This is a genomic window from Muriicola sp. SD30 (genome assembly GCF_041205185.1).
Classification (GTDB): domain Bacteria; phylum Bacteroidota; class Bacteroidia; order Flavobacteriales; family Flavobacteriaceae; genus Muriicola.
The window spans coordinates 1-115,343 of the sequence record NZ_JBGEWB010000001.1; the positions used below are offsets into that span (position 1 = coordinate 1).

Here is a 115,343-nt window from a genome sequence, read left to right on the forward strand (position 1 = left end):
TAAATTTACATGGCTTGATTCCAACTCGGAAAATCCATCGGATTTTCACTCGCAACGGAATCATAGCCAGAAACGTTGTACATAACCTAAATAAAGAACTGAATACATGAAACAACTTTTTTTATTGATATTTATCATCTTCTCTTCTCAAACGCATAGTCAATCGATAGATACACTGCAATTTTCAATGATGCTTGGGGGTGATAAAGCTGGATTTTTAAAACAATGGAAAAATCCTGATGGTAGTTTTACCGAATGGTTTCAATACAACGACAGGGGACGTGGGGACAGTACAGTGACAAATTATCGCTATAATGACAAAAACTATATTGTATCTATAGATGCGATGGGTGTCGACTATTATAAAAAACCAATTTTCGAAAAGTTTTACAAAGAAAATGATACTGCCTTTTGGGAAAACAGTTCCGAAAAAGGACAAAAGAAATTTGTGCAAAATGCGTCATACATTCCCTTGAATATTAGCGCCGGCATGTCATTTAAAAATTATTTTGTTGAAGCAGATAGCACGATACAATTGCTGCCCTCTGGTAAATCCAAACTTTCAGTTTTAAGCACTTACAAACTGAAAAGTGGAAAAGAAATCCGACTTATCTCAACCCGTGGTTCAGGATTGACTCCCAGTTATGCCTGGATTGATGAAAATGCTGAATTCTTCGCTTCACCCGGAAATTGGTTCTCTTTGTTTAGAACAGAATATGAGTTTTTAAATGAAGAATTACTAAAAATACAGGATGAGTACTCCAATAATTACTTTAAGGATGCAGCTAAGAAAGTTACTAGTTCAATTACGGATGGTCTTTTAATAAAAAACGCAAATCTATATAATGCCAAAACGGGAAAAATAAATTCTAACATATCTATTCTGATTGAAAATGGGAGGATAATAGAAGTAGTTGTAGGACAGTATAAATCTCCAAAGGGATATCGAACTATAGATGCCAAAGGAAAATTTGTTATGCCCGGATTATGGGATATGCATGTACATTATACTAGTCCTGCTCAGGGGGTACTCCATTTAGCTTGTGGAGTAACGAATGTTCGCGATATGGGTAACGCAATAGATTTATTAGATACGAAGAAAAAAATTGATGATGGAATTGTCCTTGGTCCCAGAATTCAAATTATGAGTGGTTTTATTGATGGTGCCGGAGAATTTGCCGGACCTATCGGTGAGAAAATAAGTTCAATAGAAGAAGGTACGGTGGCGATTAAAAAGTATGCAGACCTGGGCTATCAGCAAATAAAACTATATAGTTCCATTAAACCGGAATGGGTTGCTCCACTCACGGAAATAGCAAGAAAATATAATCTGCGGGTGAGTGGTCATATTCCTTCTTTTATGCTAGCGTCAGAAGCTATCGAAGCTGGTTACGATGAAATACAACATATGAATATGCTGTTTTTAAATTTTTTAGGAAAAGATATAGATACAAGAACACCTGCCCGATTTTCTGCCGTTGCTCAGAATGCGGCAGCCTTTGATTTTGAAAAAACTGAATTTAAGGATTTTATAAAACAATTGAAATCTCGTGATATTACAATTGAACCAACCGTAAGCATATTTGAAGGGATGTTCATTGGCAAGGCTGGAAAGCCTGACCCTTCTTATGCAAACATCATCCACCGTTTGCCTTTAAATATCCAACGCTCTTTTAAAACAGGATCCTCTTTAGAAATTCCTCCTGGAATGGAAAACACTTACGAACAGTCATTCCTCAATATGCTCAAGTTTATTAAGGTATTGTACGACAATCAAGTTACTATTTTACCTGGCACTGATGCTTTTGCCGGATTTACACTGATCAGGGAATTAGAAAATTATGTGCGAGCTGGAATTCCCAACGAAGAAGTACTTAAAATGGCAACATTGACTTCAGCAAAAATCGCTGGAAAAGCAGATAACTATGGAACTATAGAAATAGGAAAAATAGCAGACTTAATTATTATCGACGGCAATCCTATTGAAAACATCAAAGATTTAAATAAAATCGAAATAGTCATAAAAGATACTAGTTTATATAAAACTAAGGACTTATTTGAATTATTGTCGATCGAATATTTTAAATAAATAGGCAATGTACAACAACGGCTATAATTCATCCCGAAGACTCGGGACGAAATCATAGCCTGAACCGTTAGCGCCAATATAATCCTATGAAATTTATAGTTACAATTTTCCTGTTTTCTCAAATTGTATTTGCTCAGGATGTCGAATCTCCTAGAGTTTTAGTACTTACTCCAATAGAATTTAATTTAGACACTAGCTTAAACTTGGTATCCAAAGAGTACCAAACGACATTGACTGATGAACAGGTAGTGGAATGCATTTCATCTAAAAATGAATATGACGACAGAGATTTTGTCAAAAAAATGAATGAAATGGAATGTGAATTTGCAAGGAATTCGGACATATCAACTTCATTCACTTATTACTTATACGGTTGGCTGACTTTCAAACTATATGGGATTTTCGATGATGCAATAATTTACCCTGCAAAAGGACCTGATAAAAGAAATTTGGATTTATATGAATCGCTTTCCCAAAAACACGCAGTAAACTGGATTGTGGACTTAAAAGAGGTGGAATTCATAAAAGAACCTGATGGACTTCAAGGAACCGCCAAAGTGGTACTTTGGAATAAAAATACAAATCAAATTACCTTATCAACCGAAATTGAGATTGATGACCAGAATTACGGTGGAGAAATGCGCTGTGATGATGGAGAGATTAGCTGTTTAATGATTAATGGAGCAGTTTATATCTCTCATGAAATTTTAAAAAGCATGTATAGTGAAGAAAAATACTGGCGCTAACAACGGCTATAACTCATGGCTTATCGCTTGGCCGTTTTTTCCTATTTTTAAAGAAACAAAAAAACGTCTGACGCTTGCCACGAAGTCATAGCCAAGACCGTTACCTGCTAGTATTAAATAATATGATTCGTATAAAGGTTTTACTGCTTATTGGTTTTACTTCATTATCATATTCCCAGAGCGCAGAAAAGCATAACACAGACTACCAATTAATAGACGATGATGGTATAATTGTAGAAAAATATGACTCCACCATAACGGATGAAAACAGGTTTACAAGAAACAATCTAATTTTCAGGGAAGGCGTTTCTTTTCATTACAAGTTTGAGCATTTAGACCAGAATAACAATAGGCACTATTTTAAACACATAGATAGTCTTTCGTATTGGCAATTTGTCCCTGAAACCGAAGTTGATCAAAACACCATCCAGAGGGTAATTATTTCGGTTAAAAAAGGTTTACAAGGCTTTGACAAACATTTTCCAGGTTACAATCAGACAATAATCGGATATTCATATCCGACTCAAGAAAATTATGCGGGTTCAATTAGCAGTGCATCTGGAGTAATTGAGAATGAAGCCAATATTTGGATGCATCCCCCAAGAGATCTCTACTTTGAAATACTAGAATTGAATCCTTTTCCATTTATAAAAGCTCCATATGAAATAGGAACAAAATGGACTTGGTCCTTAAAGATCGGAGACCATTGGTCAGATGGACGTTGGAAGCTTTGGTCAGGTTCCATTGAGAATAATTATGAATATGAGATTACTGACCAAAAAGAAATTGAAACGCCTTTAGGAAAATTAAAATGCCTCGTGATTGAGAGCTCTGCAAGAAGTAGAATTGGTAAAACCTATCTTAGATCGTACTTCAATGGAAAATATGGATTTGTACGTTTAGAGTATACAAATATTGACGGATCTAATACGATTCTGGAACTTGACCACCATTTAGATTTAAATTACAGCAGGTAACAACGGCTATAACTCATGGTTTTTCGCTTGGCCGTTTTTTCCTATTTTTAAAGAATCAAAAAAACGTCTGGCGCTTGCCACGAAGTCATAGCCCAGACCGTTGTGCTTCATTATAACCAACCGATATTAAATGATAAAATTCTTTCGTAAAATCCGCCAAAACTTGCTTATGGAAAACAAAACTGGAAAGTATTTTAAATACGCCATTGGCGAAATTGTGCTTGTTGTTATTGGGATATTAATTGCACTTCAGATTAATAATTGGAATAACAATCGAATTGAACGAAGGATGGAAAAGGAAATCTTGAAAGAGATTTTAGTGAACTTAGAAACTGATTTACAAAACATCAATGAAACAATTGAAAGAAATAAAATATGGATTGAGCATAACTACCTAGTTGTTGAGCATCTAGAAAACAAAACACCCTTGACTGACTCTTTAAAGTATCATTACTCAAGTTTGTACGGTTATCATAGATTTCAACCTATTAAAGTAGCTTACGAAAATTTAAAATCAGAGGGAATAAGCATTATTAGGAACAATACCTTAAGAAAGAAAATATCAGAATTATACGAGTATCAATACTTTTTTATGGTAGAAGATATTCGAACTGAAATCGGTCGTATTCAACCCATTCATAAAAATCAAATTATCACAAAATTAAAAACTGAACAAAGCTATGTTTCTGCACAACCAGTAAATCTTGTGGCACTGCAAAATGACATACCGTTTCACGAAACCCTCAAAGATGTTATTGTATATAGATGGTGGACTATCGGTCGCATTAAGAAAGGAAGGGAGAAAATTATAGAAGTTATAAGCGCCATAGAAAATGAGTTGGATAAAAATTAAATTTTTATTTATGACTTTTGAATTACAATAATAAATAACGAAAGCCTGCCTACCCCGATAGCATTGCGCTATCGGGCACGCGGAAGGCAGGCACAACATCGGCTATAACTCATCACGCCACAGGCGTGACGAAGTCATACTTGCCTGCCGTACCAGTGGTAGCTGGGTAGGTAGAGCCAAAACCGTTGTGCTTCATTACTACTTCGCTTAAGCTTCGTAGTAGAAACTATAACCAACCGCTAACCAATGATAAAATTCTTTAGAAAAATTAGACAAAAACTACTCTCTGAAAACAAATTCAGTAAGTATTTGATTTATGCTGTTGGAGAAATTGTGCTTGTGATTATTGGAATTTTATTGGCTCTACAAATTAATGAATGGAACGGACAAAAAAAGGATATTAGAACATTACAAAATGATTTAGAATACGTCTTGGAAGATATCGCGGAAGACAAAACTGATTTACTTATTCTAAGAGATCAGCGTAAAACAGGTGCTCAAGGTTGCTCAAAATTCCTAGATGAATTTATGAAAGGTGGCGAGATGAAAGGTTTCTCATATTGGATTAATAATAATCTTAACGAAGTTTTTTACGAAAGGAAATTTAAACGGAATCAGAATGGTTTTGATAAAGTTCTTTCTTCGAAACTCTTTCAAGACGCTGAGTTTAAAACTTTACGAGAGAAAATAGATGAATATGTCAATGAAATTGAAAGGCTGATTTATGATGAAGAAAGACTCAACTACTTTATTGAAGAAAAGGAACTTGAAGCATTTTCGAATGGCAATTTCAGTATCCTATACGAGCATAATAGAGTTAGAGAGGGTTTTAGTAATGTAGAATCTGCAAATAATGAAATTGACTGGCAGAATATACTCAATAGTAAATCTTCATTGAAAGCTATATTGCTTAGGTATGAGGATGATGTCATTAGGCTATTAATTCCTCAGTATGGTGAAACCATAGATGTTGGAACAGAACTGCAACTTGCAATTGAAAAATACTTGAGCGAGCTCTAGGCAAAATAAGAAATATAACGACAGCACAACAACGGCTATAACTCATGGCTTTTCGCTTGGCCGTTTTTTCCTATTTTTAAAGAAACAAAAAAATGTCTGGCGCTTGCCACGAAGTCATAGCCAAAACCGTTGTGCTTCATTACTACTTCGCTTAAGCTTCGTAGTAGAAACTATAACCAACCGCTAACCAATGATAAAATTCTTTCGTAAAATTCGGCAAAGATTGCTCACTGAAAACAAATTCAGCAAGTATTTACTCTATGCAATCGGAGAAATTATTCTTGTAATGATAGGAATACTTCTTGCCTTGCAGGTTAACAACTGGAATGAAAACAGGAAAATAAACGAACAAGAATTACAACTATTAGAATCACTCCAGAAAGAATTTACATACAATATAAATGAACTAGACCGTTCGATAAAAAAAGCTCAATTAATCCAGAAAAGATGTGAGACCATATTAAAAAATACGGGAAATCATGAAATGAAATTATCTAAAATTGAAAGTGATTCTCTTATAAATTGGGGTTTGACGAACATAATAACTTATGACCCAAGTGACGGCATATTAAAAGATATTATCAGTTCGGGGAAGATTCAAATAATCAAAAATGATAAACTAAAAATCTTCCTTTCCAATTGGAATGGAATTCTCAATGATGTTAAAGAAGACGAAATATGGGCTGTAACTGAAAGGAATAATATTATATATCCTTTTTTATACAAGAATTCGAATTATACAAGCACTACTCAAAGTATCCGAGCAAACAATAAGATTATTTCAGGCTTTGACACAGATTACAAAGCAGTTTACAAATTTCTAGAATTTGAAAATCTTACAAATAGCCAAAGATTTTGGAATAGAAAAAATGAAATGAACTATAAAAGACTTAAAAGGAGAATTGAGGAAATAATAATCCTTTGTGAACATGAGATAAAATTAAAAAAATAACGAAAGCACAACAAAGAACTGAGCTAAAAAACAACTCTTTTCTAAGCTAATTTACTGCTGCAGTTTTCATCCATAATGCAACCCTGATTTAGCAATTAAATATTTTTAAAAAACACTTCCCTTAACATTAGCTTCTATCAAAACTTTTTAGGTCGGTTCAATTCCAAATTATACCATTTCTATTCATTTGTTTACCTTTGTAATGACGCAAGAAAAATCACCAAAAAAGTTCACAAATCGTCAACATTTTAAGGTAGCAGAAGTCAGAAATCCCTTAAATAAGGGGCTCACAGAAAAAGGTTCGATTCCTGGTGAGGCTACAAATAAGCACAAAAGCCTTTGCGAAAAGCAAAGGCTTTATTTTTGCGACCCGCCGAAAGAAACTTGTTTCGTTGAGTGCGGGTCCAAAAATAAATACAACTGCGCAGCAGTTAGGCTTTTGTATTTTCAGAATGAGGCTCAATCAGGAACAGCGCAGCTAATCCTGGTGAATTTAGAGTGCGGGTCCAAAAATAAATACAACTGCGCAGCAGTTGGGCTTTTGTATTTTCAGAATGAGGCTCAATCAGGAACAGCGCAGCTAATCCTGGTGAATTTAGAGTGCGGGTCCAAAAATAAATACAACTGCGCAGCAGTTGGGCTTTTGTATTTTCAGAATGAGGCTCAATCAGGAACAGCGCAGCTAATCCTGGTGAATTTAGAGTGCGGGTCCAAAAATAAATACAACTGCGCAGCAGTTGGGCTTTTGTATTTTCAGAATGAGGCTCAATCAGGAACAGCGCAGCTAATCCTGGTGAATTTAGAGTGCGGGTCCAAAAATAAATACAACTGCGCAGCAGTTAGGCTTTTGTATTTTCAGAATGAGGCTTTTTATTGCGCCGGCCCAACTTCTCCCAGCTGCTTCCCGTTTATTCTAAAATCTTGCTTATATTAGTAATGGAGGTCGAACCCAACCCTCATATGTTCGTTGTTTTTTGTTTTTATTAGTATGCAGAAATTGACGCACTTACCTTATAACCACCACCAATGAAACCATCCGCCCGAGTCAAAAGCAGTATTGAGGCACGTGCTACATACGATAAGGTTATCGAGATCTTTTTCTATTTCAGACCAGTAGAAGAACTCGATGAAGTTGTACATCCTAAATTTCTCGGTTATGGCACTGCGGCTCACGAATTTTTTAAAGACCGGGAGGCGCTTAGGAACATGGCCGTTATGCAGGCCGAACAATTGAGGGATACGCAATTCACCTTGACCCGTAAACCTGTAATCGAGAAGTTTCTCACCAACGATTCCACCTTTCTAATTCTGGAAGACTTTGAACTGCATATGCAGGATAATGATCATATACTTCAACTCAGACTTTCGACAATTCTCGAAAAAGATACCGACAAATGGGTAATAACTCATTTTCATGGTTCAACACCCGACAAGGATATCGATGAGGAGGAAGCCTTCCCAATGGAAGGCCTGCGCAAGAAAAACGCAGAACTGGAAGCCAAGATCAAAGAACGGACCCGTGAGTTGGAAATTGAAGCAGCCTTAGAGCGCGTACGTTCACGATCAATGGCCATGCATAAGAGTTCCGAAATAGGGGATGTGGCTTTTGAACTTTATCAACAACTAAAAAGCCTTGGAGGCGATCTATGGGGTACGGGCTTTGCTTTTTGTAAACCTGATTCGGATGCCGATGAATTTTGGTTTGCGAATCAGGATGGAATAATGCCCCATTTAAAAATACCAAACAATGTAGATGAGGCACATAAACTACTCTACAATGGTTGGAAGAACAATTTAGAATTATTGTCCGTCCATAAATCGGGGAAGGAATTAAAGGATCACTATAAGTATATGCTGAGTGTTCCTGATGTCGCCCCTATTTTTCAAGGGATGCTAGATAGTGGGTTAAAATTTCCGGAAGCACAAACATGGTATGCCGGATATTTTAAATTTGGCTATCTCCTGGTCATTACTATAAAGCCCTATGAACATGCGGATAACTTTAAGCGCTTTGCCAAAGTATTTGAGCAGGCCTACACACGTTTTTTGGACCTTCAAAAAGCCGAACAACAGGCCCGTGAGGCGGAGATGGAAACTGCCCTGGAAAAGGTAAGGACAGCCTCCATGGCTATGCAGAAAGGAGAAGAACTTGCCAACGTAATCAGTGTGGTCTTCGCCCAATTAAAGGTCCTTGGAATTGATTCTGAAGGATGTACATTAAACCTTTACGATAAGGAGGAAGGTATGGATATATGGATGTCTGGATTTGGAGAAGATGTTCACCCAAAGAGTTTTCACATTTCATATTTTGACCATCCTTACTACAGAATGCAATTGGATGATTGGAAGAATGGGGAGAAATATAAGGTCCTGGCCTTCGAAGGGGATCTCAAAAAGAGTTACGACAAGCAAACCTTCTCCAACAAAGACTTTTTTGAATTACCTAAAGACATTAGGAAAGAGTTTCTGGCTAAGGAGAGAAAGTTAAGTTCTGCTGCCTACATGAAGTATGGAATGCTGGAAATGATTGGGGATGAGGCATTATCTGATAGTCAGGGAGATATTCTTTGCCGGTTTGCCAAGGTCTTTGAACAAGCCTACACGCGTTTTCTTGATATTCAACGAGCAGAAGCCCAGGCCAGAGAAGCACAGATCGAGACTGCTTTGGAGCGGGTTCGCTCGAGAAGTATGGGCATGCAAAAAAGTGAAGAGCTCAAAGATGTCGTAAAAATAATCTTCGACCAATTGGCCCACTTAAATATCAATGCGGAGCATGCTGGTATTGTCGTTGATTATGAACCCAAAAAGGACTGGCATTTTTGGATTGCAGAAACACAGGATATTCCGGCAAAGGTTTCAGTCCCTTACCTAGATCTGGTCTGGGACCAGCAATTCACAGAGGCGAAAAAGAAGGGAAAGGATTTCTTTACCACGTTAATGGACTTTGAGGAAAAGAATAGTTTTTACAAAGTACTGCTGCCCCACGTTGAAGGATTAACTAAGAAGGTGAAGGATTTTTATTTCAGTTGTCCCGGATTGGCCATTTCAACGGTCATAGAAAAGGATATCGGACTCTATATTGAAAATTTTTCCGGAACTCCGTATTCCAGTGAGGAAAATGACATCCTCAGGCGTTTTGCCAAAGTTTTTCAACAGACTTACACTCGTTTTTTAGACTTGAAAAAGGCAGAAACCCAGGCGAGAGAATCTCAGATCGAAGCAGCTTTAGAAAAAGTCCGTTCCCGTTCTTTAGCTATGCATAAAAGTGAAGAGCTAAAAGAAGTAGTAGCAGTTGTGCTTGATAAATTACAAGAAGTAGAGATCGCCATGGAATCAAGGGTGGCAGTGATCGTTGTTTTTAAAGAAGGATCTAGAGATTTTAATCAATGGGTAGCTTCTCCTACGGACATTTCTAACACTTATATTTCAACACCTTACTTTGAGCACGTCATACTATCTGATTTTTGGAAAGCAAAAGAAAGCGGGCTGGATTTTTATAGCAAGTCATATTCCAAAGAAGAAAAGGACAACTATTTCAATCACTTTTTCGAGCATTCTTATTTTAAACATTTTGAGGGGTTAGAAGATCAGAAAAAATGGGCTTTGGAAAAGGAATTTTATACCTATTCTCCGGCATTTGAAAAAAATTCCAGTCTGGGGATTGCAGATTTTTCAGGCGAACCACTTTCCGAAAATGATATTACCATAATAAAGCGTTTTGCTAAGGTCTTTGAACAAGCCTATATCCGTTTCTTAGATCTCCAAAAGGCAGAAGCTCAGGCAAGGGAAGCTGAAATAGAGCTCGCCGTTGAACGCATCCGTTCACAGGCAATGGCCATGAAAGAATCTTCCGAATTACTGGATATTGTTGTGACCATGCGAAGGGAATTCCTTCGGCTAGGCCATGAGGCACATTATTTCTGGCATATGATGTGGCTGCCTGATAAATACGAAAAAGCAATGACGTCCGGCGATGGAAAACGGATAGGGATGGTCATGGAATTGCCCCGTCATATACATGGAGATATTAAATTACTAAAAAACTGGGAACGAAGTAATGAACCGCTGGTTGTGTATCCTATGGATGCTGAAGCGGCCATAGATTATGTGGATAAGATGATAAGCCTGGGCGATTTTAAGCAGGTAGATCCCAATGCCCCCAGTCATGATGATATCAGACATATTGGCGGACTCACCTTTATAATGGCCAGAACAACCCATGGGGAGATCGGGTATAGCTTACCCGGGGTAGTAGATCAGCCACCAGAAGAGGATCTTACTATTCTGAAACGATTTGCTGGAGTCTTTGATCTTGCCCATCGTAGGTTCTTAGACCTGAAAAAGTCAGAAGCACAGGCTCGAGAGGTACAAATAGAACTTGCATTGGAGAGAGTTAGGGCCAGAACAATGGCAATGCAACATAGTGACGAATTACAGGAGGCGTCATTTTTATTAGATGAGCAGGTTCGGGAGTTGGGGATAAAAACCTGGGGTTGTGCATTTAATATTTACAGAGAAAAAGATTCCATTGAATGGTTTGGGAACGAAAAGGGTATTCTTCCCACCTATACTATTCCCAGAAAAGGGATTTTTAAGAAATACTATGATCTCGGTCAAAAGGGCACCCAAATACACGTAGAAGAGATCAAAGGGGAAAAATGCGTAGCCCATTATGAATATATGAGTACGCTGCCGGTTATTGGTGATGTTCTAAAACAGCTGAAAAAAACCAATGGCTCTTATCCGGAGTACCAGATAGATCATGTTGCGTACTTTAAATACGGATATCTCTTATTTATTACCATTGAACAGGTGCCGGAGGCTCATGAGATTTTCATGCGTTTTGCCAAGGTGTTTGAACAAACCTACACCCGATTTCTCGACCTGCAAAAAGCAGAAGCCCAGGCAAAAGAAGCACAAATTGAGGCGGCATTAGAGAAAGTACGTTCACAGTCATTAGCCATGCATACCACCAGTGAAATGCAACTGGTGGCCAATGCGGTTTATGACCAGCTCCGGGAATTGGGAGTAGTGATGGATGCCGTGGGGATGAGCGGGGTCATAGAAGAAAAGAAGGATTATGATGTTTGGATAGGCGGGGCGCCCATGGGAAAGGCCTTGCGTATTCCTTATAACAAGGACACCAAAGTCCAGCGGGATTATAATAAGGCCATTAAAGAAAGACCCGATCTGTTTGCGAGGACCTATTCGGGCAAGGTTAAAGAGGAATATGTAAATCACCTGCTCACCCATGGAGATTTCCCAAAGGACCTGAAAAGGAAAATGGTCACCTCCTCAGCCTTTTCCACTTCTATTTCCTTTGCGAAGAATTCAAGTATACAAATAGCAAGGTATACAAACAACCAGTACACTGCTGAAGAAAATGAGATCCTGAAACGCTTTGCCAAAGTATTTGAACAGGCCTATATCCGCTTTATGGACTTGCAAAAGGCAGAAGCTCAGGCGCGGGAAGCACAAATTGAGGCGGCTCTGGAAAAAGTTCGGTCAGTCTCGCTGGCGATGCATCAAAGTAAAGATCTTCATAATGTTTTAGTAATGTTGTACAATCAACTGGATGCCCTGGGATTAAAGATGCACTCGGCTCAAATAAGTGAATCTATTGAAGATCCCAAAGCAATACATTCCTGGATAGTTACCAATGGTGCTGTTTATCCGGAACAGGTTCATATACCATTCTCTAAAAATATATATTTCAAACGTATCAGGGAAGCAATAACTAATGGGGAATCATTTTATACCCTAAAACTTTCAAAACAACAAAAAGATAAGCACTTTCATCACATTTTTGATAATTCCTCACTTAAGAATGTGCCTAAGGAAAGAAAAGACCTCATCTTTTCCAGCCCTGGTCTTGGAACATCCAATGCAATGGGGAAATATACCTCCTTGTCAATAATGCGCTATGATGGGATTCTGTACAGTGAGGAGGAAAATGAGATCATTAAGCGTTTTGCTAAGGTGTTCGAGCAGAGCTATACACGATTCCTCGACCTCCAAAAAGCTGAATCTCAGGCGCGGGAAGCACAAATTGAGGCTGCGCTGGAACGAGTACGTAGCAGGAGTATGGCCATGCATAATAGTAGCGAAATGCTGGATGTCATAGAGGTCGTCTATGGGCAGTTGCGACAATTAAATTTAGATTTTGATACGGTAAGTTTTGCCACAAATGATCAGAAGGGCACTTTTAATTTTTGGATGACTTCCAGGGGACAACCCAAACCCATATTTATGGAAATCCCGCATTTAAATAATCGGGTAATAAATAGGGTTTATGAGGCTAAAAAGAATAATGAAACTTTTATTTCAGATGTATTTTCTGCTGCGGAAAACAAGGAGTGGACTAAACATTTGATTAAGAATTCAGATCTGAAAAATTTCCCGGAACCTATTAAGAAATTTATTCTGAACGCACCGGGTTTTGCCCGTTCAAGTTTTTTCTTAGAGAATATAGACCTGTATCTAGTTAATTACAGAGCTGTCCCTTTTGCTGAAGAAGACAATTTAATCTTTCAAAGATTTGCAAAGGTATTTGAACAGGCGTATACCCGTTTTCTCGATCTTCAAAAAGCTGAAGCCAGAATTAGGGAAGCGCAGATTGAAGCCGCCTTGGAGAAAGTTCGCTCCCGTACCATGGCTATGCACAAAAGTGAGGAATTGCATAAAGTGATATTGACCGTTTCACAGGAAATTAGGAACCTGGGGTTAAATATCAGTGCTGCTCATTTATACCGCTTTGAGGAGGGGGATAAAGGAATAAATATGTGGATCGCAGGTGATGGTGGTCTTTATCCTAATGAAGTTTATTTTCCGTATTTCAAACACCAATTTTTTGATGGTATTTATCATGCCCGAACGACTAACAAAACCTTTTTTACGATGTCAGGTACGAGTAAAAAAGAAAAAAATAGACTCTATCGCCATCTTCTAAATAACTCAAAAATTGAAATTTCTGAGGATAGGAAAAAGTATGTACTTGACGCTAAATCGTGGGCAGGTATAGTTGCGCTGGGAAAGTATTCAGGAATAGGCGTTTTGCGATTAACAGAAGAAGTAGAAGAAGAATTCAGTGTTGAAGAATATGAAATCCTAAAGCGATTATCCAAGGTCTTTGAACAAGCCTACATCCGCTTTATGGACCTGGAAAAGGCAGAAGCCCAGGCCCGGGAAGCACAGATCGAAGTGGCCATGGAAAGGGTCCGGTCGCGAGCCATGGCCATGCATCATACGGATGAACTCACCGATGTATTGGGGGTGTTGTTCGACCAGTTCGATTTCCTGGGGATCAACCCTGTGCTTACGCATCTTACTCTATTTGACGAAGAAAATGAAACCTTTACCCTGCGCATTACGACAGGGGGAGAAAAGAGGACCATTGCAGAACAACTTATAGATGTGAATGCAGTGGAAAGTTGGAAAACTTCGTTTGCTAACTGGAAGAAAAGTGAACTGCATGCAGTTGATTGTATTGATTATCCCCCGGAAGTACTGCCGGCTGTTTGGGAGGTCCTAGATGGCGTGATGAGTGCCCTTCCCGAAGGTCAGAAAATATTTCCGGAAGATTTTCCAAATGGTCTCTATACTACCCAGGGGCACTGCAAATACGGTTATATCGGGTTTAACCATTCACGAAGAGCCACCGAAGAGGAAAAGGAAATTGTCATTCGTTTTGCCAAGGAGTTTGGGAGGTTATACCAGCGTTTCCTCGACATTCAAAAAGCAGAAGCACAAGCCAGGGAAGCACAAATTGAGGCGGCTCTGGAAAAAGTTCGGTCAGCCTCGCTGGCGATGCACCAAAGTAAAGATCTTCATGACGTTTTAGTAATGCTGTACAATCAATTGGCTTCGCTGGGATTGAAAATGCACTCGGCCCAAATAATCGAATCTATTGATGATTTTAAAGAATTGCATTGTTGGATAGTCACCAATGGTGTTGTTTATCCGGAACAGGTTCATGCACCATTCACTAAAAATATATTTTTCAAACGCTTCAGGGAAGCAGTAACCAATGGGGAATCATTTTATACCCTAAAATTTTCGAAACGCCAGAAGGATAATTTTTTTCAACACTTTTTTGATAATACCATAATTAGAAATGCGCCTCAGGCAAGAAAAGACCTTGTTTTATCTAGTCCCGGCCTTGGAACATCCAACGCAATTGGAAAATATACCTCTTTGTCAATAATGCGCTATGATGGAATTTTATACAGTGAGGAGGAAAATGAGATCATTAAGCGTTTCCTAAAGGTGTTCGAACAGAGCTATAGACGTTTCCTCGACCTACAAAAAGCTGAATCTCAGGCCAGGGAAGCACAGATAGAAGCAGCGCTGGAGCGGGTTCGATCTAAAGCAATGGCCATGCACAGTTCTGATGACCTTGCCGATACCGTGGAAATACTTTATAAAGAACTAGATACCCTGCAGGTGCATGCTTTAAGATTTGGACATGCAAAAGTAATCTCGGATACCAAAATAGTTGAATTACATACGGCTACGGATTTAGGGAAAGTGGTAGGTCAAGTAAAACTTGAAGGCCATCCGTTACTGGAAAAAATATATGAACATTTCTTGGCAAAGGAAGATTTGTACTATGCCCTTCAGGGAGAGGAAATGAAAAGCTATTACTCTATCTTAGGCCGCGCCATTGACGTACCGATACCCACTATGGATACGGTACAACATGGCTACTTTTTCTTTTTAGGGGACACCGCCAATTATGCCTGGTCTGACAAGGCATTAGATGAAGAGGAACTCAAAGTTTATAGAAGGTTAATTACGGTGTTGAACTTAACGTATAAACGCTACGAAGAGCTAAAGAAGGCAGAAACCCAGGCCAGGGAAGCACAGATAGAAGCGGCACTGGAACGGGTACGTTCCAAAACCATGGCCATGCATAACAGTCAGGATGTTGGTGCTACCGTGGTCACCTTGTTTGATGAAGTACAGAAGCTGGGGCTGGACGAATCTATACGATGCGGTATCGGTATCCTTGAAGGGAATGAAAAAATGGAAACCTGGTCTGTCAACGCTACGCACGAAGGAAAGGTTGATCTAAAACTGGGGATGCTCGATATGAGTATACACCCCTTGCTGGTCGGGGTTAAAAATGCCTGGAAAACCAGAAAGAAAGGATATTCCTATGAACTTAAGAATGAGGATGTCAGGAATTATTACAGCAAATTAAATGAGGAACCCGAATATTCATTTAATGTCAATTTAGACAGTGTACCCGATAGAATATATCATAGAATTTCCGTTTTTTCTGCCGGTGTCCTTTTTGCTTTTGCAGAAAACCCTTTTTCTGAGGAAGCCTCAAAAATCCTTGATCGGTTTGCCGGAGTGTTCGGGCAGACATATAGACGATATCTGGATCTGTTGAAGGCTGAAATACAAGCGCGTGATGCCCTAAAACAAGCGACATTAGACAGAGTAAGGGGGCAAATCGCCAGTATGCGATCCACTGAGGACCTGGAGCGGATCACCCCCCTGGTCTGGAATGAACTCAAGGCCCTGGAGATTCCATTTATTCGATGTGGGGTCTTTATTATTGATGAATCCAGTAAAACCGTTCAGGCATTCCTTTCTGCTCCTGATGGGCATTCCCTCGGAGTGATGAAAATACCTTTTGATGCCGAGAAGGTTACTGCGGCAACCGTGGCAAACTGGAAAAAGAAAGAGGTGTACAAGACCCATTGGGATAAAGATCAATTCCTGGAATTTATGCAGTTGATGAAGGATCTGGGACAAGTGAGCAATGAGAAGGAATATCAGGGAGCCGAACAACCCCCGGAATCGCTCCACCTAAATTTTGTTCCCTTTACACAGGGTATGCTTTATGTGGGAAATGTTGAAACCCTTGAGGATGAGCAAATTGAACTGATTCAGACCCTGGCCGATGCCTTTGCCATTGCCTATGCCCGGTATGAAGATTTTGTCAAACTCGAAAAGGCCAAGGAACAGGTAGAAAATACCCTTGAAGAACTCAAGGCAACACAGAATCAGCTTGTGCAATCCGAAAAAATGGCTTCTCTTGGAGAACTCACAGCCGGGATCGCACATGAGATACAGAATCCGCTCAATTTCGTCAACAATTTCTCGGAAGTAAGTGTGGAATTGCTAGAGGAAATGCTGGAGGAAATGAGCAAGGGAGACCTTGAAGAAGCAAAAGCCCTGATGGAAGATATCAAACAGAATCTGGACAAGATAAACCACCATGGAAAACGGGCCGACGGCATCGTTAAAGGGATGCTGCAACACAGCAGGACAAGTAGCGGGGAAAAAGAACTCACAGACCTGAACGTTCTGGCTGATGAATATCTGAGATTGGCTTACCACGGCCTTAGGGCCAAGGACAAGACCTTTAACGCCACCCTGGAAACCCATTTTGACGAGTCTATAGGAAAAGTAAACATACTGGCCCAGGATATGGGCAGGGTGATCCTCAACCTGATCACCAATGCCTTTTATGTGGTTCAGAAGAAAAAGGAAGAGCAGCCGGAAGGCTATGCACCAACAGTGACTGTAAGTACCAAGAAAAAAAAGAATAGCGTAGAAATTAGCGTAAAAGACAATGGCAATGGTATTCCTAAGGAGATCAAAGAAAAGATCTTTCAGCCCTTTTTTACCACCAAACCAACCGGGCAGGGCACAGGACTGGGGCTAAGCATGAGTTATGATATAGTAACCAAGGGACACGGGGGAAGTTTAAAAGTAGAAACAGAAGAAGGTAAGGGAACAACATTTTGTATTAACTTACCAGTAATTAAATGATTATGAATAAACCAACCATTTTTAAACCTTCCTTAGGTATCTATATACTGTTATGTGTTATTCTTGCGGCTTGCAATAGTAGCAGGGAAGCGCCCCCATTTCCCAAAACAGAAAGTGAATTCAAACAACCCCTTACTAAAAAGTTTGAATTTACAAAAGAAGATACCATTGTCTGGAAGACCAAAAAAACTACTCCTTTTAGCAAGTTACCTGTAAAAAAATTCAATTGGGATCAATTGGCTGCAAAGCCTTTAGATATCGGTTTACCCATTCCATACAACGGAAAGGGTGAAGAAAAATTCTTTAGTCTGGAAAGCCTGCCATTTATGCCTTTTAGCTTGGATAGCTTACCACATACAACCCTAAATATTAAGATTAAAGTATTAGGGGATCCTGAAATTATTGAGGCGGGTACGTTTACAAATCAACCCGGGCTAAGCCGCGGTGTTGCCAGAGCCAGTCTAGACATGGGACTTCCAACGGAGGCATTTAGCCTGCTAAAAGACAGTAGTGGTATGTTGTGGATAGGAATGCAGGGGCAAATTGCCAAATACGATTCGAACACAATTGAAATCTATGGGTTAGAACAGGGAATCACTAATGCCACCATAAATGGCTTATTTAAAGATTCTAAAGGCAGGCTATGGATTTCAAATAGTTCGGAAGGCACTATTATACTCGATTTTGAGGCCAAATTGATTTATGAATTAACCAGTGAATTGCCCAATATAAATGGCAATGGTTTTATAGAAGCAGCGGATGGCACAATCTGGATCTCAAATCTAAGAACAGGGTTTGACATTATTGATTTGGATGAAAAGCTGACTTACCGCTTTACACCAGATGAAGGTCTTTTGGGCATATTCAATGTTAAACCATATCAGGACAAAAACGGGCTTATTTGGCTCCCATCCAACGGGGGCGTAAATATCATTGACCTGGAGGCAGGAAAAAATATGCAGTTAACCACAGAGAACGGCCTTCCCGGACCATTTACAGCAAGCTTTTTTGAAGACAACCAAGGAAGACTATGGATGGCCAATCAGGGTGGAGGCATTGTCTTAAATGCGGAAAAAACATCTTTATCCATCTACTCTTTTGGTAGTTTATTTCAAAAAGGAAATGGCATAACCGGCATGTTTCAGGATTCCTCCGGCAATTATTGGTTTGGTGGAGGTGACGGTGTGGTTTATCTTTTAGATAAAAATATGGAAGAGATAGAAAAAATAAATCTCTCAAACAGGCCCAGTCAGGCCTCGATACATTTTGAAGAGGATGCAAGTGGCCAGATTTGGACAGTAATGCCCCAGGGTGGACTTTATAAAATTGACCCAAATACCGCCAGACCCGGGAATTTTACCATTGAAGATGGTTTGACAAGTAATTCGGTTTGGCACACCTTAGAAGCCACAGATGATAAACTATGGATAGGAGGTTATGAGGGTATTGATATCTACGATCCGGAAACCGGAACTATTAAACATTTAGGGGAATCAGAAGGTTTGGTCAATGATAGGAATAGCCGGCTAAATGAAGATTCTGAAGGGCGAATTTGGGCAGTTGGTAGTAGGTTTGGTGTAAGCATTATAGACCCTGTAAAACAGACCATTCAACAACTTACTACTGTTCAGGGGTTGGAGACTAACATTATTTCTGATGTTTTAGAAGACACCAATGGTCGGGTTTGGATGGGGGCTGACCAAGGGGAAATATTACTGCTTGATGAAAAGAAATCAGAATTAAATTATTACCTGCCTGATCGTGCAGAGGAAGTTTTTCAAAACAATGTCATTCACGAAGACACCAATAGGAACATCTGGATAGCCGTTGTAGGAGCCGGTATTCAGAGAATAAATACAACTACCAACGAACGCGTATTTCTAAATACTGAGGGAGGGTTACTTTCTAATCAGGTTTTTTCAATCGCTCTTGATGATAAGAACAATGTTTGGGCCGCAATGGATTTTGGCGTACAGTATATCAACCTAGAAACTAATGAGATCACCACCTTTACTACAGATGAAGGCCTTGCAGCCAATGATGTATATGCAATAGCGGTGCATGAGGGTGAAATATTTACGGGAACCTCCAGAGGGTTAACCATTTTGAGCCCAAAAGCCGAATCTGATAAAGAAAAAATACAGTGGTCAGTAAAAACCATTGGAAAAGGCCAGGGTCTCAATTTACTCGACTTTTCAGAAAACAGTTTCACCTTTGATCGAAATAATAGATTTTGGGCAGGGGTGCAAGGGGAAATGTTAACGGTGATGAATCCGCTTGACTTGGATTCTACCACAACTTCTACCAACATCACAGGAATTAATATTCTCGATAAACAACAGAAATTTGTTGATAATAAGGTTATCCAAAGCAAAAGAGCAGGCTTAGATTCCATTAGGGCAGCTTATCCAAATGATTCTGTAATTGAAAATAAGACGGAGAATACTCCTGCGAACAGAACAAGCGAGGGCATGGAATGGAAAACTGTTGAAGGACCATATAATCTGCCCGTTGAACTCACTTTGCCCTATACTCAAAACTACCTAAGTTTTAACTACAATGCCCCCTATTTTGCCAACCGGGACCAAGTGTATTATCGGTATATCTTGGAGGGCATTGATAAAAAGTGGAGCCCAATTACACAAGAAGAAGTAAGTGAGAATTATAGAGATTTGCCTCCCGGTGTATATTCGTTCAAAGTAGCCTCTAAAGGTTTTAATGATGTATGGAGCGAACCTAGTTCTTTTAATTTTACCATATTACCCCCATGGTGGCAAAGCTGGTGGGCCTATGGGATCTATCTTGCATTACTGTTGCTTTTAGGCTACCGCTTCCATCTTTATCAAAAAGCCAGAACCTTAAAAAAAGCAGAGGAAGAGGCACGGCAAAAAGAACTTAAACAAGCAAAGGAAATAAAAAAGGCTTATGCAGAGTTAAAAGCTACCCAGACCCAATTGATTCAGGCCGAAAAAATGGCTAGCCTTGGAGAACTTACTGCGGGTATTGCACACGAGATACAAAACCCACTAAATTTTGTCAATAATTTTTCTGAAGTGAACAGGGAACTCATTGAAGAACTAAAAGAGGAGCAAGCTAAGACCAGTAAAGAACGTGATCCAAAACTAGAAAAAGAACTTCTGGAAGACATTGATCAAAACCTGGAGAAGATCTCACACCACGGAAAACGAGCCGATTCTATCGTGAAAGGAATGTTGCAACACAGTCGGGCCAGCAGTGGAGAAAAAGACCCCACCGACATTAATGTCCTGGCAGACGAATATCTTCGCTTGGCTTATCATGGCCTGCGCGCCAAAGACAAGTCCTTTAATGCAACCATGGAAACCCATTTTGACGAGAAGATAGGGAAGATAGCCATCATTCCTCAAGACATGGGCAGGGTGATCTTAAACCTTATTACCAATGCCTTCCACGCCGTTCAGGAGCGAAAGAAACAGGGAGAAGAGGGCTACGAACCCACGGTAATTGTTACAACAAAAAATGGAAGTAATAGTGTAGAGATCAAAGTAAAGGACAATGGAAACGGGATCCCTAAACAGATTAGACAAAAGATCTTTGAACCCTTTTTTACTACCAAACCTTCCGGAAGAGGGACAGGATTAGGCCTGAGTATGAGCTACGAAATAGTGACCAAAGGGCATAACGGAGAATTGCAGGTTACCTCCGTAGAAGGAGAAGGAACCACCTTTACTATTGTACTTCCCATATCGAAGAAAACAAAGCATAAACAAATAATAAACTAGCAGAGCCATGAAAATTTTAGTTGTAGACGACGAACAAGATGTAAAGGTACTTTTCCAGCAACGCTTTCGAAGAGAAATTCGCAATAACGAACTCGATTTTGCCTTTGCCTTTTCGGGAGAAGAGGCACTTAGTTACATGGCTGATCACAACCACGAGGCTGTCCTTATCCTATCAGATATCAATATGCCTGGGATGAGTGGCCTGGAATTGCTGGAACAAATAAAAAAGAATTTTCGTAAACCCCCACCGCTGGTGATGATGATCACAGCTTATGGTGATAAGGAAAACTATGATACTGCCATGAAGCTTGGGGCAGATGACTTCCTCACCAAACCGGTAGAATTTGGTATCTTAAAGGAAAAATTAAAAGCAATACTGTAATGGCAAAAATTTTGGTGGTGGATGATGAAACAGATCTGGAGATTCTGATCAAACAAAAGTTCAGGAAACAGATTCGTCAAAACGAATACGAGTTCGTCTTTGCCATAAATGGGGTGGATGCCTTGGAAAAACTGAATTCTGATCCAAATATGGATCTGGTGTTAAGCGACATTAACATGCCGGAAATGGATGGCCTTACCCTGCTTAGCAAACTGCACGAACTAAATCCTTTATTAAAATCTGTTATTGTTTCTGCCTACGGAGATATGGAAAATATCCGTACAGCAATGAACAGGGGAGCGTTCGATTTTATCACCAAACCCATCAACTTTGAAGACCTTACCATAACTGTTGAAAAGACCTTAAAGCACGTTCGTGATTTACAGAAAACCTTAAAGGCCGTAAGGGAAAACAACATTCTTAAAATGTACGTTGATGAGAATGTTCTGAATTTTATGGGTAGTAAAGAATACGAATCTACTGTCATGGCCAATGAAAACGTCACCGCTACGGTGATGTTTATCGACGTCTGTGGGTTTACCAGTCTCAGCGAAACGACGAGTCCGGATGTAGTGGTCAATATGCTAAACTCCTATTTTGATGCCATGGTAAAGGAGATCATCGCACAGGAAGGCTATATCGATAAATTTATGGGCGATGCCGTGATGGCAGTTTTCAGGGGCGACTATCATCTGGACCGGGCATTAGACGCTGCCTTGGCCGTACGACAGCAAATTGCCAAACTGCCCGAACTCAAGGAAATGGGCGGTTATCGACCGCGTGTATCCATTGGAATAAACAGTGGGGAAATGGTCTCGGGCAACATAGGATCATCCAGTTTAAAACGTCTCGATTTTACCGTAATAGGAGATACCGTAAATACGGCAGCGCGACTAGAATTTGCTGCCGAGGAGAATCAGATCCTGATCTCTGAAGATTGCTACCAAACGGTTAAAGAGGCTTTCCAATGTAAAAAGGTGGGTGATATACAACTCAAGAATAAAAAAGAGAAGATTACCGTCTACGAAGTATTGGAATAACCTAATTACCTATTCCCACCACTAATTTTCATATACCTTCCTGCCACTCCACCCTCATTATGAGAATTTTAGACTAAAATAATAGTCGGCTATTTTCGTTGAGTATTAAGGTCAGTGCTAATCTTATTTCAAAATTAAATGGGATTATAATCAAACCTTTTTACAAAAACGCAGTCTGATTTTAAAGCAACCAAATGAAATTCTGGACCCTAGTTTCCCTAAGCCTCGCCTTCATTATTTTAGGTTGTAGTTCTTCTGAGGAGGATGCAGTCAATGAAGATACAAGCATTCAATTTGGTAGTCCACAGCGCGTAACCGTTCAGGGATACGACGACCAGATCATGGAGCCTTTTTTAAGCAGGGATGGTAGTATCCTTTTCTTTAATAACCTGAACAATCCTTCGGTTGACACCAATCTCCACTGGAGCACACGTATCAACAATACGCTGTTTGAATACCAGGGGGAATTGCAGGGGGTGGCCACGGAAAGTCTTGAGGGCGTTCCTACCATGGATCAGAATAATATCCTGTATTATGTATACACAGGAGATTATTTCCAAACGCTTCAATCGATTTATATGGGAACTTACAACGCAGGTGGACTCACCAATATATCTGTGGTGGAAAATCTGTCCCTGAACCAGCCGGGCTGGCTGAACTTTGATGTGGAAGTTTCCAACGACGGACAAACGCTTTATTTTGTTGATGGCCTTTATGATGAGAACGGAGGACCGAGGGAGGCGAATTTTTCAATTGCGCGAAAAAACGGAACTGAATTTCAAAGAGATCCTAACAGCGGTACCATACTAGCGAATATCAATACGGATAATCTGGAATATGCCGCTGCAATTTCAAAAAATGAACTGGAACTTTGCTTTACCAGGATTATCGGAGATATATCCCCTGATTCTGAAGCAAAGATCTACATCGCTACTCGAACATCTTCTGACCTGCCTTTTTCTGAACCACAACTCATCTCTGAGATTATGGGATTTGTGGAAGGGCCTACCTTTTCTGCAGATGACAACGGACTCTATTATCACAAAAAAGAAAACGGGGATTTTGTTTTGTACTACATCGAGAAACAACCTTGATAAGACATCTCCTGTTTTCCATTAGGTTTTAGCGGAATAAGGTCGGTAATCCGACATGTTTACATGAGGTAAATGAAATTACTAAAAACTCGTTACCTTCGTAGGAAAGCCTTTTCGTTTTGGATACAAACAAAGTAAAAAATGTCTTTCTTCAGGGGGCTATCACTCCCGAATTTATCGCGAATTCCATCGCCAAACATCAGGTAAAAACCGCAATTGGGGCCCATGATATCTTCCTGGGACAGGTAAGGGCGGATGTGATTGATGGAAAAGAGGTCAAAGCAATTGATTATTCAGCCTATGAATCCATGGCCAACCAGAAATTCCACGAGATAAGGGAAGCAACCTTTGCAAAATATGAGCTGAGTTGTATGCATATCTACCACAGTCTTGGGAGGGTGGAAACAGGCGAAATATGCCTCTTTGTCTTTGTTTCTGCTCCGCATCGCAAAGTGGTCTTTGATGCCTTGCACTATCTGGTGGAAGAGATTAAAGCTGAGGTGCCGGTATTTGGAAAAGAAGTCTTTGATGACGAATCCTATCAATGGAAAGTGAATACATAAGAGATGGTCGATATAACACATAAGGAAAATACGCTCAGAACTGCAGTAGCGGAAGCTGTTGTAGAAGTGAGCTCCCCGGAAACCATACAGGCTATCAGAGAGAAAAGGGTGCCGAAGGGAGATGTCTTCTCGATGAGCAAGGCGGCCGGATTGCTGGGGGTAAAAAAAACTGCCGATCTTTTGCCCGATTGCCATCCGCTACCGATTGAATACACAGACATCCGATACGATATTGAAGATCTACAGGTTAGGATTACCATCACTGTTAAGACCCATTATAAGACAGGGGTAGAAGTAGAGGCCATGCATGGGGCCAGTGTTGTGGCCCTAAACCTTTACGATATGCTTAAACCCATAGACAAGGGAGTGGAAATCGCCAGGATACGCCTGATAAAAAAGACAGGTGGAAAATCGGATATCAACAAGAGATAGGTCCGTGATTATCTTATAGCCCAGATCTCGTACATGGGCTCACCCCTGCTGTTCTTTCCCGTATGGTGCCAGTCGTCACCCTTGCGTTCGTAATTAAAATTCAGTGAGGCGCCTACCCGACTATTATCCCGGGAGAAATAAGCGATATTTTCGGTATAGACTCCATCCTCAGAAGTAAAAGAACCTCCTCCTGTTCCCGAAAATCGCATGGTTTCAGTATGGTAGGCAATCCATTGAAAATGCCCATCTATAAGAAATTTTAAAGTCTTTCTGGGATTAGATTCCCCTCTTCTGTCCTGTCCGGTATCAGGGCCTCGCGTTGCAAAGAGCCAGGCTCCGTCCAGATCCTGATCCTTGCTTTTTACCTGCTTCAGACCAATTAGTTTTCCTTCATTCAGTACAAGCTTGTCTCCGTCCATAGAATAAGAAAATGCCATCGCTTTAGCCCCATCCTTTTCAAAGGCCGAATTAAATTCGAGTTGTACTTTTATGGAGTCCCCCTCGAGTGTATAAAATCCCCCTCGGGTTCGGACGAAATCCGGAGCGTTGGTATATTCCGTATACACCAAATAATTATCGTTCATTTTTATTTCGTGAATCAGATCCGGGGATTCAGAATCGGTTCCCAGGTACACACCAGGAGCAGGTTGAGCCCAGATAGCTGAGCAAAAAAATGCGATAAGAACGGGCGTTACTAATTTTATTATGGAGTATTTCATAACATCTTGATTTATACTCTAAGATACAAAGAGTTAATAAATTAAAACTTTAGATATTTAATTTAGAAAGGTATTTTCTAAATGTGCATATTAAACCTATATTATCATTTAGAAAATTGTATAAAAAAGCTTGAATTTTACTTTTTTTTGATTTCATTTACACCGCAAAACAGGAAGATTCAGCACAATCAAAGACATTAACCCGAAAGGAAGTACAGGCGTATAAAAAAAATCTAATCCCGCACCTATTTAATGAACATTAAATACATCGATCTGATCGATCAAAGCTATTATTTCCCTCAGGAGGAGTTTACCCTGGAGGAGGATAATCTCCTATTTCACGGTATTCCCCTGAGATCTCTTGTGGAACAATACGGAAGTCCGCTTAAGTTCACCTACCTCCCCAAGATTTCGAGAAACATCAACAGGGCTAAGGAGTGGTTTGCCAAAGCGATAGAAAGACACAATTATAAAGGAAAGTACATCTACTGTTATTGTACAAAAAGTTCTCATTTCCAGTACGTGCTTGACGAAGCCCTGAAGAATGACATCCATATTGAGACTTCTTCGGCTTTTGACATAAATATTGTAGAACAGCTTAAGAAGGCGGGTAAGATAAAAGATAATACCTATGTCCTCTGCAATGGTTTTAAAAGGGACAGATACATCCAGAACATCGCGGATCTTATTAACGGGGGGCACAGGAATTGTATCCCCATCATTGATAATTATGAAGAGATCGACCTGCTCAGCGATGCAATTAACGATCCATTTAGTATCGGGATCAGGATCGCTTCCGAAGAAGAACCAAAATTTGAGTTCTATACCTCGAGACTTGGGATAGGCTACAGAAACATCGTCCCATTTTACGAAAACCAGATCCGGGACAATGATAAGGTGGAACTCAAGATGCTCCATTTCTTTATCAATACCGGCATTCGTGACAATGCCTATTACTGGAATGAACTAACCAAGTGTTTAAAGGTTTATGTAAGGCTAAAAAAGATTTGTCCGAGCCTGGACAGTCTTAACATCGGAGGAGGATTTCCCACTAAAAACTCTCTTGCCTTTGAGTACGATTATGAGTATATGGTGGATGAGATCATTAACCAGATCAATATCGCCTGCAAGGAAGCAGACGTGCCCGTACCCAATATCTTCACTGAATTTGGAAGCTTTACTGTAGGAGAGAGTGGAGGGGCAATCTACGAGGTGCTGTATCAGAAACAACAGAATGATAGGGAAAAGTGGAATATGATCGATTCTAGTTTTATCACCACATTACCAGATTCCTGGGCCATCAACAAACGTTTTATTATGTTGCCTGTAAATCGCTGGCATGATCAGTATGAAAGAGTATTGTTGGGCGGACTCACCTGTGACAGTGATGATTACTACAACAGTATTCAGGATATGAACGCCATTTACCTTCCCAAATACAGGAAAGACAAGCCGCTTTATATCGGGTTTTTTAATACCGGGGCTTATCAGGAAACCATCGGGGGATTTGGAGGCTTGCAACATTGCCTTATTCCCACTCCTAAACATATACTCATAGACCGTGACGAAGACGGGAAGCTGGTGACACAAGTATTTAGTGAACAACAAAAAGCATCGGAATTGCTTAAAATTTTAGGATATGAGAACATCTAAAAATTACGCGGGAATCCCTGACGAATTTGCACAACTTGAAAAATCGAAAGTTGTATTGATTCCCGTGCCTTATGACGGCACAAGCACCTGGGGGAAGGGAGCGGATAAAGGTCCTGAGGCCCTGCTCGAAGCTTCCGAGAATATGGAGCTCTACGACATCGAGACAGATACGGAGGTCTACAAACAAGGGGTTCATGTTACCAGCCCTATAGCAGAGCTCTCCAAGCCCGAAGCTATGGTAAATAGTGTACATAAAATTACAAAGGAGTACATCAAACGAAACAAATTCGTTACCCTGGTTGGAGGAGAGCATTCTATTTCAATCGGATCTATCCGTGCTTTTAATGAATGCTTTGAAAATCTCACCGTTCTGCATATAGATGCACATGCCGATTTAAGAGAATCCTATGATGGTACACCTTTCAACCATGCCTGTGCAGTTTACGAGGCAAGTCAGCAAACAAATCTGGTCCAGGTAGGTATCAGAAGTATGGATGCTATAGAGACAACTATCATGGATGTTGAAAAGACATTTTTTGCACATGAAATGGTCGATGATGACTACTGGATGGACAAGGTCGTTGACTTACTGGGTGAAAATGTGTTTATTACCTTCGATCTGGACGCCTTAGACCCGTCAATTATGCCGTCAACAGGAACTCCGGAACCCGGTGGTCTTCTATGGTATGAAACCCTTGAATTCCTGAAGCAGGTATTTGAAGAAAAAAATGTGGTCGGCTTTGATTTGGTAGAATTATGCCCTAATAGTAACGATAGATCCTCAGACTTCCTGGCTGCAAAACTGTACTATAAAATGCTCAGTTATAAATTCAAGGATGAAGCTGTAGAGGATGAATACGATAATACCTACGAGATGGAAACAGGCAGTGGAAATTCTTCCCTACCGAAATTTAATGAAGATGATGAGTAAAGGACCCATATCAGATTTTATTTCAAAATACTATCTGCACTTTAACGCAGCAGCCCTTGTAGACGCTGCCAAGGCGTATGAAGAGCAGTTACAGAATGGAGCAAAGATGCTTGTCTCTCTGGCCGGAGCCATGAGTACCGCAGAATTGGGTAAGATCTTTGCCGAGATGATTCGTCAGGATAAAGTGCATATCATTTCCTGTACCGGGGCCAACCTGGAAGAAGACATCATGAATCTTGTTGCACATTCGCACTATAAAAGGGTTCCAAGCTATAGAGATCTAACCCCGGAGCAAGAATGGGATTTGCTCGAAAAAGGCCTCAACAGGGTAACCGATACATGTATTCCCGAGGAAGAAGCATTCCGAAGGCTACAGGAGCACATCCATAAATTGTGGAAAGAGGCTGAAGAGGCAGGTAAGCGGTACCTACCTCACGAATATATGTACCAGATGCTGCTTTCAGGTGTTTTGGAAGAATATTACGAGATAGACCTGAAAGACTCCTGGATGTATGCGGCGGCAGAAAAAAACCTTCCTATAGTTTGTCCCGGCTGGGAAGACAGTACCATGGGGAACATATTTGCATCCTACGTAATTAAAAGTGAATTAAAAGCTTCTACGGTGAAGTCGGGGATTGAATACATGACCTTTCTGGCCGACTGGTATACTGAGAATTCTGAAAAAGGAATCGGCTTTTTCCAGATCGGCGGAGGTATAGCCGGCGACTTTCCAATATGTGTGGTTCCTATGTTATATCAGGATATGGAAAGGACCGATACTCCTTTCTGGAGCTATTTCTGCCAGATAAGTGACAGTACCACCAGTTATGGTAGTTATTCCGGGGCAGTTCCCAATGAAAAGATCACCTGGGGAAAACTGGGAATAGATACCCCTAAATTTATTATTGAGAGCGATGCAACTATTGTTGCGCCATTAATTTTTGCTTATCTTTTGGACATGTAATTATGGATAATTTAAAGAGAGTCATAGTAGATTTTAAAAAGCTTACCCCTGAGGTTCTAAAACTCTTGGTGGAACGATATCCAGACGGCTATGATGATGCACATATCATCACTTTTAAAAATGCCAGCGGAGAACGGATTGAGGCTGTTGAGGTGACCACTGACGATACTAAATACCTGGTAAAGATCAGTGCGAAACTGGAAGTGACTATGGCCAATTACGATGAAGACGACTATGAAGAATTCGATGATGATGATCCGGAAGCAATTCCAGATGTAGAGGTAGAGGAAGATGATTCCGAAGACTAATTTCGTACTATAACAACGGATTGATATATGACAAACAGCTCTTTTCACCTCGCCCTACCTTGTTACAGCGTAACCAGAACCAGGAAATTCTATATCGAAATCCTCGGGGCAGACCTGGGAAGACATTCTACACAATGGGCTGATATTAATCTCCACGGAAATCAGATCACCTTCACCAAATCAGGAGAATTTTCATTTAACTACAAGTCCTATAAATTTGGCGACAATATTCTTCCTTCTTTCCATTTTGGGGTCATTCTCAATGAGAAAAAATGGAATGAAATTCACCAGAAAATTTCAGAAATTCAGGAGAAAGATTCCGAGCCCATCACTTTTCTGAAGAGTAAAAAAGGAGAGCATACTTCCTTCTTTATCGAAGATCCCAATGGTTATGTGGTGGAATTTAAATGCTTTAAGGAACCGAAAGAAGTGTTTGCCTCCTGAAGGTTCAGGGTACAATAAAAGCATTTGAAACAGAATTCAAATTAATTTTTAAGGAAACTAATCCCCATGTTAAAGATCATAGGTAGTGAAGAATGGTGTGTTTTTAAAGAACTCGGAATTCCGGCAATAAAGGCCCGGGTGGATTCAGGGGCCAAAACTTCATCCATTCAGGCTACCAATATTTCTGTTTTCCGAAAAAAGAAAGAGGATTGGGTGAAATTTGAGGTGAACCCCATTCAGGATAACAGAAGTATTACTGTTGATTGCGAGGCAAGGCTTGTAGATCGACGTATAGTAAAAAGTTCAAGCGGTATCTCAGAGGAGCGATTTGTGATCAGGACCCCTATGACAATGGGGGACGACACATTCGAGATAGAACTTACACTAGCGAACCGGGATACCATGGAATTCAGAATGCTGCTGGGAAGGGAAGCTTTAAATGGGAGGTTTATGGTGAACCCTGCTAAATCATATATGCTTCAGACCTTTACAGAGGATAGCATATCAGCTTCATATGCTCCTTACATGAAAGAAAAGACAGGCTTAAAAATAACCCTGTTGGCCAGCAATCCGAATTTGTACAGCAATAAACGCCTGATAGAAGCTGCTGAAGCAAGGGGCCATGAAATTGTTTTCCTCAATGTAGAACTTGCCTATATGAAACTGGATGCCCGCTCGCCGGAAATCCGGTATCGGGGTGGTAATATCCTGAAGGAATTCGATGCAGTGATTCCAAGGATTAAGCCTGCAGTCACTTTTTACGGCTGTGCTCTTATCAGACAATTTGACTACCTGGGCGTATACTGCCTGAACTCGGCAGAAGCCATAAGCCAATCCCGGGATAAGTTATTTGCCTCTCAATTATTTGCCAAGAACGACCTTCATATTCCTATTACGGGTTTTGCAAAATCTCCTATGGATACAAAAGACTTGATCAAGATGGTAAACGGGGCGCCTCTGATCATCAAACTTCTGGAGAGTACTCAGGGGAAGGGGGTAGTGCTGGCGGAAACCAACAAAGCTGCGGAAAGCGTAATTAATGCATTTAAAAGTGTTCAAACCAACATCCTGGTGCAGGAATTCATCAAGGAGGCCAACGGGCAGGACATCAGGTGTTTTGTCGTAAATGGGAAGGTTGTAGCTTCTATGCAGCGGCAGGCCGAAAAGGGTGAATTCAGGGCCAACCTACACCAGGGTGGCAGGGCTTCCAGGATCAAGATCACTGCTGAAGAGCGCAAACTGGCCATCAAGGCAGCAAAAATCCTGAATCTATCCGTGGCCGGAGTAGACATCATCCGGTCTAACAAAGGCCCGTTACTACTTGAAGTGAATTCCTCCCCGGGCCTGGAAGGCATAGAAAATGCAACCGGAAAGGACATTGCAAATTCCATGATAGTGGCAATCGAGAAAAAATTAAAGTTTCAACACTAATTCAGAGTCCTGAGTTGCTTAAGCATTTCGGCAGAAGTTCTTTCAAGGTCGAATTCGGGATGCCAGCCCCAGTCTTTTCTGGCCTGTGAATCGTCTATACTACTGGGCCAGGAATCGGCGATGGCCTGTCTGAAATCAGGTTCATAGGAAATACTGAATTCGGGAAGTTGTTTTTTAATGCTCCCGGCAATTTCCCCTGGGGTAAAACTCATAGCACCCAGGTTGTAGGAGGAGCGGATACTCAATTTTTCCCCTGCACTCTCCATAAGCTCTATGGCAGCCCGTATCGCATCGTCCATAAACATCATCGGCAGGGCAGTATCCTCCTTTAAAAAGCAGTTGTATGTGCCTTCCTCCAATGCCTGAAGGTAGATTTCCACGGCATAATCGGTAGTGCCACCTCCCGGCTGTGTTTTCCAGCTGATGAGTCCGGGATAACGCACGCTGCGCACATCCACATCGTATTTTGCGTTGTAGTAGGCACACCAGCGTTCCCCTGTCTGTTTGCTGATTCCGTAAACCGTACTTGGTTCCATCAGGGTGTGCTGAGGTGTATTTTCTTTGGGGGTGTTCTTTCCAAAGACCGCAATACTGGAAGGCCAGAATATCTTGTCGATCTTTTTTTCTTTGGCGAGGTTGAGGACATTAAAAAGGGAATTCATGTTGAGGTTCCAGGCCCGTTCCGGAAATTTCTCCGCCGTAGCGCTCAGCATGGCCGCCATCAGGTAGACCTCAGATACTTCATAATGCATGACAATTTCCTCAACGGCATCATAACTCGTGGCATCCAGAATCTCAAAGGGTCCTGAATTCATCAGGGAATCAGAACCTTCCCTGATATCGCTCGCAATGACGTTTTCATTACCATATCTCTCGCGTAATGCCAGCGTTAGTTCTGTTCCGATTTGGCCACAGGCCCCTAAAATAAGTATGGATTGTTGCAAGGATTTTATAATTAACGGAGTTCCTTTCAAAGATAGCTTTTATTAAAATTTGTACATTCGTTCTATGAGAAAAATAATGTCAATCCTTTCTTTATTCCTGCTTCTACAGGCTTGTCAGGAGTCTGGAAAAGAAGGAGAAACCACAAAGGAAGAAGTGCAGTTCTTTTCGCTTGATTCCATGCCCGGGAGAGTTACCTTAAATTCAAAGGCAGCTAATATCGTGAGGGACTGGAGAGAATTCAATGAGCTGGAAACCGGATTTGATGCTTTGTCGACGGTTGCAAACGAAGAGGACCTGATCCTGGTCCTGGAAGATCTGGTAGAAAAGCAGAAACGACTGGAAGAAGGGCCTTATCCGGTGGAATTCGACATTCCACAAGTGAAGAGCAGGCAAAAAGTGATGAAAACCTTTATTTTCAAGACCAGGGCCGCAGCAGAATACCGTATTGATGCCACCGCTCCGGCGATTGAGATGATTGAAGCATATAATGCTCTGAGAACCCAGCTCAATGTTATTGTGAATAACACCCTCGACACCGAATTACTTATAGATGAATAAGATTTTATTTCTGCTGATAAGCATTTCTATGCTAAGCCATTTACAGGCTCAGACTTCGGATACCGAACTGATCAACACTACTCTGGATAACTGGCATAAGGCAGCCGCAGAGGCCGATTTTAATGCCTATTTCGATTTGATGACAAAGGATGCTGTATTTATTGGGACTGATGCAGCCGAGGTTTGGAATAAACCCGAGTTTATGGCCTTTTCCAAGCCTTATTTTGAACAGGGTAAGGCCTGGAATTTCACTTCAATTGACCGAAATTTATATATAGACCCTAGTGGCAGCCTGGCCTGGTTTGACGAATTACTCAATACCTGGATGCAGCTTTGCAGGGGTTCGGGAGTATTAAAAAAGGAAAATGGAGAGTGGAAAATAGCCCATTATGTCCTTTCCCTGACCATCCCTAACGATGAGATCCAGCCTGTCATAGAACTGAAAAAGGAAAAAGACAGTATCTTCAGCAGCAGCCTTTTGAAACAATGAAATGGAAGGACGAAAATCGTCTCGACCTAAATAATAAAATTTAAATCCTGAAAATCATGAATCGTTATATCACTTTGATACTTATTTCTTTTCTCCTGCTCGCAGGATGCAGAGAACAGCCTAAAACGATTACAGGGACTGATTTTTACCAAACGGAACTATTCAGGGATGTGCAGCTTGCGGCCATTTATAAAGATTCAAAAACCTTTGTAGACATGGTGCCAGATCGTTCTCACGAAGAATTGATTCTGTTGTATAATGAGGAAAAAGAGAAACCTGATTTTGATCTGAAGGCTTTTGTAGATGCCCATTTTAGTGATCCTTTCGTTTCCGGTCAGAATATCGTGACCGACACAACCAAGAACATGTATGAGCACATCAGCAGTATGTGGGGGAAACTAACCAGGGGTCCCGATACACCGATGGAATTTTCTTCCAGGATTGCGCTACCCTACAAATACGTTGTACCCGGAGGCCGTTTCAGGGAAATTTATTACTGGGACAGTTACTTTACCATTGAAGGACTCATGGTAGACGATCAGGAGGCACTTGCGAAAAGTATGGTGGATAATTTTAGTTTTCTGATCGATTCCCTGGGATTTATCCCCAACGGCACACGAAATTATTACCTGACACGCTCCCAACCTCCGTTTTATGCCCTTATGGTTGATGCCGTCACACGCAATACCAAAGGTTTGTTTCCCGACTATTATCCGGTTATTTTAAAAGAATACAATTTCTGGATGGCAGGGATGTACGAAATCAAGAATCCTTTTAGCGCCAAAAAATATGTTGTCCAGTTAGAAGAAGGAGAGTTCCTGAACAGGTATTGGGACAGTGGGACCACACCGAGACCGGAGGCCTACAAGGAAGACTCACACCTGGCAAGCGATCTTCCTTCCAAATCGGAGAAGGAAAAACTCTATACACAACTAAGATCCGGAGCTGCTTCAGGCTGGGACTTCAGCAGCAGATGGTATACGAAAGAGGGAGAATTCGGTACAACAAAAACGGCCGACCTCCTGGCCGTAGATCTCAATTGTCTGTTGTATTTTATGGAGATAAGTATTGCCAAAGGATATGCCCTGGATGATGACGGCGAGAACGAGGCTTTGTTTCTGTCAAAGGCCAATGAGCGGAAAGCTGCTATACAGGAATTGTTCTGGAATGAGGAAGAGAGTTATTTTTATGATTATAATTTTTCTCAGAAAGACTTTGGCAGGACGGCAACTCTGGCTGGTGCTTTCCCCTTGTTTTTTGAACTGGCAACAGCTGAACAGGCCAGAGGAGTTAGAGATAAACTTATGTCGGATTTCCTGAAGGACGGTGGACTCGTGACCACTTTGGAAAATTCAGGGCAGCAATGGGATGCACCTAACGGATGGGCTCCTTTGCAATATATCGCTGTTGAAGGACTACTTAACTATGGATATATTGACGAAGCAAAGACCATCATAAAACGTTGGCTGGCATTAAATGAGCGTGTTTACGAAGATACCGGTAAGATGATGGAAAAATACAATGTGGAGGACATCAGCCTGCCATCTGGAGGAGGAGAATACGAAACCCAGGATGGATTTGGATGGACCAATGGTGTAGCTCTGAGTTTCAAAGCTTTACTGGATGAGATGGATCAGGGAGAATAAAAATTGTTGACATAAATAAAAAAGGAGGCCTGAGGCCTCCTTTTTTTTAGTTTTTTTCTTCCTCCGGCTTGCCTTTTCTCGATTCCAGCGCTTGTTTACTCAGGCTGGCGAGATTGAAATTAGGTTCAAGAGCAAGTGCTTCGTCTATCGTTGAAATTGCAGCTTCAATATTAGCGTGATCCGTATTGTACTGCACCAGCCCCTTAAGATGCAATAAAGCAGCTTTCAGGGAAACTTCATAGGGCTGCTGTCTTTCGTAGAAAGCATACGTCATTTCCTCCTGCACATTAGCCAGAGCATATTCAATATTCGCCATTGCGCCATCATTGTCACCGGTCTGGATTTTTAAATCAGCGATTTCATATGCGAGGTAGGCATTTGGTGATCTTTTATTCAGTATTTCAAATTGTTCTAATGCCCTTTTAGGCTGATTGATCGCTTTAAGGCTGATGGCTTTTACCTGAACAGCCAGATCAGAATCAGCTTCGTTTTTTTCTATACCAATAGTATTGAGGGCCTGTATATGCTGATTGTTGTTTGCGTAAACATAGCCCAGGGTATCTCTTCGTTCTTTAGAGGGAGATATTACATTGAGATGCGTTAAAGCATTAATCACGCCATTGACATCCCCCTGTTTTTTCATCTGGGTGTAAAAGGCTTCGTAGTGCGATTTCAGGTCGGTTGAACTCTGTCCAAAAGAATAGGAGGCTGAGATCAATAAAAGGATAACTATACGTATTCTCATTTTCTTCACATTTTAGTGCGGCAAAATTAATATTAATTTTTGGCTTCCCCTATGAAATGACTGGAAATGATACCTTTAGGAAAATGGCTGAATGTAATTTAAGGAACAGATGAATTTATTCGCCTGAGGTATCTATTGGTTTTTTAAATTCAAATCCCAGAGATTCAAGGGTTCTGGCTCTTACTAGCTTCCCAGATTTTCCGGCATATCCCTTTTTATAAGTAGGTTCAGGAAGGCCACGTTTACGGGCTTGCTCACTGTAATATTCTCTTTTAGTAGGATGTAAGGGATAAACACCATTGATAAGAGTGTTCCACCAAGATTCGGAAATTATGCCGGTTAAGATATCGAGACAATCATCCAGGTGGATCAGGTTGATGTAATCATCTCCGTTCGTGAGGTTTTGCTGCCCTGATAAATAGGTAACCGGATGCCGGTCTCTCCCGATTAGTCCTCCAAATCTTACTATAGTAGAATCCATGGAAGAATCCTTTACAAAAAGGTTTTCGGCCTTGAGTACGGCTTTGGCAGATGCCGTAACAGGTGCAGGTTTGGTCTTTTCTGTAACTTCTCCCTGCACTTTCCCGTAAACCGAAGTACTACTCACAAAAATGATCTTCTCAATATGCATAATCCTGCACGCCTCGTATAACTGTTCAATTTTAGCAAGGTAGTCGGTGGAATCTCCCTCTCTTTTTGGAGGGATGTTTATTACCAGTACATCCACTTCTTTCAGGAAGTCGATAAGATGCCCCCTGACTCCATCTTTGAACAATTCAACGTAGAACGGGTTTATCCCTTCCTGCTTTAAAATCTCGAGGTTCGCTTTCGTTGTTGTAGTTCCTGCAACGTAATACTTAAGTGCTATCATTTTTTTGGCCAGGGCAAAACCTAGCCAGCCACATCCCAGTATGCCAATTTTAGGTTTCAATGACGGATTGTTTTTTTTGTAATTATCGCATCATTCAAAACAAAAGGCATTGGGATATTGTCTTCTGGCCTGGGAGGGATTTCCATAAGTGGATGCTCTAAAAGATCATTCGAAGCTTCGTATAAGGTCAGTTTTAATTCAGCACCCGCAGGGATACTCAACTTTAGCATGGTAGAATCATTATCGCTGATATAATGTGTAAATAAGCGTGTGCCCCGTTGTTTTAAATAGTACTCAGAGAGTTCGATCCCATTCACACTGGCTTCGCTTACCGGTGTTTTATCTGTGTACACATCAAGCCTGTTTACCGTCCGCTGAGGAAAAATGCCTATTTCAAGAATGCGCTTCTGATCAAAAGTGGTATCGTTTTCAATGGTAACTACCGGTCCTGGAATTGACTTGAGGGGGGCTTTTGAGGAATAGGTTATTCTAGAGCCATATTTGCTATACAGTATATTATTCATTTGATCTGGCCTAACCTTCTCTTTTCCCAGCGTAGTTGAGGTCCAATTAGAAAGCTCGTGTTCATAGGTGGCCCACCTGGCTTCTTTTTCGTCTGTATCAAGAATATAGACCAGACTGGTGGGTTTTGCTTTTTCAGGGCTAAAATCCGATTGGAAATGGGCAATAATCAGGGCAGCAAGACAACCCAGGAAACTGAGTGTTCCCAATATTTTCTTGCCGGTATAACGGGCAGTTAAGGGGGCTAATAGCCAAAATCCAAGCGTCGTAAATGCGGTGGCTGTAACCATCATTTTCAGGCCTAGAGCTACAGGGAACATTGCAATAAAGGGTGCGTAAATAAAGACTGCAGGGAGGGCCAGAAACCACATCAGCAAGGGATCGGGTTCTTTCTGGTAGAGCATTACTAACAGGGATGCCAGTAGGGCGTACAGAGGGATAACAAAAAAGCTTGCCCCGGGAAGGTATTGTGCTACAGCCCAGCAAATTACCAGCCAGATAAGTGCGGGAGCTATTAACAGATCAGCTAGTGCAATCGATTTCACCAGGCGATACATCCAGAAACAGACGGCAAGAGAGAGAAATACAAATGCGAGGATATAAGTGTGACCGTTATAGGGAAACCCGTGCAAGATGTCTTTGTATTCGGGATATACAGCCGTAAGCAGGCCCCAGATATAATATCCTATGGATCCATTGATCAGAAGTGAAGCCAGAACAGGGATAAAACCCTTTAAAATCCCCTTTGCGCTAAGCGTTTTATTCTTAAGACCTAAAAATAACAGGACCAGGAAGATCCCCACAGCCAGAAACCACATGGGCCAAATCCAGTCGAAAGGATAATTAACCAATTCAAAAACAGGAATATTAAAATATACCTCATCATTCAGGCTTTTCAGTTGCCCCAGATCAGTTTCACTGAAATGAAGAAGCAGGGGCATCAGGTAACTACCCTGGTGGGTTAGAGAATTACGGTCGAGCCGTTCATAAGAATCACGCACCGAGTGATAATCGTAATGGTCATCGATAAAAGCAAAATTAAAACCTTCAATATCCTGGTCTTCGCGGAAAACAGTAAGGTCAGTATCGTTGGGAAGTAGTTTATAAATACTGTAGGCCAGCGAATTTGTCACGGGAAAAGTCGGTTTTGCCCGCACAAACTCTTTTAACAGCTTTTCATTGCCCCTGTTGGTCTCCATAAACATATAGCTGGGGCCTCCACTTCCCCTCGCTTCAAAATTGAGGATGAGCCCAACATCTGAGGTCCAGGGATGCCTGTTCGCAAACAAGTCGGCCCCATTGAGTCCCAGCTCTTCAGCATCGGTAATCAGGATGATGATATCGTTCTTTGGCGTTATTTGCTTCTCAAGGAAGGCACGAATTCCTTCTAAAATCGTTGCAACTCCGCTTCCGGCATCGCTGGCTCCAAGAGAGGAGTGGGGGTTACTGTCATAATGAGAAAGAAGCAGAAGTGCTTTCCCGTCTCCGCTACCTTTAATTCTGCTTACAATATTGATCGCTTTGCTATAATTGGCCCAATCTCCGGCAGTATATCCCTGTTGCAAGCTAACTTCAAGGCCCATCGCTTCCAATTCGCTGACAATATACTCTCTAACCTCCTTATGGGCCGGAAATCCAACGGCATGTGGCTTTCTGGATATTTCCTTAACGTGTTTCAGGGCCCTGTCTGTAGAAAAACCGTATAATTCATTTATACTGGTATTAGAATCAGAGGGCATCAGAGCTTTAAAACTCCAAATCACGGCAAGAATGAGCAGGGGTAAGGTAATCCAGAGCCTGGTTTTTTTCATCGGGTACTATTCTCCTTTAAAAGTAAAAAATAATCACCTGTCTCTGTTGTTTGTCGACTAATTTTAAAAGATATACCCAAATTTCTTATATTTAAGGCTAACCAAATTAAAACGAAACAGGTATGGGTATTAAAAGTTTTATGGGCCGCAGAGCCAAAGAAGTGTCCAAAAAAGAATATGATGCCCCTATTTTGGTTGAAGACTACATGACTAAGAAGCTGATAACCTTCAGTCCGGATCAGTCCATTCTTGAAGTCATGGAATCCTTTGCCAAAAACCGCATTTCCGGTGGTCCGGTTCTGGACGATAACGGATTTCTGGTAGGTATAATTTCGGAGGCAGATTGTATGAAGGAAATATCAGAAAGCAGGTATTTTAACCAGCCTATTCTAGATAAGAACCTCGAGCGTTTTATGACAAAGGAGGTTCAGACCATCCCGCACGACATGAGTATTTTCGATGCGGCCGGGGAATTTCACAAAAATAACAGGCGAAGGTTACCTGTAATGAAAGACGGACTCCTGGTGGGTCAGATCAGCCGAAAGGACATTGTGATAGCAGCCTTAAAACTCACCAGTCACAACTACAAGTAAAAAAAGGTACAATTACAAGAATAGCCTGTGGCCATGGTCACGGGCTATTCTCGTTTTACGATCATATAGTAATCGTTATCCAAAGGCAAATACCCCAAGTCATACACAAAATAATAAGTAGTGCCCTTTTTTGTGGTGTACAGGTTGGTGATATACTCAAAGTCGAACCCCTTGTCTAACAAACGTGTCTTTGTCGTTCTGGTCTTGCCGTCCTTCAGGGGAAAGCCATCTAGGATTCGATAATTTTTTCGCAGCCTGTTGTTAATATTTCGAACGAGATTCTTACTGTCTTTGTTGAGTTTATTGTTGTAAGCATTCCTGCAATAATCCGAACAAAACTTCTTATCCACCCTTCCTCTGATGGGCTCTCCACATTCCAAACACTGCCTTTCCATAGGATCAAAAGCTTAACTTGTTTCCTTTAAAGATCGCTTATTTTACAGAAGTTGACAAGCAGGTAAATCAAAACCGATTATTCCCGTTCCATGATCAGTGCAGGTAAATCCAATTCTTTGTAAGTACGATTAAAGGACTCCATTTCCTTCTGAACAATAGTCTCCCATTCCACTTCAAATCCTGCCCATTGTTTTTGCAGGTCCCTAAGCCGTTCTTTAGCCCCTTCGGTCACTTTTGGTTCTGCAGCATCTACATAATCTTTGAGATTCATTAGCTCGGCATTTAGTTGGTTGTTGTAATTAATTACATCCTGGAAGGTTTTCTGTCTGGGTTGAATAAGGTTCTTTTCCCATTGGTCTATCCTGTTTATGAGGCTATCTCCCTGGGTAAGCAATTCTTCAGCAATTTCATTTCCCTTAAGTGTTTCCTTGTAGGCTTTAACCTGTTTCCGTACAGATCGCATTTCATTTACTGCATCGTGAATATCTGTGATCATAGATTCAATGGTTGAAAGTATTTGCTGCTGTTCCCTGTAATCTGCCATAGTAGCTTTTACATGCGGATGGGGAAGAACCGTTACTGTGGTTTCTGTAGTGACATCACCATGGGACAATCTGAGCTGATAATTTCCCGGACCAACTCTGGAACCGGCATAATTTCCATAGACAAATACTTTATCCACTGCCGGAAGTGGATCCTTCCTGAAATCCCAGGTAAAGCGGTTATAGCCTTTTTTAGAGGGAAGTACCTCTGGCTTGGAAGGGCCACCGGGCCAACTTTTAAAGCCCTCAATTTTCTCACTGCTATAGGTACGAATCGTATTTCCATTTCTGACTACCTCCAGCTTCAGGTGGAGACTGTCTGGTTTATCGGCGAGAAAGTAGTCAAAAGTTACTCCTTGCTTAGGATTCTGTCCGAGTCCCGGCACAGGCCGGTCTGTACTTCCTCCAAAAAACAGATAAGTATCCTTTGGTTTGACTATGGTTAAGCTCGATGGATGTACGGGTCCTGCCTGAATGCCACCCAGGTCATCGAGAATCCAGAAGGAACGGCCAGCTGTGGCTACGACCAGGTCGTTGTCCTGGAAGATCATATCATTGATGGGAACTACTGGGAGGTTGAGCTGAAAGGGTTGCCAGTTCTGGCCACCATTAAATGACACATACAATCCGGTTTCGGTTCCGGCATAGAGCAAGCCGGGTCTTACAGGATCTTCACGAACCACACGAACAAAAGTATGAGGGTCAGAAATGCCTTCAACAATCTTGGTCCATGTTTCTCCATAGTCTGTCGTTTTAAATATATAGGGTTTCAGGTCCATGGTTTTGTATCGCATAACTACTGCATAAGCTGTAGCCGGATCATGAGGAGAAACTTCAATACTGTTTATAATACCATCGCCTATTTCCCTGGGGGTTGCATTGCGCCAGGTTAGTCCGCCATCACGAGTAAGGTGAATAAGCCCATCGTCTGAACCTGCCCAGAGTACTCCTTCTTCATGGGGAGATTCTATAAGTGCCATCAGGGTGTTGTAATTTTCCCCCCCGGCTGCTTCATTGGTATAAGGTCCGCCACCCGGCCCTTGTTTGTTCTTCTCGTTTTTAGTCAGGTCCGGACTTACCACCGTCCAACTTTGTCCTTCGTCGGTTGATCTGAATACGACATTGCCGGCGTGGTAGATAGTTTTTCTGTTATGGGGCGAGCTGATGATAGGGGCATTCCAGTTATATCGGTACTTGAAATCGGCCGGCACATTGCCCAGGGCCAGTTCCGGATATTCTTTGATCGCCTTCCCTTCGCGTGAAGCTTTCACCCATTTTTCAATAATACCCTGATAGCATCCACCGTAGATCACCTCGGGATTATCGGGATCAAAGGCCAGGAATGCACTTTCGCACCCTGCCACGGAATACCAGTCTTTCCAGTCGATTCCCCTGTCATTGGACCTGCTGGCGATGGAAATGGCTGAATTGTCTTGTTGTCCGCCATATACGCGATAAGGGACCTGATTGTCTGTAATCACCCTGTAGAACTGTGCTGTGGGCTGTATGGCCTGAGAGCTCCAGCTCAACCCACCATTGTTGGAGATATTAGCACCTCCATCATTTGAATTGATCATTTTCTGATTGTCATAGGGATGGATCCACAAATGGTGATTATCCCCATGAGGGGTTGATAGATTGGAAAAGGTCTTACCTCCGTCTATCGATTTCATTACGGGAGCATTCAATACATAAACGATATTTTCATTCTGGGGGTCAGCCAGGATTTCCATATAATACCAGGACCTTGCAATATTGACTCTGTCTTTATTGATCTGCACCCACTTTTTCCCGGCATCATCAGAACGATAGACCCCGCCTTTCTCATCTTCTGCTTCAATAACCGCGAAGACCCTGTCGGGATTTGCTCTGGAGACCGAGATACCTGCTTTCCCGAATTCTTTTGGCAGGCCGGTTTTCATCTTTTCCCAATTCAGACCTCCATCGGTGGATTTAAATAGTCCGGACATGGCACCCCCTGATTCCATGGTCCAGGGATATCGACGATGTTGCCACATGGCGGCATAGAGAATAAGAGGATTTGTCATATCCATAGAAAGTGAAGATGCCCCAGTGGTTTCATCGAGATACAGTACTTTCTCCCAGCTATTTCCTCCGTCTGTAGAGCGATATATCCCTCTATCTTCAGAGGGGCCGTATTGTGCTCCCTGGGCAGCTACAAATATAATGTCAGGATTGGTCGGGTGTATGATCACATCCGAGATATGACGGGTAAAGTCGAGCCCTTTATGTTTCCAGGTCTTCCCGGCGTCAGTTGAGAGATATATGCCGTCGCCCATCGAAGTCATCACCCCTCTGGCCGCATGTTCTCCCATCCCCGCGATTACGAGATTCGGGTTGCTTTCTGATACGGCGATGGCGCCAACGGTACCCGTTTTAAAGAAGCCATCTGAGATATTTGTCCAGCTAATCCCGTCATCGGTTGTTTTCCATACCCCTCCACCGGTACTTCCCATATAATAGGTCATGGGCTGACCTACAACTCCGGAAGACGCGACACTTCTACCTCCCCTGAAAGGACCTATGTTTCGCCATTTAAGTCCGTGATAAAGTGAATCTTGAACAATGGTTGGTGGGGGTGATTTGCGCGATTTTCTTCTTTGTGCCTCGAGGGAGAAGGGAAGGATCAGCAAAGCAAGGAGTAAGATATTCGTGAGTTTCATATTCTTAGGTTAGCGTTTTATTTATTGTTAGACCGTATCAAGATCTTTTATAGAACCAGATTAAAATTTGGCAAGAGATTTTTGAATGATCAGGGTTATGTAGTCATTGTCATATATAATCAATCAATGCCACCTTCTCTGTTAGGAGATCTTGGGGAGGGCCATTCTCTTTTCTCCCCAGTTCTTGGATTGATTGAAAGCACTGCTTTCTCCCTTGAGGTTTTTTCAGGGTCTTCGCTGGCCATATAGGTCAGGATGGCGGTCAGGATCACATTGTTACGAACGTCGTCAAAGACAATCTTGTCATAGGTATCGAGGTTAGTGTGCCAGGTATAATTCCAGTAGCTCCAGCTTAGTGAACTCAAAGAGAAAGCCGGTGCACCTTTGGCCACGAAGGAGGCGTAATCTGATCCTCCTCTTCCGGGATTACCGGGGAAATTCGTTTCAATATGTTTGGTGATACTTTCAGGCACTGCCTCCATCCATTTGCCCAGGTAGGCGTAGGAATGCAGGAATCCCTGCCCTGAAAGATTAACTACCCTTCCGGTTCCATTGTCCTGATTAAAAAGGGCCTGTAGCCCTTCTACTACCTCAGGACGGTCTTCCACAAAGGCTCTTGATCCGTTCAGGCCTTGTTCTTCACTCCCCCATAAACCCACAATGATGGTGCGTTTAGGATTGGGATATAATTTTTTGAGGATTCTGGCCGTTTCCATCATCGTAATGGTACCTGTTCCGTTGTCTGTGGCACCTGTACCTCCGTCCCAGGAATCAAAGTGAGCAGAAAGTACGATGTATTCATCGGGAAACTCTGTGCCCGGTATGGTTGCGATGGTATTAAAAGTAGGCACTCTGCCCAGTTCTTTTGATTGGGCCACAACTTTGATCAGGGGATTACTTCCGTTTTCAACCATGCGGTAGAGCATACCGTAATCTTCCAGAGAAAGATCCACAACGGGTATTTTTTTGGTATTTGCACTAAATATTTTATTCGCCCCAAAACCGGAAGACCAGCGCGATTGAATTATACCTGCTGCTCCGGCCTCTTCCAGGGCTCGGTTGATTGTACGGCTGGTGTATCCTGTATTGCGGATTTTCTGACGCCAGGCCTGCTGTTGTGCATTGCGATCCGACTTCATCTTTTCGAAGGATTCGGGGGTTGCGAATTCCTCCCAGTTGTAATCAGGCCTGCCGGTAGGTTGAGGCATGGATACCAGAACAAACTTACCTTTAACAGCAGAAACCCAATTGTTAAAGGCCAGGGAATCAGCCAGGGTGGGTATTGTAATAAGGTTAGCTTCAATTCCTTTGGCAGAAGTACCCGGGCTCCAGGCTAGTTGTCTTCCACTGAGGGAAACAACTCTTGGTGACAGCATGTCGATATGGGTAATTCCACGTTCCCATCCTCGCCATGTACCCCAGGATTCATTCTCTGCGGAAATTCCCCATTTTGAAAACGTATTCACGGCCCAGTCATGAGCATTTTTCATCTGAGGTGTACCTACCAGGCGAGGACCTATCACATCCATGAGTTCATGTGCCAGTTGAGGGAGTTGTGAATTTTCATTGGCTTCCTTTTCAATGGCAGCCGCCATTTCTTTAGGGGTTTGAGCAAGTAAGGAAGATGCAAATACGGATACAAGTAAAAGAAGGAAATATTTTTTCATTTTCATTTGAAGATTAATTTGAATCTCCAATATAAAAAGAATTATTGTGCTCTGTCCTGTTTTAACTCAATTAGAATGACAAAGAAGAGGAGGGGTATTAGAAGATTGCAAACGACAACAAACGATTACAAACGAAAATAAATAAGTAACAACCAACTCCAGGGTTTTGAGGGTCCTAGGTTTGCAGTGTCGGAATGAGAACCGATAGTATTAACTGTTTAACCTTAAAATTAGTAATCATGAATGCACTTAAAAACAAAGTACAGTTGATTGGGAATCTGGGACAAGACCCGGAAGTTGTAAATCTTGACAGTGGGAGCAAGGTGGCGAAATTTTCTATCGCCACCAATGAATCCTACAAAAATTCAAAAGGCGAAAAGATCACGGAAACCCAATGGCACAACATTGTTGTCTGGGGTAAATTAGCTGATGTAGTGGAGAAATTCCTGTCTAAGGGCAGTGAAGTAGCCGTAGAAGGAAAGCTGATTCACAGGACCTATGAAACCAAAGAAGGGGAGAAGCGATATGTCTCTGAGGTCAAATGTAACGAGCTGCTGATGCTGGGAAGACAGTAATTTGCACATAGTCGATAAAGGGGGCATTTTGCCCCTTTTTCTTTTTCAGCTTGAAGTTTCTGGTTAACTTTTATAGACACAAAAACGAACCTTTATCAAATAAGGTAAAAAGCAGAATGATGATACCCATCCGCAAAGCTCTGACTGCCGTACTCGTCCTGATATCCTGTTTGGGATATTCTCAGGGGGTCGAAACGGATCTTGCCTTTTCGGATTTTTATGAGCAAATGGCAAACAGGGATGCCCGGCTCGAGGCAACACTTGATTTCAGCACGGAAGAAGATGAGGCCGACTATTGGAGGGATCAGTTAAATTTTGAGATGCGTTTAAAGAAAGACTCCTATCGCGCTTATAGGACCTATATATATTTTAAGAAAAAGTCGTATCAGGAACACCAGAAGGAATGTGATATTGCACAATACCACGGGAAGGGATATGTCAAAAAAGCCTTATTTTATAACATCCATGGATTGAGTTCTTCCCTGGAGCGTGGAGATGTTGTTAAACATAGCAAATTAGTGCCTACGCTTGCCTCAAAGAATAAGTAGGTTTGTGCTGAACTAAGCAACTTTTTTAAGTAGATCAAAACAGGGACAGCGCTTACAACGCTTCGATTCACACTTCTTGTATTTCTTACAGCACTTCGATTTGCAATTTCCACAAGATAAAGCATGTACTACCGCCTCCCGCGACTTTTTTATTTGCTTTTTCTTCTTTTTGGCTTCTTTTTTCTTTTTCCCCATACGGATAAGATGTAGAACTCAAAAATAATTATTTTTATTTAGAATTAATAAAAATAAATAAAAAAATTACTGGGCGGGGTCACCGGCAGCGCTATCAGCTGTGATCTGCTGAACATCCCTGTCAAATAGATACAGGCCACCTTTGTCATTGCCAATCAAATTAATCTTGTCTAAGATATTCCTGGCAAGGGCTTCTTCCTCGATCTGTTCAGCTACATACCATTGAAGAAAATTATGGGTGGCATAATCTTTTTCCTCAAGTGCCACATGAACCAGTTCGTTTATACTCTGAGAAACAAAAATTTCGTGCTCATAGAGCTCCTGAAACATTTTCTGAAAGCTGCCAAAATTTTTCTTAGGCGCTTTTAAGTCGGTAATATGCGCATGTCCTCCCCGTTCATTTACGTATTTGATCAGTTTGAGCATATGCATTCTTTCTTCATCGGAATGTCGGTACATGAATAAGGATATTCCTTCCAGTCCTTTTACTTCAGCCCAGGAGGCCATTGCAAGGTATACTTGTGATGATTCAGCCTCTACCCGGATCTGTCCGTTCAGGGCTTTTTCCATTTTGTCGGTCAACATAGATTACATTTTTCATAAAAATAAGCATTCCCCGGAATTCCAAACATGACTTTGATCAGATTAGTGCTAGCGAAATACCATATCTTCTAATTAGGATACCTCAAAAGTAAAGTTCCTGAGCAAGCCGAAAAGTATTAGCATGGGCTTCTACAATGACTTTGATTTCTTTAGAATAACCCCCTCCCATGCTGCATTGCACAGGAATTCCAAGGTCCCTGCATTTTTTCAGTACATACTCATCCCGTTCCTTACAACCCGTGGGACTGAGACCCAGTGTTCCCAGTTTATCCGTAGCCAGGACATCTACTCCACAGAGGTAAAAAATAAATTCAGGCTTTACTTCTTTGAGTAATTCTGGAAATACATCTTTGAGGACTTTGAGATATTCCTCATCTGAGGTTCCCTTTTTCAGGGCAATATCAAGGTCAGAGGTTTCTTTCTTAAAGGGGTAGTTTGAACTGCCGTGCATGGAAAAGGTAAAAACGCCTGGGTCTTGTTGAAAAATCTGAGCTGTCCCATTGCCCTGATGCACATCGAGATCTACAATCAAAATTTTTCCGATTTTCAATTCCTTCTGCAGGTATCGTGCCCCGATGGCCTGATCATTTAGCAGGCAAAATGCTTCCCCTCTGTCAGTATAGGCATGATGAGTACCCCCGGCAATGTTCATGGCAATTCCGTATTCCAGGGCGTATTCACAGCCTTTTATCGTCCCGTCAGCAATGATCCTTTCCCTCTCAACCAGCACTTCACTCAAAGGGAATCCAATTTTCCTTGCCTCCCTGGGAGAAATTTTCATATTGAGAAGATCGTAAAAGTAATCGGCCTCATGTACAGCAAGAATATACTTGTCATTGGGAATTTCAGGTTCAAAGAAATTCCCGGCAGAACAGGTCCCTTCATACATCAATTGCTGAGGGAGGAGATCGTATTTGATCATGGGAAACCGGTGACCTTCGGGAAGAGGATGTCTGTAAATAGGATGAAATGCGATTTTCAGCACAGACTATTGAATCTTCAGTTCAACAACATCAGATACAAATTCGTTATCATTTACGATTCCCTCAATATACAGCTTAACAGCGGGCAGGCCGTAATTCAAAAAGCTGAATTGCCCAATTCCCTGGGTATCAACTACCACCATAGGATGCCAATCGATAGCTCCGAAACTATTAAAAAAAGTACCCGAATAACTATTGTACATGGGATTGTAAAATCGCTTGTCTGAAGTAAATGTTATTGGGATGTCATAGTCGAACAGACTGTTTCCGAATTGCGCCCTCCGAGCTCTTGACGGATCCGTAACGATTCGTATCACACCGCCCCCACCTCGGATACCCGCGCCCACACCTGAAGGATTTATTTCGATATAATCGACCTGATCCATAGCGAATCGATATAGGAGTGTAAAATTAGTGAGCTGTACCCCGTCGAGAATAATCAAAGGGGTTGCGTTGTTGAGAGAATTCGGATTTCTTGCCCTGATGGTGAACACCCCGGAGCTTTCATCTATGGCATACCCCCTTGAACTAAGATAGGTACTTAACATCATATTACGTCGCCAGTCATCATCCTCAAAGAAATCAACTCTGCCCACACTATTGTTTCTAATTTTCTCAATCCTTTGTGCCTTACTTTCTTCAAGCAACAGTACTTCATCGAGCATCTGTACCTTGTAGAAGCCCTCGAATGCTGTAGCTTCCTGAACTTCTTTTAAAATTCTGCCTTCCTTATTTCCAAGTATTGACACCTGATTTAACCCTAGTGGAGGCGTGTAAGAGGGTTTAAACTGCACAAAAATCTTAGGTTGATACCACTTGCCATTTTTGTCAATCGCCGCTATCTCTAATTTTTCGCCATCGATGGGAAAGAAGTTATCCTTCGAAAAAAATTCCTGCTCCTCGGCTACAGTGATGAACTCAGAGTCATTGAATTTTGTTGGCGATATAAAATAGTCGTTTGTCCTCTTCTCATTAAAGGTCACTTTATAGGTAATCCCTTTTTCAAAATCGAAGAGATATTTAGGGGGCTTGTTTATAATCGTATTCCATTGGTAACTGCTCCACCCCTGGGTAAGGAGAAGATTGTCTAATTCATAGGCTTTTCTCGGTGTCGGGTTGATAAAGTAGTAAGAGGCGTTTTCAACCGGGCCTTTAAGATAGGGGGTAAGGAGGGTATAGGATGGCAGGTTATGGTGTCCTTTATAAGCCCCGGTATTTTCCGGAAGGACCGAAACACTTAGGGAATTCCAGTATTTTGGATCGATTCCCTTTACAGAAAACGAAACTTTAATGGAATCATTATTATAGGAGTGTTTAGCCGCTTCGATTTTATGGGTTACAACACCCTTATGGTTAAAATATAGTCGCTCAAATACAGGTGTTCCGGTCTGATCAAAGAGGGTAAATACATTGATTCCGGGATAGAGGTCCTGTTTCGGAAATACTTTGATTACCTGGTCCTGATTTGCAAAGGAAATGTCAACAGCTTTTATGCTGTCTCCGTTGTGTATGCTGAGTAGAAAATTCTGATCCTTCTGATTTGCCTGATCCAATCTGGCATTTAAGATGAGTCCGAGTTTATCCCTGAGGTCCTGAATGGTACAACTTATCCCTTGTTTTTCTATATACCCTACAGGGATTTTAAAATCTTTGTTATTTATATTGAAGGTGGCAAAGTATCTAATTCCCTGTTTTGGGATAAGGGCAAACCTTCCTATCCCGAAGGAATTTAGTTTAAAGCTCGCCACTGCTTTCCCTGTTTCGTCTTCTACTGTCCCTTCCACAAATGGGAAACCAAAACCTTTTTCATCTTTAATGACGACCCCGTAAATGGAATTGACCCCAACCAGAGCATGCCCGCTTTCCGGGAGGAATTGTGCGTCGACCTGCAATTCAATTTCCTCTGTTGCGATCTCCTCAGTTTTCTCCGGATCTATAACGGTCAGCTCCTGTTCATAATAATTGGCTTCGGAAAAATTACGCATCCAGTTGGTATACGCTTTAAAGCGATAGCTGCCCGTTGTAAAGGTACTGTCGAGCCTGATCAATCCGCTTCCCACGCCATTTTCTATTCTGATGAGTTGTTTTTTTACATCCCGATCGAGACTGTCCTGTATGATACAGTAGAGATTTTTCGTTTCCAGCGAACGTTTCTTTGTATCCTTGTCGAGTACATAGGCCTTGTACCCAACTCCTTCTCCTTTTATAAATACAGATTTATTGAGATGTACAAAAATCACTTCCCTCGGGAGTTCTGAATAAGCTTCAAAAGCAGGAACTAAATCATCAACCGCAGATGGCGGCTGGGCTTTTGTATGATAAAAAGTAAGTAAGAAAAATGAGAGAAGCAGATATTTCATAGCAGGATACTAGTGTTTACGAAGATTCAAAGAAAGGGGAATCCTACAAAAAATAAAAGCATTTGGAATTACTTTTTATTTGCGAATATCCCTGAATAGAGACTAGGAGATAGTCGCTCCATTATTGACGCCAGAGGCATCCGGACTTAAAAAAATCAAACTACCTTCTTCGTTTTCTGTCATTAATATCATCCCTTCACTTTCAACGCCTCGTAAAGGTCTGGGAGCCAGGTTTACCAAAACAGTAACTTTTTTTCCAATAATTTCATCGGCAGAATAATGCTCTGCAATTCCCGAGACAATGGTTCTTATGTCAATCCCCGTATCCACTTTAAGCACCATGAGTTTTTTGGTTTTTGGTATTTTTTCTGCTTCGAGTATGGTCCCTACTCTCATATCCATTTTGGTAAAGTCATCGTAGGTGATGGTTTCTTTTTGTGGCATTACATCTTTATTTTGTGAGGTGTTAGCTTTTCTTGTAGCCTGTAATTTATCGAGTTGTGCTGTAATCTCGCTGTCCTCAATTTTCCGAAACAACAACTCGGGTTTTCCTAAAACATGTGCTTGTGGAATCAGGGTTTTTTCTGATGAAATACTATCCCATCCCAATTCTGCAGTCATTTCCCCAAAGCCCAGCATCACTTTTAGTTTTTCTGAAGTAAAGGGTAAAAAGGGTTCACTCAGTACTGCCAGGCCGGCTGCAATCTGTAAAGCGGTATGCATAATGGTTGCTACCCTGCTTTCATCTTCCTTAATCACCTTCCAGGGTTCCTGATCTGCCAGGTATTTATTCCCAAGGCGGGCGAGGTTCATCAATTCCTGACCGGCTTCTCTGAAGCGATATCGCTCGATGGAATCAGCGATGTCTTCCGGAAACTGCCGAAGGGCTCTCAAGGCTTCCTTGTCATCTGAAGTCAATACTCCCGCTTCCGGAACAACTCCCTGGTAATATTTTTGGGTAAGGACAACCACCCTGTTTACAAAATTCCCAAAAATGGCCACAAGTTCATTGTTGTTGCGTGCCTGGAAATCGGCCCAGGTAAAATCATTATCCTTGGTCTCAGGTGCGTTTGCCGTCAGGGTATACCGAAGTACATCCTGTGCATTGGGGAAGTCGAGCAGATATTCATGCAGCCATACTGCCCAGTTTTTGGAGGTTGATAATTTCTGTCCTTCGAGGTTTAGAAATTCGTTGGCAGGCACATTTTCGGGCAGGATAAAGTCGCCATGCGCCTTGAGCATACTGGGGAAAATGATACAATGGAACACAATATTATCTTTCCCTATAAAGTGGACCAATTTGGTGTCTTCCCCCTGCCAATAGGGTCTCCAGTCTTTTCCTTCACGTTCGGCCCATTCTTTGGTAGAAGAAATATATCCAATCGGAGCATCAAACCATACATACAACACCTTCCCTTTACCCCCTTCTACCGGAACGGGAATTCCCCAGTCGAGGTCCCTCGTCACCGCCCTGGGTTTAAGTCCGTCGTCAATCCATGACTTACACTGTCCATAAACATTGGGCTTCCAGTCATTTTTATGTTCTGCCAGAATCCATTGTTTCAGGAAATCTTCGTATCGTTCCAAAGGCAGAAACCAGTGTTTTGTTTCCTTCAGGGTTGGGATTGCACCGGAAAGGGTCGATTTTGGGTTGATGAGGTCGGTGGCATTCAGGGAAGAGCCACAGTTTTCACATTGGTCCCCATAGGCCTCTTTATGTCCGCATTTGGGGCAAGTCCCGGTCACAAACCGATCAGCAAGAAATTGCTCTTCCTGTTCATCGTAAAGCTGTGCTGATGTTTCTTCAATGAAATCTCCTTTATCATAAAGTTTGAGGAAAAAATCACTGGCGGTCTGATGATGGATCTTTGCAGAGGTTCTGGAATAGTTGTCAAAAGTAATTCCGAAATCCTCAAAGGATTTTTTAATGATCCCATGATATTTATCGACCAGCTCTTTGGGTGACACTCCCTCTTTTTTTGCTTTCATCGGTATGGCAAAGCCGTGTTCATCGCTGCCGCAAACAAAAACAACTTCTCTGCCGGTAAGACGTAAAAAACGGGCATAAATATCAGCGGGGACATACACCCCTGCTAAATGCCCGATATGAATGGGGCCATTGGTATATGGTAATGCAGCAGTTATAGTGTGCCTGGAGAATTTCTTAGGTTCCGATGCCATTAAGCTCAAGGATTAAGGCACAAAAATAACCATTTTTTAATGCCTGCTCTCCGGCGGGAGGAAAAAAGAAAACCTCCGTATGTCCGGGACACAAGATGAATTTCTTGTTCCGGAAATACGGAGGCTGCTATAGCGTCGTAGGGGCAGCTTACGCTACCATAACGGATTTAGACATTTTTTTATCCTGAACCTGGATACGGTAGATGTACTTCCCGGTAGAGAGATGCTTTGGCATTCTCTCCCTGATATTGATCTCTACAGATCCTTCAAACATCATCTCATTATAGACAGTACCCACGTTCTGTCCCAGGATATTGTAAAGCTGAATATCCACATGTGCACTAAATGGCATCTCGAGATAGATATGCGGACTCTCCTGAGTAGGGTAAAAAGGTTTGTGAACAATGGCATTCAGCAGTTCTTCACTCGGGTCTTCCGAATTAGGATCCATTGGTGTTGGTGGGGTAAATGGTTCATCGCTGTAAGCAATGTCCGGAAATTGTACTCCACTACAATTAAATCCTAGATTCACCGGGGCATAGGGATGATCTAACAGATGCTGTTCCACCAAAGGTATGGGGACGCACATCCATTCGGCGAGAACAGTGGCGTACAGATCCCTGAAGTCCATGGTATATTCGAGATTTCCTCTTCCGTTGGGATTTTCCAGGGAAGGATGATCTCCCACAAAAGCACTACCGTTCAGCCCTGATCCGAAGAAAAGGGTAGGGGCAGCTTTACCGTGGTCGGTACCGTTAGATCCGTTTTCAAAGATCCTTCTTCCGAACTCTGAGAAGGTCATGCTTAACACCTTGTCGTCCTGTTGGGTAAAGGCGATGTCTTCGTAGAAATTGTTGATGGCAATAGAGAGGTTAGACATCAGGCGTTCATGGGCCAATGGTTGATTTCCGTGGGTATCGAAACCACCCATAGAGATCATATACACTTTGGTTCCCAGATTTCCTTTTATTAGACGGGCTAACAGTGCCAGTTGTCGTGCAAAGCCATTATCCTGATATTGTACCTGGTTTTGTCCCCGCTCATAGGCTTCATGGATGAGCCCGGAATATTCATATGTAGTATTCGCTACGCCCCTTAGGAATCTCAATTGATCCCCGTACATACAATCATTGAAAAGTGTGGGATCCAGGCTGTATTGAACACCTGATTCTGCTATTTCTTCCAATTGATCGATATTAGAAGTCACGAAGGCGTAATTTGTCTCTTCACCTTGAAATACAAGGCTCCCAAAATTCCCGATCTGAATGGCTGCCGGGGAGGCAGGTGGATTAATCAGATAATCGGGATAGATATCTTCAAAGTATCGTCCCATCCATCCGGTGTTGAGTCCGGAAAATCCTGTGGTGGTCAGATCTGTATTGGCATATATATCCGAGCCCGTAAAATGGGAAAGACTCTGGTTTTCATACCCTACACCGTGTACGGCTTTAAACTGTCCTTCACCCCACATGGATTCAAGGGAGTTCATATAGGAAGGTATTCCAAAATCATCAGTAAGTTTCAGCACTTTACTTTCCGGGATGTAAATATTCGGCCTCGCATTTGCATAGAGGTCGTATTGCTCAATCGGAATCACAGTACTCAATCCGTCGTTTCCTCCCGATAGACGAATCAGGATAAGTATATTATCCGAATCGGCATTGGCAATGGCTGCAGTTAGGGGTGATGGAGCGGAAGCTGTAAGCATATTGCTGCCCAGCATCATAGATCCGGATCCGGCAATACCTATGGCCTGCAGAAAGGAACGCCTGCTCCAGAACTTGTGTTCTTCGTCGTGCCCGTTGTTATTCTTAATATTTATTGGGATATGATTATTGCACATAATAGTAGGTTTATTTAAGTTGAAACTCAGGTTGTCTTGATAAATGCATCAGGAGTAAAAAGACCTGTTGTGGAACTTCCGGACTTACGGATAACATCCATAGGCCCAGTCCTCCGGGGACATAATCTGAGCCGTAATATTCCTCCGGTACATCTTCAATTTTAAATACATCCATGGCATTTTCAAAATCCTGGGCCGTAAGTAACCCCAGGGGGGTGAACTTGTTCACTATAGCCCGAACCACGGTTTCCGGGTTACTAGTATTGCTGTCTGCCGGTCCTACGGCATCCATGGCCAGGGTTCTGAATTGTTCCTGATTCGACTGAAAGAAAATTTCGAGGAAAACCTCCACGGTTAACCATCTTCCAATTATAAAATTCGTGTTTATCCAGGTCCGGTCTCGTTGCCAACCCGCAACATCAAACGGATCGAACAATTCCTGCCCAAGCATCCTGGTTGTATCTATAACATTGAGTACTGTATTGTCATTATATGCAAAATTGGTTTCCTTGATAAGATTCAGATAAATATCGAACGGACTCTTGATGATCACACCGATGGCCTCATCATCAAAGAAATGCTGACTCTTAAAGAGTTGAGATAAAACCGGGGCAATCTCAAAATTGCTTGCGACCATGGTGGTTGCCAAGCCATTGATTATGGTCTGTGCATTACCGGCATCGTCATCGGAATCAGGATGTACGAAAAATTCATATAGTTTCTGACAGATGAAATTGGCGATTTCATTCGGACGTTCCTGGAAAAGGATGTCAATAACATCATCGTAGTTCCAATTGCCGGTTTGTCCTAAAATAGTTTTGCTTCCCGCATCAAAACGGGTCGGATCAAAAGTAACCTGTGTACAGCCTATTTCGCCTCTTTCCACATAGCCGGTTAAAGCCCTGGCAGTTTCAATAATATCCTGTTCTGTATAGCCGTTCCCCTCACCCAGAGTAAATAGCTCGTAAAGCTCACGGGCGTAATTTTCATTAGGATTGTTTCCATTGTTGTAGGCCCCGTCGAGATAGTACAACATGGCACTGGTAAGGCCTATTTCACTTACGAAGGTCTTAAAATTACCGATAGCATTTCGCTGCAGACAATTGATATAATAGTATAAGAAGCTATTACAATCATAGACATCCAATTCGGTTACAAAGTGGTTGCTCCAGAAGAAACTCAAACGGTCGCGGAGATTGTTGTTCAGCATTCCATTGGTGTAGGCAACAGCCCACTCTTCTGCCTGAGCTCGTCTGAGTTGCCGGGCGAGATCATCGTCGTCTGGATAGTTGCTGTTATTCCAATCGGCCCATGCGGGTGCTGCAAGAGGTGGCAGGGCAATTGCCTCATTGATCAAGTTGTCTACGAGCGTACCTGCATTCTGACCGATCGCCTGGTCTATAGTCTGTACTGAGGCACTAAACCCTAGTCTTCTATACAAATGCGCAGCCCTGACTTTATCCAGGGGTGTTGTGTAAGGCGCTAATGTAGAAGTGTTACAATTAACGAAGTATTCCATAGTTATTTTTTAGGCTTTAAGAACGTTCATGTGTGTAGGGGCAAATTCTTAACGCTTAATCCATTTACTTAGTATGGAAAACCCGGTATTTTCGATGTCCGGAAATCTAATGTACAATCTCAAGGCCAAAATTTCGGTTAAATGAACCCACTTTTCGACGAAATGCGCTATTTTGTTAATTTTCAGGTGGATATGAGGATGCAGAATGAATTGGGGAGGAAAGGAGAAGATATGGCCGTTAACTGGCTTGAAAAGGAGGGTTACACCATCAAAGAAAGAAATTACCGGTTTGGTAAAGCCGAAATCGATATTCTTGCTCAAAAAAATGGTATTCTGGCTGTGGTAGAAGTTAAGATGAGGCGCTCAGGACACCTGAGGTCATTAGCGGATGCCGTAAATCTTAAGAAAAGAAGTCGATTAATAAAAGCAACCGATCACTATGTAATAACGAACAACCTCGATATTGAGGTGCGTTTTGACATCATTCTGATCCTGCATTCAAAGGATAAATATACCCTGGAACACCTCGAAGCCGCCTTTTCCCATTACTAGCAATCGTTTTATTTGTAACATTTTGTTATTTTTGAAAAAAATGACATGAAGACCATTTCTTCAGTAGTGGAACAATATATCAGGAAAAAGCCCTTTTTACAAAGTGCTTTGTCTCAGGGAATCATTAATCTCACCTCCCTGTCTCGCATAATCAAGCCGGAAATTGAAGAGGAACTGGGAAAAGAGGTTCGCAATGGAGCAATTGTTATGGCCCTGAAACGTCTTTCTGACGATCTGGAGTTCAGGGCGACACACAGGATTATCAAAGTTTTAAAGAATATTGGAGAAATTACGGTAAGATCTTCTCTTACCGATTTTACTTTTCTGGTTTCAGATAGTATACTTGAAAATCAGACACAGCTACTCCAGGAAGTCAGTAAGAACAAGGACGTTTTTTATACCTCCTCTAGGGGTGTAAATGAATTGAACATAGTAGTAAGTAACAGCCTGGATCCTATTGTGGAATCACTATTCAAAAAGGAGAAATGCACCCAGAAAGCTTCCAATCTATCCTCCATAACCGTCAAACTTCCAGCCGAAAATGTCTCCGTTCCGGGCATTTACTATTTTATTTTTCAGCGCCTGGCATGGGAAGGTATTGTCTTGTTTGAAGTCATTTCTACTACGAATGAATTTACCATAATCGTCAATGATGAACAGGTAGATATGGCCTTCAAGACAATCAAAGACCTAAAAAACCTTTAAGCTAATTTCTTTGTGATAATCAGGAAGCGGGCTGGGATTCTTCTACCGTTTCTCCCACAATAGGACGTAGAACATCCAATGCAGTGGCAGTTGAATGGACGTTCTCAAATATCAGCAGGAGTCGAAGTCCATTTCGGGTTTGCTTTTCCTTAATCCTGCAGATTCCCGGATGGGATTGTACATATTGCAATACCCTGGTAAAAGTATCACTCTGATAAAAAGCAGACTGCTGGTCTCCGACAAAATACCCCAAAAATTTCCCCTTTTTCATCACCACCTTTTCAAGTCCGATTTTACCGGCAAACCATTTAATTCGCACCGAATTTAGCAAGTCTTCAACAGACTTAGGCAGGGGGCCAAACCTATCGCGCAGATGAACCTGGTATTCCTGCAGCTTTTTCTCCTCAGAGATTGCATTGAGTTCGGTGTACAAATTCAGTCTTTCCGTAATATTATTTACATAATCATCGGGGAAGAGGAGTTCAAAATCAGAATCAATTTGTGTTTCTTTTACATAGTTCTTCTCCCCGCCGTCATCTTCGTAAAGTTCTTTGAATTCGTTTTCTTTCAATTCCTCAATGGCCTCGGCCAGAATCTTCTGATAGGTCTCAAAACCAATCTCATTGATGAATCCACTCTGTTCCCCTCCAAGGAGGTCACCGGCGCCCCTTATTTCCAGATCTTTCATTGCGATATTAAATCCACTCCCCAATTCTGTGAATTGTTCCAGGGCTTCAATACGTTTCCTTGCTTCGGTAGTCATAGCGTGATAGGGGGGAGTTATAAAGTAACAAAAGGCCTTTTTATTACTTCTTCCTACCCGGCCCCTCATCTGGTGAAGGTCACTCAGGCCAAAATTATTGGCATTGTTGATAAAGATAGTATTGGCATTGGTAACGTCGAGGCCACTCTCCACGATGGTTGTAGAGACCAGTACGTCAAATTCCCCATTCATAAATGCCAGCATAAGGGTCTCCAGTTTTTTCCCTTCCATCTGCCCATGTCCTACCCTGATTTTAGCATCAGGTACCAGGCGTTGTAACATCCCGGCCACTTCTTTGATATTCTGTATACGGTTATGGATGAAAAATACCTGCCCTCCCCTTTGCATTTCATAGATGATGGCATCTCTGATACTCGCTTCATCGAGTCTGATAACGTGACTCTCAATAGGGTAACGGTTTGGAGGAGGCGTAGTGATTACCGAAAGGTCTCTGGCCGCCATCAGGCTGAATTGAAGAGTTCTTGGAATAGGGGTTGCTGTAAGTGTAAGGACATCCACATTCTCCTTGATGGCCTTGAGCTTGTCTTTTACTGCAACACCGAATTTTTGCTCTTCGTCTACTATTAGCAGCCCAAGATCTTTGAACACAACATTCTTATTCACCAATTGATGTGTCCCGATGATTATTTCAACCTTTCCTTCTGCCAGTTCTGCCAGAGTTTCTCTCTTTTCTTTTGCGGTCCTGAAGCGATTGAGATAATCCACCTTGACAGGCATATCTGCCAGTCGTTCAGTAAAGGTCCTGTAGTGCTGAAACGCAAGAATGGTGGTAGGAACCAGGACGGCAACCTGCTTGCCGTTGTCTACTGCCTTAAAAGCGGCCCGGATAGCGACTTCGGTCTTGCCAAATCCAACATCTCCACATATGAGTCGGTCCATAGGCCTTTCCCGCTCCATATCTTTTTTAATGTCCTGTGTGGCCGTAACCTGATCAGGGGTATCTTCATAGATAAATGAAGCCTCCAATTCGTGTTGTAAATAACTGTCGGGGGCATAGGCAAAACCTTTGTCGAGTCTTCGTTTAGCGTAAACGCTGATCAGGTCAAAGGCAATTTTCTTGACTCTGGATTTTGTTTTCTGTTTTAACTTCTTCCATGCTGCAGAGCCCAGCTTGTAGATTTTAGGGACCGCACCGTCTTTTCCATTGTATTTAGAAATCTTGTGCAGGGAGTGGATACTTACATAAAGGATGTCGCGTTCCCCATACATCAGTTTGATGGCCTCCTGCTGCTTCCCTTCAACATCTATTTTTTTAAGTCCGCCAAACTTTCCAATTCCGTGATCGATATGGGTAACGTAATCTCCAACGGTAAGCTTATTGAGTTCTTTTAAGCTGATCGCCTGTTTTTTAGCGTAGCCATTTTTAATCTGGAACTTGTGATAGCGTTCAAAGATCTGATGATCGGTATAGCAGGCCAATTTTTCATCATCGTCAATAAAGCCTTCATGAAGTGGAGCAACCAGGGTTTGATAATGAACCGACTTCCCAATTTGATCGAATATGTCGTGAAACCTCTGGGCCTGCTGTTCCGAGGAACAGAAAAGATAGTTGCTATACCCCCTGGCCTCATTTTCATTTAAATTGGCAAGAAGGAGGTCGAATTTCTTATTAAAGGCAGGTTGTGGCCTGGTGTGAAATACCAGATCATCAGACGCTGTGGAGTGCTGATTATGTTCAAAAGTGACCAGGGAAAATTCCTGCAGTTCGGCCCTGATGTTTTCCGGACTTGTAAATAGTTTTTCAGGATGCGAATGTTGTATCTCCTCAGAGAGTTCGGCAAATGCAACTTTCGCCTTTTCGAAAAAACCTGAAATACGTTCCTGTAGAACATCCAAATCACTTACGAATACCGTTGTAGACGGACTGATATATCTGAGGAAACTCTCCCGAGATTCTTTAGAAAACTTGTTCTCCACATTTGGGATGATAGTGATCTTTTTTACTTTCTCAGTCGAAAGCTGAGTTTCCACATCAAAAGTCCTGATACTGTCAATTTCATCCCCAAAAAATTCAATCCGATAAGGCTGGTCATGAGAGAAAGAGAATACATCAACTATGCCTCCGCGGACAGCAAACTCTCCCGGTTCCGTCACAAAGTCGACCCTGTTAAACTTGTATTCGAACAAGACTTCATTTAGAAAATCAAGGGAAATTGTGTCGCCTGTCTTTATTTTCTGGGTATTCCTTTCCAATTCCTTCCGGGTGACTACTTTTTCAAAAAGGGCATCCGGATAAGTAACTATGATGGCTGGCTTTTTCCTGGAATTAATGCGATTGAGTACCTCAGCCCGAAGAAGCACATTGGCATTGTCTGTCTCTTCTATCTGATAGGGTCTTCGATAACTGCCCGGATAAAAAAATACTATTTCCTCCCCGAAGAATTGCTCCAGATCATTTAGGCAATAGGCTGCCTCTTCCTTATCCCGTAGTATCCATAGAAATGGTTGATCAGACGACCTGAAGGCTTCTGCAACAACAAAGGATCTGGCCGAGCCTACAAGCCCCTTTAGGCTTATCTTATTTTGAGATTGAGCAATAGCATTCTGCAGTTTCCTTAGTTTGGGAGACTGTTCGTACAATAAAGGAATAGTGCTTTTTGTCAGCGGTAATGTTTTTGCAAAGATAAGGCGGGATGGCTGCTTCTGCAACGAGGCCCTAAATTTTTATCACTTCGGCATCAGCTATGGCATAAACCTCATCTTCCTTGTTTTTGGTCAGGATATGAGATCCGGTAAAAGTTCCGAAAGCGGGCAGGATTAATTGATGTCGACTTCTGAAAAAGCATGGCAAACGAAGGCTTTGTCTTCCGTGACCTTTTAATTTGACAGCCGGGTGGATATGGCCCGATAAATTAAACAGCCCTTCTCTTTCTTCCGGATAGTGGGTGAGCAGGAATGGACCCCAGACAAGTTCTTTTCTCAGATCGATTCCCAGGGCCTCGTATTTTAAAGGAGAAATAATATCGTGGTTTCCGGCGATGAGGATCATCTTTACGCCGGCCTTTTTAACCCATTGTTCAAACAACAGCCATTCCCTGTTCAAACTTGAATGGAACAGATCTCCCAGAAAACAAATGGTTTTGGGCTGAAAATGAAGCAGGGTTTGCTGCAACATTTCAAAGTTTTGATGGATCGCCTGTTGAGGAACAGCGGCCCCGTATTTTCTGAAATGAGAAACCTTTCCAAGGTGTACATCACTGATTAGCAGCACTTTCTCCTCATACCAGAACATTACTCCGGAAGGATGGAGTTCAAGTTGTTGTTCTGAAATGGTCAGGATCTGAGTGGTCATGAATTCAAAGATAAGCAGAAAGCAGATTCTCGTGTTAGATTACTTCATCAGGATCTTTGTCATTTTTCTGATACGGTCGGCAAGTTTTTCACTCGACATTTTCTCTCTTAACCGATCGGTAATGATGGGAAAGGAAAAAGGAGTTGGCCTTTTACATCTTTTCCAAACGATGTTTTGACTCCCGATTCGCTCCAGGGCGAGCCGCAGTCGTCCCTCTTCCAGTTGATGCTCAAAGGTTTCCCTATAGGCCTGGAGATATAGGAGGTTATCCGGTTCATAGTCTTTAAATACTTCAAACAGGAGTTGGGAACTGCTTTGCAGGTGTTTCATTTTAACCCCTTTGTCCGGATAGCCTGTAAAAACCAAACCGCTGATCACTGCAATATCCCGGAATTTTCGCCTGGCCATCTCTGTTGAATTGAGGCTTTTTTGCAGGTCATCTAACAGATAAGCAGGGCTGAAAAGATCATTGTCAATAATAGCCTGTATATCTATTTCCTGATCCGAAAGCAATTCAAATCCATAGTCGTTAAAGGCTAGGGAAAAAGTGATAGGGGAGAGCAGACTTACCCGATAGCCCAGTAAACTTCCCATAGCTTCATGAACAAATCTTCCTTCAAAGGGATAAAATATATGGTGGTATCCGTCGCGTGTTTTAAATGATTCAATGAGGAACTCATCGGGTCCGGGAACAATGCTCTCTTCCTCCTGTCTTTTAAAGATAGGAGCCAGACATTGTATAGCTTCAGATTGCTTCGCTACAGGCAGATTGGCCGAATAAAGTTCTTCACGAAGGAGCTGCGACATTTGGGCAGAAAGGGTGAGCCTTCCGCCCATCCAGCTGGGGACTTTGCTTGTCTTCTTTTTAGAATTTCGGACCAGGGCCTGCATTTCTTTTATCCGGATAAATTCAAGATTCCTGCCTGCAAAAGTGAACACATCTCCCGGACTGAGTTTGGAAATAAAATATTCCTCTATGGAGCCGATATATCCGCCCTTCTGATATCGAACTGTAAGATGTGCATCCCCAACAATGGTCCCAATCTGGAATCTGTGTCTCATTGCAATCCCACGGTTGTTTACCTGCAGCTTACCCTCTTCCGAGACTTCTACTTTTTTGTATTCGTCGTAGGACTGCAGACTCTGACTCCCCATAACAACAAAATTTATCAACCAGCGCCACTCATCTTCCGTAATGCCCTGATAGCAGAAAGTACTTTTAATTTCAGGGTAGATTTTGGCGGGGTAAAAACCATCAGAAACAGCCAGTGTAATCAGGTATTGTACCAGCACATCAAAGCTGTTGAGGTAGGGAATACGATCTTCCACGGCCTGTTTTATCACAGCCTGTTGAAGGGCAGATGCTTCAACTAATTCTATAGCATGAGTGGGAAGGAAATATATGACACTTTCCTTTCCTGGCTGATGGCCGCTTCGGCCTGCTCTTTGCATAAAACGGGCTACTCCCTTAGGGCCGCCAATTTGTATTACCGTCTCAACGGGGGCAAAGTCTACCCCCAGATCGAGGCTTGAAGTGCATACCACCGCCTTTAATTCTTCGTTCCTGATAGCCTCCTCTACCCATATTCGGGTGTCTTTATTAATACTGCCGTGATGCATGGCCATATCTCCCGCGAGCTCGGGATGTTTTTCAAGGATTTTCTGATACCAAATTTCACATTGACTCCGGGTATTGGTAAAAAGTAAGGTGGTCTTACTGTTGTTGATAATTGGGATCACTCTATCCAGCAGTCGCAGCCCCAGATGCCCTCTCCAGGGAAAGGTTTCAATTTCATCAGGGATGATACTTATTACATTTATCTTCTTATTAAGGCTTGCCCGTATCATAACAGAATTGCTCAGGGCTTTACTTTCGGGCCCCAGTAAAACCTGTCTCGCCTGTTCCAGGTTCCCGATGGTAGCTGAGATTCCCCAAATCCGCAATTCGGGGGCCAGGCTCTTTATCCTTGAGAGACCCAGTTCCATCTGTACGCCTCTTTTAGTGCCGAGCAGTTCGTGCCATTCGTCTACAACGATGGCTTTGCAACCCCTGAACATTTTGTCATAGCCTTTTGTGGCCAGAAGTAACTGCAGGCTCTCCGGGGTAGTAATCAGTAGGTCGGGCATAGTTCTGCGTTGCCTGCTTCTTTCTTTTGTCGAGGTATCTCCGGTTCGTATTCCCACTGTCAGGGGGAGATCGAGATCTGAAATGATCCTTTCTGCCGATTGCCTTATCTCCTGGGAGAGGGCTCGTAAGGGGGTGATCCAAACCGCTTTCAGGCCTTTTTTGTGTTTAGTCCCTGTTTCTTTTTGCTCTCTGAGATAGTCGAGAACTATGGGGAACCACAGGGCGTAGGTCTTCCCACTTCCGGTAGGCGCATTGAGCAGTCCGTTTTTTCCTTCCAAATAAGCATTCCAGGTTTTACGTTGAAAGGGGAAGGGAGACCATCCCTGTTCCTGAAACCAATCTTCTGCAATAGATACGTCTACACTATTCTTCATGATTACAGTTTCAGGGAATAAGATTTTTCAGATCTTCCAGGGTATTTGCCTGTTCAATACTCTTATCGGTTCTCCATCGAAGTATACGAGGGAAACGCGTTGCAACCCCGCTCTTATGCCGTCCTGAAAGGGCAATCCCTTCAAACGCGATTTCAAATACGAGCTGAGGAGTAACACTTCTCACTGGCCCGAACCGCTCCAGAGTATTCTTCTTTATCCAGGCGTCAACCTTTCGAAATTCCTCATCGGTAAGACCAGAATAGGCCTTAGCAAAGGTCACCAGCTCTCTTTCTCCTTCAGGGTTGGTACTCCACAGGCCAAAGGTGTAGTCTGTAAACAAATTGCTGCGCCTGCCATGGCCTCTCATTGCATAGGTAAGAACCGCATCAATGGTTAGGGGATCTACCTTCCATTTCCACCAATCGCCTTTCTTTCGACCAACCAGATAAGGGGAGTCTCTGCGTTTTAACATCAGACCTTCACTTTTTTTCTCTCTGGACAGGCTGCGTTCCCTTGCGAAATCAGACCAACTATCAAACGACATTGTTTCCGATAGATCTATAGGCAATGATCGATTAGAGCTTAGAGGTTTTATAAGGTTTTCTAATAATTTACGTCTATGTTCAAATGGACGTGACCTGATATCTTTTCCATCCCATTCAAGGAGGTCGTATGCCTTCACAATCACGGGATACGAATTCAAAAGTTTCCGGCTCACTGTTTTTCGTCCAATTCGTTTTTGGAGGTCATTAAAAGTACCAATTGTTTCATTTGGGAAGGGAAGTATTTCCCCGTCGATTACTGTGCCGTCAGGAATATAATTCAGCAGATCAGCAAACTCAGGGTACTTATCAGTGACCAGTTCCTCACCTCTGCTCCAGACAAATATTTCTTCGTTTTTGAAGATCATCTGTGATCGGATTCCATCCCATTTGTGTTCGGCAAACCACTGAGAAGTACTACCCAATTTCTCAGGTTCTCCCTCAAGAGCATAGGCCAGGTAGAAAGGGTAGGGTTTGGAAAAGGCATCCGATTGTTTTTCTTCAAGTACAAGCTCCTGGAATGAAATTGTATTTGGATCCCAGTTACCCATAAGCTTGTAGGCCAGGATATCTTCATCAATGCCTGTGGCATTTGAAAGAGACCTGGTCATGAGTTTCTGACTGATTCCTATCCTGAATCCTCCTGTGATAAATTTTGTGAAGACAAAGCGTTCGTAATAGGAAAAGCTTTGCCAATGCTCAAAGAGGTAGGCTTTTTTCTCCTTTTCAGTTTTGCTTTTAAGGGAAATCAGGTCTTTCAGGACATCAGTAAGAGATATGTTCATTTTTCTTTGAGATGCAGGAATCACCAGGGCTATAGTTTCGGCCAAATCCCCTACGATATGGTAGCTTTCTTCAAAAAGCCATAGTGGAATCGCAGCTATTTCTGAGGCCCATTCTCTCAGTAAGGTAGTATTTACCGGTCTGGGAGGTCTTCTGTGGGATAATATGGCGATGGTCCATACTTTATCCGTATCGTATGCATTTGTAAAGTATTCGGCCAGTGCCTCTACCTTAACTTTCGTTTTATTGGTACTGTCTAATTTTCTTATAAGCTGAGCAAATTCCTTCATCTCCTTGTAACTAATTTTCAGCTCCGGATGTTGGATTAATTTCAGTTAGTTCCCCTTCATATTGTGTTTCTTCGGTACGTGCATCGTATCCTTTCTCCCTGAGAAATCGGGAAAAAATATCGGAATACCCATGGGTACATATAACACGACTTGCCCCTGTTGCCTCTATGCTGCTCAGCAGTCCGGCCCAATCACAATGGTCACTCAGCACAAATCCTTTGTCAACAGCTCTTCTTCTGCGTGCTCCTCTGAATGCCATCCATCCACTTGCCGTTGCTGTTTCATAGGGAACCATTTTCCTGAGCCACGTACTTCCGTGTGCACTTGGGGGCGCGAGAACCAGGTTGCCTCTGAGCTCTTCCTTTTTGGTTTCCTTTGTTATTCGAACGGTTTCCTGCAGAGTGAGAAATGAGCGAAGTACTTCATTCATATTTTCTATGGCCGCATGGGTATAAATCTTCCCGATAGAGGGATCGAGATGTTTTAAGAGGCGTTGAGCTTTCCCAAGGCTGTAGCCGAATAGGACAGAAGTTTTTCCTTCTACCCGGTTTTCAGACCACCATTGATTAATCTCCTGAAACACTTCTTTCTGAGGAGACCATTTAAAGGCGGGCAGGCCAAAAGTACATTCAGTGATAAAGGAGTGACAGCTAACAGGTTCAAAGGGTGTAGACAGCCCATCTGCTTCGGCTTTATAATCCCCTGAAAACACCCAGACCTCACCTTTGTGTTCTACCCTGATTTGAGAAGAACCAGGGATATGCCCTGCAGGATGAAGGCTGAATTTCACTCCGTTGACCACGAAGGATTCATTCCAGGCTACACCAGTAGCACTGATATCTCCCAACCGATGTTTGATGATAGGGATATTGCGTTTATGGGTGATGTATTGCTTGTGTCCCCACCGACTGTGATCGGCATGGCCGTGTGAGATAATGGCCTTTTCAACCGGTTTCCAGGGATCGAGATAAACCTTGGCTTTCTCACAATAAATCCCCTTTTCCGTAAAGGCTAATAGTGGATTTTCCATAGCAGGGCCAAGGTACAAAATCTCGGGCTTTTTGTATTTGAGTAAATGTTCAGGCTGTGAGAATTCTCAGAATAAAATCAGATACAAAAATTTGTGATACAACCTGGTTCCCTGAGGCTGATAAGGGAAAAATATTGCTGTAAAAATGGACGTTTTCCCTTCCAAATGAAGTATCTTTGTGTACTATAAAGACGTTAAATTATGTCCATTAAAGATTTATATAACCACAGTGAAAAGCGCAGTAACCTGGCGCATTTTGCAGCCATTGCCTCACTTGCGGCAGTTGACGGAGAGATCAACCCAAGCGAACAAAAAGTGCTTGATAAGTTTGCCGTTAAACTGGATATTTCCGGAGAGGAAATCAGAGAGGTAATGAAGAAGGAGAACAAATACCCTGTTGAGGCTCCGTATTCTTCAGAGGAGAGATTGGAAAGACTATATGATCTGTTCAATATTATATTCGCTGATCACAGGATTGACGAGGACGAAGTAAGGTTGATTAAAAAGTATGCCTTAGCACTTGGCTATTCTCCAGCTAAAGCCGAAAAAGTGATTCGCAGATCTATCATATTATTCAGGGGGAAATTCGATTTTGAGGACTACCTGTATATGATGAAGCGAAAGAAGAAATAACAGGACTATACTTTATTTTCCTGGCTTGCTTGTTCAGCCATAAATTCTTCGGCCTTTTCCACCATTTTACTGCTTCCACAGAAGAATGGAACACGCTGGTGCAATTCTGTAGGTTTAATTTCGAGTATCCTTCCAAAGCCATCACTCGCCTTACCGTTGGCTTGTTCGGCCAGAAATGCCATAGGGTTACATTCGTAAAGGAGTCTTAATTTTCCTTCAGCGGCCACGCTGCTTTTAGGGTATATATAAATTCCTCCCTTGATCATATTCCTGTGAAAATCTGAAACCAGAGAACCGATATAACGAGAGGTATAGGGCCTGTCACCTTCTTCTTTCTGACAATACTTAATATAATTTTTTACTCCCTGCGGAAAATGGATGTAATTCCCTTCATTTACCGAATAGATCTTGCCTGTTTCAGGAAATTCCATGTTGGGATGTGAAAGGTAAAAAGTGCCGATAGCCGGATTCAGAGTAAAACCGTTAACCCCTGCTCCTGTGGTGTATACTAGCATCGTTGATGTCCCGTAAACGACATACCCGGCAGCTACCTGATCAACACCGGGTTGTAAAAAATCTTCAAGAGTGACGGGTGTCCCCAAAGGAGTAACCCTTCTATAGATGGAAAAGATAGTGCCCACAGAGACGTTGACATCGATGTTGGAAGACCCGTCCAAAGGATCGATCAGGACGATATATTTGTTCTGATTATTTTCATCATTACTGTTTACACTGATGAAGTCATCTTCTTCTTCCGAGGCAATACCGCATACGATCTCACGGTTCTTAAGGGTTTGAATAAATTTTTCATTGGCCAGAACATCGAGCTTTTGTTGATCTTCCCCCTGAATATTTGTGTCACCTACCCCGCCGAGTATATCTATCAATCCCGCCTTGTTAACCTCGTGGTTGACTACTTTGGCTGCCAACCTGATCGCGTTAATCAACTTCGAAAGCTCACCCGAGGAATACTGAAATGAAGATTGGTTTTCTATTATGAACTCGCCAAGAGTGGTGTTCTTTTTGTCCATTTGGGGTTGTGTTATATACCTACAAATATCGCATAATTTGTTATACTAAGTGGAATTGCAGCCTCTTTCATTATTTAAAATTATAACTTTGTGTTTTATATGTAACAATGATGAAAATGCTAATCCGACATGCAAGACCAGAAGACATGGAGAGGGTGCAGGAGCTGATAAAGGAACTGGCTGAATTTGAGAAGGAACCCGATGCGGTTGAAATTAACGCTGAACATCTCGTAAAGCATGGTTTCGGGGATACCCCTCTCTTCCATTGTTTTGTGGGAGAGGTAGATAGTTATATCGGAGGAATGGCCCTGGTATACCCCAGGTACTCTACCTGGAAAGGTCCGGTACTTCATCTGGAAGACCTGATTGTAACAAAAAAAATGCGGGGTAGCGGTCTGGGAACAGCACTACTGGAAGCCGTCATACAATACGGCCATGATCTGGGAGTAAAGCGTATAAGCTGGGAGGTACTCGACTGGAATGAACCGGCTATTTCGTTCTATGAACGGAAAGGAGCCAGAGTGATGCGGGACTGGGATGTGGTACAACTAGATGAATCTGGGATAAAAAATTTTATTGAAAATATATGAGGGTATTTAAATTTGGAGGAGCATCTGTAAAGGATGCTGATGGAGTGAAGAACCTGGTGAAAGTATTGCAGGAGACAGGTCACGAGGATACTTTTTTAGTCATCTCGGCCATGGGCAAAACTACGAATGCTATGGAAGAGGTAGTAAATGCCTATTTTAAGGATAAAACAGCGGTATCCGTTGCATTACAGGCAGTTGAAGAATTTCATCAGGAAATTCTCAATAGGTTGTTTCCTACTACTGGGCATCCTGTTTTTAATGACATAAAGGAATTATTAGAAGAGGTCAGAGGATTTCTCGCCTGGAACAAATCGCCCAAATATAGTTTTGTCTACGATCAGGTCGTTTGTTACGGCGAAATGATCTCAACAGCTATTGTGAGCGCCTATTTAAATGAAGCGGGCATCAACAATAGCTGGCTCGATATCCGTAACTTTATTAAAACCGATAACAATTATCGGGATGCCGGTATAGATTGGGAAAAGACCCAGGAAAGGGTTTCAAAAGGGCTAGATAAAGGTAAATTATATGTCAGTCAGGGATTTATCGGAAGTGATGAAAATAATTTTACCACCACTCTGGGACGAGAAGGTTCTGATTATACCGCTGCCATCCTGGCGTATTGCCTGAATGCGCATTCTGTGACCATCTGGAAAGATGTCCCCGGAGTTTTAAATGCAGATCCGAGATATTTTAAGGAGTCGCAATTACTCAACAAAATCAGCTACAGGGAAGCCATAGAGCTGGCCTTTTACGGGGCTTCAGTGATTCACCCTAAGACACTTCAGCCATTACAAAGGAAGGAAATTCCCCTGTTGGTGAAGTCGTTTTTGAACCCCAAAGATCCGGGTACTACAGTTGGAAAGGGAGAAAGTATTGACCCAAAAGTCCCTTGTTTTATCGTGAAGAAAAACCAGGTACTTATGAAACTTTCTTCCCTCGATTTCTCTTTTATTGTGGAAGATAGTATCAGTGACTTGTTTAAACTCCTCCACGACTATAAAATGAAAGTGGATATGATCCAGAATTCAGCCATCAGTTTTTCAGTATGTGTAGACAATAAGTTTGGGCGTCTGGAAGAACTTCTTGATCACCTGAAAGGTAAATTTAAGGTAGTGCATCACGAAGGAGTATCCTTGTACACCATAAGGCATTTTGACACTCAATCAATTGATTCTCTTCAGAATGGAAAAGAAGTCTTATTGGAACAGCGGGGAAAGGAAACTGTTCAAATAGTGGTAAAATAGGATATCCACTAAGCTTATCTTCTTTTTTTCTACGAAAGAGCAAAGCCTATTTTCCTATCTTTACCCTTTAATCAGCATATATCAATATGGGTTTAGTTACGGCTAAGGAAGTAGCAAAAGCTATCAATCTAGAGCGCTATGGTTTTTTTGGGACCTTTATGGGCTGGATGCTGATGAAGATCACCAAGTTGTCCTCGATGAATGCTTTTTATGTAAAGCATAAGCATTTAGATACGCAATCCTTCCTCGATGCCATCCTGGAGCATTACGAGATCAAGTTTGAGATTCCTGAAGAGGACATAAAAAGATTGCCTAAGGATGGGGCATTTATTACAATAAGTAATCACCCGCTTGGAGGAATTGACGGTATTCTGCTTCTCAAACTTTTACTTCAGCACCGAAAGGATTATAAGATTATTGCTAATTTCCTGCTCCACAGGGTAGAACCTCTTATACCTTATATTTTACCCGTCAATCCCTTTGAAACGCGCAAAGACGCCAAAAGCAGCATAGCCGGATTTAAAAGTGCCATTCAGCATATTAAAGAAGGACATCCGCTGGGAATTTTCCCGGCAGGAGAGGTATCTACCTACAAGGATGGAAAATTAATTGTGGATAAACCCTGGGAAGAAGCTGCTCTTAAATTGATCAGGAAAGCAGAGGTTCCTGTCGTACCCATTTATTTCCACGCAAGGAATAGTAAATTGTTTTATCGTCTTTCCCGTATCAACGATATTTTCAGAACAGCAAAACTCCCTTCCGAGCTAACATCTCAGCGTAACAGGAGCATAAAAGTGAGAATTGGCCAGCCAATCTCAGTAGCTTCACAGAAAGAGCAGAATAGCCTTGAAGAATTCACAGATCTGTTAAGAAGGAAGACATACATTCTGGCCAATGCCTATGAAAAAGAGTCGCTTATCAACCAGATTCCCGGAAGTTTAAAAATTCCCAAGGCTCCGCGTAAAATTGCAACTGCCGTCCGTACTGAAGTCATTCAGGGGGAGATAGAAAAGTTACGGGAAAAGGACTGTCGTCTTTTACAAAGCAAGAATTACGAAGTCTTCCTGGCACAAAAGAAGGATATGCCCTTTATTCTGAATGAAATAGGAAGACAGAGGGAAGTTACATTCAGGGCTATAGGGGAGGGAACTAATAAGGCTATTGACCTCGATCGTTTTGATGATTATTACCATCACCTTTTCCTTTGGGATGACGAAGACAAATGCATTGTAGGGGCGTATCGAATGGGAATGGGGTCACATATTTTTCCCGAGCATGGCATTGATGGTTTTTATCTGCAGGACCTTTTCGGATTCGAACCAGAACTCCACACCATGATGTCACAATCCATCGAGATGGGCAGGGCCTATATTGTAAAGGAATACCAGCAAAAACCTATGCCCTTATTTCTTTTGTGGAAAGGCATCGTACATACAACACTTCGTTATCCGGAACATAAATACCTCATTGGTGGAGTTAGTATCAGCAACCAGTTTTCCAACTTCTCCAAATCCCTGATGATAGAATTTATGAAGTCGAATTACTGGGACCCCTATGTAGCCCAGTATATTCATCCCAAAAAAGAATTCAAGGTGAAACTAAAAGACGCCGATAAGGAGTTTGTTTTCGATGAAACTGAAGCCGACCTCAATAAATTTGACCGACTTATTGAAGAGGTAGAGCCAGGAAGCCTCCGCCTGCCTGTATTGATTAAAAAATACATCAAGCAAAATGCCAAGGTGGTAGCCTTTAATGTGGACCCATTATTTAACAATGCCGTTGATGGCTTAATGTATATAAGAATAGCCGATCTTCCCGAAAGTACCGTAAAACCGGTAATGGAAGAATTCCAGGCTGAACTCGAGAGAAAGTTGGCTGAAAATAATGGTATAGTTTAGGAAAATTTCGTTGCTGCAAATTCAGAACAGTACCCTCTGATTTCATTCCTGGCCTTTTCGAAAGCCTCATGAATTTCTTTTTCGCTGCCTTCAACCTTGGAAGGATCGAAAAAGTTATGGTGCAATCGCTTTGCCTTTGGTGCGGGGATAAACGGACAGTTTTCATTGGCATGATCACAAACCGTGATAATAAAATCCCAATCAATACCCTTGTATTCATCTACGTGATTGGAAGTATGCGCGCTGATATCCATCCCGTCTTCTTTCATGATAGCCACCGCCCCAGGATTTAAACCATGTGTTTCAATTCCGGCACTGTAAATCCTGGCACGATCACCAAGATATTTTTTTAAATAGCCGTGTGCCATCTGACTTCTACAGGAGTTTCCGGTACAGAGCACCAATACATTTTTTTCTGACATGTTTCTTTGTTAGTATTATTAATTTGAACCTACTTTTTTACTTCTGCGCTCAAAAATCAGATTGTCTTTCCATTCTCCGTCTAACTGTCCAATACGTTCCCTATATCCTATTTGTCTGAATCCGCATTGCAAATGGATATTCACACTTCCTTTATTCTCGGGGAAAATTCCTGATTGTAGGGTCCAGAAGCCCTCTTTTTCGCTGGATTCAATTAAGGCATTCAGGAGTTTTTTACCAATTCCTTTACCCCAATGATTTTTGCTTACATAGACACTAACCTCCCCAACTCCACCATAAACACAGCGTCCTGATACGGGGGAAAGAGCCGCCCACCCCACTATGGAATTATTCTCATCGGCAACCAACCTGCACGAACGGGTATGAGCCTTATCCCAATCTTCAAATGCAGGAACTTGTTTTTCGAAAGTAGCAAAACCTGTTTCAATACCTTCGAGGTAGATTTGTGCTACCGCCGGCCAGTCTGTGGGGGACATGGGTCTTAGTTTCATATCAAGGATTTTAACAGCATCCAGATCCCGGATCACAACATTCTTCAGCTACAGCTTGTGTTTCATCATTTACACCACAAAGTTCTTCTGCTTTGCACAAGGTAGGGTTAACATCCAGCACAATCGTAAGGGTATCCTTTTCAGCCTTCACTCCTTGTACATAAAGCTGCGCCGTGTGAAATCTTTTATTCCCATATTCGAATTTCACTTCTGCTTCCAGGTCTAAGGGCTTCATCGAATGAACAAGATCTAGAATGCTTTTGGCCTTGGCTGTCGTCATATATTCCGTTTTGTCAATTTCGGCCGGACTTTCCCAAAGCTGGATTACCGTTTCATTCCAGGCATCCGTCCTGCCGCCACAGTCGACCGAATCAATACGGGTATTCTTTATTTCTGTGATGTGATAATTTGCACCGATCTTTTTACCGGCTTCGTATTCAAATATCAGTTCCCTGGAGGTCTGATTGTTTAGAAAATTTAAAAATTCAGCTGTTTTCATAGTTTCAAAATTTAGCAGCAATTAATCTTTGTTTCATTAAAAAAAGAATTGAGCAAGGCTTGTATCTCCTTCCAACGATCCAGGGCTATACAATAACAGACAGTGTTTCCCTCAATTTCGCCTTCAATCAGGCCAATTCGTTTTAACTCCTTCAGGTGCTGTGAGATAGTAGGTTGTGCCAGGCCAATTTCCTCAACGATATCGTTGCAAATACATGCGCTCTGCGTGCTGATGTACTGAAGAATTGCAATCCTGCCAGGATGCCCCAGAACCTTGAAAATAGTCGCCAGTTCATTCTGAGAGGTATCGAAAATCTGTGTTTTTGTGAGTCCCATTTCATATTTGTATATCGTAATATTACGATATAAAATTGAAATATAAAAGTCGGACTGATAAAATCCGACTTTATAATTTGATCAGAACCAGGGTTTTTTACCCACCTGATAGGTATTGTAGAATTCTTCATCAGATTTAGTAAGGTAGATGATACCTTCAATTAGTCCGATAAGTCCGGGAATCCAGAAGAAGAATGCACCCACTACAATACAGGTTGTGGCATAACCTATTAGGGTAATGGCCAGCAGAATAACACCTTCTTTGTTATAACCCAGTATAAACTTGTGAATCCCAAGTGAACCGAAAAGTATTCCGAGAATACCTGCCAGGATTTTTTTATTATCTCCCCCTGCGGTTTTTAATCCTTCGCGAAATTCATCAGCCGTCTTTTTGGCTTCTTCCTTAAATTCACCTGCAGACTCTTTGGCTTCGTCTGCTGCTTTTTTTGCGGATTCCTTGGCATCGTCGAAGGCTTCCTTGGCTTTGTCGCCCAAATCTTTTTTATCTTCAGACATAATATTGATTTATGTGGTTAGAGTTTGGAATAAATGTAGGACATTTTTTGATTTCAAAGAAATGCCTTGTCAACAGGCTCCCATAATTCAATTTTATTTCCTTCCGGATCGAGAATCCAACCAAATTTACCGTAGTCGTATTCCTCAACCTCTCCAATTACTTCAACCCCTTCCTCCTTTAAAGCTGCCAGAAGTTCACGGAGATTCTCTACCCGGAAGTTCATCATAAATTGCTTTTCACTGGGTTGAAAATAAGTTGTATCCTCTTTAAAAGGGCTCCATTGTGTTGAACAATCATTGCCTTCTTTGTCTTTCCACCAGAAAGTGCAGCCGTATTGGTCTGTATTCAGCCCGAGATGCTCCTTGTACCAATCCTTAATCTTGTCAGGGTCTTTCGTTTTGAAGAAAAATCCTCCAAGTCCCGTTACTCTGTTTTTCATGTTGTTTTTTTAATGTTTTTCTCATACAAAGCGATCCAATCCTCCACTGACATTTTTGTACATAACTCAGCGATGAGCTCATATGGAATGTTTTCTGGTTTTTTAAAGCGGACACAACTCTTACCCATGTCGAGTTTTGTGCTAACGTATTTGTGATATTCTCCCACAAACCAGGCTTGCAGATCTTCATCTGCGTAAATTCCTGAATGATACAGGGCAATATAATTTTTTTGGGATGCTAAACTCATAAAAGGCAGAGGAAGTTCGGGAGTACAATGGTAACCATCAGGATAGAGGCTGTGAGGTACTACGTAGCCAATCATTCCATAATTCATCGTTTCTTTAAATCCCTTTGGCAAATTTGAAGTAATTGTTTTGCGCAATTGGATGATGGCTTCTTTTCGATCCGATGGGAGGGAAGCGATGTATTCTTCCGGAGACTTTGCATCTGAAGTCATGACAAGTATATGGTTGGTGATGTAAGAAACTATGCTAAAAGGTCACCCTAAGATACTAAAAATTTGCCCTTGATTTTATCTACGATCGTCTGGGCAAGCTTTACCTTACTTTCCTCGGTCCAGCCAGCAATATGTGGACTGAGAAGTACACGTTCTGAGTTGATGAGGTATTTAAATTCTGCAGGCATTTTTTCCTCTCCGAAAAGATCTTCAAAGGAGACCCTTTCGTATTCAAGCACATCGAGTCCTGCACCTCTAATTTTCCCTGATTTAAGTGCAGCAACCAGATCGCTGGTAACCACACATTTTCCTCTGGCTGTATTAAGCAACCAGAAAGGTTTTGAAAAAGACTCAATAAATTTCTTGTTCACCATCCCCAGTGTAAGTGGAGTCTGTGGTATATGAAGGCTAAGCACATCGGCTTTTTGCTGCAGTTCTTTAAGAGGAACCTGCCGGGCAAACTCATCCCCTAAATCTGGAAGGATATCGCAGCAAAGAACTTCCACATCAAAACCTGATAGCTTTTTGGCAAATGCTTTGCCTGTATTCCCATAACCGATGATACCTACAGTTTTGCCTTCCAGTTCCAGACCCCGATTTCCTTCCCGGTCCCAGATCCCCTGCCTCACTTCTCTGTCTGCCTTATTAAGATTGTTAAAGAGGGAGAGCAGCATCCCAAGCGCATGTTCTCCTACAGCATTTCTGTTGCCTTCAGGAGCAGCAGCAAGGAAGACTCCTTTTTTATTAGCGTATGTGACATCGATATTTTCCAATCCGGCCCCAACCCTCCCTATAAATTTAAGTCGGGTTGCTTTATCAAGGAATTCTTTGTCAATTTTAAACCGACTTCGAATTATGATCCCGTCAAACAGGTGAATTATATCTTCAACTTCTTTCTTCCCGGCCTTGTATTCTTCTGTATTTTCAAAACCCATGGAGGCCAGTTGCTCCAGCAAAAGGGGGTGGTTGGTATCCAGATGCAGCACTTTCATCTCAATCAGATTTTTGGATAATGTGTCTTTGTTAAGGTGTCCCTGACATTTCCTGTGTGGCTGGTGCTTAGTTTTTCAATGAGCATCAGATGGACTTCTTCTCCGTTTCTTGTAGCGGGGCAATGTTCTATCCCTTTAGGAACCACAATGATTTCCCCTTCTTTTACCTCTACGGTCTTGTTCCTGAATTGCATATATAAGGTGCCTTTCAATACCTGGAACAACTCGTCTTCACTCTCGTGGAGATGCCATACAAACTCATCTTTTATTTTGGCCAGAAGTATCTGCATATCGTCTACTACGGCAATCTGATGGGGATGCCAGTGGTCTTTGAATGCATTTAGTTTTTGCTTTATGTTAATCGATTTCATTGCACTGATTTTATCGGAGTATTTTGCAGACTGATTCTGTAAATATTACCCATGCCATTTAGTGTTTTGTGCGCTTCTTTAGTGATTTCTTCGGGTTGATTGACTTCCACCTGAACTTGATTTGTTCGTTCACTTGTAAAATACAAATTCCCTGCTTTCAAATCTACAAAGGGACAATAATCCAGGAATTCTGAATTGAGTTTGGGCCCCAAATTACGGGCTGCTGACCAGCTGCCATCAGACAATTTTTTAGAAAAATAAAGATCTCCACCACCATATCCGTCGGCCCTGCCAAAGGAACTAAAAATGAGAAGGGTCTCAGCCGGATCGATGTAGGCATTAAATTCGTAAGCCTTTGTATTGACCAGTGAATCAAGCGCTATCGGACTCTGGTACTGACCTGATGAGTAAGTACTATAGAAAATGTCTTCCCTCCCATACCCATCCTCCCGGGTTGCTGTAAAGTAGAGATTGCCATTTGCGCTTACTGCGGGATAAAATTCATCATTTCTGGAATTGATAACTGAATCAAGGGGATACGGAGTGCCCCAGCTCCCTTTCACTTTATTTACTGCCCAAATATTGTAATCAGTACGCGTTGTATCACTATAAACAGGCCTGTTTGATGCAAAATATAAGACTTCCCCATCCGGGGCATAAAAGGGTTCAATATCCTGATATTTACCTGAAAACGGAAGAATTGTTGCTTCTCCCCAGTTCCCGCCGTTCTTCGATAAAGAAATAAGTGCCCTTATTTTTTGGTTGAAGGTGCCCCGGGTAAAGATCAACTCCTTCCCATCGGGGGCAATGGCCATATCACGTTCATACAGAGGCGTTGACACCAGGTCTTCTGCAAAAACTTCCAGATTAGATGGATTTGCATTTAATTCAGGATTGATTGTAAGTTCTGGCTGACAACCCAGAAGTAGTGACAAGCTTATCCAGAACACATACCTGTTATCCATTCGGAGGTTTTTTTTCATTGTATATATCGGGTTGCTTATCGACCCGGAATTCAAAGATATCTTTTCGGGAATAATGTCCATTGACATCAAAATCCAGTTTCTGCCTTGCTATTTCGTCCAGATCGATAATTGCTGAAACAATTCCAGTCGAATTCCAAAGGGGGCCGGCCAGGACCTCTCCAGATGGTGAGACTATAACACTCCCTCCAGGGCACATCTCTTCTTCTTCCTCGGTGAGCATATCATGGTATCTTTCGGGAATCATAGACCTGGTAATATGCTGATTGCATCCCAGTACAAAGCATCGTCCTTCAAGAGCGATATGGCGCATGGAAGCAACCCAGGACTCCCTGGCATCGGCAGTTGGTGCAATATAAATTTCAATTCCCTTCTGGTACATAGCCATTCTGGCAAGGGGCATATAATTTTCCCAACAGATGAGGCCGCCCAATTTTCCTATTTCTGTATCAAAAGTGACCAGGTCCTCCCCCGAAGCTTCAGACCAGATCACCCTTTCGGTACCTGTTGGTTTTATTTTACGATGCACTCCCAGCAGGCCGCTTGTTGGAGAAATATAAACCATGGAGCAAAACAAACTCCCGTGCTCTGCAGATCGTTCTGTGATACCTACAACAAGGTATGTCTGATAGGCTCTGGAAAGTTCTTCAAGCCTTTTAAGGGCATTCCCTTTAAGATCTACACTTTGGTCATGGTATTCAGCATAGAGATCTTTGCCGGCTTCAGAACGTTTGCCAACGCTGGCTCCAAAGGTAAAACCGCGCGGGTAGCCCGGAATAAATGACTCAGGAAAGACCAAAAGTTGGTAACCATGTCCTGCATTATCTGATAGGATAGATTCCATTTTATCCAGGGTTTTTTCCCTGTCAAAAAAAACCGGATAGTCCTGAACGACGCCAACTTTTACTTTCATAAGATTCGTTTTAAGTCAACCGCGATAATCCTTTAAACATATTTAAAGAATCCCCATACTCTATTCAGATTCCCAACAGAACTTTGGCGATGGTAAAATAAATAAGGATACCAAAGATATCATTGCTGGTGGTAATAAACGGGCCAGTGGCTATTGCCGGATCAATACCTCGTTTATGGAGAAACAAAGGGGTGAATGTACCTATTATTCCGGCTACAACTATGACAGTAATCAGTGAGATAGAAATGGCGAGTGCCGTAATAAAAGTCCCTTTCCATACCCAGGTAAAAAAGAGTAAGACTATGGCAAGAATAACCCCATTGAGCAAGGCGAGCAACATCTCCTTCACCAATCTATTCCCTATGCTTCCTTTGAGATCATCATTGGCAAGACCCTGAACGATAATGGCACTAGATTGAACGCCTACATTTCCGGCCATGGCCGCAATTAAAGGTGTGAAAAAGAAAAGTATCGCATGTTTGCTGATCATCTCCTCAAAACCGCCCATGATGGCTGCTGCGCCCAGCCCTCCCAGCAGGCCTAAAAATAACCAGGGTAATCTGGCACGAGTAAGTATCCAAATGCTATCATCGGCTTCCACGTCCTGTGAGATACCTGCTGCCAATTGATAGTCCTTTTCGGCTTCCTCCCTGATCACATCCACAATATCATCGATGGTAATCCGGCCTACAAGTCGACCTATCTCATCTACCACCGGAATCGCTTCCAGGTCGTATTTAGACATGATTTTAGCCACTTCCTCGGGCTTCTCGTTTACATTTACCGAGTCTACTTTGGGGATATAAACATTTTTAATCGGATTAGTCGTGGAGGTCGTCAACAGATCCTTAAGGGAAAGCCTTCCTTTCAATTTTTCTTCGTCGTCAACTACATATATGGAATGTACACGGGTAACGTTTTCTGCCTGGGCCCTCATTTCCTTTACACAGCGCAGAACCGTCCAGTTTTCATTGACCTTCACCAATTCCTTGGCCATCAGTCCGCCTGCGGAATTCTCATCGTAGCGCAGAAGGTCAACGATATTCCTGGCGTGTTCTTTATCTTCAATTTCTGAAATTACTTCCTGGATAATTTCCTTGGGTAGTTCTCCGACAATATCAGCTGCATCATCGGTATCCAGTTCTTCCAGTTCCTCGGCAATTTCCTTAGATGAGAGATTGTTAAGTATGGCTTCCCTGACGTCTTCGTCGAGTTCGGTGAGGACATCTGAGGTTTTGTCGCTGTCGAGGAGTTTTATAAGGTAGGTTGCATGCTCTTCACTTAATTCATTGGCAATTTCTGCCACATCGGCAAAATGCACCTCCTTCATCAAATCGATCAAAGCATGCTCGCTTTGTGCATCGATCAGCTCAGTGATTTGGTCGAGAAGTTCTTCTGTGAGCTTAAAGGGTGTCATTTGCTATCTTCTTCGTCAACGAAATAAATTCGGCAACTCCAAGTTGTTCCGGACGTCGGTCAAAGATAGCATCTTCTTTTAGATTATCGGAGAGGTTGAAAATTTTTAAACTATTCCTAAGGGTCTTTCGCCTTTGGTTAAATGCGGTTTTAACGACCCGAAAAAACAAGGCTTCATCACAGTTGAGGTCCCTCTTTTCTTTTCTAGTTAAGCGAAGAACACCCGACTGAACTTTTGGGGGTGGGTCAAAGACTTCCGGGTGTACCGTAAAAAGATATTCTGCGTCGTAAAAAGCCTGTACCAGAACAGAGAGGATACCATATGCCTTACTCCCTTCCTTCTCACAAATCCTCTTAGCGACTTCTTTTTGAAACATTCCTGAAAATTCCGGGATCTGATCTTTATATTCTAGCATCCTGAAAACGATCTGAGTTGAAATATTGTAAGGAAAATTCCCGATGATAGCAAAGGGTCGATCTCCGAAAATATCCCTGATATTGGCCTTGAGAAAATCGGCCTCTATTACTTTAAATGATTCCTCTCTCACAAATAACTCGGGATGTTCAAGGGGAAAGCTATGGTTGAGATAAATGATAGAATCTGCATCGAGATCCATGGCTACAAGGTTGATATTTTTTTGAAGCAAGTACTTCGTCAGAACTCCTGTACCCGGTCCTATTTCAAGCACATTGTCATATCCATTAAGGGAAAGTGTTTCAGATATCTTCCTGGCGATCTCTTCATCTTTGAGAAAATGCTGTCCCAGATGTTTTTTTGCCTGAACCGGACTATCTCCCCGATCCCCGTTCCTGAATTTTTTCCTCGATTTTGAATGAGATCGGTTGCGTTTACCCATGAAATTCACTTGAATTCAATATGTTTTTTCCGTATAAACCCAGGCCCTGATACCAGATGCGAGGATTACTTCCTTTCTTTGATAAGCTCCCCCTTCGTAAGCATCTACGAGCTGTAGTTCTTCCTGACTGATAATATAGACAACACCATCCACCCTGTCATTCTGATCTGCCGACTTTTGAATCGTGGGATATAGGCCTCCAACCTTTCCTGCTGAGATGCTATGCGATTTTAAATAATCTTCTTGGCCCTTAAGCCCCCTTGAGAAAACCATCTTTTGAACTTCCGGATCCTGTAGGGTTCCATAAGCGAATAAGTGGGTCGTTGCACTTTTGATCGGAGCTTTTTCAATGCTGATTACCTGGAGTTCAGTCCTGAAAGCGACAAGGGCATTGCCAAAGCGTTGCATTGTTTTATTTCTCATGCGCTCAGCATCTTCCCTGTAATAAGCATCCAGGGTCTTCCTGTCGCTCACCTTGTATTGCACAGAATAAGTAATGCCTCCCATTTCTTCATCCACCAGGACTCTGGTCATGGTGGCCTCAAGAAATTTCCCGGTTGCCAGAACATCCGGGATATGTGTGCTTTTCATCCATGCAAGCCATTGAAGGTGAACGGAATCCTCAACATTAATAGTGACATTATAAATTAGCATATAATTCCAGATTTTTTATTCGGAGATCGTCAATTTATGATATCACCTCTGAGCATTCTAAAATTCTTTCGTGCTTGGGGGAAGAAATAGCTATCCTGATAATTGTATAATATCTTTTCGTAATGATATTTTGCTTTTTCAGGTTGATTCAATGTTTCTCTGAACAATTCAGCCATGGCAAAATGTGCATCATCAGCAAGGATATCATCAGCATAAAACTCTACAATCTTAGTATAATTAAAAAGCGCGGAATCATAGTTACCTGCCTTTATAAGAAGTTCAGCCTGTTTTAACAGGGCTTCATCTTCAATTTTTTCTCCTTTGTGTTGTTGCAGGATTTCCTCAAGGACGGCTACAGCTTCTTCATTTTTGTTTTGATATGCAAGCAAGTCGGCCTTTGCGTATTTCTTCAGGGCAGTCTGTGTGGAATCTTCAAAGGAATTATCGGATATTAACAGACTCAATTGCATAGCATCATTAGCGATAAGCTGAGATGTTGAACCCCGCAATACTTTTAATTGAGTAAGTGCCCAATCAAAATCTCCTTTATAGAAACTGGTCTGGGCAACTTTAAAGCGTGCTTCCTGGCCGAGAACATCGTTTTTAAGGTTTTTCTGTATTTGCGAAAAATAAATAAGGGCCTCGTTAAATTTCTGGTCAAATACCAGGATGTCTCCCAATGCCATTTTTATATATGCTTCCCCGTATTTAGCTAAAGGAAGGGCAAGTGATTTTTTGAGGATAGGAATGGCTTTTCCTGATTCATTTTTTTTAAAGGTGAGGAAGTTGGCATAGGCAACTTGTAATTGAAGTGTATTGGGTTGATATCCGTATTCGGAAACCAGTTCCTGGTATTGTTTATCAATTCCCGGATAATCCTTTTCAGAGCTTGTGATCAGTTCGATATCCAATAGATTGAGCTGTGCATTGAGTCGCGTAACCTGATCCGTGCTGTTCTTTTCGATATAGCGGAAAATATCGACAGCAATTTGGGGAGCCTGGTTTTCCAGTGCACTGGCACCAAGCGCTTCCAGTCTTTCCATGGAAACTTCTCCAGTTCGTTTATAGATGGCTTTTTCCTGGATAAAAGCGTAGTTGAATTGTTTTTGCTGTACAAACAACCAACTCAGCAATTCGTTCCATAAGACAGATGGTTCTTTCTGCGCTTTTTTAAGAGCTACTTCCCTCAATAACTGATTATTTTCATTATTGGGATCCTCGGTGATAAAATCACTTATCCTTCCTATGACGTTGCCAAGGGTAGATCTCCCATTACCCAATAGTTCCATATAGGCCTCAAACATCTGTTTTATCTTACCCTGTTCACCGTAGATAAGCGCAATCTGGAAGTAATAATCGAGCTGTGGATTTAATTCCATGGCCCTTTCAAAGGCTTTAAGGGCATAATCTAATAGAGCAAATCGTTGAAAACCAACACCTATTCCATATCCGTAATTAGGATTTTTTTCTATTGAGGCGAGGGCCTTGTCATAATATTCCCCGGCTAAAGAAATCTTATCCTGTAATCGGTAATTATACCCCAGTTCTATATAAATAGTGGGGTAAGCACTACCAGAATCTAACCTGTTGAGGAGGAAAGATTCTGCTTTGTCATAGGCCTCGAGTTGCTGGTAACATCGAACCATGCTTTCTGCAAAGTCCATCCTCCTCGGATTCTCAGCTACGAGTCTTTCATAAAACACAAGGGCTTTTTCGTATTCTCCATCATTGAAATACTGTTTAGCCAGAAAATCGTCCTGACTCAACAGGGGAAGAGAAGTGACAAAGCACAACCAGAAAATTAGGGCTTTCATCATGGGTCTTTCTCAAAGGTAACCTAATCACGGAAGAAAAACTACCAAGGAAATCTTAATCTATAATCTCAAAACCAGTATATGGAACTAAAACTTTTGGGACTTTGATGCCATTTTTAGTCTGACAATTTTCCAGTATTCCGGCCAGAACCCTCGGGAGAGCCAAAGAGCTGCCATTCAAGGTGTGGGCTAATTGAGTCTTTCCGTTTTTGTCTTTGAACCGGAGTTTTAGACGATTAGACTGATAGTTTTCAAAATTAGAGACGGAGCTTATCTCCAGCCATTTATCCTGAGCAGTAGAGAACACCTCAAAATCGTAAGTAAGTGCTGAAGTAAAGCCCAAATCTCCCCCACAGAGTCGAAGAATTCGGTAGGGAAGTTCCAGTTCACGAAGTATCTTCTGAACGTGTTTTACCATATCGTCAAGGGCTTTGTAGGAATTAGATGGCTCTTCCACTCGTACTATTTCCACTTTGTCGAATTGGTGTAATCTGTTAAGTCCCCGCACATGTGCGCCGTAACTACCTGCTTCCCGTCTGAAACAAGGGGTGTATCCGGTATATCGAACAGGAAGTTCGTTATAACTCAGGATGGTGTCACGGAGAATATTGGTTACAGGGACTTCTGCTGTCGGGATAAGATACAGGTCATCGGCTGTTATGTGATACATCTGCCCTTCCTTGTCAGGGAGTTGTCCGGTACCAAATCCGGAAGCGGAATTCACCAGATGAGGCACCTGCATTTCCTGATATCCGGCTTCGGTATTCTTGTCGAGGAAATAGGAAATCAGGGCACGCTGAAGGCGGGCACCTTTGCCTTTGTAAACTGGAAAACCAGCCCCAGTGATCTTTACTCCAAGTTCAAAATCAATGATATCGTATTTTTTTGCTAGCTCCCAATGTGGAAGAGCACCTTCAAACAATTCAGGTATTTCCCCTTCCCGCATTATCTCTTCGTTATCTTCTTCAGAACTACCAGCAGGAACCAATTCATGAGGTATATTGGGAATGAGAAAGAGGGCCTGGTCAAGAGCTGAGATCACCTCATTGAGCTCCTCGCTTAATTTTTTTGAATCTTCCTTAACTTGGATAGTCTGTTCTTTTAGCACATTGGCTTCCTGTGCTTTACCTGATTTAAAAAGGTTCCCAATTTCTTTGGAAAGAGAATTTAATTGAGCCAGGGTACTATCCATCTGAGTTTGGATAGCCCGTCTTTTTTCGTCCAATTCGGAAACCTCGTTGAGTAAAGGTTCTGCGTCCAGGTTTCTTTTTTTCAGGGCAGTAATAAGTTGCTCCTTGTTTTCCCTTATGGCCTGTAATACTAGCATTGAACTTTATTTAAGGCACAAATTTACGCTTAATTAGCGAAATTTGAGGATGGGCTGGGTAATGATTTTACGGAGGTTCCCAAAGCAGAAGGAAGAATCCAATGATGATGTTTAAAGGGGTGCCATTCTTCAGCAGCAAGATCAACTGTGGAGTCGATAAACGGTTGGAGGGGACGGCCATTTATACTCACCCTCGCCCTGGCATAAACGGATATGTTGTACCCTTGTGCAGCGTATTCCTGCTTTAAGAATTGAGCAAACTGCCAGATGTAATCGGGATAGCAGGAAACTTTCTCCATTTGTTTGCGACTCAGGTAGAGTCCGGGAGTAATAGTTGTGGCCTCACCTGTGTCCTTGTTTACAACCGAATATTTAATAATTCCTGCTCTGGTTCTCAGCATCATTCTCCAACTCATCCTGTGGCCTTCCTCCGTCCATAAGACATCCCCAGGAATAAAATAATGTCTAAGCGGTAAGGCGATTTGTACAATGAAATAAATCCCGAGTCCGGCAAAAAGAAAGTTCCTGTATCGGGGTAGCTGCACCTTGTTGGAGGTATTCAGTTCCTTCTTTTTGAGGAAAATATTTCGGATCTGGCCGGGAGGAAAGAAAAAGACGGTAAAGGCAAGGGCCAGGTAAGGAAAAATACCGATCTGAAATACAATAGAATTAAAAAGGTGAAAGAACAGGGAAAAATAAAACGCCAGTTTTCTTGTAGGTTTCCACAATAAGGCCGGAACAATCAGCAGGTCGAAAAGAATACCTATGATTGCGATGGCTGAGTGCACCCACGGTTGCTGCAGTGCATCCCCGATCAGGGGATATGCCGCTTTCCCTTTCATAAGGATGGCAATTATAGACAGATCGAGCCAGTCTCCGTAGAGTTTTGCAAGGGCTGCATACGTATAAACAATAAAAAGCTGAAAAATGATAGTCCACTTTACCCAGGCGGGCATGTGAATGGAGACAAGGGAAGGATCAAGCCTAGTATCCAGGGAGGCATACCTATTAGCCGGGAGAAAACACATTAAAAAAGAAATGAGGATCAACAGGTAATAATGATTGTTGTATGCTGTTTTTTGCATGAGGTATACGGCGGTCCACAGAAGGGTAAAAAGGATGATGCTCGTCCTGTATTTATAACCCAGGGCAATAAAAATCCCCAAGAGACCCATAAACATGAAGTAGAAGTACATCCCATTTCCCGGGAGGGGTTGCAGCCATTCAAAACCAATAAAAGTAAAGGTAAATGAAGGCTCGATCAGAGTTCTTTTTACCCAGCCGGTGAGGATAGCTCCAAAACATTCAAGGCTGATAAGGGTGCCAAAAAATATCCGGAACACAATTAGAGAACTATTGTCTATCCGCTTAAAAAGCAACTGCTGTAACATCTATGCTGAGATTATTCTGCGAGTCGTAATTTGATCCTTATGCAGTTGTTCCTTTAGTTCATCCAGCGTATTGAACTTCTGTTCTTCCCTGATCCACTCCAGGATATTGACCTGTAGGTTTTGGTTGTAAAGATCTTCCTCAAAGTCGAGGAAATTGATTTCAATACTCTGGTTTTCCCCATCTACGGTTGGATTATAACCAATGTTCATCATCCCGTAAACTTTCCTCCCCTTTAAATGGCTTTCAATAACATAGGCACCATTTTTAGGGATGAGTTTGTAGGTTTCCTTAATCTTGAGATTTGCAGTGGGAAAACCGAGTTGCCTTCCCAGTCCCTTTCCTTTGATGATTTTACCGCTAAGCATATAACTGTAGCCCAGGTAAGCATTGGCAGTAGCCACATCGCCTTCCAGCAATGCATTCCGGATTTTAGTAGAGCTCACGGCTACGGCCTCGATCTCCTGTGCTGGGATTTCCTCCACCTCAAAATCTAAGGCGTTGCCAAAAGCAATGAGGTCATTGATATTGGCATTTCTGTTCCTGCCAAACCGGTGATCATACCCGATAATAATTTTTTTAGCGTGCAGAGCATTCACCAGCATATCCCTTACAAATGCTGTGGCACTGAGTCTGGAAAAGGTCTTTGTGAAGGGTTGTATGATTAAAAAATCGATCCCCAGTTCTTCCAGGATCTTCTTTTTCTCTTCAATGGTATTGAGAAGTTTAAGATCTGAATCTTTTTGCAAAACCATTCTCGGATGAGGAAAAAATGTCAGTACAGCGGCTACCCTATCATGGATTCTGGCATCATTTATGAGACGTTCCAGAATAAGCTTGTGTCCAATATGAACACCATCAAATGTACCAATGGTGATGACAGAAGCCTGGTTTTTATCGTATTTAGAAATGCTTTGAACCGTTACCACACAATATAAAGAATAAAAAGACTTATTTTTAAAGCTTTAAAGTCCCCGAATGACCACAAAACTACGTCTTGTTTTGTCAATAACCATGCTATTTGCCTGCTTTTACGTAGCCGGACAAACACAATATTGGCAATCTACCCAGATACAAAACGCATTGTTGTCTTCTGATCTAAAGGGTTTAGAAGAAGAAAAAATACGGTTTTTTTCCCTTCAGGAATCAATTTTAGACAGGGAGTTGAAAAAGATAACTTCTAACGGTATTGAGCAAACACTGGTCTATTTTCCTGATGACAAAGGGCAGTTAATAGCTTTTCGGGTTAAAGAAGCGCCCGTTTTTTCCCCTGAACTCACGGCGCGATACCCTCAAATACGTTCATTTAGCGGTATCGGGATCAGTGATAAAACCAAGAGGGTGCGATTTAGTGTTTCTCCCAAGGGGATTGAAGCCATGTTTGTGAGTCATGATGGAAATCAGAATCGATTTCTGCAAAAAGTTTCACCCCAAAGTAATGCCTATATTCTCTATGATAGAAAAGGATATTCAGGGGAGATGGAAAAATTTCTTTGTGAAACCGAAGACAAGCGTATTGCTGGAGCACAAAGCAGAACCTCCAAACTCGTCGACGATCAACGCCTGAGAAAATATCGTATCGCTGTCTCAGCTACGGGAGAATACACGCAATTTCACGGAGGTACAGTGGCTGATGCACTTGCTGCAATAAATGCCACTCTAACCAGGGTTAATGAAGTCTTTAATACGGATCTGGGAATTGAGCTGGAATTGGTCGCAAACAATGACCTTGTGATTTACACCGATCCAGATACAGATCCCTATCAAACAAATCTCAATACTGAAGTTCAGACAACACTGAATAATGTTATCGGAGATCTGAACTATGATGTAGGGCATTTATTTCAGGAAGATGTAAATGGGGGAAATGCAGGTTTTATCGGGGCAGTTTGCCAGACCAATCAGAAAGGAAGTGCTTATTCCTCCTCGACAAATCCACAGGGGGATATTTTTGACCTTGACTACGTAGCACATGAATTAGGACATCAATTCGGGGCTAATCATACCTGGTCATTCGATTCAGAGGGTACAGGAGTGCAGGCTGAGCCCGCAAGTGGATCTACAATAATGGGTTATGCAGGTATTGTACAGGGAAACAACGTGCAGAATAATGGGGATGATTATTTTCATTATTACAGCATAAAGCAGATTTCAGAATACGTGCTTACCACAACATGCGCAGTAGAAACGGCTATAACAAATTCACCGCCCATTATTACAACTCTTGATGATTATACGATTCCTAAAGGAACGGCATTTGTGCTGCCTGGAGAGGCTTCGGATCCGGATACGGGTGATGTCCTTACATTCTCCTGGGAACAGATTGATGACGGAGTGGTTACAACCGATACTTTCGGTCCACAGAATGCAAGTGGGGCTAATTTCAGGTCTTTACCTCCAACGATAGATTCAGCCCGCTATTTTCCAAGATTGTCCCGGGTGATTCAGGGGGACCTGACCCAGACCGGCCCTCTTATTAATTCTGCATGGGAAACGGTATCTGAGATTGAACGCGACTTAAATTTTGCGCTTACTGTAAGAGATAATGCAACTGGTGGAGGACAGGTCTCTTCCGATGTTCTTAAAGTTCGGGTTAGTAACATCTCCGGTCCTTTTGTGGTAAACTCACAGGCTGCATCAGAAACTTATAGCGCCGGTACAATACAGACGATAAGCTGGGATGTAGCAGGTACGGATGCACCTCCTGTAAATGCTCAGTTTGTGGATATCTTCCTTTCTCTGGATGGCGGACTCACCTTCCCAATTCAATTGGAGGAAAGGGCTGCGAATGATGGCTCTCATGATGTACTGCTACCGGGAAATACTACCACAACAGCCAGAATTATGGTAAAAGGGTATCAAAGTGTGTTTTTTGCAGTAAACAGTGCCAATTTCACTATTGAAGAGTCGCCCATTGTTCTGAATTTTGATGACCTCGACTTTGATGTTTGCCAACCTGTAGATAAAGTGATCCCTTTTGTTTATGAAACCTACGGGGGGTTCAATGAACAAGTAGTATTTAGCGCCACCGGAGTCCCGCCCGGTATTGGGGTGTCATTCCTTCCTGGTACTGCTACCGATAACAATACTCCGGTGGATATGACTATATCCAATACAACGGCTGTATCTGAGGGAGTATATCCAATACAGGTGCTGGCTACAGCGCCTTCTTTTACCCGGGAAGTTACTATTGTTCTCACCATCTTGGATACGGATTTCCCTGAAGTTAGTTTGGTAACCCCGGCGAATTCAGCCACAGACATCCCTTTAAGGCCAATACTGAGCTGGGATACTCCGGCGATCAACAATTCCTATCAGATTGAAATAGCCACTGATGCCGCATTTACTTCGGTCATTGAATCAGCCACGGTCATCTTTAAAAATTATACCCCTGAAAACCTGGAGCCAGTTACTACTTATTACTGGAGAATCAAGCCCGTTACGAATTGTGGCGAAGGAGTATTTGGTAGTGCTTCCAGCTTTACAACTGTACCGGTTAATTGCAAGATGAAAAGTGCAGGAGGCCTTCCATTGTCGATCTCTTCAACAGGAACACCTGCGGTACAGACGAGCATTATGGTAGTTGACGATTTGCCGGTCTCAGACATCAACGTCTCTGTGAATATAGAGCACAGCTTCCTTTCCGATCTAATTATCAGTCTGATATCGCCTTCGGGAACAGAGGTTGTACTTGTTTCCAATTCCTGTTCTCAATTGGAAAATATAAATGCCATTTTTGATGATTCGGCCAGTCCTTTTGTCTGCAACGGCAATCCGGGGATAAGTGGAACTGTTAAGCCTTTGGGATCTTTATCTTCATTTAACGGAGAATCTTCCTTTGGAGAATGGATTTTGTTAGTAAGAGATACGGCTCCTGCCGACGGAGGTCTTATTCAGGACTTTACTTTGGAGCTATGTGTTGAGGGTGTTTTCAGACCGGATGCCGATGGAGATAATGTTTTTGATGATGGGGATGACCTCTGCCTGGGTACACCACCGAACACTGAGGTCAATGCCGATGGCTGTCCGGTTTATCGCTTTGAACAGGATAATTTTAATATATCCCTAATGAGCGAGTCCTGTATCACTAATAACGATGGCCAGCTTGATATCACGGCGAATACTTCCCTGGATTACTCTATAGTGATCAGTGGGAATGGGGTGAATGAAACGGCCGATTTTAATACGAGCTATCAGTTGGGGAATCTTTCCTCCGGATCTTATTCGGCTTGTATCACAGGTACTGATGGTAGTATAACTTATGAAGAATTTTGTATAGATTTTGTGATCTCAGAACCCGATCCGCTCGAAGTACTGATCGCCCTCGATGAGGATGCCTTACAGGCTATCTTGAGCCTGAGTGGGTCTGAGCTTTACAATATCGAATTAAATGGAATACTTACTCAAACTGTTGATAAAGATTTTACACTTGGCCTGAAACCCGGTGTAAATACTATCAAAGTAACAGGGGCCCTTCCCTGTCAGGGTATATTTGAAGAGGTAGTTTTAATAGGGTTGGAACCCGTTTTATACCCCAATCCTTTTGTAAATGAACTCGAGGCTTATGTTCCCTATTCAGCTTCTCCGGTAGAGGTGCAGGTCTATAATCTGCAGGGACAGCGGGTGTACTCAAAAACATACACCGCAGAGGATCAGCTAATCCGAATGGAATTGAACATTTTACCATCAGGAGTATATCTTTTACGACTTACAGGAGACGATATTAATTTTACAACAAAGGTCATTAAGCGATGAAAAGGATATTCATATTTGGCATCGGAGTACTGATCATGGCTTGCAGCAAGAAATCCCCCAAGCCACCGGAGGCAGCCGTACTGAGTTTTCCCCTGGAGAATTCGGAATGCACTACAGGAATAAGCCTTAATGCCACTACAAGTCAGGTAGAATTCCGATGGCTGGAAGCGAGGCATGCCGACACTTATGAATTGAGGGTAACGAATATCCTTACCGGCATTTCGGTGACCAATGCTCCTACTGCAGCTTTGTCTGCGAGGCTTCCATTACTCAAAGGGGTTCCTTATCAGTGGAGGGTTACGGCCAGAAATGCCGAGACCCAGGAATCAGCGGTTAGTGAGGACTGGTACTTCTACAATGCAGGGGTGCAGACGACCTACGCTCCTTTTCCGGCTGAAATACTTGAGCCGTCATCTGGGACTTCAGTAGTCCGGGATCTCAATAATCAGATTACCCTGAGCTGGTTCGGGGCTGATGTAGACAGCGATATTCAATCGTTCGAAGTTTATTTGGATACAGTTCCGGATCCTCAGCTCTTAGTTGCCTCTCCTTCGGTTTTTATCACTAGCGTACAGGCTGATGTAGCGATAGACACGGTCTATTATTGGCGGGTAGTTACGATTGACCGGGAAGGAAATACTTCTGATTCGGGCACCTATTCCTTTAGAGTAATCAGATAATCAGGTATTGTTAAAGGTATTCATTGTGATATTTACTCCCTGAAGGACAAAGGATTCTATCAGTTCTGCACAGCGATTGAGTCTTTCGGGAAGTGCTTTTTCTTCTTCTTCATTCCAATTCCCCAATACGTACTCAACCTGTCTTCCTTTGGGAAAATCAGATCCCAGGCCAAACCGAAGTCGGTTGTACTGGCTGGTTTGCAAGGTCTGCTGAACATCGGCCAGGCCGTTGTGGCCGCCGTCACTTCCTTTAGTCTTTAAACGCAGAGTTCCAAAAGGCAGGTTGATGTCATCTGTGATAATAAGCAGGTTTTCTCTTGGGATTTTTTCTTTTTCCATCCAGTAGTGTACTGCTTTGCCACTACGGTTCATAAAGGTAGCGGGTTTAAGCAGCAGAATACTACGTCCTTTGACCTTAAAGGATGTAGTAGCCCCAAGCTTATTCTGGGTAAAATCGAGTTCTTTTTTCTGCGCCAGATTATCCAGAATTTGAAAGCCGATATTATGACGGGTATTGTCGTAATCAGGGCCTATGTTTCCAAGGCCTGCTATCAGGAATTTTTTCATCTCGTCTTTTTCAGTTAGGACAGGTGAAGGCTTTTTAAAAAGGAATGATAATAAAGAACGCATAGCAAAGTTAACTCCCGGCTAAAATACAAAAGCATCCCAAGAAAATTTCCAGGGATGCTTTTCAATATTCTGTGAAGAATTATTCGGCACCTTCTGCCGGAGTTGCTTCTCCTTCAGCTGGAGCTGCTTCCCCTTCTGCAGTTGCTTCTGCACCTTCAAGTTCCTCATCTCCTTCCTCTTCATCTTCAACAACAATTGCAGCACGAGCCGTTTTCACTTGTACTACCACCGTTGTTTCGGGGTGAAGGATGGTAAACTTATCATTCAAAAGAGATTCTACAGTGATATTATCTCCGATCTTCAGGGCGGAGATGTCAATATCGAAGAAATCCGGTAGGTCACCTGGCAATGCCTTGATGGCAAGCTTTCTCTTTCTGAATAAGAGTCGACCTCCATTTCTAACCCCGGGGGAATTTCCGTGCAGTCGAACCGGGATATTCATCGTAAGTTCTTTGTCTTCGAAAAGCTGATAAAAATCGATGTGTAAGATATTATCAGTAACCGGGTGAAACTGTATGTCCTGCATGATGGCATTCACCTTTTTGCCATCTTCCATCTCAACCACAACAGTGTGGGCGTTTGGGGTGTACACCAAGTGTCTGAATGCTAGTTCATCTGCTGCAAAGTGCAATGGTTTCTCCCCTCCGTATACCACGCAAGGGACCTTTCCAGCATTACGTAGGGCCTTCGTTGCCTTCTTGCCCACGCTTTCTCTTTCTGATCCTTTGATTGTAATTGACTTCATTATATAGATTTAAATTGATATTTACATGATAAATTTTGAAGCGATAGATGTGTTGTGATGAACGCGATGCATCACATCGGCGAACAGGTCTGCACAACTCAACACTTTGATCTTATCGCTTTTTGGTCTACTCGGGATTGAATCGGTGATGATCAGTTCCTCGAGTTTCGAGTTTTTAATTTTTTCGTAAGCATTTCCAGATAACAGGCCATGAGTCGTGATTGCTCTTACGCTCAGGGCACCTCTTTCCATCATCAAATCGGCTGCTTTGGTAAGGGTTCCTGCCGTATCCACCATATCGTCTACCAAAACGACGTTCTTTCCTTTTACTTCCCCAATGAGTTCCATATGGGAAATTTTATTGGCTTTAGCCCTTTGTTTGTAACAGATGACCACGTCACTGGACAGGGCTTTTGAATAGGCGTAAGCTCTTTTCGATCCACCCATATCCGGGGAAGCGATGGTCAGGTTTTTTAGTTTGAGCTTTTCCAGGTAGGGCAGAAATAGGGTAGAGGCAAACAGATGGTCAACCGGTTTTTCAAAAAAGCCCTGGATCTGATCTGCGTGCAGGTCCATGGTGATAATCCTGGTTGCCCCTGCTGTTTCCAGCATTTTTGCCACTAGTTTGGCGGCGATGGGTACTCTTGGTTTGTCTTTCCGATCTTGTCTTGCCCAGCCATAGTAGGGCATTACAGCTGTAATATGTCTGGCTGAAGCTCTTTTTGCGGCATCGATCATCAGCAACATTTCCATAAGGTTTTCCGGCCCTGGATTTGTAGATCCGATAATAAAGATACGGGTCCCCCGAATCGACTCCTCGAAGGAAGGTTGAAATTCCCCGTCGCTGTAGCGCGAAAACAATACCTTCCCTAAGTCGGTTCCATACGACTTGGCAATTTTCTTCCCTAGCTCCATACTCTGGCTACAGGCAAAAATTTTCGGTTCTGGTACTTGATACGGCATAGGTAACAGCTTGTTCGCTAGTTTTTTACAGCGCCTTTTTCCAAAGGAGGTGCAAATTTATAAATTTATTTGTCTTAAGGCCGATAAATGGGTAGAATTTTAAGGGTGCAAACAAAATTATTTTTTAGCTTTGCAGACCCATTTGCCTCGGTGGCGGTCCCGATATCCCGATAGTTATCGGGAGGGAGGTAGACGCGGACCGACATGGCGAAGCCTCGGTGGCGGAATTGGTAGACGCGCTGGATTCAAAATCCAGTGATAGCAATATCGTGTGGGTTCGATTCCCACCCGAGGTACGAATAAACCACAAAAATGTGGAAACACAAGCGAGCTTCAGAAAATAGAAAATGGAGCTCGCTTCATTTTTCTGAACAAGCGCGGTGTTTCTTTTTGTGGTTTTCAAAACGAGCTAGAAGGGAAGCTTTCTGAAAGAAAGCAATCCCTGGGAGTTTTGGTGATTACTTCTTGTAGTATGATCTTCTTCCATTTGTAGTAGGGTTTCTTTTTGTGGTTTTCAAAACGAGCCAGAAGGGAAGCTTTCTGAAAGAAAGCAATCCCTGGGAGTTTAGATCTAGTATTTTTTGGCAGCTCTACAAAGGCGATGTTACCAAGGGATACAATCTAGCCCTTACTTTTGCAGTGTTTCCTTTTGGAATTTTTTCTTGATTTGAAGAGCGAGTCCTTTTAAAAAATTACCAGGGCCAATTTCTGTAAATTCCGTTGCTCCATCCTCTATCATGTGAAGAATTGTATGTCTCCACATTACAGGATGTGTCAATTGATCTATTAAATTTTTCTTGATTAATTCTATAGTGTTACTCGGACGTGCTGTAACATTCTGATAAACAGGATACTTCGGATTATTGAATTTGGTTTCCTCTATTGCTAATCTGAATTCCTCAACTATAGGGTTCATAAAAGGAGAATGAAATGCGCCGCTAACAGGCAGATAAACAATTCTTCTAGCCCCAGGCCTCAATTTTTTACAAGCTTCCTCAAGAGCTGATTTTTCACCTGAAATAACAACCTGATTTGGCGCATTATAATTGGCAGGTACAACTATTCCGTCTATCTTATCACATACATTCTTAACAATAACGTCGTATAATCCAACTACAACTGCCATACCGGTATTCTTAACTTCACAAACTTTTTGCATAGATAAAGCACGCCTGGAAATTAATTTTAGGGCCGACTCAAATTCTAATACACCTGCAGCAGCCAGAGCTGTTATTTCACCCATGGAATGTCCTGCAACCATATCGGGATTAAAATTTTCACCAAGAGTTTTGGCAAGAATAAAAGAATGTAAAAAGATTGCAGGTTGGGCAAACTTTGTTTGTTTCAGATCTTCAGCAGATCCTTCAAACATTACATCGGTAATTGAATATCCTAAAATATCATTGCCTCTTTCAAAATATTCTTTGGCAATTTTAGACTTTTCATATAAATCTTTTCCCATGCCTGGAAATTGAGTGCCCTGACCAGGGAATAAGTACGCATTCATATTTACATTGGATGATTAAGATTATTCGTGGATAATAATACTAAGATATTCCTTTTGGATTAATCTCATTAGGCGGATATCTTTCATGAATATTCGATAAAAGACTTTAATATTTATTTCAATATATATGGAAATCAAATTTTAATGTGAAATGACCATTTTGGTCTTGCTTTTCAGGTAGCTTTATGAAGGCTATGTTACCAGGAGGTACAATCTGTCAGTGACTTTAACGTGTGCCACGCTTTTTTTTGTGCCAGTGACCTGCAATAAACAGAACGCCCACAAGGACAAAGGGGATAGTGATCATGGTAATAATACCAAGACTCATCCAGACTGATTGGTTCATTTGGTAATTGTGGAGAAAGACAAACGGACTTAACCCAAGTCCCAGGATCAAAAATATAATGCCCCCAAGCAGTTCCCGTTTCCAGGCGATGATCAGCACAGCAAGCAGGATAAAGGAGGGGACGAGGTGCATGAGAAAGGCCAGGATTTGTTGCCATAGCGTTAAACCATGCTGAAAGGCATCCAGGGCGAACATACTTATAAACAGTATGGCCAAAATAGCCAGGATCCTGGGTAGGCAGAACAGAATTTTATATCCTTTTCCCATGGTTCATATTGAAAATATAGTAGGACGAAATTGAATGAAGGCCCTTTATTTTTTGATCAAAATCTAAGATTGCCGGCACAAAATGCCTATGATATATGTCAGCTGAGGCAGATTTCTGTGTTCCTGTTGACCCTGAGTAATGTTCTATGCAGTTTATCGATCATCCCACGTATCATATCGGATGAGGCTGAAAAAGTAGCCTTCGATAAACCGCGGTTTCTCATGGATATTCGGTTTATAACAGGTCGTTTACCCTCTTTTTCTGTTGTCTGAACCAAAATTCCCCCCTCCCTTATATGTACCCCATAGCTTTGTGAGTAACGATTTGAATTTAACCTTTAAAAATTGACAGGTATGAAAACAATTTTACTCATGAAGGAGATTTATGTAGAAGCCTTCAAGGCTCTGGAGAACTTCTTCCTTCGAAGATTTTTTAAAATTTTTGCATGGTTTAGTTTGATTATGTTTCTGGTAGTAGTGTACGCTTTTGTGTATCGCTTGTTTACCGGTTTCCCATTCGACTAAGGCAAGTCCAGAGGATATTCCTAATGCGAAGAAAGTTTGATATCATTGATTTGTTTATCCTGGTGGGATGTTTGTTCATCTCCTTTATGGTATTTCTGATCATCAACGCTTTCCAGTCGCTCTGACATAGATCAACCAACTTTTTTAGTTTTATACAGGCCGTACTTTTATGTACGGCCTTTCCTTTTTTGCATATATATTTTTAACATGGAAATATTCCATGTATTTGGAAATATTCCATAACTTAGCTATCCTTTTTGGATAGTATGCAAAAGACCATTTTACACCTGGACCTCGACACGTTTTTTGTGTCGGTAGAACGACTCATCAACAGTGAGTTAAAGAACAAACCCCTGCTGGTAGGAGGTACCAGTGACCGGGGCGTAGTGGCTGCCTGCAGCTATGAGACCCGTGGCTTTGGGGTGCATTCGGGCATGCCTATGAAAATGGCCCGGGAACTCTGTCCCGAAGCTGTAGTAATCCGGGGTAATGCAGGTACCTACAGCAAACATTCCGACCTGGTGACCGATATCATCAAAGAGAAAGTCCCCATATTTGAAAAATCGAGTATTGACGAGTTCTATGCAGACCTTTCGGGCATGGACCGATTTTTTGGCTGCTACCAGTACGCCTCTGAATTGCGGAGGAGTATTATGAAAGAAACAGGCCTTCCTATTTCCTTTGGGCTGTCTGTGAACAAAGTGGTCTCCAAGGTAGCTACCAACGAGGCCAAGCCCAACAACCAGCTAAAGATAGATTTTGGGTATGAAAAACGGTTTCTGGCCCCCCTCTCCATCAAAAAGATCCCCATGGTGGGAGACAAGACCTATCAGACCCTTCGCAATCTGGGTCTGCGACAGGTAAGAACCATACAGGAAATGCCCGTAGACATCATGCAACGGGTACTGGGTGCCAACGGCAAGGTGATCTGGAAACGCGCCAATGGGGTAGACAATACCCCCGTCATCCCTTTTTCAGACCGGAAATCGATATCCACCGAACGTACTTTTGACAGGGACACCATTGATGTAACCAAGCTGAGGGGAATCCTGATTGCCATGACGGAGAACCTGGCCTACCAGCTCAGGCGGGGAGAAAAATTAACCGCCTGCATTGCCGTAAAGGTGCGTTACTCAGATTTTAACACCTATTCCAAACAAATGCGTATTCCCTATACCAGCGCAGACCATATCCTTATCCCCAGAATCCTGGAACTGTTCAATATCCTGTACAACAAACGGATGCTGGTTAGACTCATAGGAATCAGGTTTAGTCATCTGGTACCGGGGAATTACCAGATCAATTTGTTTGAAGACACCGAGGAAGCCCTTAATCTGTACGCAGCCATGGATCACCTCCGGAAGCGTTTTGGGGACAAGAGCGTCATACGTGCCTCGGGCATGGGAGCAAAGACCATCGGGAGGATGGTGAACCCGTTTAATGGGCAGCCTCCCATTGTGCTTGCACATCGCAAGCAGTAATACTTCATTTCTTTTGCTTGTCCAAAAGAAACGAAGCAAAGAAAAGGACACTTTATCGTAGGCGATTTTAATGCAAGCATTAAAACCAGAGCCAAGCTCCTAAATCGCTTCCAAGGCTTCAGCGATTTTTTACGGAGCTTATCTCTTTCGCTGGCGATAAAGAATTAAACGCTTATCTGCAGAATAGGGCGAGAAAGGCCGGTGGTACTCGTCCCGCCTTGGCGGGATGGCGGACTTTCGAGACCGGTTTACCCGCTTGTCGGGTAAAATTCCTCAGATAAGGCGTCCTTTCTTTTCTCTCTTTTCTTTGGACGAGCAAAGAAAAGAGAAAGAAATAAAAAAGATAAATGTGTATTTAAACTGTCATACATACTACAGCCTACGCTACGGAACCTTCTCCGAAGTGGCCCTGTTGGAACTCGCCAGGGAGAACGAGGTCACCCGCCTTGCCCTTACCGATATCAACAACACCTCGGCCTGCCTCAACTTTGTAAGAAGGGCTCCGGATTTTGGGATACAACCCATCCTGGGGATCGATTTCCGGAACGGGGTGGAAGCCTGCTTTGTAGGTATCGCAAAAAATAACAAAGGATATCGGGAACTCAACGATTTCCTCTCGGAACACCTCCACCAGGAAAAAGAATTCCCGAAACGGGCCCCCATCTTCCGGGATGCATTTGTCATTTATCCCTTTGAAAAAGTGTTGCTCAATGACCAGTACCATTTCCATGAGCACGAATACATAGGTATCTCAGTAACAGACCTGAGGAGGCTGCCCTTTTCCCGACTTATGGAACACAAGAACAAACTGGTACTACTGCAACCGGTGACCTTTCGCAATAAGCGCGATTTTAATGCGCATCGCCTGCTTCGGGCCATAGACAACAATGTGTTGCTGAGCAAACTTCCCAAGGAAGAGGAGGCTTCCCCCGAAGACAAAATGTTCCCCGTGCGCAACCTGGCCGATGTCTTTTCCGAATATTCCTTTATCCTGAAGAATACGGAGCAACTCATGCACAATTGTAGTATCTGTTTCGATTTTTCAGCGGATCGGAAATCCCAGAACCTCAGTACCTACCTCAAAAGCAGAGAGGCCGATGAAAACCTCCTGGAAGAATTGTGTTACAAGGGCCTGCCGTACCGCTATCCGGTGGTTGATGACAAGATACAGGAGCGACTTGCCAAGGAATTGGAACTCATCAAGGAGAAGGGGTTTGTTTCCTACTTCCTGATCAACTGGGACATTGTCACCGAAGCCCGCAAACGTGGGTTTTACTATGTGGGGAGGGGGAGTGGGGCCAACAGCATTGTGGCTTACCTGCTTCGGATCACCGATGTGGACCCCATTGAGCTCGACCTCTACTTTGAGCGTTTTATCAACCTCTACCGTACTAATCCGCCCGATTTCGATATCGACTTCTCCTGGAAGGATCGCGAAGAAATTACGCAGTACATCTTTGACCGTTTTGAAAATGTAGCCCTGCTGGGCACCTATGTCACCTTTAAATCGAGAGGGGTGATCCGGGAGTTGGGGAAGGTCTTTGGCCTGCCCAAAGCGGAGATTGATATCTTATGCGACGGGCATTACAAGCCTGAAGATATAGATGAGGTGTCACTTTTGGTATTGAAGTACGGAAATCTCATCAAGGACATGCCCAATTACCTGAGTATTCATGCCGGGGGTATCCTGATCGGGGATAAACCCCTGCATAGTTTTTCCGCTACCCACCTGCCGCCCAAGGGCTTCCCAACTGTGCAATTCGACATGGTGATCGCTGAAGACGTAGGCTTGTATAAGTTCGATATCCTGGGGCAAAGGGGCCTGGCTAAGATCAAGGAAGCTATCCAGATCCTGGCCCTTAACCAACCGGAGGAATACAGGGGTATTGACATTCATAATATCAAAAAATTCAAGGAAGATCCCCATATCAATACCATGATTAAATCTGCCCAGTGCATGGGGTGCTTTTACGTAGAATCACCCGCCATGCGGATGCTGTTGAGAAAGCTGGAAGTAGACACCTACCTAGGATTGGTGGCTGCCAGTTCTATTATCAGGCCTGGGGTAGCACAGAGCGGCATGATGCGGGAATACATACTGAGGCATCGCAATCCCGGGAGGGCAGAGGAGAAGGGCCATCCTGTAATGCTCGATATTATGCCCGAGACCTACGGGGTGATGGTGTACCAGGAAGACGTCATCAAGGTGGCTCATTATTTTGCCGGCCTCAGCCTGGGGGAAGCCGACGTACTCCGAAGGGGGATGAGTGGTAAGTACCGCTCGCGGGAGGAATTTCAGAAGATCAAAGACAAATTTGTTGAAAATTGTCGCAACAAGGGGTACGAGGAATCGCTGATCCATGAGATCTGGCACCAGGTGGCCAGTTTTGCAGGCTATGCCTTTGCCAAAGGGCATTCTGCCTCCTACGCAGTGGAGAGCTATCAAAGTCTGTTTCTAAGGGCCTACTACCCCCTCGAATATCTGGTGGCAGTACTCAACAACGGTGGCGGGTTCTACCGCCCTGAATTCTACGTACACGAGGCGCGTATGCTCGGGGCTGTTATCCACGCCCCCTGCGTCAATAAAAGTATGGCAGTAAACTGTATCTACGGCAGGGAGATCTACCTGGGTTTTATGTACCTGAAAGAATTGGAATCCCGTGTGATGGACCGCATCCTGAAAGAACGGCAGGAGGATGGGAAGTTCACTTCCCTGGAGGACTTTTTAGACCGGGTGGTAATTTCCATTGAACAGATCAGTATTCTAATCCGTATAAATGCCTTCCGCTTTACGGAGGTCAACAAGCATGAGCTTTTGTGGCAGGCCCACCTTTTCCTCTCTAAGGGGAATACCATAGACCACCCCAAACTCTTCCCCCCGACCCACCAGGATTTTGAGATCCCCAGGCTCCATACTACCGACCTGGAAATGGCCTTTACACAACTGGAGTTGCTGGGGTTCTGCCTCTGCAGTCCCTTCCATTTACTAAAAGAGTCTCCCAAAAATGACAAGGGAAGCAGAGACCTCCCTGCTTATGAGGGTGGATATATTGATATCTACGGTTATCTGGTGACGGTAAAGAACACTAAGACCCATACCGGTAAGCGCATGAACTTTGCCACCCTGGTAGACCAGCACGGGGAGGTTTTCGATACGGTCTTATTTCCCCCGGTGGCGGCTAAATACCATTTCAGGGGGAGGGGCATCTACCGTTTTTACGGGAAGGTGGTGAGCGAATTTGGTTTTCTGAGCATCGAGGTGATAAAGATGCAAAAACAGGATTATATTCAGGATCCCCGCTATGCGGAGATGAAGACGGCTAATAAGAGGAGCCCGTTGGCAAGGACGAATAAACAGATGACAGACGAAGAACTCCATACATCAGGCAAAAATGGAAACTAAACCAGAAGCTGTGAATCAAAGCAGACAAATAGATATCTTTGATAATAGTTCGTGGGCTGCCACCCCTAGTTTGAAAACGAATATCAAATGTTGCATAAAAAGGGAGTTAAAAACTGGGTAATCCTTTTGTTGGGAATGCTTGCCATTTCCTGTTCTTCCACCTTTGAGGAAGTAGGTTCCTTTGAAGATGATATTATTATTCCTGAGGAAGAGGTAGTACTGCCGTTGGAGGAATTGTCCTTATTGGATGAGTCTTACGGGGAAAATCCACAGCAGGTTTACGATATCTATCTGCCTGCCACCCGTTCATCTGAGAAAACCAGGGTGATCCTTCTGGTTCACGGTGGTGGATGGGTTGAAGGGGATAAGGCGAGTATGACGCCTTTTATCGAACTGATTAAGGAACGACATCCAAAACATGCGATAGTTAATATGAATTATGTTCTGGCCGGGTTAACCCCGGTAATCCCTGCCTTCCCCAACCAGTTCCTGGATATTGGGAAGGTCATTGATAAAATCACCTCTGAAAAAGAAAAATTACAGCTCCTCCCAGAATTCGGTTTAATCGGAACCAGTGCAGGCGCCCACCTATCCCTGATGTACGATTTTGCCTATGATACAGAAGACCAGGTAAAATTTGTTGTAGATATTGTGGGTCCAACTGACTTTACACATCCTTTCTTTTCCGAAGACCCGAATTTTGGCCTGGCACTCTCACTCTTTGTTGATGAGAGCCAGTATCCACAGGGCACCAATTATGCCGAGGCGACCAGTCCGGTTTTTAATGTAAGTACAATGAGCAGCCCTGTAGCCATGTTCTATGGGAATCAGGATCCACTCGTACCCCTGGGCAATGGAGAAGGCCTTGATGAGGCGTTAACTGACTTCGGGATTCCGCATTCCTTTACTATCTACGAAGGTGGACATGGGGACGACTGGAGTGAGGCAGACATTTTGGACCTTCAGCAACAGATAAGTGCATTTATTGAAGCTTACCTGATGATTGATTAAGGAATAAGCAAATTTACTGCAGATTTACCTTGGGATTATTACCCATAAATTAAAAAGCATCAAGAACGAATTTCAGCAATGACTCTCAAGGTCTTACGAACTAATTTTTCTAGAGCATTAAAATTTTTTGAGCTAATATGCTCCGCCGTGATAAGCTTTGAGCCTATTCCTACACAGGTGACACCGGCATCGAACCATCCTTTTAAATTGGCTTCTTCCGTACTCACACCCCCTGTTGGCATAATACTCGTCCAGGGTTGGGGTCCTTTGATAGCTTTAACAAATCCGGGACCATAGGTGGAACCTGGAAAGAGTTTGATGATCTCACATCCCATTTCTTCAGCTCTGTTGATCTCGGTAAGCGTACTGCAGCCGGGAGACCAAAGCACTTTACGTCGGTTACAGACCAGGGCGATATCTTCTCGCAAAGTTGGGGTGACAATGAAATTAGCTCCCATTTGCATAAACATGGAGGCAGCACCGGCATCAGTTATTGATCCCACTCCCATGATCATTCCAGGTAATTCACTAACGGCATACTTGTTCAATTCAGAAAACACTTCGAAGGCAAAATCCCCCCGGGCCGTAAATTCCATCAATCGAGCACCGCCATCATAGCAAGCTTTGAGTACTTTTTTCCCTAATTCAACATCGGGATGATAGAACAAAGGGACCATTCCGGTTTCCTTCATTGCATTTGCCACTTCTATTCTGGAATATTTTGCCATAGCTTTTATCTCGCGACTCTACCGGAGGCATCACCCCCCATTAACTTATATACCTCATCCACTGTAACCAGATTGGCATCACCCTTTATGGTGTGTTTTAAACAGGATGCTGCCACAGCGAAATTCAGGGCATTCTGGTTATCCCCGGGATAGGCAAGAAGACCATAAATGAGGCCTCCCATAAAAGAGTCTCCGCCTCCTACACGATCCACAATGTGTGTGATTTGGTATTCCGGAGATTTGTACATCGTCTTTCCGTCGTAGAGTACTCCCGCCCAGGTATTGTGAGATGCAGATAAAGATCCTCTTAGAGTTGTAATTACTTTTTTGGCCTTTGGGAACCGCTTCATCATCTGCTCGCAGACCGAAAGAAAAGCTTCGGCTTTCACATGCTCCCCATGAGTGGTAATATCCAATCCTTCGGGCTTTATTCCGAAATGCTTTTCTGCATCTTCCTCATTTCCGAGAATGATATCACAATTGGAAGTCAGTTCAGACATAATGGCCTCCCTGTCTCCCCCATATTTCCAGAGTTTAGCACGGTAGTTTAAATCAGTTGAAATAGTTACTCCCATATCGCTAGCGACTTTCACTGCCTCTAAACACGCATCTGCAGCACCCTGCGAGATCGCTGGCGTAATACCTGTCCAGTGGAACCATTCAACTTCCTTGAAAACAGCTTGCCAGTCGACCATCCCTTTCTCAATTTCCGCCATGGCGGAATGGGCGCGGTCATAGATTACTTTACTTCCCCTGCTTACAGCTCCTGTTTCCAGAAAATATATACCCAAACGGTCACCTCCAAAAATAATCTTGTCGGTTCCCACCCCTCTTTTGCGCATTTCCATCAAGGCACAATGCCCGATATCGTTTTCAGGGAGTCTCGTTACAAAATCGACTGGAACTCCATAATTGGCCAAAGACACAGCTACATTGGATTCTCCTCCTCCATACATAATATCAAAAGAGTTTGCCTGAGAAAACCTAAGAAATCCCTGAGGTGCAAGTCGTAACATGATCTCGCCAAAGGTTACTACTTTTTTCATTAAAAACGAGTTATTTAAGCCTGGTCAAATTAAGCTAGTGATTGGATTGGTAGTCTTGTCACCTAATTTACGGAATTAAATGATTAAAGTTGAACGAGGTCATAGACTCACAAATCTTTAGACCATAAGGCATGTAGATCGAATCTAAATTAAATGTTTTGAAAAGAAGCGTGCCCGAGCCCTTCTGCCTGCTTCGATGTAGAGCATTATTTTTTTAGATTCTAACTAATTGCATAACGGGATTCTTTTCACGGCCTTGCCGTGAAAAGGGCCCAAGAGTTGGCCCAGCAGAGAAGCGTGCCCGAGCCCTTCTGATGTTCTTTATGGTCACGATTGGAATTTAGAATTTGTCATTTGGAATTTCCTTTTACGGGATTGTTTTCCTCGTTACACTCGGAAAACGGCCCAATAAGGTGGTCCTGCAGAGAAGCGTGCCCGAGCCCTTCTGGTTTGCTTTGTGGCCACGATTGGAATTTGGAATTTGTCATTTGGAATTTCCTTTTAACGGGATTGATTCCCTCACTGTGCTCGGGAATCCTCCCAAAGGGGTGGCCCAGCAGAGAAGCGTGCCCGAGCCCTTCTGCCTGCTGTCGCAGGCAGTAGTCTTTTTCCATTTCTTCGCACTTTTGAGCAAGCTCAAATGCTTCGAAATGAAAAAACCCTCCACACTTTCGTGTGAAGGGCTTTACTTCTCTGCGGTCTGGACGGGACTCGAACTTTTCACTGAAATGTCATGTATCAAAGGCCTGCCGAGGGGTGGTTTTTTGGGCGCACCGCGGGGCTCACCTTTTAACATACTTTAACATTTCTAAATAATTGTTTGAACGAATATGGTAAGGAATCAATCGCTTATTTGAATTTTTAATATTTTACATGACTAAGAACGACAAAACGCTGTTTATCGCCAGGATCACACATTGGTGTTACAAATTCTTCTTGCTCTACCATAACCTCTGAGAACTTAATATTGAATGTTCTTGAATTTTGAAATTCAGAATTCAAAGCTTTTGGCAGGTCTTTTAGTAATTTGTTCAATCTTTAAATTAATTCTTCTACTGTTATCATATTTTTCAATTTATTTATTGAACTTATTAAAAATTATTTCAACATAGCCAATAGTACTAAGATTAACCACTATCAAGAATTTAGGAGTAAGATATGAAAAGCTCATTTTACGACATAAATGACAAAAATGGAGATTACCAAGAAATCAGTGCATCGATAAGAAGAATATTAAATGGTTTAAAGGCCATGGCTATGATTTACCATGATTATTCAGATGATATTGATTCCTTCGATAGAATTCATGAGCTCAAGGATAATTTGGGATATAGACTAAAATCAGCCGAACATCACTATTTATTGTTACTTAATGAATATCTGGCCAAAGAGAATGAAATATCCGCAGTGTTAAAGAATGACCCAAAATTGTTTCAAGTAAACTTTGTTGGTAGAAATCAGGTAACACAAAAAGTTGAGGAAGAACTGGCAGCAATCTTTGATAGCCTGATATATCATCTTAATTCCACTTTTGACTACTTAGCCCATATTACAAGTTATATCTGTATGAAGGAAATTAAGAATACAGTAAGCTGGATGAAGTTGAAAAAATTTGCCTTCGCAAAGGGAAACGAACTGTCGATTTTATGGATTAAAAAAACGATTATCAAAGTAAACAATGATTTTGTGGCCAGTTTATATGACTACAGATCAAGACTAATCCACACTAAGAGGGATGTTCACCCAATTATAGCTTACAAATCCAATGGTGCCGAGGTAACGCAATTATATCTTTCAGCATCCGATGTAGCCAAAAAGTTTTTTAAAAAAAGCTTGGCGAAGTTTGATTCAGATAGGGGAATTTCTCTTTCTTTTTTAGCATCAACCTTGATTAGAGATACTTTGACCAACATTGAACTTATGTTGGATGCTTTGGTTTATGAAATAAATGTCGCGTCCAATTTTCCAAACAATTGGGACGAATCCAAAAAGGGATTGATGTTGATTCATCGTGACCCAAAGACTAATAAAGGCAAACTGGTAAGTGATATGGAGTGGGATAAGTTTAAAGAAAAAACCGAATAACTATGAATTGGGATTTGGACAAAATAAGAAAAATGATTGTAGATAAGATTGAGGAAAATCTAAATCTTGATTATAAGGCAGCTGCATCCTTGCATAGGTCTGATACAAAAACAAAGGAAATCGCTAAGGATGTTTCCGCTTTTGCCAACTCGGATGGAGGAACAATCATATACGGTGTCATGGAAGACCCTGAAAAGAGACACCTACCTAAGGCCATTGATCCTATTGACCGAATGGAAATATCCAAAGAGTGGCTAGAACAAATTATCCAAGGGAATATACGACCAAGAATTCATGACATATTGATTCATCCCATAACACTAGATGAAGGTTTGAATCAAGTTATTTATGTGGTGGATATTCCTAGGAGCAATACAGCACACCAAGCCAAGGATAGGAAATATTACAAGAGGTTCAATTTCAATTCTGAAGCTATGTATGATTATGAAATCAGAGATGTGATGAATCGCTCGAAGGATGCTAGAATAGAGTTGGAATTTGAAATTATTACTAAAAAGGTAGAAGTTATGCGCGCAAAGCCAAGCATAATTAACCCAATGGTAATAATGGGTGATTCTGGAGAAAAAACATATAAAAAGAGATATAAAACAGTTGTTGCCTTAAAGGTATGGGCTGTAAATCAGGGAAAAGTTCTTGGCCACTATTTGAATGCTCACGTTGAGATACCCTATAAATATCTCAAAAAAAATGAAGGTAAAACTATAGAAATAGCGAAGTTCTTTATGGACAATACCATCCGTGACGTTGTGGATGTTGAATTCGTCCCCTCGTTTACTGGAAGTGATGCCGTGGAGAAGTTTGGTCCTTCAAGGTACGACCCTATTTTGCCTACCAGATATCTATTGCTCAAAAAAATTGGACTCAATAACACAGTTTTGGAATCTACTGAAAATATACGATGGGTTGTATATTGTGATAATGCAGAACCAAGGGAGGGGTCAGTAAGATTGGCTGATATTAAAGTTATTGAACAAGAGTAAAAATTCTTAGGTTAAAAATTAATATGATTAAAAGCAAACAATGAATAGGCTGAACCCAGAACACCTAATGAGTTTAAAAAGCTTTGATGGATTGGATCCCGAAGATATTGTGGTAGGACTGGGTATTTTGTTTGAGCATGGGCGGGCACTAGGAGAATCCAAGTTTATCAAAAAGGGATTAGAAATGGGAGCAGACATGGACTTTGAGGATTTTTTCCTTGAACAAGTTCAAGCGTTTCATTTCAATATGGCTAATGGGTGGTCTTATCTTCACGGAATTACAGGCCCTAAAAATCATTTGGAGATTGAAGAATTTCAAACTGAAGAACTAGAACAACAGATTATAAATTTACGACTAGCCCTATCCATTTCTGATGAATTTCCAGCGGATACTCGAAAGAGTGAGGTATTAACGAACCTTGGTAATCTGTTCAACACCATTGGTAGGTTTTCGGAATCTTTGAAATACTACAGAGAAGCATTGGAGATAACGCCTGGATTTGGACAAACCTTAGCCAATTATTCCAATACGGTGTTTGGGTATGCTCGAATTTTATATGATGGCGGTCAACAGACTTACTTTTTGAAAAATGCGTATGAAGGGCTTGGTGATGCCCTTAAGGGAAAGCTCTATGATGAGACCAGAAGCAATGTCAAAATTATGAGAGAACACATTGCATCTATTTTTAATAATGATGAATTAGAGTACGATTACAAGGAAAACTCTTTCAGCTTAGGAGAAACAACGGAAGAAGTTACTTATAGGAACTGGGTTTTGAAAAATGTATTGTTCCTCAATCCAATGAACGATGTCACGATGGAAAGCATAGCAGCCCATGATTGTCTATTACTTCCTTCATTGGCATCCAAGGACGACAGACCTGAGTTTTATCAGATTCTTTTCAATCAAATCAAACAAGAATTTGCAACAGCTCGATATTTCTACTTCCAGGGAATTCATCCATCAATGCCCCATTTCTCAGATAAGGGAAATTTACAATTGGATTTTTCAAAAGGTGTAAATTACAGTTTAGCTATAGAGAAATTAAAAATTGCTTTTAAGACATCCTATTCCATTTTCGATAAGATTGCATATTTGTTGAATGATTACCTGGAATTGGGCTGGAACCTAAAATCTGTTTCTTTTCGTCGAATTTGGTATTCTAATACTAAGGGCTCTGGCATTAGAGTATTGGAGAAGATAAACGAAACAGAAAATTGGGCTTTTAGAGGATTATTTTGGCTAAATAAGGATTTCTATGAGAAAAGTATTCCCTATTTAACTTCGATCGCACCTGAGTCCAAGGAATTAGCAGAAATACGAAATTACATGGAACATAAATCAATAAATGTTATTTCCAATTCAGTTGAGGTACCAGTTGATGAAGGGATTGAGAGCTACTGGATAAAAAGAGAGGATTTGGAAAAGAAAACCCTGGTTCTATTGCAAACGGTAAGAGCAGCAATGATTTACTTATCCTTGGGAATCAATCTAGAAGAATATAAAAGGCCCAGTGAAGGTCCAAGTATACCGATCTTTCCCCAAGTGAGAGACGACAAGAAAAAGTTTTAGCTTAGTGATTTCTATAGTAAATTTTAATTTAAATTGATTCGAATAATTTAATATTCAACTCATATTTTTACTATTTTTGAGCCGAATAATACTTTTAATCGGCTCATGCGCTACAATTGGCAACAAAAAGATTGGCCTAATTTTCAATATCAAACCATAGATATTGAGGATATGCTCTTTGATTTTGCTCAACGTACCGGGCAGATTAGTGGGGTATTGCAAGGGCTTTCAGAATTAGAGCAAACAGAAGCCATGATTAATCTTATGGTTTCAGAAGCTATCAAAACCTCCGAAATTGAAGGGGAGTACTTAAGTCGTAACGATGTAATGTCGTCCATTCGTAGAAACTTAGGACTTAATCTAGAACTGCCATTGACCAAAGACAAGAGAGCTGAAGGGGTGGCTGAACTGATGTTGGCTGTTCGTAATGACTTTTCAAAACCGTTGACGAGCCAAATGTTATTCGATTGGCATACCATGCTGATGAAGGGGAATACGCAAATCCAAATAGGCCAATGGCGCACCCATGAAGAGCCAATGCAAATCGTATCCGGGGGAATGGGTAGAGAAGTGGTTCATTTTGAAGCCCCGCCATCAAAGGAAGTGCCAATCGAAATGGATGGCTTTATACAGTGGTTTAATGACTCCCAAATCGAAATTAAAAAACCCATTGTTAGGGCAGCAATAGCACACTTGTACTTTGAAACCTTACATCCGTTTGAAGATGGTAATGGCAGAATAGGTCGTGCAATTGCTGAAAAAGCACTTTCGCAAAGTATAGGTCGCCCTGTTCTATTCAGCCTTTCCAAATCTATAGAGAGCAATAAAAATAATTATTATGATGCTCTAAAAGCCGCTCAACGTTCCAATGAAATCACCGATTGGATATCCTACTTTGTTCAAACAGTTTTGGATGCTCAAATGGATGCCGAGCAAGAAATCGAGTTTACCCTAAAGAAAACCAAATTCTTTGACCAACATAAAGATTCACTAAATGACCGTCAACAAAAAGTGGTGCGTAGAATGTTGGAGGAAGGACATCAAGGTTTTAAAGGGGGTATGAACGCTCGAAAATATGTTTCGCTTGCGAAAACATCCAAAGCAACAGCCACAAGGGATTTACAGGATTTAGTCGAAAAATGTATTTTTAAGCCTATTGGGGGTGGTAGGAGTAGGCGGTATGAAATCAATATTTGATTATAAAATTTAGCATTTTTAAATAAAAGCATTAGGCAGAATTATTGAGATATTCTGCTTAAACTTATGTATAAATGGATGTAGCACTGTCCTAAAATTGGTTGGTTTTATGATACTAAATTGAAAGATTAAGGAAATTGTGAATTGATGGACTGGACTTAGGCTTTAAATACTATACATTGCTATTTTAGACAATTTTAATCCGTATACTCAATTATATTGTCCGCCAACGTACTCAATTTTCGATGCACTTCGGGTCCAGAAACATTGGTTATGATAAAAACCCCTATTTTCCTTTCGGGGATAATTGTCAACCAACTTGATGTACCAAATGCACCTCCATTCTGAAAAATTTTCGTTGGCTTATCTCCATTTTTGAATATCTGCCAAAACAGCCCATTTTCAAAATTCCCGTATTTACCATTCAATAATTCCTGATGTGAGGTTTTAACTAGTGGATTGTCCGTCTCCAATTCTAATTGCATATATTTTATCATATTATCAAGGTTTGAAATTATTCCACCCTCTGCTTGCAATTCTTTTTTAGCCCTAGGTGGCATTTCGATTCCATTGGTATTTAGCCCTTTAGCTAAAAATTGCTTGTTTTCTTCTGAAATTCCAATGTAAGTATTGTTCATTTTCAACGGTTGGAGGATATAATTTTTGATTAAGTCCTCATATGGTTTTTGATATATTCTTTCAAGGCAATACCCTAAAAGATTTGCACCAGCGTTAGAGTAGCTAAATTTATGTCCAGCAAGTGTGTCCAATTCTACTTTATGTAACTCTGCCAAAAATTGCTCCTTTGTAAATCCAGCCTGTAATTCGTTGATTTTGAAAGGTAATTCGTCCCAATTTGGCTTTTCAAATATTTCAGGTCGGTTTGGAAACATATTTGGCAATCCACTTGTATGTGTTGCCAAATTCCTAAATGTTATTGGTTGCCCATTAAATTCTAAATTTGGATAATTCTCTGGCAGATATTTTCTTATGTCATCATCAAGTCCAACTTTTTGGTCCAAAATAGCTTTTGCCAATAAAGTTCCTGTAAAGGTTTTGGTTAATGAAGCTATTTCATAAAGAGTTTGATTGTTAGGACTTTGTCCATTGGTCAATTTACCTTTGTGGAATTTGTAAATTTTACCATTCTTGATTACTCCAATGGAAAGCGATTTTATTTCTCCATTGGTTAATAGAGAGTCGCATTTGTGACTAATAAAGTCGCCAAGATTGTTTTGGCTTTGACAACTTGTTTTTCCAAGAATTATAAAAATTATTAGTGTTGCTGTAGATAGTTTTAGTTTCATTGCTTTGTTTTCCAAAGATAAGAGACGATTTAAAAACCGGAATGTTGCAAAGATGAAGAAAACAGTTAATGGCCCTATAATGTTCACTTTATAGGACTTAGGAAACGGTCGCGGCTAAGATTAGTTCGGCTTGGGACGCGCGTATTTTCCATTTGGAAAATCCAAGTGTCCCAAGTACGCACGGAGCTGCGAATTAGAACTGTCTCAAGCATTAATTTTAGCCCTTGTTATATGGCGTTTTTATTCCGTCGCAATGAACACGTCCACTTCCGATTCCGCTCCGTTTTGTGATTTCGCTCCGTAAACTTCAAAGTCCGCCGTGTACCTGCGTTTTAGTTCCTTATCTTCTTTCCAGACTTTTTTCCACAAATCCACGATTGCATTTGGCATTTCTCCTTTCGCAACGAGTTTGGTGTATTTTCCGCCCTTAAATTCCCGTCCGACAAGTCCATCTGGGATTTCGTCCAGCGATTTTACTTTATGTCCAATTATTGCGGTGTATTTTCCTGTGTAGTCGCTTTCATAATCGGTAAAAATCGAATAAACGTCGTCCGATTCTTTATTCGGTATTTTCTCCGAAATTCCGTCCGAGTAGAATTTCCCCCAAAGTTGGCCCATTTCTTCAATGGATTTTCCACCTTCGTTAGTCGATTCGATTGAAATCCCAATTATTTTGAAATCCGCTAAGTTCTGTTCCATATATCCATTCCGATTTTTACAAGAAAAAATGAAGGTCAATATTACTAAAATGGTTGTTGCTTGTTTCATTTTTAAAATGCCATATAACGGTCAAGTGTATGAGCAGTAGCGGACTTAAAGGTACAAACCTTTCAGTTTAGCACAAAGTTTATTAAAGGCACAGACCTTCGATTTACCACTAAACCCGCTATTGCTTATACACAATGTTGTGCGTTCGCCCTTTATTTTCAGTCGGTTTATTCAATTTTCAAAGGTAGGATTTTTTGGGGTAGGGAAGGCACTCTCTCTTGCAAGTTTTGGTCAAGCGTTGGCTGGTGCGACTTGCAAGAGTGTGTGCCTTTGGGGCGGATTAACTGGCACAGCAACTTAATTTTGATACGTCTTTTCCGAAAGTTATTGCTGCTAATTTTATACCTTCTCCCAAAGTCAAATAAGGGTAGAAACTGTCTGCTAAGTCTTTCACCATTATTCCGTATTTGATTGCCATACTTAATTGTTGTATGAGTTCTCCACCTTCGGGTGCGACTACTCTTGCACCTATAAGTTTGTCAGTTTCCGAGTTACGAATGAGTTTGATGAAACCCCTTGTGTCGTTGGCTGCTATGGCTCTCGGTACGTCTTTCAATTCCAATTTTGACACTTCAAACGGAATGCCTTTTGATTCTGCCTGTGCTTCATCTAAACCTGCCCCTGCAATTTGTGGGTCAGTAAACACCACCCAAGGTAAAGAAGAATAATCGGCTTTATTATCTGTTCCTGAGAACGCATTTTCAACGGCAATTTTACCTTCAAAAGCGGCTGTATAAACAAATGCAGGGGTGTTGGTTACGTCACCTGCTGCGTAAATGTTAGGTAGATTGGTTTCCATTTTTTCATTCACAGCGATATGTCCGCTTTTGGTGAGTTCCAAACCAATGTTATCTAACCCTAATTGGCTTGTATTGGCTTTTGTGCCTGTGGCAATTACTACCTTACCTTTTTCTATAATTTGCGTAAATGAACCGTCAGGACATTTACAGTGAATGATGGTTTCATTCGCTTGTTTCTCGAATTTCACGGCTCTGAAATTAGGTAAGATTTCAATGCCTTCTTTTCGCATTTGGGTTTCCAATGCTTCACTGATGTCTGGGGTTTGTGTCCGTAGAACACGGTCGGTAAATTCAATGATTCGGACTTTAACGCCTAAACGATTGTACGCCATTGCAATTTCCAAACCTATGTAACCTGCTCCCATAATGGTCAAGCTTTCGGGTTTTTCTTCCAAGTCGAAAAGGGAAACGTTGGTCAAGTAGTCAATTTTGTCCAATCCTTCAATAGTCGGAATGTTGGTCGTAGCTCCCGCAGCAATTAAAAATTTGAAGGCTTTGTATTCCTTGCCATCAACCAAAATGGTTTTGTTGTCTTTGAATTTTGCCCAACCTTTTAGCATAGTCAGGTTTTCAAAATCGCTTACCACATCCATATATTTTTTCTCTTGAAGTGTGGCTACTAATTTTTTCTTGTCTTTGATGATTTGAGCGAAATCAATATCAACTCCTTTTGGCTTGATGCCTTCAAAGTTGGAATGTGTAGCGTGATAAGCCGACTCGCCTGCACGAATAAGATTTTTAGAAGGCACACAACCCACGTTGACACAAGTACCGCCAAAGTCCAAACCACCGTTTACCATTAAGGTCGATAATCCTAAACTTTCGGCTTTGATTGCTGCCGAAAATGCAGCCGAACCGCCACCGATAATGATTAAATCAAATTGATTAATTCCGCTGTTTCCATTATCAGGGATTTCACTTTTTACACGATAGTTTTTTGTGCCGTTGATGGTATTAATGATTTCTTCTTTGCTGGTTTTGGTAGGGTCAAAAGAACATTCGCAAGTAGCTTTTGGATAGCTCACATTAGCTTCTTTTACACCTTCATTTTTGGAAAGTAATTTTTCAATGCCTGTTGCACAATGGTCGCAGGTCATTCCTATGATGTCAAGTTTTATTATTTCTTTGTTCATAATGATTTCTCTTTTTGATTTTCCTTAATGATTTCGGCTTTATAGCCTGTCTGCTCAATAACCTTGATGATAGCGTCAGGATTTGTTTTCTTTGGGTCGTATTGGATGGTTGCCAAATCGCCCGGATATTCCACTTTGTGTTCAATAATGCCGTCCACTTCTTTGAGGGCATTTGAAATATGGTTGGAACAACCTGCACAAGTCATTCCCGTGATTTTCAGTTGCAGGGTCTTACCTTCTTGCTGTGTTGTATTTGCTGTTTGTGCTTTATTGTCAGTCGGTTTGCAACATTGTGCATTGAGCTGAGCAATTCCAATTAGGAACAAAGCACTCAATAGAATTAAATTCTTTTTCATTGTGTAATTATTTAATTAAGTTCTTAAATACAAAAGGCAAAAAAATACTATTTCTTGCCAACCACTTTGTAACCTGTACCGTTGATGGCTTCTTCAATTTGAGCGATACTCACTTTGGTTTGGTCAAATTCTACTTTGGCAATCGCTTCTTCATAAATCGCATCTACCTTAACAATGCCTGGCAATTTGTTCACATCATTTTCTACGTGTGAAGCACAACCATTGCAAGTCATTCCTTTTACATCAAAAGTTACCGTTTGGATGTCAGAAGCATTGACGATTACAACTTCCTTGTTGTCGTTTGAAGGATAGAAAATGTGTGCATAGTTTGGAAAAGCGAGCATCAAGGCTGCAAACACGGTTACAATTCCCAAGAATGTTTTGGTCTGCATAAAGGGTTTTTTTTCGTCTTCTTCGCAATCACATTGGATTTCTTCGGCTGTTCGTGGTTTGAGTTTCTGATACCAAGCAAAGCCCAATACCAAAACGGTGATACCGATTAGATAAGGTCTTGCTGGTTCCATCCATGAAAAGGTAGATGCCACTCCTGAAGCTCCTGAAATAAGAGCCAATACAGGTGTAATGCAGCAAAGTGATGCTGCTACTGCCGAAAGCACACCCGCTCCGACAAGTCTGTTGTTTTTCTTGTTCATACTGTTTCCTTTTTTGAATTGTTTATGATGTGTTTAAAAAATGGACGAAGTAAAGTAAGTTGCTCCTGTTTCAAAGAGTAGAAAATGGTTTGTCCTTCTCTTCTACCTTCAATGACGTTTCCGTCTTTTAGTTTTCTGAGGTGTTGCGAAACGGCAGGGATGCTCATTCCGAGAATGTCTGAAAGGTCGCAAGGACAAAGTTCGTTTTCTTCTTCTAAGAGAAATAAGATTTTTAACCTTACTTCGTTTCCTGCCAATGCTAAAAGTCCACTCAGTTGACTGAATGCCTTGTCGTTGGTTTGAAGTATTTCTCTACAATTGTCTATTTGAACCTTGTCGGCAAACACACGGATACACGATTGATTGTTTTCCATAATTTCCTTGTTTAGGATTTAATAACGCAGCAAAAATACAAATAGTTTTCTTATTTAAGCAAATACTTAATTATAGTTTTTAACAATTCTTCTTTGTCAGCGGTGGGTGATTTAGCTCTTTTGGTTTTTTAGCGTTGGCTTTGAGTGTCGGAAAAACCAAATGTGCTAAATGTGCGGTGGGTTTTTAGGGTGACGCACAACAAGCGTATATGATTATTGATCATGTTCGCATTACATGCATAATAAAAGTAAATAATTAAAATTATTGATATGTAAAAAACCAAAGTTCAATAAAACGGCCGTTTCTTGGGATAGGTCAAAAAATATATGAAGTCTTTTAAAATGTTCTTATAATAGGACAAAAGACAAAAGACAAAGGACATAATTATTAATTTCAGAATTAAAATTGTATTGATTATTTTAATCTAATCGTTGTCTTTGTTTCTACAGCATTATTACTACGAACTTTTATAGCCTTTTAATAAAGCCATCAAAGTCAAGATCTTTATCAATATTCAATTTTTGTTTTAACCTGTATTTTGAGGTATGTATACTTGATGGTAGGACATTAAGAATATTCGCAATCTCATTATTATTGAGACCCATTTTTACATAAGACGCTAAACGCAATTCTTTATCTGTAATTTTCACTGTAATAGCTTTTAATTTTTCTTCAAAATCTTGGTGTACTTCTGAGAAATACGATTTAAAGACCTCCCAATCTTTATCTGCTGCATTTTGTTTTTTTAAGAGCAATACAATACGTTTAAACTCTATTTTAAATTTTTCTGGAGAGTTCTTTAGGTTTTC

General features: G+C 42.0%; 95 protein-coding genes and 1 tRNA gene (1 of these 96 running past the window's edge). 43 read left to right on the forward strand and 53 right to left on the reverse strand.

Annotated elements, in window-relative coordinates; all coding sequences use genetic code 11:
• Positions 1-106: 106 nt before the first annotated feature.
• The 14 genes from AB8P51_RS00005 (at position 107) to moaC (ending at position 24,697) form a co-directional block, all read left to right on the forward strand.
• Positions 107-2,089 (forward strand): amidohydrolase family protein, encoded by a 1,983-nt coding sequence (locus AB8P51_RS00005; protein ID WP_369746718.1) that lies wholly within the window; start codon positions 107-109, stop codon positions 2,087-2,089.
• Between the two features lie 86 nt (positions 2,090-2,175).
• The gene (locus AB8P51_RS00010; RefSeq protein WP_369746719.1) at positions 2,176-2,835 is read left to right on the forward strand and encodes a hypothetical protein; all 660 of its coding nucleotides are present in this window, start codon (positions 2,176-2,178) and stop codon (positions 2,833-2,835) included.
• Positions 2,836-2,957: 122 nt separating this feature from the next.
• On the forward strand, positions 2,958-3,812 hold the full coding sequence (locus AB8P51_RS00015; protein ID WP_369746720.1) for a hypothetical protein: 855 nt from the start codon (positions 2,958-2,960) through the stop codon (positions 3,810-3,812).
• Between the two features lie 169 nt (positions 3,813-3,981).
• A complete protein-coding gene (locus AB8P51_RS00020) occupies positions 3,982-4,665 on the forward strand; it encodes a DUF6090 family protein (RefSeq protein ID WP_369746721.1) in 684 nt (227 codons plus the stop codon).
• A 246-nt stretch (positions 4,666-4,911) separates the two neighbouring features.
• Complete coding sequence (locus AB8P51_RS00025) at positions 4,912-5,685, forward strand: hypothetical protein (protein ID WP_369746722.1); 774 nt, start codon at positions 4,912-4,914, stop codon at positions 5,683-5,685.
• 223 nt (positions 5,686-5,908) lie between these two features.
• Positions 5,909-6,637, forward strand: a complete 729-nt coding sequence (locus AB8P51_RS00030; protein ID WP_369746723.1) for a DUF6090 family protein — start codon at positions 5,909-5,911, stop codon at positions 6,635-6,637.
• Between the two features lie 202 nt (positions 6,638-6,839).
• The gene (locus AB8P51_RS00035) at positions 6,840-7,571 is read left to right on the forward strand and encodes a hypothetical protein (protein ID WP_369746724.1); all 732 of its coding nucleotides are present in this window, start codon (positions 6,840-6,842) and stop codon (positions 7,569-7,571) included.
• A 92-nt stretch (positions 7,572-7,663) separates the two neighbouring features.
• Positions 7,664-17,425 carry an ATP-binding protein gene (locus AB8P51_RS00040; RefSeq protein ID WP_369746725.1) on the forward strand — a complete coding sequence of 3,254 codons (9,762 nt, stop codon included), beginning with the start codon at positions 7,664-7,666 and terminating at the stop codon, positions 17,423-17,425.
• Positions 17,426-17,427: 2 nt separating this feature from the next.
• Complete coding sequence (locus AB8P51_RS00045; protein WP_369746726.1) at positions 17,428-21,186, forward strand: ATP-binding protein; 3,759 nt, start codon at positions 17,428-17,430, stop codon at positions 21,184-21,186.
• Positions 21,187-21,193: 7 nt separating this feature from the next.
• Positions 21,194-21,568, forward strand: coding sequence for a response regulator (locus AB8P51_RS00050; protein ID WP_369746727.1), 375 nt, complete (start codon positions 21,194-21,196; stop codon positions 21,566-21,568).
• The gene (locus AB8P51_RS00055; RefSeq protein ID WP_369746728.1) at positions 21,568-22,608 is read left to right on the forward strand and encodes an adenylate/guanylate cyclase domain-containing protein; all 1,041 of its coding nucleotides are present in this window, start codon (positions 21,568-21,570) and stop codon (positions 22,606-22,608) included. The genes AB8P51_RS00050 and AB8P51_RS00055 overlap by 1 nt, the downstream gene beginning before the upstream one ends.
• Before the next feature lie 194 nt (positions 22,609-22,802).
• Positions 22,803-23,702 (forward strand): hypothetical protein, encoded by a 900-nt coding sequence (locus tag AB8P51_RS00060; RefSeq protein ID WP_369746729.1) that lies wholly within the window; start codon positions 22,803-22,805, stop codon positions 23,700-23,702.
• A 119-nt stretch (positions 23,703-23,821) separates the two neighbouring features.
• Positions 23,822-24,265: a molybdenum cofactor biosynthesis protein MoaE gene (locus AB8P51_RS00065; protein ID WP_369746731.1), complete on the forward strand. Its 444-nt coding sequence runs from the start codon at positions 23,822-23,824 to the stop codon at positions 24,263-24,265.
• A 3-nt stretch (positions 24,266-24,268) separates the two neighbouring features.
• Entirely contained in the window at positions 24,269-24,697 is a 429-nt protein-coding gene (gene moaC, locus AB8P51_RS00070) for a cyclic pyranopterin monophosphate synthase MoaC (RefSeq protein WP_369746732.1), read from the forward strand.
• Positions 24,698-24,705: 8 nt separating this feature from the next.
• Here moaC and AB8P51_RS00075 read toward each other — a convergent pair whose 3' ends face one another.
• Entirely contained in the window at positions 24,706-25,416 is a 711-nt protein-coding gene (locus tag AB8P51_RS00075) for a hypothetical protein (RefSeq protein WP_369746733.1), read from the reverse strand.
• Positions 25,417-25,668: 252 nt separating this feature from the next.
• Here AB8P51_RS00075 and AB8P51_RS00080 point away from each other — a divergent pair, with 252 nt between their 5' ends.
• The 6 genes from AB8P51_RS00080 to rimK all read left to right on the forward strand — a co-directional run bounded on the left by AB8P51_RS00080 (position 25,669) and on the right by rimK (position 31,147).
• Positions 25,669-27,069 (forward strand): arginine decarboxylase, encoded by a 1,401-nt coding sequence (locus AB8P51_RS00080; RefSeq protein WP_369746734.1) that lies wholly within the window; start codon positions 25,669-25,671, stop codon positions 27,067-27,069.
• On the forward strand, positions 27,056-28,000 hold the full coding sequence (gene speB / locus AB8P51_RS00085; RefSeq protein WP_369746735.1) for an agmatinase: 945 nt from the start codon (positions 27,056-27,058) through the stop codon (positions 27,998-28,000). The genes AB8P51_RS00080 and speB overlap by 14 nt, the downstream gene beginning before the upstream one ends.
• Positions 27,993-28,964 carry a deoxyhypusine synthase family protein gene (locus AB8P51_RS00090; protein ID WP_369747673.1) on the forward strand — a complete coding sequence of 324 codons (972 nt, stop codon included), beginning with the start codon at positions 27,993-27,995 and terminating at the stop codon, positions 28,962-28,964. Before speB ends, AB8P51_RS00090 begins: the two co-directional genes overlap by 8 nt.
• A gap of 2 nt (positions 28,965-28,966) precedes the next feature.
• Positions 28,967-29,272, forward strand: coding sequence for a hypothetical protein (locus AB8P51_RS00095; RefSeq protein ID WP_369746737.1), 306 nt, complete (start codon positions 28,967-28,969; stop codon positions 29,270-29,272).
• Positions 29,273-29,299: 27 nt separating this feature from the next.
• Positions 29,300-29,716, forward strand: coding sequence for a VOC family protein (locus AB8P51_RS00100; protein WP_369746738.1), 417 nt, complete (start codon positions 29,300-29,302; stop codon positions 29,714-29,716).
• Between the two features lie 66 nt (positions 29,717-29,782).
• Positions 29,783-31,147 (forward strand): 30S ribosomal protein S6--L-glutamate ligase, encoded by a 1,365-nt coding sequence (rimK, locus tag AB8P51_RS00105; RefSeq protein WP_369746739.1) that lies wholly within the window; start codon positions 29,783-29,785, stop codon positions 31,145-31,147.
• Here rimK and AB8P51_RS00110 read toward each other — a convergent pair.
• Complete coding sequence (locus AB8P51_RS00110) at positions 31,144-32,091, reverse strand: NAD-dependent epimerase/dehydratase family protein (RefSeq protein ID WP_369746740.1); 948 nt, start codon at positions 32,089-32,091, stop codon at positions 31,144-31,146. The two genes, rimK and AB8P51_RS00110, sit on opposite strands and share 4 nt — an antisense overlap.
• A gap of 64 nt (positions 32,092-32,155) precedes the next feature.
• Here AB8P51_RS00110 and AB8P51_RS00115 point away from each other — a divergent pair, with 64 nt between their 5' ends.
• From AB8P51_RS00115 to AB8P51_RS00125, 3 genes are read left to right on the forward strand one after another with little or no spacing between them, the layout of a single operon-like run.
• Complete coding sequence (locus AB8P51_RS00115; protein WP_369746741.1) at positions 32,156-32,650, forward strand: hypothetical protein; 495 nt, start codon at positions 32,156-32,158, stop codon at positions 32,648-32,650.
• Positions 32,643-33,140, forward strand: coding sequence for a nuclear transport factor 2 family protein (locus AB8P51_RS00120; RefSeq protein ID WP_369746742.1), 498 nt, complete (start codon positions 32,643-32,645; stop codon positions 33,138-33,140). Before AB8P51_RS00115 ends, AB8P51_RS00120 begins: the two co-directional genes overlap by 8 nt.
• A gap of 56 nt (positions 33,141-33,196) precedes the next feature.
• Positions 33,197-34,786, forward strand: a complete 1,590-nt coding sequence (locus tag AB8P51_RS00125) for a trehalase family glycosidase (RefSeq protein WP_369746743.1) — start codon at positions 33,197-33,199, stop codon at positions 34,784-34,786.
• Positions 34,787-34,832: 46 nt separating this feature from the next.
• Here AB8P51_RS00125 and AB8P51_RS00130 read toward each other — a convergent pair whose 3' ends face one another.
• From AB8P51_RS00130 to AB8P51_RS00140, 3 genes are all read right to left on the reverse strand, one after another.
• The gene (locus AB8P51_RS00130; protein WP_369746744.1) at positions 34,833-35,531 is read right to left on the reverse strand and encodes a hypothetical protein; all 699 of its coding nucleotides are present in this window, start codon (positions 35,529-35,531) and stop codon (positions 34,833-34,835) included.
• A 115-nt stretch (positions 35,532-35,646) separates the two neighbouring features.
• Entirely contained in the window at positions 35,647-36,462 is an 816-nt protein-coding gene (locus tag AB8P51_RS00135; protein WP_369746745.1) for an NAD(P)H-binding protein, read from the reverse strand.
• Positions 36,459-38,735, reverse strand: coding sequence for a M28 family peptidase (locus tag AB8P51_RS00140; protein WP_369746746.1), 2,277 nt, complete (start codon positions 38,733-38,735; stop codon positions 36,459-36,461). Before AB8P51_RS00140 ends, AB8P51_RS00135 begins: the two co-directional genes overlap by 4 nt.
• A gap of 122 nt (positions 38,736-38,857) precedes the next feature.
• Between AB8P51_RS00140 and AB8P51_RS00145 the strand changes: the two genes are divergently transcribed.
• A complete protein-coding gene (locus tag AB8P51_RS00145) occupies positions 38,858-39,328 on the forward strand; it encodes a CBS domain-containing protein (protein WP_369746747.1) in 471 nt (156 codons plus the stop codon).
• 44 nt (positions 39,329-39,372) lie between these two features.
• On the opposite strand, the gene AB8P51_RS00150 is transcribed toward AB8P51_RS00145, so the two are convergent.
• The 3 genes from AB8P51_RS00150 to AB8P51_RS00160 form a co-directional block, all read right to left on the reverse strand.
• Positions 39,373-39,723 (reverse strand): DUF2116 family Zn-ribbon domain-containing protein, encoded by a 351-nt coding sequence (locus AB8P51_RS00150; RefSeq protein ID WP_369746748.1) that lies wholly within the window; start codon positions 39,721-39,723, stop codon positions 39,373-39,375.
• A 77-nt stretch (positions 39,724-39,800) separates the two neighbouring features.
• Entirely contained in the window at positions 39,801-42,950 is a 3,150-nt protein-coding gene (locus AB8P51_RS00155; RefSeq protein WP_369746749.1) for an exo-alpha-sialidase, read from the reverse strand.
• Between the two features lie 119 nt (positions 42,951-43,069).
• Positions 43,070-44,617 carry a M20/M25/M40 family metallo-hydrolase gene (locus AB8P51_RS00160; protein ID WP_369746750.1) on the reverse strand — a complete coding sequence of 516 codons (1,548 nt, stop codon included), beginning with the start codon at positions 44,615-44,617 and terminating at the stop codon, positions 43,070-43,072.
• Positions 44,618-44,856: 239 nt separating this feature from the next.
• Here AB8P51_RS00160 and AB8P51_RS00165 point away from each other — a divergent pair, with 239 nt between their 5' ends.
• Positions 44,857-45,192, forward strand: coding sequence for a single-stranded DNA-binding protein (locus AB8P51_RS00165; RefSeq protein ID WP_369746751.1), 336 nt, complete (start codon positions 44,857-44,859; stop codon positions 45,190-45,192).
• A 116-nt stretch (positions 45,193-45,308) separates the two neighbouring features.
• Positions 45,309-45,740 (forward strand): hypothetical protein, encoded by a 432-nt coding sequence (locus AB8P51_RS00170; RefSeq protein WP_369746752.1) that lies wholly within the window; start codon positions 45,309-45,311, stop codon positions 45,738-45,740.
• A gap of 261 nt (positions 45,741-46,001) precedes the next feature.
• Here AB8P51_RS00170 and AB8P51_RS00175 read toward each other — a convergent pair whose 3' ends face one another.
• The 6 genes from AB8P51_RS00175 to AB8P51_RS00200 all read right to left on the reverse strand — a co-directional run bounded on the left by AB8P51_RS00175 (position 46,002) and on the right by AB8P51_RS00200 (position 55,424).
• Positions 46,002-46,520: a ferritin gene (locus tag AB8P51_RS00175; protein ID WP_369746753.1), complete on the reverse strand. Its 519-nt coding sequence runs from the start codon at positions 46,518-46,520 to the stop codon at positions 46,002-46,004.
• A gap of 100 nt (positions 46,521-46,620) precedes the next feature.
• On the reverse strand, positions 46,621-47,523 hold the full coding sequence (locus tag AB8P51_RS00180; RefSeq protein WP_369746754.1) for a histone deacetylase: 903 nt from the start codon (positions 47,521-47,523) through the stop codon (positions 46,621-46,623).
• 3 nt (positions 47,524-47,526) lie between these two features.
• Positions 47,527-49,881, reverse strand: a complete 2,355-nt coding sequence (locus tag AB8P51_RS00185; protein ID WP_369746755.1) for a hypothetical protein — start codon at positions 49,879-49,881, stop codon at positions 47,527-47,529.
• 102 nt (positions 49,882-49,983) lie between these two features.
• Entirely contained in the window at positions 49,984-52,062 is a 2,079-nt protein-coding gene (gene metG, locus AB8P51_RS00190; RefSeq protein WP_369746756.1) for a methionine--tRNA ligase, read from the reverse strand.
• Between the two features lie 148 nt (positions 52,063-52,210).
• Positions 52,211-53,905, reverse strand: a complete 1,695-nt coding sequence (locus AB8P51_RS00195) for a DUF1501 domain-containing protein (RefSeq protein ID WP_369746757.1) — start codon at positions 53,903-53,905, stop codon at positions 52,211-52,213.
• Positions 53,906-53,915: 10 nt separating this feature from the next.
• On the reverse strand, positions 53,916-55,424 hold the full coding sequence (locus AB8P51_RS00200; protein ID WP_369746758.1) for a DUF1800 domain-containing protein: 1,509 nt from the start codon (positions 55,422-55,424) through the stop codon (positions 53,916-53,918).
• 141 nt (positions 55,425-55,565) lie between these two features.
• Here AB8P51_RS00200 and AB8P51_RS00205 point away from each other — a divergent pair, with 141 nt between their 5' ends.
• Positions 55,566-55,976, forward strand: a complete 411-nt coding sequence (locus AB8P51_RS00205) for a YraN family protein (RefSeq protein WP_369746759.1) — start codon at positions 55,566-55,568, stop codon at positions 55,974-55,976.
• Between the two features lie 45 nt (positions 55,977-56,021).
• Positions 56,022-56,681: an aspartate kinase gene (locus AB8P51_RS00210; protein WP_369746760.1), complete on the forward strand. Its 660-nt coding sequence runs from the start codon at positions 56,022-56,024 to the stop codon at positions 56,679-56,681.
• Between the two features lie 19 nt (positions 56,682-56,700).
• On the opposite strand, the gene mfd is transcribed toward AB8P51_RS00210, so the two are convergent.
• Genes mfd through AB8P51_RS00235 form a run of 5 tightly spaced genes read right to left on the reverse strand, consistent with a single transcriptional unit; the run spans position 56,701 to position 65,904 of the window.
• Complete coding sequence (gene mfd / locus AB8P51_RS00215) at positions 56,701-60,069, reverse strand: transcription-repair coupling factor (RefSeq protein ID WP_369747674.1); 3,369 nt, start codon at positions 60,067-60,069, stop codon at positions 56,701-56,703.
• Between the two features lie 52 nt (positions 60,070-60,121).
• A complete protein-coding gene (gene pdeM, locus AB8P51_RS00220; RefSeq protein WP_369746761.1) occupies positions 60,122-60,757 on the reverse strand; it encodes a ligase-associated DNA damage response endonuclease PdeM in 636 nt (211 codons plus the stop codon).
• A 39-nt stretch (positions 60,758-60,796) separates the two neighbouring features.
• Positions 60,797-63,259, reverse strand: a complete 2,463-nt coding sequence (locus AB8P51_RS00225) for a ligase-associated DNA damage response DEXH box helicase (protein WP_369746762.1) — start codon at positions 63,257-63,259, stop codon at positions 60,797-60,799.
• Between the two features lie 10 nt (positions 63,260-63,269).
• Positions 63,270-64,874, reverse strand: coding sequence for an ATP-dependent DNA ligase (locus AB8P51_RS00230; RefSeq protein ID WP_369746763.1), 1,605 nt, complete (start codon positions 64,872-64,874; stop codon positions 63,270-63,272).
• 10 nt (positions 64,875-64,884) lie between these two features.
• Complete coding sequence (locus tag AB8P51_RS00235; RefSeq protein WP_369746764.1) at positions 64,885-65,904, reverse strand: ligase-associated DNA damage response exonuclease; 1,020 nt, start codon at positions 65,902-65,904, stop codon at positions 64,885-64,887.
• Between the two features lie 201 nt (positions 65,905-66,105).
• Between AB8P51_RS00235 and AB8P51_RS00240 the strand changes: the two genes are divergently transcribed.
• The gene (locus AB8P51_RS00240; RefSeq protein WP_369746765.1) at positions 66,106-66,537 is read left to right on the forward strand and encodes a TerB family tellurite resistance protein; all 432 of its coding nucleotides are present in this window, start codon (positions 66,106-66,108) and stop codon (positions 66,535-66,537) included.
• Between the two features lie 5 nt (positions 66,538-66,542).
• Here AB8P51_RS00240 and fbp read toward each other — a convergent pair whose 3' ends face one another.
• Positions 66,543-67,568 carry a class 1 fructose-bisphosphatase gene (gene fbp / locus AB8P51_RS00245; RefSeq protein ID WP_369746766.1) on the reverse strand — a complete coding sequence of 342 codons (1,026 nt, stop codon included), beginning with the start codon at positions 67,566-67,568 and terminating at the stop codon, positions 66,543-66,545.
• A 110-nt stretch (positions 67,569-67,678) separates the two neighbouring features.
• Between fbp and AB8P51_RS00250 the strand changes: the two genes are divergently transcribed.
• From AB8P51_RS00250 to AB8P51_RS00260, 3 genes are all read left to right on the forward strand, one after another.
• Positions 67,679-68,158, forward strand: a complete 480-nt coding sequence (locus AB8P51_RS00250; protein WP_369747675.1) for an N-acetyltransferase family protein — start codon at positions 67,679-67,681, stop codon at positions 68,156-68,158.
• Complete coding sequence (locus AB8P51_RS00255) at positions 68,155-69,405, forward strand: aspartate kinase (protein ID WP_369746767.1); 1,251 nt, start codon at positions 68,155-68,157, stop codon at positions 69,403-69,405. The genes AB8P51_RS00250 and AB8P51_RS00255 overlap by 4 nt, the downstream gene beginning before the upstream one ends.
• Before the next feature lie 86 nt (positions 69,406-69,491).
• Positions 69,492-71,303: a GNAT family N-acyltransferase gene (locus tag AB8P51_RS00260; protein ID WP_369746768.1), complete on the forward strand. Its 1,812-nt coding sequence runs from the start codon at positions 69,492-69,494 to the stop codon at positions 71,301-71,303.
• Here the strand turns inward: AB8P51_RS00260 and AB8P51_RS00265 are convergent.
• The 18 genes from AB8P51_RS00265 to AB8P51_RS00350 form a co-directional block, all read right to left on the reverse strand.
• A complete protein-coding gene (locus AB8P51_RS00265) occupies positions 71,300-71,725 on the reverse strand; it encodes an arsenate reductase ArsC (RefSeq protein WP_369746769.1) in 426 nt (141 codons plus the stop codon). The two genes, AB8P51_RS00260 and AB8P51_RS00265, sit on opposite strands and share 4 nt — an antisense overlap.
• A gap of 18 nt (positions 71,726-71,743) precedes the next feature.
• Positions 71,744-72,235 (reverse strand): N-acetyltransferase family protein, encoded by a 492-nt coding sequence (locus tag AB8P51_RS00270; protein WP_369746770.1) that lies wholly within the window; start codon positions 72,233-72,235, stop codon positions 71,744-71,746.
• 10 nt (positions 72,236-72,245) lie between these two features.
• Positions 72,246-72,734, reverse strand: coding sequence for a DUF6428 family protein (locus tag AB8P51_RS00275; RefSeq protein WP_369746771.1), 489 nt, complete (start codon positions 72,732-72,734; stop codon positions 72,246-72,248).
• 11 nt (positions 72,735-72,745) lie between these two features.
• Positions 72,746-73,069 (reverse strand): ArsR/SmtB family transcription factor, encoded by a 324-nt coding sequence (locus AB8P51_RS00280; RefSeq protein ID WP_369746772.1) that lies wholly within the window; start codon positions 73,067-73,069, stop codon positions 72,746-72,748.
• A gap of 81 nt (positions 73,070-73,150) precedes the next feature.
• Positions 73,151-73,585 (reverse strand): NINE protein, encoded by a 435-nt coding sequence (locus tag AB8P51_RS00285; protein WP_369746773.1) that lies wholly within the window; start codon positions 73,583-73,585, stop codon positions 73,151-73,153.
• 53 nt (positions 73,586-73,638) lie between these two features.
• Positions 73,639-74,025: a VOC family protein gene (locus tag AB8P51_RS00290; protein WP_369746774.1), complete on the reverse strand. Its 387-nt coding sequence runs from the start codon at positions 74,023-74,025 to the stop codon at positions 73,639-73,641.
• The gene (locus AB8P51_RS00295) at positions 74,022-74,483 is read right to left on the reverse strand and encodes a DUF1801 domain-containing protein (protein ID WP_369746775.1); all 462 of its coding nucleotides are present in this window, start codon (positions 74,481-74,483) and stop codon (positions 74,022-74,024) included. The genes AB8P51_RS00290 and AB8P51_RS00295 overlap by 4 nt, the downstream gene beginning before the upstream one ends.
• A 47-nt stretch (positions 74,484-74,530) precedes the next feature.
• The gene (locus tag AB8P51_RS00300) at positions 74,531-75,475 is read right to left on the reverse strand and encodes a 2-hydroxyacid dehydrogenase (RefSeq protein WP_369746776.1); all 945 of its coding nucleotides are present in this window, start codon (positions 75,473-75,475) and stop codon (positions 74,531-74,533) included.
• Between the two features lie 5 nt (positions 75,476-75,480).
• Positions 75,481-75,846 (reverse strand): cupin domain-containing protein, encoded by a 366-nt coding sequence (locus AB8P51_RS00305; RefSeq protein WP_369746777.1) that lies wholly within the window; start codon positions 75,844-75,846, stop codon positions 75,481-75,483.
• Positions 75,843-76,811, reverse strand: coding sequence for a TolB family protein (locus AB8P51_RS00310; RefSeq protein ID WP_369746778.1), 969 nt, complete (start codon positions 76,809-76,811; stop codon positions 75,843-75,845). The genes AB8P51_RS00305 and AB8P51_RS00310 overlap by 4 nt, the downstream gene beginning before the upstream one ends.
• A complete protein-coding gene (locus AB8P51_RS00315; RefSeq protein ID WP_369746779.1) occupies positions 76,804-77,742 on the reverse strand; it encodes a carbon-nitrogen hydrolase family protein in 939 nt (312 codons plus the stop codon). Before AB8P51_RS00315 ends, AB8P51_RS00310 begins: the two co-directional genes overlap by 8 nt.
• Positions 77,743-77,806: 64 nt before the next feature.
• Positions 77,807-79,159 (reverse strand): magnesium transporter, encoded by a 1,353-nt coding sequence (mgtE, locus tag AB8P51_RS00320; RefSeq protein ID WP_369746780.1) that lies wholly within the window; start codon positions 79,157-79,159, stop codon positions 77,807-77,809.
• On the reverse strand, positions 79,146-80,015 hold the full coding sequence (gene rsmA, locus AB8P51_RS00325) for a 16S rRNA (adenine(1518)-N(6)/adenine(1519)-N(6))-dimethyltransferase RsmA (protein WP_369746781.1): 870 nt from the start codon (positions 80,013-80,015) through the stop codon (positions 79,146-79,148). The genes mgtE and rsmA overlap by 14 nt, the downstream gene beginning before the upstream one ends.
• 15 nt (positions 80,016-80,030) lie before the next feature.
• A complete protein-coding gene (locus AB8P51_RS00330) occupies positions 80,031-80,669 on the reverse strand; it encodes a DUF4286 family protein (RefSeq protein WP_369746782.1) in 639 nt (212 codons plus the stop codon).
• Between the two features lie 29 nt (positions 80,670-80,698).
• The gene (locus AB8P51_RS00335) at positions 80,699-82,486 is read right to left on the reverse strand and encodes a tetratricopeptide repeat protein (RefSeq protein WP_369746783.1); all 1,788 of its coding nucleotides are present in this window, start codon (positions 82,484-82,486) and stop codon (positions 80,699-80,701) included.
• 52 nt (positions 82,487-82,538) lie between these two features.
• On the reverse strand, positions 82,539-83,810 hold the full coding sequence (gene serS / locus AB8P51_RS00340; RefSeq protein WP_369746784.1) for a serine--tRNA ligase: 1,272 nt from the start codon (positions 83,808-83,810) through the stop codon (positions 82,539-82,541).
• A gap of 29 nt (positions 83,811-83,839) precedes the next feature.
• Positions 83,840-85,201 carry an HTTM domain-containing protein gene (locus tag AB8P51_RS00345; protein WP_369746785.1) on the reverse strand — a complete coding sequence of 454 codons (1,362 nt, stop codon included), beginning with the start codon at positions 85,199-85,201 and terminating at the stop codon, positions 83,840-83,842.
• Entirely contained in the window at positions 85,202-86,128 is a 927-nt protein-coding gene (locus AB8P51_RS00350; RefSeq protein ID WP_369746786.1) for a bifunctional riboflavin kinase/FAD synthetase, read from the reverse strand. It lies immediately after the preceding gene.
• Positions 86,129-86,177: 49 nt separating this feature from the next.
• Here AB8P51_RS00350 and AB8P51_RS00355 point away from each other — a divergent pair, with 49 nt between their 5' ends.
• Positions 86,178-89,954 (forward strand): reprolysin-like metallopeptidase, encoded by a 3,777-nt coding sequence (locus AB8P51_RS00355; protein ID WP_369746787.1) that lies wholly within the window; start codon positions 86,178-86,180, stop codon positions 89,952-89,954.
• Positions 89,951-90,634 carry a hypothetical protein gene (locus AB8P51_RS00360; protein ID WP_369746788.1) on the forward strand — a complete coding sequence of 228 codons (684 nt, stop codon included), beginning with the start codon at positions 89,951-89,953 and terminating at the stop codon, positions 90,632-90,634. The genes AB8P51_RS00355 and AB8P51_RS00360 overlap by 4 nt, the downstream gene beginning before the upstream one ends.
• On the opposite strand, the gene pth is transcribed toward AB8P51_RS00360, so the two are convergent.
• The 3 genes from pth to AB8P51_RS00375 form a co-directional block, all read right to left on the reverse strand.
• A complete protein-coding gene (pth, locus tag AB8P51_RS00365; RefSeq protein ID WP_369746789.1) occupies positions 90,635-91,264 on the reverse strand; it encodes an aminoacyl-tRNA hydrolase in 630 nt (209 codons plus the stop codon).
• A 79-nt stretch (positions 91,265-91,343) separates the two neighbouring features.
• Positions 91,344-92,009, reverse strand: a complete 666-nt coding sequence (locus AB8P51_RS00370) for a 50S ribosomal protein L25/general stress protein Ctc (RefSeq protein ID WP_369746790.1) — start codon at positions 92,007-92,009, stop codon at positions 91,344-91,346.
• Positions 92,010-92,030: 21 nt separating this feature from the next.
• Entirely contained in the window at positions 92,031-92,972 is a 942-nt protein-coding gene (locus AB8P51_RS00375; RefSeq protein ID WP_369746791.1) for a ribose-phosphate pyrophosphokinase, read from the reverse strand.
• 212 nt (positions 92,973-93,184) lie between these two features.
• On the opposite strand from AB8P51_RS00375, the gene AB8P51_RS00380 reads away from it, so the two are divergent.
• Positions 93,185-93,268: transfer RNA gene (locus AB8P51_RS00380), tRNA-Leu, on the forward strand.
• Between the two features lie 332 nt (positions 93,269-93,600).
• Here AB8P51_RS00380 and fabD read toward each other — a convergent pair.
• Together fabD and AB8P51_RS00390 are read right to left on the reverse strand one after the other, a co-directional pair.
• Positions 93,601-94,479, reverse strand: coding sequence for an ACP S-malonyltransferase (gene fabD / locus AB8P51_RS00385; RefSeq protein ID WP_369746793.1), 879 nt, complete (start codon positions 94,477-94,479; stop codon positions 93,601-93,603).
• 226 nt (positions 94,480-94,705) lie between these two features.
• Entirely contained in the window at positions 94,706-95,092 is a 387-nt protein-coding gene (locus AB8P51_RS00390; RefSeq protein WP_369746794.1) for a hypothetical protein, read from the reverse strand.
• A gap of 354 nt (positions 95,093-95,446) precedes the next feature.
• Here AB8P51_RS00390 and AB8P51_RS00395 point away from each other — a divergent pair, with 354 nt between their 5' ends.
• The 4 genes from AB8P51_RS00395 (at position 95,447) to AB8P51_RS00410 (ending at position 101,512) form a co-directional block, all read left to right on the forward strand.
• Complete coding sequence (locus AB8P51_RS00395) at positions 95,447-95,617, forward strand: DUF6747 family protein (RefSeq protein WP_369746795.1); 171 nt, start codon at positions 95,447-95,449, stop codon at positions 95,615-95,617.
• A 266-nt stretch (positions 95,618-95,883) separates the two neighbouring features.
• On the forward strand, positions 95,884-97,098 hold the full coding sequence (locus tag AB8P51_RS00400) for a DNA polymerase IV (RefSeq protein ID WP_369746796.1): 1,215 nt from the start codon (positions 95,884-95,886) through the stop codon (positions 97,096-97,098).
• Between the two features lie 349 nt (positions 97,099-97,447).
• Positions 97,448-100,501 carry a DNA polymerase III subunit alpha gene (locus AB8P51_RS00405; RefSeq protein ID WP_369747676.1) on the forward strand — a complete coding sequence of 1,018 codons (3,054 nt, stop codon included), beginning with the start codon at positions 97,448-97,450 and terminating at the stop codon, positions 100,499-100,501.
• Between the two features lie 87 nt (positions 100,502-100,588).
• Positions 100,589-101,512, forward strand: a complete 924-nt coding sequence (locus AB8P51_RS00410; protein WP_369746797.1) for an alpha/beta hydrolase fold domain-containing protein — start codon at positions 100,589-100,591, stop codon at positions 101,510-101,512.
• Positions 101,513-101,571: 59 nt separating this feature from the next.
• Here the strand turns inward: AB8P51_RS00410 and AB8P51_RS00415 are convergent, their stop codons facing one another.
• The 3 genes from AB8P51_RS00415 to AB8P51_RS00425 form a co-directional block, all read right to left on the reverse strand.
• A complete protein-coding gene (locus AB8P51_RS00415) occupies positions 101,572-102,240 on the reverse strand; it encodes a bifunctional 4-hydroxy-2-oxoglutarate aldolase/2-dehydro-3-deoxy-phosphogluconate aldolase (protein ID WP_369746798.1) in 669 nt (222 codons plus the stop codon).
• Between the two features lie 5 nt (positions 102,241-102,245).
• Entirely contained in the window at positions 102,246-103,286 is a 1,041-nt protein-coding gene (locus tag AB8P51_RS00420) for a PfkB family carbohydrate kinase (protein ID WP_369746799.1), read from the reverse strand.
• A 350-nt stretch (positions 103,287-103,636) separates the two neighbouring features.
• Positions 103,637-103,900, reverse strand: coding sequence for a hypothetical protein (locus AB8P51_RS00425; RefSeq protein ID WP_369746800.1), 264 nt, complete (start codon positions 103,898-103,900; stop codon positions 103,637-103,639).
• A gap of 544 nt (positions 103,901-104,444) precedes the next feature.
• On the opposite strand from AB8P51_RS00425, the gene AB8P51_RS00430 reads away from it, so the two are divergent.
• The 4 genes from AB8P51_RS00430 to AB8P51_RS00445 all read left to right on the forward strand — a co-directional run bounded on the left by AB8P51_RS00430 (position 104,445) and on the right by AB8P51_RS00445 (position 109,142).
• Positions 104,445-105,371 (forward strand): hypothetical protein, encoded by a 927-nt coding sequence (locus AB8P51_RS00430; RefSeq protein WP_369746801.1) that lies wholly within the window; start codon positions 104,445-104,447, stop codon positions 105,369-105,371.
• 2 nt (positions 105,372-105,373) lie between these two features.
• On the forward strand, positions 105,374-106,372 hold the full coding sequence (locus AB8P51_RS00435) for a helix-turn-helix domain-containing protein (protein WP_369746802.1): 999 nt from the start codon (positions 105,374-105,376) through the stop codon (positions 106,370-106,372).
• Positions 106,373-106,412: 40 nt separating this feature from the next.
• Positions 106,413-107,945 (forward strand): LA2681 family HEPN domain-containing protein, encoded by a 1,533-nt coding sequence (locus tag AB8P51_RS00440; protein ID WP_369746803.1) that lies wholly within the window; start codon positions 106,413-106,415, stop codon positions 107,943-107,945.
• A 105-nt stretch (positions 107,946-108,050) separates the two neighbouring features.
• Complete coding sequence (locus AB8P51_RS00445; RefSeq protein ID WP_369746804.1) at positions 108,051-109,142, forward strand: Fic family protein; 1,092 nt, start codon at positions 108,051-108,053, stop codon at positions 109,140-109,142.
• Positions 109,143-109,339: 197 nt separating this feature from the next.
• On the opposite strand, the gene AB8P51_RS00450 is transcribed toward AB8P51_RS00445, so the two are convergent.
• From AB8P51_RS00450 to AB8P51_RS00480, 7 genes are all read right to left on the reverse strand, one after another.
• Positions 109,340-110,449 (reverse strand): serine hydrolase domain-containing protein, encoded by a 1,110-nt coding sequence (locus AB8P51_RS00450; protein ID WP_369746805.1) that lies wholly within the window; start codon positions 110,447-110,449, stop codon positions 109,340-109,342.
• Between the two features lie 240 nt (positions 110,450-110,689).
• On the reverse strand, positions 110,690-111,148 hold the full coding sequence (locus tag AB8P51_RS00455; protein ID WP_369746806.1) for a GyrI-like domain-containing protein: 459 nt from the start codon (positions 111,146-111,148) through the stop codon (positions 110,690-110,692).
• A gap of 349 nt (positions 111,149-111,497) precedes the next feature.
• Positions 111,498-113,150: a mercury(II) reductase gene (gene merA / locus AB8P51_RS00460; RefSeq protein ID WP_027375687.1), complete on the reverse strand. Its 1,653-nt coding sequence runs from the start codon at positions 113,148-113,150 to the stop codon at positions 111,498-111,500.
• Positions 113,147-113,506 carry a heavy-metal-associated domain-containing protein gene (locus tag AB8P51_RS00465; protein ID WP_027375686.1) on the reverse strand — a complete coding sequence of 120 codons (360 nt, stop codon included), beginning with the start codon at positions 113,504-113,506 and terminating at the stop codon, positions 113,147-113,149. The genes merA and AB8P51_RS00465 overlap by 4 nt, the downstream gene beginning before the upstream one ends.
• 47 nt (positions 113,507-113,553) lie before the next feature.
• Positions 113,554-114,159, reverse strand: coding sequence for a mercuric transport protein MerTP (merTP, locus tag AB8P51_RS00470; RefSeq protein ID WP_027375685.1), 606 nt, complete (start codon positions 114,157-114,159; stop codon positions 113,554-113,556).
• Positions 114,156-114,533, reverse strand: coding sequence for a metalloregulator ArsR/SmtB family transcription factor (locus AB8P51_RS00475; RefSeq protein ID WP_027375684.1), 378 nt, complete (start codon positions 114,531-114,533; stop codon positions 114,156-114,158). The genes merTP and AB8P51_RS00475 overlap by 4 nt, the downstream gene beginning before the upstream one ends.
• Before the next feature lie 468 nt (positions 114,534-115,001).
• Positions 115,002-115,343: the 3' portion of a tetratricopeptide repeat protein gene (locus AB8P51_RS00480; RefSeq protein ID WP_369746807.1), read on the reverse strand. It continues 1,524 nt past the right edge of the window; the window shows 342 of its 1,866 coding nt (coding positions 1,525-1,866); its start codon lies beyond the right edge, outside the window; its stop codon occupies positions 115,002-115,004.

Coding starts and splice junctions, on each gene's coding strand:
- AB8P51_RS00005 (WP_369746718.1), top strand. CDS start 107: ATGAAACAACTTTTTTTATTGATATTTATCATCTTCTCTTCTCAAACG.
- AB8P51_RS00010 (WP_369746719.1), top strand. CDS start 2,176: ATGAAATTTATAGTTACAATTTTCCTGTTTTCTCAAATTGTATTTGCT.
- AB8P51_RS00015 (WP_369746720.1), top strand. CDS start 2,958: ATGATTCGTATAAAGGTTTTACTGCTTATTGGTTTTACTTCATTATCA.
- AB8P51_RS00020 (WP_369746721.1), top strand. CDS start 3,982: ATGGAAAACAAAACTGGAAAGTATTTTAAATACGCCATTGGCGAAATT.
- AB8P51_RS00025 (WP_369746722.1), top strand. CDS start 4,912: ATGATAAAATTCTTTAGAAAAATTAGACAAAAACTACTCTCTGAAAAC.
- AB8P51_RS00035 (WP_369746724.1), top strand. CDS start 6,840: ATGACGCAAGAAAAATCACCAAAAAAGTTCACAAATCGTCAACATTTT.
- AB8P51_RS00040 (WP_369746725.1), top strand. CDS start 7,664: ATGAAACCATCCGCCCGAGTCAAAAGCAGTATTGAGGCACGTGCTACA.
- AB8P51_RS00045 (WP_369746726.1), top strand. CDS start 17,428: ATGAATAAACCAACCATTTTTAAACCTTCCTTAGGTATCTATATACTG.
- AB8P51_RS00050 (WP_369746727.1), top strand. CDS start 21,194: ATGAAAATTTTAGTTGTAGACGACGAACAAGATGTAAAGGTACTTTTC.
- AB8P51_RS00055 (WP_369746728.1), top strand. CDS start 21,568: ATGGCAAAAATTTTGGTGGTGGATGATGAAACAGATCTGGAGATTCTG.
- AB8P51_RS00060 (WP_369746729.1), top strand. CDS start 22,803: ATGAAATTCTGGACCCTAGTTTCCCTAAGCCTCGCCTTCATTATTTTA.
- moaC (WP_369746732.1), top strand. CDS start 24,269: ATGGTCGATATAACACATAAGGAAAATACGCTCAGAACTGCAGTAGCG.
- AB8P51_RS00075 (WP_369746733.1), bottom strand. CDS start 25,416: ATGAAATACTCCATAATAAAATTAGTAACGCCCGTTCTTATCGCATTT.
- AB8P51_RS00080 (WP_369746734.1), top strand. CDS start 25,669: ATGAACATTAAATACATCGATCTGATCGATCAAAGCTATTATTTCCCT.
- speB (WP_369746735.1), top strand. CDS start 27,056: ATGAGAACATCTAAAAATTACGCGGGAATCCCTGACGAATTTGCACAA.
- AB8P51_RS00090 (WP_369747673.1), top strand. CDS start 27,993: ATGAGTAAAGGACCCATATCAGATTTTATTTCAAAATACTATCTGCAC.
- AB8P51_RS00095 (WP_369746737.1), top strand. CDS start 28,967: ATGGATAATTTAAAGAGAGTCATAGTAGATTTTAAAAAGCTTACCCCT.
- AB8P51_RS00100 (WP_369746738.1), top strand. CDS start 29,300: ATGACAAACAGCTCTTTTCACCTCGCCCTACCTTGTTACAGCGTAACC.
- rimK (WP_369746739.1), top strand. CDS start 29,783: ATGTTAAAGATCATAGGTAGTGAAGAATGGTGTGTTTTTAAAGAACTC.
- AB8P51_RS00115 (WP_369746741.1), top strand. CDS start 32,156: ATGAGAAAAATAATGTCAATCCTTTCTTTATTCCTGCTTCTACAGGCT.
- AB8P51_RS00120 (WP_369746742.1), top strand. CDS start 32,643: ATGAATAAGATTTTATTTCTGCTGATAAGCATTTCTATGCTAAGCCAT.
- AB8P51_RS00125 (WP_369746743.1), top strand. CDS start 33,197: ATGAATCGTTATATCACTTTGATACTTATTTCTTTTCTCCTGCTCGCA.
- AB8P51_RS00130 (WP_369746744.1), bottom strand. CDS start 35,531: ATGAGAATACGTATAGTTATCCTTTTATTGATCTCAGCCTCCTATTCT.
- AB8P51_RS00140 (WP_369746746.1), bottom strand. CDS start 38,735: ATGAAAAAAACCAGGCTCTGGATTACCTTACCCCTGCTCATTCTTGCC.
- AB8P51_RS00145 (WP_369746747.1), top strand. CDS start 38,858: ATGGGTATTAAAAGTTTTATGGGCCGCAGAGCCAAAGAAGTGTCCAAA.
- AB8P51_RS00150 (WP_369746748.1), bottom strand. CDS start 39,723: ATGGAAAGGCAGTGTTTGGAATGTGGAGAGCCCATCAGAGGAAGGGTG.
- AB8P51_RS00155 (WP_369746749.1), bottom strand. CDS start 42,950: ATGAAACTCACGAATATCTTACTCCTTGCTTTGCTGATCCTTCCCTTC.
- AB8P51_RS00160 (WP_369746750.1), bottom strand. CDS start 44,617: ATGAAAAAATATTTCCTTCTTTTACTTGTATCCGTATTTGCATCTTCC.
- AB8P51_RS00165 (WP_369746751.1), top strand. CDS start 44,857: ATGAATGCACTTAAAAACAAAGTACAGTTGATTGGGAATCTGGGACAA.
- AB8P51_RS00170 (WP_369746752.1), top strand. CDS start 45,309: ATGATGATACCCATCCGCAAAGCTCTGACTGCCGTACTCGTCCTGATA.
- AB8P51_RS00175 (WP_369746753.1), bottom strand. CDS start 46,520: ATGTTGACCGACAAAATGGAAAAAGCCCTGAACGGACAGATCCGGGTA.
- AB8P51_RS00185 (WP_369746755.1), bottom strand. CDS start 49,881: ATGAAATATCTGCTTCTCTCATTTTTCTTACTTACTTTTTATCATACA.
- metG (WP_369746756.1), bottom strand. CDS start 52,062: ATGGCATCGGAACCTAAGAAATTCTCCAGGCACACTATAACTGCTGCA.
- AB8P51_RS00195 (WP_369746757.1), bottom strand. CDS start 53,905: ATGTGCAATAATCATATCCCAATAAATATTAAGAATAACAACGGGCAC.
- AB8P51_RS00200 (WP_369746758.1), bottom strand. CDS start 55,424: ATGGAATACTTCGTTAATTGTAACACTTCTACATTAGCGCCTTACACA.
- AB8P51_RS00205 (WP_369746759.1), top strand. CDS start 55,566: ATGAACCCACTTTTCGACGAAATGCGCTATTTTGTTAATTTTCAGGTG.
- AB8P51_RS00210 (WP_369746760.1), top strand. CDS start 56,022: ATGAAGACCATTTCTTCAGTAGTGGAACAATATATCAGGAAAAAGCCC.
- pdeM (WP_369746761.1), bottom strand. CDS start 60,757: ATGACCACTCAGATCCTGACCATTTCAGAACAACAACTTGAACTCCAT.
- AB8P51_RS00225 (WP_369746762.1), bottom strand. CDS start 63,259: ATGAAGAATAGTGTAGACGTATCTATTGCAGAAGATTGGTTTCAGGAA.
- AB8P51_RS00230 (WP_369746763.1), bottom strand. CDS start 64,874: ATGAAGGAATTTGCTCAGCTTATAAGAAAATTAGACAGTACCAATAAA.
- AB8P51_RS00235 (WP_369746764.1), bottom strand. CDS start 65,904: ATGGAAAATCCACTATTAGCCTTTACGGAAAAGGGGATTTATTGTGAG.
- AB8P51_RS00240 (WP_369746765.1), top strand. CDS start 66,106: ATGTCCATTAAAGATTTATATAACCACAGTGAAAAGCGCAGTAACCTG.
- fbp (WP_369746766.1), bottom strand. CDS start 67,568: ATGGACAAAAAGAACACCACTCTTGGCGAGTTCATAATAGAAAACCAA.
- AB8P51_RS00250 (WP_369747675.1), top strand. CDS start 67,679: ATGAAAATGCTAATCCGACATGCAAGACCAGAAGACATGGAGAGGGTG.
- AB8P51_RS00255 (WP_369746767.1), top strand. CDS start 68,155: ATGAGGGTATTTAAATTTGGAGGAGCATCTGTAAAGGATGCTGATGGA.
- AB8P51_RS00260 (WP_369746768.1), top strand. CDS start 69,492: ATGGGTTTAGTTACGGCTAAGGAAGTAGCAAAAGCTATCAATCTAGAG.
- AB8P51_RS00265 (WP_369746769.1), bottom strand. CDS start 71,725: ATGTCAGAAAAAAATGTATTGGTGCTCTGTACCGGAAACTCCTGTAGA.
- AB8P51_RS00270 (WP_369746770.1), bottom strand. CDS start 72,235: ATGAAACTAAGACCCATGTCCCCCACAGACTGGCCGGCGGTAGCACAA.
- AB8P51_RS00275 (WP_369746771.1), bottom strand. CDS start 72,734: ATGAAAACAGCTGAATTTTTAAATTTTCTAAACAATCAGACCTCCAGG.
- AB8P51_RS00280 (WP_369746772.1), bottom strand. CDS start 73,069: ATGGGACTCACAAAAACACAGATTTTCGATACCTCTCAGAATGAACTG.
- AB8P51_RS00285 (WP_369746773.1), bottom strand. CDS start 73,585: ATGTCTGAAGATAAAAAAGATTTGGGCGACAAAGCCAAGGAAGCCTTC.
- AB8P51_RS00290 (WP_369746774.1), bottom strand. CDS start 74,025: ATGAAAAACAGAGTAACGGGACTTGGAGGATTTTTCTTCAAAACGAAA.
- AB8P51_RS00295 (WP_369746775.1), bottom strand. CDS start 74,483: ATGACTTCAGATGCAAAGTCTCCGGAAGAATACATCGCTTCCCTCCCA.
- AB8P51_RS00300 (WP_369746776.1), bottom strand. CDS start 75,475: ATGAAAGTGCTGCATCTGGATACCAACCACCCCCTTTTGCTGGAGCAA.
- AB8P51_RS00305 (WP_369746777.1), bottom strand. CDS start 75,846: ATGAAATCGATTAACATAAAGCAAAAACTAAATGCATTCAAAGACCAC.
- AB8P51_RS00310 (WP_369746778.1), bottom strand. CDS start 76,811: ATGGATAACAGGTATGTGTTCTGGATAAGCTTGTCACTACTTCTGGGT.
- AB8P51_RS00315 (WP_369746779.1), bottom strand. CDS start 77,742: ATGAAAGTAAAAGTTGGCGTCGTTCAGGACTATCCGGTTTTTTTTGAC.
- mgtE (WP_369746780.1), bottom strand. CDS start 79,159: ATGACACCCTTTAAGCTCACAGAAGAACTTCTCGACCAAATCACTGAG.
- rsmA (WP_369746781.1), bottom strand. CDS start 80,015: ATGGGTAAACGCAACCGATCTCATTCAAAATCGAGGAAAAAATTCAGG.
- AB8P51_RS00330 (WP_369746782.1), bottom strand. CDS start 80,669: ATGCTAATTTATAATGTCACTATTAATGTTGAGGATTCCGTTCACCTT.
- AB8P51_RS00335 (WP_369746783.1), bottom strand. CDS start 82,486: ATGATGAAAGCCCTAATTTTCTGGTTGTGCTTTGTCACTTCTCTTCCC.
- serS (WP_369746784.1), bottom strand. CDS start 83,810: ATGCTAGTATTACAGGCCATAAGGGAAAACAAGGAGCAACTTATTACT.
- AB8P51_RS00345 (WP_369746785.1), bottom strand. CDS start 85,201: ATGTTACAGCAGTTGCTTTTTAAGCGGATAGACAATAGTTCTCTAATT.
- AB8P51_RS00355 (WP_369746787.1), top strand. CDS start 86,178: ATGACCACAAAACTACGTCTTGTTTTGTCAATAACCATGCTATTTGCC.
- AB8P51_RS00360 (WP_369746788.1), top strand. CDS start 89,951: ATGAAAAGGATATTCATATTTGGCATCGGAGTACTGATCATGGCTTGC.
- pth (WP_369746789.1), bottom strand. CDS start 91,264: ATGCGTTCTTTATTATCATTCCTTTTTAAAAAGCCTTCACCTGTCCTA.
- AB8P51_RS00370 (WP_369746790.1), bottom strand. CDS start 92,009: ATGAAGTCAATTACAATCAAAGGATCAGAAAGAGAAAGCGTGGGCAAG.
- AB8P51_RS00375 (WP_369746791.1), bottom strand. CDS start 92,972: ATGCCGTATCAAGTACCAGAACCGAAAATTTTTGCCTGTAGCCAGAGT.
- fabD (WP_369746793.1), bottom strand. CDS start 94,479: ATGAATGCGTACTTATTCCCTGGTCAGGGCACTCAATTTCCAGGCATG.
- AB8P51_RS00390 (WP_369746794.1), bottom strand. CDS start 95,092: ATGGGAAAAGGATATAAAATTCTGTTCTGCCTACCCAGGATCCTGGCT.
- AB8P51_RS00395 (WP_369746795.1), top strand. CDS start 95,447: ATGAAAACAATTTTACTCATGAAGGAGATTTATGTAGAAGCCTTCAAG.
- AB8P51_RS00400 (WP_369746796.1), top strand. CDS start 95,884: ATGCAAAAGACCATTTTACACCTGGACCTCGACACGTTTTTTGTGTCG.
- AB8P51_RS00410 (WP_369746797.1), top strand. CDS start 100,589: ATGTTGCATAAAAAGGGAGTTAAAAACTGGGTAATCCTTTTGTTGGGA.
- AB8P51_RS00415 (WP_369746798.1), bottom strand. CDS start 102,240: ATGGCAAAATATTCCAGAATAGAAGTGGCAAATGCAATGAAGGAAACC.
- AB8P51_RS00420 (WP_369746799.1), bottom strand. CDS start 103,286: ATGAAAAAAGTAGTAACCTTTGGCGAGATCATGTTACGACTTGCACCT.
- AB8P51_RS00425 (WP_369746800.1), bottom strand. CDS start 103,900: ATGGAAAAAGACTACTGCCTGCGACAGCAGGCAGAAGGGCTCGGGCAC.
- AB8P51_RS00430 (WP_369746801.1), top strand. CDS start 104,445: ATGAAAAGCTCATTTTACGACATAAATGACAAAAATGGAGATTACCAA.
- AB8P51_RS00435 (WP_369746802.1), top strand. CDS start 105,374: ATGAATTGGGATTTGGACAAAATAAGAAAAATGATTGTAGATAAGATT.
- AB8P51_RS00440 (WP_369746803.1), top strand. CDS start 106,413: ATGAATAGGCTGAACCCAGAACACCTAATGAGTTTAAAAAGCTTTGAT.
- AB8P51_RS00445 (WP_369746804.1), top strand. CDS start 108,051: ATGCGCTACAATTGGCAACAAAAAGATTGGCCTAATTTTCAATATCAA.
- AB8P51_RS00450 (WP_369746805.1), bottom strand. CDS start 110,449: ATGAAACTAAAACTATCTACAGCAACACTAATAATTTTTATAATTCTT.
- AB8P51_RS00455 (WP_369746806.1), bottom strand. CDS start 111,148: ATGGAACAGAACTTAGCGGATTTCAAAATAATTGGGATTTCAATCGAA.
- merA (WP_027375687.1), bottom strand. CDS start 113,150: ATGAACAAAGAAATAATAAAACTTGACATCATAGGAATGACCTGCGAC.
- AB8P51_RS00465 (WP_027375686.1), bottom strand. CDS start 113,506: ATGAAAAAGAATTTAATTCTATTGAGTGCTTTGTTCCTAATTGGAATT.
- merTP (WP_027375685.1), bottom strand. CDS start 114,159: ATGAACAAGAAAAACAACAGACTTGTCGGAGCGGGTGTGCTTTCGGCA.
- AB8P51_RS00475 (WP_027375684.1), bottom strand. CDS start 114,533: ATGGAAAACAATCAATCGTGTATCCGTGTGTTTGCCGACAAGGTTCAA.